This window comes from Thioalkalivibrio sp. ALE10 (assembly GCF_000381385.1).
Classification (GTDB): Bacteria; Pseudomonadota; Gammaproteobacteria; order Ectothiorhodospirales; family Ectothiorhodospiraceae; genus Thioalkalivibrio.
This window is the reverse complement of record NZ_KB906456.1, coordinates 1-113,403: the sequence shown is the minus strand read 5'-3', so window position 1 is coordinate 113,403 and position 113,403 is coordinate 1. Positions and strand designations below refer to the sequence as shown.

At 67.4% G+C, this 113,403-nt stretch carries 106 protein-coding genes, 4 tRNA genes and 1 pseudogene (1 of these 111 only partly in view); 64 read left to right on the top strand and 47 right to left on the bottom strand.

Annotated features, from left to right (window positions below; all coding sequences use genetic code 11):
• The 3 genes in view from F788_RS0111645 to F788_RS0111635 are tightly spaced (each overlapping or abutting the next) and all read right to left on the bottom strand, a layout consistent with a single transcriptional unit that may run on beyond the window.
• Positions 1-516, bottom strand: the beginning of a protein-coding gene (locus tag F788_RS0111645; RefSeq protein ID WP_018869306.1) for a succinylglutamate desuccinylase/aspartoacylase family protein. The gene continues 567 nt to the left of window position 1, outside the view; only the first 516 of its 1,083 coding nucleotides appear in the window; its start codon is at positions 514-516; its stop codon lies off the left edge, out of view.
• A complete protein-coding gene (rimK, locus tag F788_RS0111640) occupies positions 517-1,422 on the bottom strand; it encodes a 30S ribosomal protein S6--L-glutamate ligase (protein ID WP_019570368.1) in 906 nt (301 codons plus the stop codon). It abuts the gene before it with no gap.
• The gene (locus tag F788_RS0111635) at positions 1,419-1,919 is read right to left on the bottom strand and encodes a RimK/LysX family protein (RefSeq protein WP_019590262.1); all 501 of its coding nucleotides are present in this window, start codon (positions 1,917-1,919) and stop codon (positions 1,419-1,421) included. The genes rimK and F788_RS0111635 overlap by 4 nt, the downstream gene beginning before the upstream one ends.
• Before the next feature lie 146 nt (positions 1,920-2,065).
• On the opposite strand from F788_RS0111635, the gene F788_RS0111630 reads away from it, so the two are divergent.
• Together F788_RS0111630 and F788_RS0111625 are read left to right on the top strand one after the other, a co-directional pair.
• Positions 2,066-4,204, top strand: coding sequence for a TonB-dependent siderophore receptor (locus tag F788_RS0111630; protein WP_019590261.1), 2,139 nt, complete (start codon positions 2,066-2,068; stop codon positions 4,202-4,204).
• A 66-nt stretch (positions 4,205-4,270) separates the two neighbouring features.
• A complete protein-coding gene (locus tag F788_RS0111625) occupies positions 4,271-5,350 on the top strand; it encodes a biotin/lipoate A/B protein ligase family protein (RefSeq protein WP_019590260.1) in 1,080 nt (359 codons plus the stop codon).
• 123 nt (positions 5,351-5,473) lie between these two features.
• Here F788_RS0111625 and F788_RS0111620 read toward each other — a convergent pair whose 3' ends face one another.
• Together F788_RS0111620 and F788_RS0111615 are read right to left on the bottom strand one after the other, a co-directional pair.
• Entirely contained in the window at positions 5,474-6,469 is a 996-nt protein-coding gene (locus F788_RS0111620) for an SPFH domain-containing protein (RefSeq protein ID WP_018869311.1), read from the bottom strand.
• Positions 6,466-6,990 (bottom strand): NfeD family protein, encoded by a 525-nt coding sequence (locus F788_RS0111615; protein ID WP_019590259.1) that lies wholly within the window; start codon positions 6,988-6,990, stop codon positions 6,466-6,468. Before F788_RS0111615 ends, F788_RS0111620 begins: the two co-directional genes overlap by 4 nt.
• 137 nt (positions 6,991-7,127) lie before the next feature.
• Here F788_RS0111615 and ppk2 point away from each other — a divergent pair, with 137 nt between their 5' ends.
• Complete coding sequence (ppk2, locus tag F788_RS0111610) at positions 7,128-7,961, top strand: polyphosphate kinase 2 (RefSeq protein ID WP_019590258.1); 834 nt, start codon at positions 7,128-7,130, stop codon at positions 7,959-7,961.
• An 18-nt stretch (positions 7,962-7,979) separates the two neighbouring features.
• Here ppk2 and F788_RS0111605 read toward each other — a convergent pair whose 3' ends face one another.
• Positions 7,980-8,975: a serine/threonine protein kinase gene (locus F788_RS0111605; protein WP_231372052.1), complete on the bottom strand. Its 996-nt coding sequence runs from the start codon at positions 8,973-8,975 to the stop codon at positions 7,980-7,982.
• A gap of 103 nt (positions 8,976-9,078) precedes the next feature.
• On the opposite strand from F788_RS0111605, the gene F788_RS0111600 reads away from it, so the two are divergent.
• From F788_RS0111600 to F788_RS0111550, 11 genes are all read left to right on the top strand, one after another.
• Complete coding sequence (locus F788_RS0111600; protein ID WP_018869315.1) at positions 9,079-9,888, top strand: motility protein A; 810 nt, start codon at positions 9,079-9,081, stop codon at positions 9,886-9,888.
• Positions 9,889-10,734: a flagellar motor protein MotB gene (locus F788_RS0111595; RefSeq protein WP_081622835.1), complete on the top strand. Its 846-nt coding sequence runs from the start codon at positions 9,889-9,891 to the stop codon at positions 10,732-10,734.
• A 156-nt stretch (positions 10,735-10,890) separates the two neighbouring features.
• Entirely contained in the window at positions 10,891-12,813 is a 1,923-nt protein-coding gene (thrS, locus tag F788_RS0111590; RefSeq protein ID WP_019590255.1) for a threonine--tRNA ligase, read from the top strand.
• A gap of 15 nt (positions 12,814-12,828) precedes the next feature.
• A complete protein-coding gene (gene infC, locus F788_RS0111585; RefSeq protein WP_081621759.1) occupies positions 12,829-13,350 on the top strand; it encodes a translation initiation factor IF-3 in 522 nt (173 codons plus the stop codon).
• Positions 13,351-13,451: 101 nt separating this feature from the next.
• Complete coding sequence (gene rpmI, locus F788_RS0111580; protein WP_018869319.1) at positions 13,452-13,652, top strand: 50S ribosomal protein L35; 201 nt, start codon at positions 13,452-13,454, stop codon at positions 13,650-13,652.
• A gap of 20 nt (positions 13,653-13,672) precedes the next feature.
• Entirely contained in the window at positions 13,673-14,032 is a 360-nt protein-coding gene (gene rplT / locus F788_RS0111575; RefSeq protein ID WP_018869320.1) for a 50S ribosomal protein L20, read from the top strand.
• A 130-nt stretch (positions 14,033-14,162) separates the two neighbouring features.
• The gene (pheS, locus tag F788_RS0111570; RefSeq protein WP_019590254.1) at positions 14,163-15,191 is read left to right on the top strand and encodes a phenylalanine--tRNA ligase subunit alpha; all 1,029 of its coding nucleotides are present in this window, start codon (positions 14,163-14,165) and stop codon (positions 15,189-15,191) included.
• Positions 15,191-17,557 carry a phenylalanine--tRNA ligase subunit beta gene (gene pheT, locus F788_RS0111565; RefSeq protein WP_019590253.1) on the top strand — a complete coding sequence of 789 codons (2,367 nt, stop codon included), beginning with the start codon at positions 15,191-15,193 and terminating at the stop codon, positions 17,555-17,557. Before pheS ends, pheT begins: the two co-directional genes overlap by 1 nt.
• Before the next feature lie 3 nt (positions 17,558-17,560).
• Positions 17,561-17,860 carry an integration host factor subunit alpha gene (locus tag F788_RS0111560; RefSeq protein ID WP_024329755.1) on the top strand — a complete coding sequence of 100 codons (300 nt, stop codon included), beginning with the start codon at positions 17,561-17,563 and terminating at the stop codon, positions 17,858-17,860.
• Positions 17,844-18,200: a MerR family transcriptional regulator gene (locus tag F788_RS0111555; RefSeq protein WP_019021987.1), complete on the top strand. Its 357-nt coding sequence runs from the start codon at positions 17,844-17,846 to the stop codon at positions 18,198-18,200. Before F788_RS0111560 ends, F788_RS0111555 begins: the two co-directional genes overlap by 17 nt.
• A gap of 70 nt (positions 18,201-18,270) precedes the next feature.
• A tRNA-Pro gene (locus F788_RS0111550) sits at positions 18,271-18,347 on the top strand.
• An 89-nt stretch (positions 18,348-18,436) separates the two neighbouring features.
• Here the strand turns inward: F788_RS0111550 and F788_RS0111545 are convergent.
• Together F788_RS0111545 and sohB are read right to left on the bottom strand one after the other, a co-directional pair.
• Positions 18,437-18,937, bottom strand: coding sequence for a DsrE family protein (locus tag F788_RS0111545; protein WP_018869325.1), 501 nt, complete (start codon positions 18,935-18,937; stop codon positions 18,437-18,439).
• Positions 18,938-19,016: 79 nt separating this feature from the next.
• Positions 19,017-20,231, bottom strand: coding sequence for a protease SohB (sohB, locus tag F788_RS0111540; RefSeq protein ID WP_019590252.1), 1,215 nt, complete (start codon positions 20,229-20,231; stop codon positions 19,017-19,019).
• Between the two features lie 59 nt (positions 20,232-20,290).
• Here sohB and F788_RS0111535 point away from each other — a divergent pair, with 59 nt between their 5' ends.
• From F788_RS0111535 to F788_RS0111525, 3 genes are read left to right on the top strand one after another with little or no spacing between them, the layout of a single operon-like run.
• Positions 20,291-20,671 (top strand): hypothetical protein, encoded by a 381-nt coding sequence (locus F788_RS0111535; protein WP_028491127.1) that lies wholly within the window; start codon positions 20,291-20,293, stop codon positions 20,669-20,671.
• A complete protein-coding gene (locus F788_RS0111530; RefSeq protein WP_018869328.1) occupies positions 20,659-21,567 on the top strand; it encodes a LysR family transcriptional regulator in 909 nt (302 codons plus the stop codon). Before F788_RS0111535 ends, F788_RS0111530 begins: the two co-directional genes overlap by 13 nt.
• Before the next feature lie 3 nt (positions 21,568-21,570).
• Entirely contained in the window at positions 21,571-23,355 is a 1,785-nt protein-coding gene (locus F788_RS0111525; protein WP_019590251.1) for an N-acetylglutaminylglutamine amidotransferase, read from the top strand.
• 54 nt (positions 23,356-23,409) lie between these two features.
• Here F788_RS0111525 and moaB read toward each other — a convergent pair whose 3' ends face one another.
• On the bottom strand, positions 23,410-23,973 hold the full coding sequence (gene moaB, locus F788_RS0111520) for a molybdenum cofactor biosynthesis protein B (RefSeq protein WP_019590250.1): 564 nt from the start codon (positions 23,971-23,973) through the stop codon (positions 23,410-23,412).
• 55 nt (positions 23,974-24,028) lie between these two features.
• Between moaB and rluB the strand changes: the two genes are divergently transcribed.
• The gene (gene rluB / locus F788_RS0111515) at positions 24,029-24,958 is read left to right on the top strand and encodes a 23S rRNA pseudouridine(2605) synthase RluB (protein WP_019590249.1); all 930 of its coding nucleotides are present in this window, start codon (positions 24,029-24,031) and stop codon (positions 24,956-24,958) included.
• A gap of 3 nt (positions 24,959-24,961) precedes the next feature.
• Complete coding sequence (locus tag F788_RS0111510) at positions 24,962-25,633, top strand: endonuclease III domain-containing protein (RefSeq protein WP_019021993.1); 672 nt, start codon at positions 24,962-24,964, stop codon at positions 25,631-25,633.
• Positions 25,634-25,666: 33 nt separating this feature from the next.
• On the opposite strand, the gene F788_RS0111505 is transcribed toward F788_RS0111510, so the two are convergent.
• The 3 genes from F788_RS0111505 to F788_RS0111495 form a co-directional block, all read right to left on the bottom strand.
• Positions 25,667-27,031 carry a sigma-54-dependent Fis family transcriptional regulator gene (locus F788_RS0111505; RefSeq protein WP_019021994.1) on the bottom strand — a complete coding sequence of 455 codons (1,365 nt, stop codon included), beginning with the start codon at positions 27,029-27,031 and terminating at the stop codon, positions 25,667-25,669.
• Between the two features lie 502 nt (positions 27,032-27,533).
• Positions 27,534-28,535, bottom strand: coding sequence for a cytochrome d ubiquinol oxidase subunit II (gene cydB / locus F788_RS0111500; protein ID WP_018946079.1), 1,002 nt, complete (start codon positions 28,533-28,535; stop codon positions 27,534-27,536).
• A gap of 4 nt (positions 28,536-28,539) precedes the next feature.
• Positions 28,540-29,946 (bottom strand): cytochrome ubiquinol oxidase subunit I, encoded by a 1,407-nt coding sequence (locus F788_RS0111495; RefSeq protein ID WP_019590247.1) that lies wholly within the window; start codon positions 29,944-29,946, stop codon positions 28,540-28,542.
• A 374-nt stretch (positions 29,947-30,320) separates the two neighbouring features.
• Between F788_RS0111495 and F788_RS0111490 the strand changes: the two genes are divergently transcribed.
• On the top strand, positions 30,321-31,685 hold the full coding sequence (locus F788_RS0111490) for an NAD(P)/FAD-dependent oxidoreductase (protein ID WP_026332777.1): 1,365 nt from the start codon (positions 30,321-30,323) through the stop codon (positions 31,683-31,685).
• Between the two features lie 71 nt (positions 31,686-31,756).
• Positions 31,757-32,512, top strand: a complete 756-nt coding sequence (locus tag F788_RS0111485) for a metallophosphoesterase (RefSeq protein ID WP_018869337.1) — start codon at positions 31,757-31,759, stop codon at positions 32,510-32,512.
• Here F788_RS0111485 and F788_RS0111480 read toward each other — a convergent pair.
• Together F788_RS0111480 and F788_RS0111475 are read right to left on the bottom strand one after the other, a co-directional pair.
• Positions 32,509-33,267 (bottom strand): hemerythrin domain-containing protein, encoded by a 759-nt coding sequence (locus F788_RS0111480; RefSeq protein ID WP_019590245.1) that lies wholly within the window; start codon positions 33,265-33,267, stop codon positions 32,509-32,511. The two genes, F788_RS0111485 and F788_RS0111480, sit on opposite strands and share 4 nt — an antisense overlap.
• A complete protein-coding gene (locus tag F788_RS0111475; protein ID WP_018869339.1) occupies positions 33,260-33,805 on the bottom strand; it encodes a hemerythrin domain-containing protein in 546 nt (181 codons plus the stop codon). Before F788_RS0111475 ends, F788_RS0111480 begins: the two co-directional genes overlap by 8 nt.
• A 175-nt stretch (positions 33,806-33,980) precedes the next feature.
• On the opposite strand from F788_RS0111475, the pseudogene F788_RS13430 reads away from it, so the two are divergent.
• A pseudogene (locus F788_RS13430) lies at positions 33,981-34,139 on the top strand (GreA/GreB family elongation factor); the annotation flags it as partial.
• Between the two features lie 9 nt (positions 34,140-34,148).
• Here the strand turns inward: F788_RS13430 and F788_RS0111465 are convergent.
• The 7 genes from F788_RS0111465 to F788_RS0111435 form a co-directional block, all read right to left on the bottom strand.
• The gene (locus F788_RS0111465; protein ID WP_026332776.1) at positions 34,149-35,591 is read right to left on the bottom strand and encodes a DNA polymerase Y family protein; all 1,443 of its coding nucleotides are present in this window, start codon (positions 35,589-35,591) and stop codon (positions 34,149-34,151) included.
• Between the two features lie 146 nt (positions 35,592-35,737).
• Complete coding sequence (gene imuA / locus F788_RS0111460; RefSeq protein WP_018869342.1) at positions 35,738-36,391, bottom strand: translesion DNA synthesis-associated protein ImuA; 654 nt, start codon at positions 36,389-36,391, stop codon at positions 35,738-35,740.
• Complete coding sequence (gene lexA / locus F788_RS0111455) at positions 36,388-37,032, bottom strand: transcriptional repressor LexA (RefSeq protein ID WP_019590243.1); 645 nt, start codon at positions 37,030-37,032, stop codon at positions 36,388-36,390. Before lexA ends, imuA begins: the two co-directional genes overlap by 4 nt.
• Positions 37,033-37,095: 63 nt before the next feature.
• Entirely contained in the window at positions 37,096-38,607 is a 1,512-nt protein-coding gene (locus F788_RS0111450; RefSeq protein WP_038037704.1) for a S10 family peptidase, read from the bottom strand.
• Positions 38,607-39,380, bottom strand: a complete 774-nt coding sequence (locus F788_RS0111445; RefSeq protein WP_019570342.1) for an FKBP-type peptidyl-prolyl cis-trans isomerase — start codon at positions 39,378-39,380, stop codon at positions 38,607-38,609. Before F788_RS0111445 ends, F788_RS0111450 begins: the two co-directional genes overlap by 1 nt.
• Before the next feature lie 71 nt (positions 39,381-39,451).
• The gene (locus F788_RS0111440; RefSeq protein ID WP_019590241.1) at positions 39,452-40,240 is read right to left on the bottom strand and encodes an ABC transporter permease; all 789 of its coding nucleotides are present in this window, start codon (positions 40,238-40,240) and stop codon (positions 39,452-39,454) included.
• 6 nt (positions 40,241-40,246) lie between these two features.
• A complete protein-coding gene (locus tag F788_RS0111435; protein WP_019022005.1) occupies positions 40,247-41,152 on the bottom strand; it encodes an ABC transporter ATP-binding protein in 906 nt (301 codons plus the stop codon).
• 258 nt (positions 41,153-41,410) lie between these two features.
• Here F788_RS0111435 and F788_RS0111430 point away from each other — a divergent pair, with 258 nt between their 5' ends.
• Complete coding sequence (locus F788_RS0111430; RefSeq protein ID WP_020700652.1) at positions 41,411-42,769, top strand: NRAMP family divalent metal transporter; 1,359 nt, start codon at positions 41,411-41,413, stop codon at positions 42,767-42,769.
• An 11-nt stretch (positions 42,770-42,780) separates the two neighbouring features.
• On the opposite strand, the gene F788_RS0111425 is transcribed toward F788_RS0111430, so the two are convergent.
• Together F788_RS0111425 and F788_RS0111420 are read right to left on the bottom strand one after the other, a co-directional pair.
• Positions 42,781-44,064: a thioredoxin family protein gene (locus F788_RS0111425; RefSeq protein ID WP_019590238.1), complete on the bottom strand. Its 1,284-nt coding sequence runs from the start codon at positions 44,062-44,064 to the stop codon at positions 42,781-42,783.
• A gap of 94 nt (positions 44,065-44,158) precedes the next feature.
• Entirely contained in the window at positions 44,159-45,028 is an 870-nt protein-coding gene (locus F788_RS0111420; protein ID WP_019590237.1) for a DMT family transporter, read from the bottom strand.
• 53 nt (positions 45,029-45,081) lie between these two features.
• Here F788_RS0111420 and F788_RS0111415 point away from each other — a divergent pair, with 53 nt between their 5' ends.
• Positions 45,082-45,993: an NAD(P)-dependent oxidoreductase gene (locus F788_RS0111415; protein ID WP_026332775.1), complete on the top strand. Its 912-nt coding sequence runs from the start codon at positions 45,082-45,084 to the stop codon at positions 45,991-45,993.
• Positions 45,994-45,998: 5 nt separating this feature from the next.
• Here the strand turns inward: F788_RS0111415 and mltF are convergent, their stop codons facing one another.
• From mltF to F788_RS0111390, 5 genes are all read right to left on the bottom strand, one after another.
• On the bottom strand, positions 45,999-47,480 hold the full coding sequence (gene mltF, locus F788_RS0111410) for a membrane-bound lytic murein transglycosylase MltF (RefSeq protein ID WP_019022010.1): 1,482 nt from the start codon (positions 47,478-47,480) through the stop codon (positions 45,999-46,001).
• Between the two features lie 63 nt (positions 47,481-47,543).
• Positions 47,544-48,404, bottom strand: a complete 861-nt coding sequence (locus F788_RS0111405) for a diiron oxygenase (protein WP_018869353.1) — start codon at positions 48,402-48,404, stop codon at positions 47,544-47,546.
• Positions 48,405-48,482: 78 nt separating this feature from the next.
• Complete coding sequence (locus F788_RS0111400; protein ID WP_019590235.1) at positions 48,483-49,082, bottom strand: nucleoside triphosphate pyrophosphatase; 600 nt, start codon at positions 49,080-49,082, stop codon at positions 48,483-48,485.
• 3 nt (positions 49,083-49,085) lie between these two features.
• Complete coding sequence (gene oadA / locus F788_RS0111395; RefSeq protein ID WP_019590234.1) at positions 49,086-50,942, bottom strand: sodium-extruding oxaloacetate decarboxylase subunit alpha; 1,857 nt, start codon at positions 50,940-50,942, stop codon at positions 49,086-49,088.
• A gap of 40 nt (positions 50,943-50,982) precedes the next feature.
• Complete coding sequence (locus tag F788_RS0111390; RefSeq protein ID WP_026300844.1) at positions 50,983-52,413, bottom strand: acetyl/propionyl/methylcrotonyl-CoA carboxylase subunit alpha; 1,431 nt, start codon at positions 52,411-52,413, stop codon at positions 50,983-50,985.
• A gap of 194 nt (positions 52,414-52,607) precedes the next feature.
• Between F788_RS0111390 and F788_RS0111385 the strand changes: the two genes are divergently transcribed.
• The 11 genes from F788_RS0111385 (at position 52,608) to F788_RS0111335 (ending at position 61,083) form a co-directional block, all read left to right on the top strand.
• Positions 52,608-53,072 (top strand): YceD family protein, encoded by a 465-nt coding sequence (locus F788_RS0111385; protein WP_019022015.1) that lies wholly within the window; start codon positions 52,608-52,610, stop codon positions 53,070-53,072.
• A 104-nt stretch (positions 53,073-53,176) separates the two neighbouring features.
• Positions 53,177-53,374 (top strand): 50S ribosomal protein L32, encoded by a 198-nt coding sequence (rpmF, locus tag F788_RS0111380; RefSeq protein WP_018869358.1) that lies wholly within the window; start codon positions 53,177-53,179, stop codon positions 53,372-53,374.
• A gap of 93 nt (positions 53,375-53,467) precedes the next feature.
• The gene (plsX, locus tag F788_RS0111375) at positions 53,468-54,496 is read left to right on the top strand and encodes a phosphate acyltransferase PlsX (protein WP_018869359.1); all 1,029 of its coding nucleotides are present in this window, start codon (positions 53,468-53,470) and stop codon (positions 54,494-54,496) included.
• Positions 54,493-55,455: a beta-ketoacyl-ACP synthase III gene (locus tag F788_RS0111370; protein ID WP_019590233.1), complete on the top strand. Its 963-nt coding sequence runs from the start codon at positions 54,493-54,495 to the stop codon at positions 55,453-55,455. The genes plsX and F788_RS0111370 overlap by 4 nt, the downstream gene beginning before the upstream one ends.
• 13 nt (positions 55,456-55,468) lie before the next feature.
• On the top strand, positions 55,469-55,945 hold the full coding sequence (locus F788_RS0111365; RefSeq protein WP_019022017.1) for a CYTH domain-containing protein: 477 nt from the start codon (positions 55,469-55,471) through the stop codon (positions 55,943-55,945).
• On the top strand, positions 55,938-56,603 hold the full coding sequence (locus F788_RS0111360; RefSeq protein ID WP_018869362.1) for a uracil-DNA glycosylase: 666 nt from the start codon (positions 55,938-55,940) through the stop codon (positions 56,601-56,603). Before F788_RS0111365 ends, F788_RS0111360 begins: the two co-directional genes overlap by 8 nt.
• A 7-nt stretch (positions 56,604-56,610) precedes the next feature.
• Complete coding sequence (gene uvrC / locus F788_RS0111355) at positions 56,611-58,437, top strand: excinuclease ABC subunit UvrC (protein ID WP_019022019.1); 1,827 nt, start codon at positions 56,611-56,613, stop codon at positions 58,435-58,437.
• A 6-nt stretch (positions 58,438-58,443) separates the two neighbouring features.
• Complete coding sequence (pgsA, locus tag F788_RS0111350) at positions 58,444-58,995, top strand: CDP-diacylglycerol--glycerol-3-phosphate 3-phosphatidyltransferase (RefSeq protein WP_018869364.1); 552 nt, start codon at positions 58,444-58,446, stop codon at positions 58,993-58,995.
• A 65-nt stretch (positions 58,996-59,060) separates the two neighbouring features.
• Positions 59,061-59,136: transfer RNA gene (locus F788_RS0111345), tRNA-Gly, on the top strand.
• A gap of 78 nt (positions 59,137-59,214) precedes the next feature.
• A tRNA-Cys gene (locus tag F788_RS0111340) sits at positions 59,215-59,288 on the top strand.
• A 175-nt stretch (positions 59,289-59,463) separates the two neighbouring features.
• On the top strand, positions 59,464-61,083 hold the full coding sequence (locus tag F788_RS0111335) for a methyl-accepting chemotaxis protein (protein WP_019590232.1): 1,620 nt from the start codon (positions 59,464-59,466) through the stop codon (positions 61,081-61,083).
• An 81-nt stretch (positions 61,084-61,164) separates the two neighbouring features.
• Here the strand turns inward: F788_RS0111335 and F788_RS0111330 are convergent, their stop codons facing one another.
• On the bottom strand, positions 61,165-61,689 hold the full coding sequence (locus F788_RS0111330) for a hypothetical protein (RefSeq protein WP_019022021.1): 525 nt from the start codon (positions 61,687-61,689) through the stop codon (positions 61,165-61,167).
• A gap of 180 nt (positions 61,690-61,869) precedes the next feature.
• On the opposite strand from F788_RS0111330, the gene F788_RS0111325 reads away from it, so the two are divergent.
• Positions 61,870-63,057 (top strand): NAD(P)/FAD-dependent oxidoreductase, encoded by a 1,188-nt coding sequence (locus F788_RS0111325; protein ID WP_019590231.1) that lies wholly within the window; start codon positions 61,870-61,872, stop codon positions 63,055-63,057.
• An 8-nt stretch (positions 63,058-63,065) separates the two neighbouring features.
• Here the strand turns inward: F788_RS0111325 and F788_RS0111320 are convergent, their stop codons facing one another.
• Entirely contained in the window at positions 63,066-63,824 is a 759-nt protein-coding gene (locus F788_RS0111320; protein ID WP_018869368.1) for an OmpA family protein, read from the bottom strand.
• 93 nt (positions 63,825-63,917) lie between these two features.
• A complete protein-coding gene (locus F788_RS0111315; RefSeq protein WP_018869369.1) occupies positions 63,918-64,730 on the bottom strand; it encodes a motility protein A in 813 nt (270 codons plus the stop codon).
• Between the two features lie 128 nt (positions 64,731-64,858).
• Here F788_RS0111315 and F788_RS0111310 point away from each other — a divergent pair, with 128 nt between their 5' ends.
• The 4 genes from F788_RS0111310 to F788_RS0111295 all read left to right on the top strand — a co-directional run bounded on the left by F788_RS0111310 (position 64,859) and on the right by F788_RS0111295 (position 69,962).
• Complete coding sequence (locus F788_RS0111310; RefSeq protein WP_019022023.1) at positions 64,859-65,443, top strand: LemA family protein; 585 nt, start codon at positions 64,859-64,861, stop codon at positions 65,441-65,443.
• Between the two features lie 12 nt (positions 65,444-65,455).
• On the top strand, positions 65,456-67,432 hold the full coding sequence (locus F788_RS0111305; protein WP_019590230.1) for a M48 family metallopeptidase: 1,977 nt from the start codon (positions 65,456-65,458) through the stop codon (positions 67,430-67,432).
• A 24-nt stretch (positions 67,433-67,456) separates the two neighbouring features.
• Positions 67,457-67,543 (top strand) — tRNA-Leu (locus tag F788_RS0111300).
• A 130-nt stretch (positions 67,544-67,673) separates the two neighbouring features.
• A complete protein-coding gene (locus F788_RS0111295; protein WP_231372051.1) occupies positions 67,674-69,962 on the top strand; it encodes a diguanylate cyclase in 2,289 nt (762 codons plus the stop codon).
• Here the strand turns inward: F788_RS0111295 and mnmD are convergent.
• The 4 genes from mnmD to F788_RS0111275 all read right to left on the bottom strand — a co-directional run bounded on the left by mnmD (position 69,959) and on the right by F788_RS0111275 (position 75,207).
• A complete protein-coding gene (gene mnmD, locus F788_RS0111290; RefSeq protein ID WP_019590228.1) occupies positions 69,959-71,794 on the bottom strand; it encodes a tRNA (5-methylaminomethyl-2-thiouridine)(34)-methyltransferase MnmD in 1,836 nt (611 codons plus the stop codon). The two genes, F788_RS0111295 and mnmD, sit on opposite strands and share 4 nt — an antisense overlap.
• A gap of 22 nt (positions 71,795-71,816) precedes the next feature.
• Positions 71,817-73,346: a peptidoglycan DD-metalloendopeptidase family protein gene (locus F788_RS0111285; protein ID WP_026332773.1), complete on the bottom strand. Its 1,530-nt coding sequence runs from the start codon at positions 73,344-73,346 to the stop codon at positions 71,817-71,819.
• A 104-nt stretch (positions 73,347-73,450) separates the two neighbouring features.
• Entirely contained in the window at positions 73,451-74,233 is a 783-nt protein-coding gene (locus F788_RS0111280; protein ID WP_018869375.1) for an ABC transporter permease, read from the bottom strand.
• Positions 74,230-75,207, bottom strand: coding sequence for an ABC transporter ATP-binding protein (locus F788_RS0111275; RefSeq protein WP_018869376.1), 978 nt, complete (start codon positions 75,205-75,207; stop codon positions 74,230-74,232). Before F788_RS0111275 ends, F788_RS0111280 begins: the two co-directional genes overlap by 4 nt.
• Positions 75,208-75,299: 92 nt before the next feature.
• On the opposite strand from F788_RS0111275, the gene F788_RS0111270 reads away from it, so the two are divergent.
• A complete protein-coding gene (locus tag F788_RS0111270; RefSeq protein WP_019590226.1) occupies positions 75,300-76,694 on the top strand; it encodes a M17 family metallopeptidase in 1,395 nt (464 codons plus the stop codon).
• Here the strand turns inward: F788_RS0111270 and F788_RS0111265 are convergent.
• Complete coding sequence (locus F788_RS0111265; protein WP_019590225.1) at positions 76,687-78,120, bottom strand: Glu/Leu/Phe/Val dehydrogenase; 1,434 nt, start codon at positions 78,118-78,120, stop codon at positions 76,687-76,689. The genes F788_RS0111270 and F788_RS0111265 overlap by 8 nt on opposite strands.
• A gap of 217 nt (positions 78,121-78,337) precedes the next feature.
• Here F788_RS0111265 and dusA point away from each other — a divergent pair, with 217 nt between their 5' ends.
• Positions 78,338-79,411: a tRNA dihydrouridine(20/20a) synthase DusA gene (gene dusA / locus F788_RS0111260; RefSeq protein ID WP_369772473.1), complete on the top strand. Its 1,074-nt coding sequence runs from the start codon at positions 78,338-78,340 to the stop codon at positions 79,409-79,411.
• 49 nt (positions 79,412-79,460) lie between these two features.
• Here dusA and F788_RS0111255 read toward each other — a convergent pair whose 3' ends face one another.
• Positions 79,461-80,624 (bottom strand): cupin domain-containing protein, encoded by a 1,164-nt coding sequence (locus F788_RS0111255; protein WP_019590223.1) that lies wholly within the window; start codon positions 80,622-80,624, stop codon positions 79,461-79,463.
• Positions 80,625-80,631: 7 nt separating this feature from the next.
• The gene (purB, locus tag F788_RS0111250) at positions 80,632-81,999 is read right to left on the bottom strand and encodes an adenylosuccinate lyase (protein WP_019590222.1); all 1,368 of its coding nucleotides are present in this window, start codon (positions 81,997-81,999) and stop codon (positions 80,632-80,634) included.
• A gap of 74 nt (positions 82,000-82,073) precedes the next feature.
• Here purB and F788_RS0111245 point away from each other — a divergent pair, with 74 nt between their 5' ends.
• Positions 82,074-83,465 (top strand): lyase family protein, encoded by a 1,392-nt coding sequence (locus F788_RS0111245; RefSeq protein ID WP_019590221.1) that lies wholly within the window; start codon positions 82,074-82,076, stop codon positions 83,463-83,465.
• 30 nt (positions 83,466-83,495) lie between these two features.
• On the opposite strand, the gene F788_RS0111240 is transcribed toward F788_RS0111245, so the two are convergent.
• From F788_RS0111240 to F788_RS0111210, 7 genes are all read right to left on the bottom strand, one after another.
• Positions 83,496-85,448: a bifunctional diguanylate cyclase/phosphodiesterase gene (locus F788_RS0111240; RefSeq protein WP_019590220.1), complete on the bottom strand. Its 1,953-nt coding sequence runs from the start codon at positions 85,446-85,448 to the stop codon at positions 83,496-83,498.
• A 7-nt stretch (positions 85,449-85,455) separates the two neighbouring features.
• A complete protein-coding gene (locus F788_RS0111235) occupies positions 85,456-86,301 on the bottom strand; it encodes an HDOD domain-containing protein (RefSeq protein WP_019590219.1) in 846 nt (281 codons plus the stop codon).
• Positions 86,298-86,660 carry a hypothetical protein gene (locus tag F788_RS0111230; protein ID WP_019590218.1) on the bottom strand — a complete coding sequence of 121 codons (363 nt, stop codon included), beginning with the start codon at positions 86,658-86,660 and terminating at the stop codon, positions 86,298-86,300. The genes F788_RS0111235 and F788_RS0111230 overlap by 4 nt, the downstream gene beginning before the upstream one ends.
• 48 nt (positions 86,661-86,708) lie before the next feature.
• Positions 86,709-89,462 carry an aconitate hydratase AcnA gene (acnA, locus tag F788_RS0111225; protein ID WP_026331386.1) on the bottom strand — a complete coding sequence of 918 codons (2,754 nt, stop codon included), beginning with the start codon at positions 89,460-89,462 and terminating at the stop codon, positions 86,709-86,711.
• 16 nt (positions 89,463-89,478) lie between these two features.
• Positions 89,479-90,108 (bottom strand): high frequency lysogenization protein HflD, encoded by a 630-nt coding sequence (hflD, locus tag F788_RS0111220; protein WP_018869388.1) that lies wholly within the window; start codon positions 90,106-90,108, stop codon positions 89,479-89,481.
• 61 nt (positions 90,109-90,169) lie between these two features.
• Positions 90,170-91,291 (bottom strand): tRNA 2-thiouridine(34) synthase MnmA, encoded by a 1,122-nt coding sequence (gene mnmA, locus F788_RS0111215; RefSeq protein ID WP_019590217.1) that lies wholly within the window; start codon positions 91,289-91,291, stop codon positions 90,170-90,172.
• A 5-nt stretch (positions 91,292-91,296) separates the two neighbouring features.
• The gene (locus F788_RS0111210; protein WP_019590216.1) at positions 91,297-91,779 is read right to left on the bottom strand and encodes an NUDIX domain-containing protein; all 483 of its coding nucleotides are present in this window, start codon (positions 91,777-91,779) and stop codon (positions 91,297-91,299) included.
• Positions 91,780-91,879: 100 nt separating this feature from the next.
• Between F788_RS0111210 and icd the strand changes: the two genes are divergently transcribed.
• The 3 genes from icd to clpA all read left to right on the top strand — a co-directional run bounded on the left by icd (position 91,880) and on the right by clpA (position 96,032).
• Positions 91,880-93,142, top strand: coding sequence for an NADP-dependent isocitrate dehydrogenase (gene icd / locus F788_RS0111205; RefSeq protein ID WP_019590215.1), 1,263 nt, complete (start codon positions 91,880-91,882; stop codon positions 93,140-93,142).
• Between the two features lie 281 nt (positions 93,143-93,423).
• Positions 93,424-93,750: an ATP-dependent Clp protease adapter ClpS gene (clpS, locus tag F788_RS0111200; protein WP_018869392.1), complete on the top strand. Its 327-nt coding sequence runs from the start codon at positions 93,424-93,426 to the stop codon at positions 93,748-93,750.
• 5 nt (positions 93,751-93,755) lie between these two features.
• On the top strand, positions 93,756-96,032 hold the full coding sequence (gene clpA, locus F788_RS0111195; protein WP_018869393.1) for an ATP-dependent Clp protease ATP-binding subunit ClpA: 2,277 nt from the start codon (positions 93,756-93,758) through the stop codon (positions 96,030-96,032).
• A gap of 104 nt (positions 96,033-96,136) precedes the next feature.
• On the opposite strand, the gene infA is transcribed toward clpA, so the two are convergent.
• The gene (gene infA, locus F788_RS0111190; RefSeq protein WP_018861401.1) at positions 96,137-96,355 is read right to left on the bottom strand and encodes a translation initiation factor IF-1; all 219 of its coding nucleotides are present in this window, start codon (positions 96,353-96,355) and stop codon (positions 96,137-96,139) included.
• A gap of 183 nt (positions 96,356-96,538) precedes the next feature.
• Here infA and fabD point away from each other — a divergent pair, with 183 nt between their 5' ends.
• The 10 genes from fabD (at position 96,539) to F788_RS0111140 (ending at position 105,195) form a co-directional block, all read left to right on the top strand.
• The gene (gene fabD, locus F788_RS0111185) at positions 96,539-97,483 is read left to right on the top strand and encodes an ACP S-malonyltransferase (RefSeq protein WP_081622834.1); all 945 of its coding nucleotides are present in this window, start codon (positions 96,539-96,541) and stop codon (positions 97,481-97,483) included.
• Between the two features lie 32 nt (positions 97,484-97,515).
• Positions 97,516-98,253 (top strand): 3-oxoacyl-ACP reductase FabG, encoded by a 738-nt coding sequence (gene fabG / locus F788_RS0111180; RefSeq protein ID WP_018869395.1) that lies wholly within the window; start codon positions 97,516-97,518, stop codon positions 98,251-98,253.
• A 127-nt stretch (positions 98,254-98,380) separates the two neighbouring features.
• A complete protein-coding gene (acpP, locus tag F788_RS0111175; protein WP_018869396.1) occupies positions 98,381-98,620 on the top strand; it encodes an acyl carrier protein in 240 nt (79 codons plus the stop codon).
• Between the two features lie 111 nt (positions 98,621-98,731).
• Positions 98,732-99,952, top strand: a complete 1,221-nt coding sequence (fabF, locus tag F788_RS0111170) for a beta-ketoacyl-ACP synthase II (protein WP_019590213.1) — start codon at positions 98,732-98,734, stop codon at positions 99,950-99,952.
• Between the two features lie 18 nt (positions 99,953-99,970).
• Positions 99,971-101,326, top strand: coding sequence for an aminodeoxychorismate synthase component I (locus F788_RS0111165; protein ID WP_019590212.1), 1,356 nt, complete (start codon positions 99,971-99,973; stop codon positions 101,324-101,326).
• Complete coding sequence (locus tag F788_RS0111160) at positions 101,323-102,129, top strand: aminotransferase class IV (RefSeq protein WP_196799371.1); 807 nt, start codon at positions 101,323-101,325, stop codon at positions 102,127-102,129. Before F788_RS0111165 ends, F788_RS0111160 begins: the two co-directional genes overlap by 4 nt.
• Positions 102,116-103,159, top strand: coding sequence for an endolytic transglycosylase MltG (gene mltG, locus F788_RS0111155; protein WP_026279456.1), 1,044 nt, complete (start codon positions 102,116-102,118; stop codon positions 103,157-103,159). The genes F788_RS0111160 and mltG overlap by 14 nt, the downstream gene beginning before the upstream one ends.
• Positions 103,159-103,794, top strand: a complete 636-nt coding sequence (tmk, locus tag F788_RS0111150) for a dTMP kinase (protein ID WP_018869401.1) — start codon at positions 103,159-103,161, stop codon at positions 103,792-103,794. Before mltG ends, tmk begins: the two co-directional genes overlap by 1 nt.
• On the top strand, positions 103,791-104,816 hold the full coding sequence (locus F788_RS0111145; protein ID WP_018869402.1) for a DNA polymerase III subunit delta': 1,026 nt from the start codon (positions 103,791-103,793) through the stop codon (positions 104,814-104,816). Before tmk ends, F788_RS0111145 begins: the two co-directional genes overlap by 4 nt.
• Before the next feature lie 40 nt (positions 104,817-104,856).
• Positions 104,857-105,195 (top strand): PilZ domain-containing protein, encoded by a 339-nt coding sequence (locus tag F788_RS0111140; protein WP_018869403.1) that lies wholly within the window; start codon positions 104,857-104,859, stop codon positions 105,193-105,195.
• A 6-nt stretch (positions 105,196-105,201) separates the two neighbouring features.
• Here F788_RS0111140 and F788_RS0111135 read toward each other — a convergent pair whose 3' ends face one another.
• Complete coding sequence (locus tag F788_RS0111135; protein WP_019590211.1) at positions 105,202-106,332, bottom strand: aminotransferase class V-fold PLP-dependent enzyme; 1,131 nt, start codon at positions 106,330-106,332, stop codon at positions 105,202-105,204.
• Between the two features lie 267 nt (positions 106,333-106,599).
• Between F788_RS0111135 and F788_RS0111130 the strand changes: the two genes are divergently transcribed.
• From F788_RS0111130 to F788_RS0111095, 8 genes are all read left to right on the top strand, one after another.
• Positions 106,600-107,970, top strand: coding sequence for a KamA family radical SAM protein (locus F788_RS0111130; protein WP_019590210.1), 1,371 nt, complete (start codon positions 106,600-106,602; stop codon positions 107,968-107,970).
• 3 nt (positions 107,971-107,973) lie between these two features.
• Positions 107,974-109,332: an adenosylmethionine--8-amino-7-oxononanoate transaminase gene (locus F788_RS0111125; protein WP_019590209.1), complete on the top strand. Its 1,359-nt coding sequence runs from the start codon at positions 107,974-107,976 to the stop codon at positions 109,330-109,332.
• 252 nt (positions 109,333-109,584) lie between these two features.
• Positions 109,585-110,274, top strand: a complete 690-nt coding sequence (locus F788_RS0111120) for a LuxR C-terminal-related transcriptional regulator (RefSeq protein ID WP_019590208.1) — start codon at positions 109,585-109,587, stop codon at positions 110,272-110,274.
• Positions 110,271-110,807, top strand: a complete 537-nt coding sequence (locus F788_RS0111115) for a CsgE family curli-type amyloid fiber assembly protein (protein WP_019022055.1) — start codon at positions 110,271-110,273, stop codon at positions 110,805-110,807. Before F788_RS0111120 ends, F788_RS0111115 begins: the two co-directional genes overlap by 4 nt.
• A gap of 154 nt (positions 110,808-110,961) precedes the next feature.
• The gene (locus F788_RS0111110; protein ID WP_018869409.1) at positions 110,962-111,396 is read left to right on the top strand and encodes a hypothetical protein; all 435 of its coding nucleotides are present in this window, start codon (positions 110,962-110,964) and stop codon (positions 111,394-111,396) included.
• Positions 111,397-111,414: 18 nt separating this feature from the next.
• Positions 111,415-111,831, top strand: coding sequence for a curli assembly protein CsgF (locus F788_RS0111105; RefSeq protein ID WP_018869410.1), 417 nt, complete (start codon positions 111,415-111,417; stop codon positions 111,829-111,831).
• A 24-nt stretch (positions 111,832-111,855) separates the two neighbouring features.
• Positions 111,856-112,314 (top strand): CsgG/HfaB family protein, encoded by a 459-nt coding sequence (locus F788_RS13425; RefSeq protein WP_019590206.1) that lies wholly within the window; start codon positions 111,856-111,858, stop codon positions 112,312-112,314.
• A gap of 89 nt (positions 112,315-112,403) precedes the next feature.
• Positions 112,404-113,372: an IS30 family transposase gene (locus F788_RS0111095; protein WP_019590205.1), complete on the top strand. Its 969-nt coding sequence runs from the start codon at positions 112,404-112,406 to the stop codon at positions 113,370-113,372.
• Positions 113,373-113,403 lie beyond the last annotated feature (31 nt).

Sequence of the window (113,403 nt, the reverse complement as noted above, 5' to 3'; positions counted from 1 at the left end):
CTCGCGGGTCTCGCGGTGGTCCAGGTTGGCGCGGATCTGCGGCAGGTTGGAGCGGTGGATCGCGCCGGTGTGCAGGTCGATGCCGTGGGTGCTGTTGTGCACGATCTCGCGCATGAACAGGCGTGCGACCCGGGCCCCCAGCGAGCCCTTGCGGGATCCGGGGAAGACGCGGTTGAGATCGCGCCGGTCGGGCAGGTAGCGGCTCTGGTTGATGAAGCCGTGCATGTTGACCACCGGCACCGCCAGCAACGTGCCCTTCATCCGCCGCAGGGCCGGCACCTTGAGCAGGCGCCGGATGATCTCGACGCCGTTGATCTCGTCGCCGTGGATGGCGGCGCTGACGAACAGCACGGGCCCCTTCTGCCGGCCGCAGACCACCTGCACTGGCATGTGCGCCGGGGTATGGGTGTACAGGCTGCCGACTTCCAGTTCGACCGTGCGCCGTTCGCCCGGCTGCACGGTGGTGTCGCCCAGCGTGACCGGGCGGTTGCGGCGGGCCCGCGGCAGTCCGGCCATTCAGCCGCGACCCTTGGTCTTGGTGCGGTTGGGCTTGGCGTTCTTCTGGATGAAATCGATGATCATCCCGGCGACGTCCTTGCCCGAGGCGGCCTCGATGCCCTCCAGTCCGGGCGAGGAATTGACCTCCATGACCACCGCGCCGTGATTGGACCGCAGCAGGTCCACGCCGCAGACGTTCAGGCCCATCACCTTGGCCGCGCGCACCGCGGTGGCGCGTTCCTCCGGGGTGATGCGGCAAAGCGCCGCGCTGCCTCCTCGATGCAGGTTGGAGCGGAACTCGCCTTCCTTCGCCTGGCGCTTCATCGACGCAACCACCTTGTCGCCGATCACGAAGCAGCGGATATCCGCCCCTTTCGCCTCCTTGATGTACTCCTGCACCAGGATGTGCTGCTTGAGCCCCATGAATGCCTGGATCACGCTCTCGGCCGCCTGCTTGGTCTCGGCCAGCACCACGCCCAGCCCCTGGGTGCCCTCCAGCAGCTTGATCACGCAGGGGGTGCCGCCGACCGTGTCCAGCAGGTCCTCGATGTCGTCCGGTGAGTGGGCGAAGCCGGTGACCGGAAGCCCGATACCGCGGCGTGACAGCAGCTGCAGGCTGCGCAGCTTGTCGCGCGAGCGCGAGATCCCCACCGATTCGTTCAGCGGGTAGACGTTCATCATCTCGAACTGGCGCAGGACCGCCGTGCCATAAAAGGTGATCGAGGCCCCGATACGCGGGATGACCGCGTTGAATTCATCGAGGATATCGCCCTTGTAGTGGATCTGCGGGTTGTGCGCGGTGATGTTCATGTAGCAGCGCAGCGGGTCCACCACCCGCACTTCGTGCTCGCGCTCCTGGGCGGCCTCGACCAGGCGGCGGGTGGAGTAGAGCTTGGCGTTGCGCGACAGGATGCCGATCTTCATGGGGTTTCCCGGGGGCTGGTTGCGGGTTCGTCGTCGTGGTCCTGCTGCAGGCTGTCGGGCTGCTCCGGGGGTTTCCCCAGGGCGAAGGATGCGCCGGGGTCGACCAGAAACCGGCCCCGCATCGCCTCGCGCCCGAGCAGCATGCGAAACAGCATGGTATCGCGAGCGGTCAGGGACAGATCTACCGGCAGCAGCGATTCCCCGATGCGTACGGGCGTACGGATGAAGTAGCGGTCGCTCTGGTGGCCGCCGGAGTCGGTGACCGGGCGTACATCCAGCACCGGGGCTTCGCACCAGGTCTCGGTCGTGCTGTCGTGCTGGCGCGGGTGCATGCCGAAACGGACCCATTCGTGCCCGTCGCGCTGGAAGGTTTCAATCGCGAACGCGTGCAGCGCCGAGCTGCGCGCGCCGGTATCGACCTTGCACTTGATCCAGTCGAGCCCCAGTTCCGGCAGCCCCACCCACTCGCGCCAGCCAAGTACCGGACGGGTCTTCATCCGCCCCTCGCGGGCCCGATTTCCGGGTGCAGCCGATTGCAGTACATCAACGTCTCCTGATGAAGTCCATGTGAGCTGTGGGGATCGGTTTGCGGCCCGGCCGTCAGGTGCCTAAATTGCGCGGCTTCGGAACGGGGGAGATCACCATGACGCAACGTACCATCGGGAAGACGACTCTGGCCACGCTGCTGGCCCTGCCGGGCGCGGCCCTGGCCCAGGACGAGGCCGTGGAGCTGGCACCGGTATCGGTGACGGCCACCGGCTACGAGACCCTGATCGAGGACACGCCGGCATCGGTCACGGTCATCGACCGCGACGAAATCCGCAACCGCCCGGGGGTGGGCGTGGGCGATCTGCTGCGCGGCGAGGCGGGCCTGGCCACCGCGGTGGACGGCTCGGTGGGGCAGGACCCGATCATCCGCGGGCTCAAGCGTGACCAGGTCCTGGTGCTGGTGGACGGCGTGCGGGTCAACGCGATGCAGCCGCCGGCGCGCGGCTCGCTCGCCTCCTACGTGAACATGGACCTGATCGAACGCATCGAGATCGTGCGCGGCCCGAGCTCGGTGCTCTACGGTTCCGGCGCGATGGGCGGGGTGATCAACATCATTACCCGCAGCGGCGATTTCACCGAAGAAGAGGAAATGAACGCCTGGAGCCGTCTGGGTTACAGCTCGGTGGATCGCGGGCTGCGCACCGCGCTGGGGGTGACCGCCTCCAACGAACGCCACGTGCTGGACTTCTCCACCGCCTATCTGGATACCGGTGACTACCGCATGGGCGACGGCGACCGCCTGGACGACAGCGGGACCCGGCAGCAGGCCTATCACCTGCGCTATCGCACCCGCCTGACGCCGGATCACGAACTCGGTTTCCGTGCCCAGCGCGACGAGCGCGAGGACGTCTGGTATCTGGCTTCGCGGTCGGTCAATGACAGGGATCCGAACAATGTCGTTGACCCTCAAGAACGAGGTCAGGCTGCCCCCTTGGGTCTGAACACGCATTACACGCCCACGCAGACCCGGGACCTGCTGGAGGCGACCTACCAGGGCGATTTCGGTGGCGCCTGGGCACCCCGCGTCGAGGCCTCGATCTATCGCCAGGAGCTCTCGCGCGGCAACTACGACTGGAGCCATGCGCTGGGGCGGGACTACCGCGTGTCCGACACCGATTTCACCACCGACGGGGCCCGGATCCAGACGGAGCTGTTCCCGACCGACAATCAGATCCTGCTGGTGGGCGCCGAGTACTGGCGCCTGCGGGCCGGTCCGGATTCCTATATCGGGAACGTCGATCAAGACTTTCGGCCCCGAGAGAATGCCCCGATGAATCTGATCGATGATGGGCAGATCGATTCGCAGGGCGTGTTCGTGCAGCACGAGACCTTCCTTGATGCCGGCACCCTGAACCTTGGCATGCGTTACGACCGCGTGGAGGGTGATGCGGATGACGTGCTCGGTGCGGCGGGTGATCTGCAGAAAGTGGATCACAACCTGAGCTGGTCCGCCGGCTTCAACTGGGACCTGCGCGATGAGGTCAACCCGTATGTCAGCCTGTCCGAAGGCTACCGTTCGGCCAGCCTTCTCGAACGCTATCTGAATTACGAATACAGCGATGGCTACCGCTGGATCGCCGACCCCCAACTGGATCCCGAGCGCAACCGGACCCTGGAGGTCGGGGCGCGCGGCCATCTGCAGGGCTTCAGCTACATGGTCTCCGCCTACGAGAGCCGGATACGCGACTACATCGGTGCGGTGGTGTTGCCGGGCACGCAGAACCAGCGTGAAACGGTCAACCTCGACGAGGCGCGCATCCGCGGGGTCGAGCTGCAGGTCCAGCGCCCGTTCACCGAGCACGTGACCGGCGAATTCACCGGCACCTGGATCCGCGGCGAAAACCGCGACAGCCGGTTCGACGAGCCGCTGGCGGAGATGCCGCCGCCGGAGGCCAGCATCGCGCTGCGTCGTTCGGTGGAGCAGGGCTGGCAGTGGGAAGGCCGGCTGCGCGCGGTGGCGCGCCAGGATCGCACGGCGGACCGCTTCACGGATAACACCGAACGCGAGACTTCCGGCTTCGCGACCGGGGATCTGCTGGTGGGCTATCGTTTCCAGCCGTCCGGTCTGCTGCGCCACAACGAGCTGACCTTCCAGGTGAACAACATTGCCGACAAGGCCTACCGCGAGCACGTGACCGGCCAGCGCGAGGATCAGATCGACCCGGCGCGTGGCGCGCAGGAGATCCTCGCCCCCGGCCGCAGCTTTGGCGTGGTCTGGTACGCTGAGTTCTGATCCGGCCCGCGGCCGGAGCCGTCATGGATACCGGGGCCGCGGCCCCGCTCGATCAGAGGAAGGAAGATGCGTTTGCGCGTGATCGATTTCGGGCAGCAGCCCGCACTGCGTTCCCAGGCCGTGTACCACGGCGTGGCCGAGGCGATGGGGCCGGACGACGATCCGGTCCTGACCCTGGTAAACCCCGATGATCCCTACGTCTGCGTGGGACTGCATCAGGAGATCGCCCTGGAGGTGGACGAGGAGTACTGCGAGGAACAGAACCTCCCCATCGTGCGCCGGCATGTGGGTGGCGGCGCGGTGTATCTGGACCGCGACCAGATGTTCTTCCACTTCATCTACCCGAGCGCGAAGGCCCCGCGCATCGTCTCGCAGATCTATCAGAAGTTCATCGATCCGGTGATCCACACCTATCAGGATCTGGGGGTCAACGCGACCTTCCGTCCGGTGAACGACATCCACGTCGACGGGCGCAAGATCGGCGGGACGGGTGCGGCCAGCATCGGCGATGCCACCGTGATGGTCGGCAGTTTCATGTTCGATTTCGACACCGCGACCATGGCGCAGTGCCTGAAGGTGCCGTCGGAGAAGTTCCGCGACAAGCTGCGTGCCGGCATGGAGGATTACATCACCACGCTGACCCGCGAGCTGGGTGAGAAGCCGCCGCGCGAGACGGTGCGCGACGCCTTTCTCAAGCGGGTTGGCGAGGAGCTGGACGTGGACGTCGAGCTGAGCGAGCCGACGGCCGAGGAGGTCGCCGCCATCGATGAACAGCTGCAGGCCCTGGCGGATCCCGAGTGGACCTATCGCAAGGGGCGCAAGTTCGTGGAGATGGGCGTCAAAATCGCCGCGGGCACGCATCTCGCGGAGGGCGCGCACAAGGCGGCCGGCGGGCTGATCCGCGCGCAGCTGATGGAAAAGGACGACGAGATCGCCGATCTCCTGCTGTCCGGCGACTTCACGGTGTTCCCCGAGGACGGCATGGACCGGGTCGCGGATGCCCTGCACGGGATCCCGCTGGAGGAGCCGGTGCTGCAGGATGCGGTGGCCACGGCCATGTCCGGAGTGGGGCTGGATGCCCCCGGCATTGAACCTGCGGATGTGGCGGCGGCGATTCTGGCGGCCCGCCACCACGAACCGCACTGAGTACGGGTACGGACCAAACCACGGCGCCGGAGCAGGCGCCGCGGCGAGGCCAGTGAGGCAAGGCCGTGGCGGTCGGTCCGTCCCCCGGACCGACCGCTTTGCGCCTGCCGGGTGGGCGCGGCGTCAGCTGCCCTGCGTCGGGGAGCCGGTCACCGGTGCGGCCGGGCTGTCGACACTGGACATCGCTCCGGCACCGAACAGGTCGCGCATGCCGCCCAGTGATCCCAGCAGGGCGGTGCCTTCCATCGGCACGAACACGCGGTCGCCCTGTTTGGCCAGTTCGGGCAGCATCTCGATGTAGCGCTGCGCGATCAGGTACTGCACGCCGGCCATCGGGTCGTCGGCCTTGCCCTCGAGGGCGGCCATGACGTTCTGGATGGCCTCCTTCTCGCCCTGGGCCACCAGGATGGCGGCCTGTTTCTGGCCCTCGGCCTTCGCGATCTCCGCCTGCTTGTCACCCTCGGCCTTCTGGATCTCGGCTTCCTTGTAGCCCTCGGCCTCGCGCACCGTGGCGCGGCGGTTGCGCTCGGCGACCATCTGCTGGTTCATCGCCTCGCGGATCTCCTGCGGGGTGTCGATGTCGCGGATCTCCACGCGGTTCACCTTCAGGCCCCACTTGTTGCCGGCCTCGTCCATCACCGTCTGCAGGCGCGAATTGATCTCCTGGCGCGACTCGAAGATCTTGTCCAGCTCCATGGTGCCGATCTCGGAGCGCAGCGAGGTCTGGGCGAGGGTCTGGATCGCCAGCACCAGGTTCTCGGTGCCGTAGACCGCGGCCTGCGGGTCCATGATCTGGTAGTAGAGCACGCCGTCGATCTGCACGCCGACGTTGTCCTGGGTGATCACCGACTGGCTGGGGAAGTCCAGCACGACTTCGCGCATGTCGATCTTGTCCTCGGTGCGGACCACCGGCTGGTCGTTCTTGAAGGTGAGGATCGTGATCGCCCGGGGACGGTCGATGAACGGGATGATCAGGTTCAGGCCCGGCTCCAGGGTGCGGTGGTACTTGCCGAGGCGTTCGATCACCTGGGCGCGGCGCTGCGGGATCATGGTGATCCCCATGCTGAGGAAGACCGCCACGAGGACGGCGATGGCGATCAGGGTGATGAGCGTATTCATGCGGGATTCCCTTCGTTGGTGTGGCTGGAGTGGGTGCCGGGGTCGTCGCCGGCAGGCCGGACCACGGCGGTGATACCCTGGAAACGCTGGATGCGCACGGCGTCGCCTTCCTGCAGGGTCTGCTGCGGATCCTCGGGACGGGCGGGGTAGGCATCGCCCAGCACGCGCACGCCGAGCCCTCCATTGTAGGGTTCGAGGTGCAGGATCTCGTCGCGCACCCGGGGATCATCCGGCGGCCCCTGCTGCGGGCGGCCGGCCCAGCGGCGGCCGACCCAGAACGCCAGGGCGCCGGCCAGGATCATGCCGACCACGCCGGCGCTGAGCTGGCCGGCCAGTTCGGCACCGAAGGCGGCGGCCACCATGGCACCGAGGGCGCCGCCGGCCAGTACGAGGGTGATGCCGCCACCGCCGGACATCAGCCCGCCGAGGATGGCGAGGTCGATGATCAGGATCAGCAGGGCGGCGAGCAGCCAGATCTGCCAGGGATCGAGGGCCCCGGCCCAGGAGGCGATGTCGGCCATGATTCGGTTCCTTCCGTTGCGTGGTTCGACCCTGCCCGACTCGGCACGGGCTTGCAATGCATGGTCACGGTCCCGAGTGGATGCCCGCGCCCCGTACGGGCTGCCATACTGCGGGTTTTGATGGCCGGAGACAGCAGATGGCGGACGGGGAACGCCTGCGGCGCTTTGATGCCGAGGACTACAACAAGGAAGGCGTGCTGCGGCGCAAGGTCTATGAACGCGAGCTGCGGCGGCTGCAGGTGGAGCTGATCAAGCTGCAGCGCTGCGTGAAGGCCGAGGGCCGCCGCGTGGTGATCCTGTTCGAGGGCCGTGACGCGGCCGGCAAGGGCGGGGTGATCAAGCGCATCATGGAGAAGAGCAACCCGCGCATCGTGCGTACCGTCGCGCTGGGGAAGCCCTCGGACCACGAACGCGGGCAGTGGTATTTCCAGCGTTATGCCGCGCATCTGCCGACTGCGGGCGAGATCGTGCTGTTCGACCGTTCCTGGTACAACCGCGCCGGGGTCGAACGAGTGATGGGCTTCGCCTCGGAAGAAGAGGTGCAGCGCTTTCTCCATGCCTGTCCGACGTTCGAGCGACTGCTGGTGGAAGACGGCATCGAGCTGTACAAGTACTGGTTTTCGGTCAGCGAACAGGAGCAGGAACGCCGCTTTCAGGCGCGGGTGGAGGACCCCGTCAAGCGCTGGAAGCTCTCGCCCATGGACCTGAAATCGCGCGAGCTGTGGCATGAATTCTCGAAGGCCAAGGACGACATGCTGCGCCATACCGATACCGCGCATGCCCCATGGCGCATGGTGGATGCGGACATCAAGCGCCACGCGCGGCTCAACTGCATCGCCGATATCCTCGAGAATATCCCTTACAGCGACCATCCACCCGAGAAACCGGAGCTGGGACCGCGCGCCTGGGCCCACGACCAGGAAGCACGTGGCCCGCTGCTGACGGGCAAGTACATCCCCGCACGCTACTGACGGGGCGTACGAGGAGCTTCAGGGCAGGTTCAGAGGGGGCTCGTCGAGGGCGGCGCGCTGCTCGCGCAGCGTGAGGATGTGCTCCTCCCAGAAACGGGGCGTGTAGAACACCGGGAAGCCCTGGACGAAGGCCGGGTCGTCGGCGCGGCGTGCCAGCCAGGCTGCATGGCGCAGAATCCGCAGCGCGCGCAGGGGTGCGATCAGGGCCAGCTCGCGGCGGTCGAACGGCCGGAAGTCCTCGTAGCCCTCCAGCAGGTCCAGCAGCTGTCCGGTCATGGTCGGCGTATCGCCGGACAGGAACATCCACAGATCCTGCACCGCGGGCCCGGTGCGGGCATCGTCGAGGTCGACGAAATGCGGGCCGGCGTCGGTCCACAGCAGGTTGCCGCGATGGGTGTCGCCGTGCAGGCGGATCGCCGGGACTTCGCCCAGTATCGGCTCGAAGTCCCGCAGACGCTCGATCAGGTCGGCACTGAGGTCGCGATAGACCGATACCAGCTCCGGCGGCAGATGCTCGCCGGACAGGACATCCTCGCGGGCCGCGGTGGCCAGACCGGCAAGGTCCATGACCTCGCGATGCAGGAACGGGGCGGCGGCGCCGACGGTGTGGATGCGGCCGATGAAGCGTCCGATGCGTTCCAGCACCTCGGGCTGTTCCAGATCGGGACTGCGGCCTCCGCGCTGCGGGTACAGCGCGAAACGGAACCCGGCGTGTTCGTGGAACGTCTCACCGGTGGCATCCGCCAGCGGGGCGACTACCGGGATCTCCGCCGCCGCCAGCTCGAGGGCGAATGCGTGCTCCTCGCGGATGGCGGCATCGCTCCAGCGCCCGGGACGGTAGAACTTGCCGATCACCGGGAGCGAGCGGCCGTCGTCCCCCTCGGTGCCGATCTGGTAGACCCGGTTCTCGAAGGAATTGAGCTCCAGCAGCCGCCCGTCGCAGCGCAGCCCGGTGGATTCCACCGCATCCAGGATGCATTCGGGGGTCAGGGCGTCGTAGGGGTGGCTGCTCATGGCGCGATTGTGACACAGCCGCGACCCGTGCGGCCGCGCACGGGTCGAGCGCATATATTAGGATGACGCCATTCCATCCAGGTCTTTTTCTGCGGAGTCCCACTTGGACAAGGCAACTCTTTTCGGCGTGGTGCTGGGGCTGGCGGTGATCTTCGGCGCCATTGTCCTGAGCGGTCAGGCGGCGGATTTCTGGCATCTTCCGGCGGTGCTGATCGTGTTTGGCGGCACCATGGCCGCCACGTTCATCAAGTTCCCCTTCCGCCACGTGATGAGCTCGTTCCGCGTGGCGGTGAAGACCCTCTATCACCAGGAGGATGACCCCCGTGCCCTGATCGAGCGCACCAAGGAACTGGCGCAGGTCGCGCGCAAGAAGGGGCTGCTGGCACTGGAGGACGAGGAGACCCCCAACGAGTTCTACGCCAAGGCCCTGCAGCTGTCGGTGGACGGTTTCGAGCCCGAGCGCATCCAGCACGTGCTGCGCGAGGATCTGGAGCTGTCGCTGGAGCGTCACGAGACCGGACAGAAGGTGTTCCGGTCCATCGGCGAGCAGGCGCCCGCCTTCGGCATGATCGGAACCCTGGTCGGGCTGGTGCAGATGCTGGGCAACCTGGAGAGCCCGGAAGCGGTCGGCCCCGGCATGGCGGTGGCTCTTCTGACAACGCTTTACGGCGCGATCTTCGCGCAGCTTGTGGCCCTGCCCATCGCGGACAATCTGGAAATGCGGGCGCGCTCCGAGCACATCACCCGGAACCTGATCGTGGATGCGGTCAACTGCATCCACCAGGGCTTCAATTCGCGCATGATCGAGGAGATGCTGCTCCCGTACCTGCCCAGCAAGCAGCGCGAGAAGGCGGCCGAGGAGCTCGAAAAGCAGGGACAGGCCGAGGGGCAGCCTCAGGGTTCGTCTTCGTAGATGGCCGTGCGCAGGAGCAAGAAAGGCGAGGGCGGCGCACCGCGCTGGATGACCACCTTCGCCGATCTGATGGCGGTGCTGGTGGTGTTCTTCGTGATGCTTTACGCCTTTTCCACCATCGACGCGGAGAAGTACGAGCAGATGGCCGATTCGCTGCGCGAGGTGCTGGGCTCCACCGAGGTGCAGGAGGAAGTGCCCGCCATTCCGGAACCCACCGTTATCGACCTCGAAGGCCGCTCGCCGGAGCCGCGCACCGTCGAGGAGCCGGAACCCGAACCGGAATACCGCGAGCAGGACGAGATCACCGAGGCCCTGCGCGAGGCCCTGCAGGACGAGCTCGAGCAGGGGCTGATCGACATGGCGGAAGACGACGCCGGTATCCTGCTGCGCTTCGAGGAGCAGGCCGCCTTCGAGATCGGGGAAAAGGATCTGAACGTGGACTTCGTGCCGGTGCTGGAACGGGTGGCCGAAGTGCTGGCCGAGACCCCGGGCCAGATCGTGATTGCCGGGCATACCGACGACTTGCCGATCCGCAGCGAACGTTTCCGTTCCAACTGGGATCTGTCCACCGCGCGGGCGGTCTCGGTGGTGCACGTGATGGAGGACACCGGGGTGGAGCCGGCCCGCATGCGTGCCACCGGCCATGCGGATACCCGCCCGCTGCGCCCGAACGTGGATGCCGAAAGCCGCGCCCGCAACCGGCGGGTGGACGTGCTGCTGATGGACGCCGAGGACGCCGATCCGGGCGGGGGGTCGACTGACATCATCGAGGGAGACACGGGGACGAATGGGCCGGTGCCGCTGGATGAGGCCGTGCCCGAAGCCGACGGAACGGCGGGCGAGTAGTCGCGGCGCAGGGGCGCCGCCCTGCCGTCGGCACGGGATTCGTGTCGGGGCGGGCAGGGTTCGTGATAACCTTTGCATGAAGGTTATCCGAATTCATTTCATTTTCTGAATCAGCGACGTTCGACCCCGCGTATGGGTCGGCGAAGGAGTTTCGCAATGCCTGCAGTATCCCTCCCCGACGGCAGCCGCCGCGAGTTCGATCAACCCGTCACCATCATGGACGTGGCGAAGGATATCGGCACCGGCCTGGCGAAGGCGGCCGTCGCCGGCAAGGTGAATGGCGAACTGGTGGACGTGCGCCACGAGATCGACGACGACGCCGAGGTCGCGATCGTCACCGACCGCGATCCGGAAGGCGTGGAGATCATCCGCCACTCCACCGCGCATCTGATGGCGCAGGCGGTCAAGGAACTCTTTCCCGATGCCCAGGTGACCATCGGCCCGACCATCGAGAACGGGTTCTACTACGACTTCGCGTATGACCGCGGCTTCACGCCGGAAGATCTGGAAAAGATCGAGAAGCGCATGAAGGAGCTGGCGAAGCAGGATCTGCCGGTGGAGCGCTCGACCATGGACCGCGACGAAGCGGTGGAGTACTTCCGCAACATGGGTGAGGAGTACAAGGCCGAGATCATCGAATCCATCCCGCGGGGCGAGACCATCTCGCTGTACCGTCAGGGCGATTTCATCGACCTGTGCCGGGGCCCGCACATCCCGTCCACCGGCAAGCTGAAGGCCTTCAAGCTGACCAGCGTGGCCGGGGCGTACTGGCGCGGCGATTCCGACAACGAGATGCTGCAGCGCATCTATGGCACCGCGTGGCCGAACAAGCAGCAGCTGGAAGAGCATCTTCATCGCCTGAAAGAGGCGGAACGCCGCGACCATCGCAAGATCGGCGCGGAGCTGGACCTGTTCTCCATCCAGGACGAGGCCGGCGGCGGTCTGGTGTTCTGGCACCCGAAGGGCGCGCGCATCCGCCGCGAGATCGAGAACTTCTGGTACGAGATGCACGAGAAGGCCGGCTACGACTTCGTCGTGTCCCCGCATATCGCCAACCTGGAGCTGTGGCACACCTCCGGCCACGCCGAGTTCTATGCCGACTCGATGTACGAGCCGATGCAGGACGAGCACCAGGCGTTCCAGCTCAAGCCGATGAACTGCCCGTTCCATGTGCTGATGTACAAGGACCGGCTGCATTCCTATCGCGATCTGCCGATCCGCTGGGGCGAGATGGGTACGGTGTACCGCCGCGAGATGTCCGGGGCGCTGCACGGCCTGATGCGCGTGCGCGGCTTCACCCAGGACGATGCCCACATCTTCTGCCGCGAGGACCAGATCGAGGACGAGGTGATGGGCGTGATCGACCTCACCCTGGAGACCCTGCGTACCTTCGGCTTCGAGGATTTCGACGTGAACCTGTCGACCCGGCCGGATGACGCGGTGGGATCCGACGAGATCTGGGACCACGCAACGCGCGCCCTGCGCGGTGCGATCGAGAAGAAAGGGCTGGAATACAGCCTGGACGAGGGCGGCGGCGCCTTTTACGGCCCCAAGATCGACATCAAGATCCACGACGCGATCGGCCGCCAGTGGCAGTGCTCGACCATCCAGCTCGACTTCAATCTGCCCGAGCGTTTCGACATGGAGTACGTCGCCGAGGACAACGAGCGGCGCCGCCCGATCATGATCCATCGCGCCCTGCTGGGATCGGTGGAACGCTTCTTCGGCGTGCTGATCGAGCACTACGCCGGGCATTTCCCGACCTGGCTGGCCCCGGTGCAGGCATCGGTGCTGACCATTACCGAACGCCAGGATGATTACGCCCGGGACGTGGCGCGGCGGCTGCGCGAGCAGGGCTTTCGCGTCGAGCCCGACTTGAGAAACGAAAAGATCGGCTTTAAGATCCGCGAGCACACGCTTAAGCGCGTGCCGTACCTGCTGGTGCTCGGAGACCGGGAGATGGAAGAGGGCAAGGTCGCGGTTCGTACCCGCGACGGCGAAGACCTCGGTACCATGTCCCTGGATGAACTGAGCGAACGCCTCGGGAAAGAGGTGACCAGCCGGGGCACCGGAACCTGAACTGGAGAAAAGGCCATTAGCGCAGCGAAAACCGTTCGCCTGAACGATCAGATTACGAGTTCGAAAATCCGGCTGATCGACGCCGAAGGCGAGAACCGGGGGATCACCACCAGCGAAGAGGCCCTCGACATGGCCCGCGACTCGGGGCTGGACCTGGTGGAGATCTCGCCGAACGCCGAACCGCCGGTCTGCCGGATCATGGATTACGGCAAGTACAAGTTCGAACAGTCGAAAAAGGCGCAGGAAGCCAGGAAGAAGCAGAAGCAGATCCAGATCAAGGAAGTGAAGTTCCGTCCCGGGACGGACGAGGGCGACTACAACGTCAAGCTGCGCAATCTGCGGCGCTTCCTGGAGAATGGTGACAAGGCCAAGGTCACCATCCGTTTTCGCGGGCGCGAGATGCGCCACCAGGAGCTGGGCAATCAGCTCCTGGACAAGATCGAGCAGGACGTGACCGACATCGCGGTGGTGGAGCAGCGCCCCAAGATGGAAGGACGTCAGATGATCATGGTGATGTCGCCCCGCAAGAAGCAGTAGGGCCGACATCGACAAGGGGCGGCGGGTCTCCGCATACCTGATCGCCCTTTTCACAAACGACCGGCCCTGCGGGGAACCGGTCCCAAATGCCGGAGCAGAAAATGCCGAAGATCAAGACGAACCGGGGTGCGGCCAAGCGCTTCACCCGTACGGGGTCGGGAAAGTACAAGCGGTTCCAGTCGCACCGCAGCCACATCCTGACCAAGAAGTCCACCAAGCGTAAGCGTCACCTGCGCAGCCCGGCGATGGTGCACGAGGCCGATACGGCCGCCGTGCGCAAGATGCTGCCCAACCATCGTTGAACTGACCGAGGAATCGAGACATGCCACGAGTCAAGCGCGGTGTAACCGCTCACGCCCGTCACAAGAAGGTCCTCAAGCAGGCGAAGGGGTACTACGGGGCACGCAAGAACGTCTATCGCGTTGCCAACCAGGCGGTCATCAAGGCCGGCCAGTACGCCTATCGTGACCGTCGCCAGAAAAAGCGCGACTTCCGTTCGCTGTGGATCGTCCGCATCAACGCCGCCGCGCGGCAGTTCGACCTGTCCTACAGCCGCTTCATGAGCGGTCTGAAGAAGGCCGGCATCGAGATCGACCGCAAGTCGCTGGCCGATCTGGCGGTGCACGATCTGACCGCTTTCGGCAAGCTGGCCGAACAGGCGAAAGCCGCCCAGGCGGCCTGAGATCCCGCAGGATCACCGCCGTCCCGGCCCTCCGCGCGAGGAGGGGACGGCCGGCAATCCCGGATCATGTGGGAATCCCGAAAGGGGAGGGTTCAGGCCCTCCCTTTTTTGTTTGCAAAGGGGATAGTACGTGGAGCAATTGCAGGAGCTGACCGACGAGGCGCTGGCGCGTGTCGAGGCCGCCACGGACCTCAAGGCGCTGGATGACGTTCGGGTCCATTATCTGGGCAAGAAGGGCGTGCTGACCGCCCAGCTCAAGGAGCTGGGACGGCTGCCGGCGGAAGAACGTCCGGCCGCGGGACAGGCGGTGAACGCGGCCAAGGAACGGGTGGCGGAGGCCATCGAGGCGCGCAGGACCGCGCTGGCCGAGGCCGAACGCGAGGCGCAGCTGGCGCGCGAACGGGTGGACGTAACCCTGCCGGGGCGACGGCCGGCGGGCGGGGCACTGCACCCCATCACGTCGACCATCGAACGCATCGAGCATTTCTTCGCCGGTCTCGGGTTCCGCGTGGCGGAGGGCCCGGAAGTGGAAGATGACACCCACAATTTCGAGGCCCTGAACATCCCGGCGCATCATCCGGCGCGGGCGATGCACGACACGTTCTACTTCGATGCCCACCGCGTGCTGCGTACGCATACCTCGCCGGTGCAGATTCGCGCGATGGAACAGCAGAAACCGCCGCTGCGGGCGATCGCGCCGGGGCGGGTCTACCGCTGCGATTCGGATCTGACCCACAGCCCGATGTTCCATCAGATCGAGGGGCTGTGCGTGGACGAGGACATTACCTTTGCCGATCTGCGCGGGGTCCTGGATGCGTTTCTGCGCGGCTTCTTCGAACGCGATGACCTGGCCACGCGCTTCCGGCCGTCGTATTTTCCCTTCACCGAGCCCTCGGCCGAGGTGGACATCCAGTGCGTGCACTGCGGCGGCGACGGTTGCCGCGTATGCAAGCACACCGGCTGGCTCGAGGTGATGGGCTGCGGGATGGTGCATCCCAACGTACTGGGCCATGTCGGGATCGACCCCGAGGAATACACCGGGTTCGCGTTCGGCCTGGGCGTGGAGCGCATGGCCATGCTGCGCCACGGCGTCAATGACCTCCGGCTGTTCTTCGACAACGACATCCGCTTCATCGGGCAATTCGGGCAGGCAGGCTAATGCGCATCAGTATCGAATGGCTGCAGGACTGGCTGCAGATCGACGAGACCCCGCAGGATCTCGGGCACCGGCTGACCATGGCCGGGCTGGAGCTGGACGCCATCGAGCCGGCGGCGCCGGCGTTCCACGGCGTGCGGGTTGGCCGCGTCACCGCGGTGGAGCCGCACCCGGACGCCGATCGCCTGCGGGTGTGTCAGGTGGAGGCGGGCGAGGCCGAACCGCTGAACATCGTCTGCGGCGCACCCAATGTCTATACGGGGATGGTGGCGCCGGTCGCGGTGGTCGGGGCGGAGCTGCCGGGCGAGTTCCGCATCAAGCGCTCGAAGCTGCGCGGCGTGGCCTCCGAAGGGATGCTCTGTTCCGCACGCGAGATCGGCCTGGCCGAGGACGCCGAGGGCCTCCTGGATCTGCCCGCGGACCTGGAAGTCGGCAGCGACCTGCGCACGGCGCTGGGGCTGGATGATCATGTGCTGGAGGTCGACCTGACGCCCAATCGCGCGGACTGTCTGGGCATGCGCGGGATCGCCCGCGAGTGCTCGGCCCTGCTGGACCGGCCGCTGCAGGTCCGCCCGGCGCCCGCGGTGGAGGCGACGCTGGATCGACGTGTGCGCGTGACCGTCGACGATGCGCAGGCCTGTCCGATCTATTCGGGGCGGATCCTTGAGGGTCTGGATGCCCGGGCACCCACGCCGCTGTGGATGTCCGAACGCCTGCGCCGGGCCGGGGTGCGCCCGCTCTCCGCGATTGTCGACGTGACCAACTACGTGATGCTGGAGCTGGGTCAGCCGCTGCATGCCTTCGATGCCGACCGTGCCGGCGAAGTGATTCGCGTGCGTCGGGGCGGCGAGGGCGAGTCCCTGACCTTGCTGGGCGGCGAGCAGACGGTGGAGCTGTCGCCACGGGACCTGGTGATTGCCGGAGAGACACAGCCGCTGGCGCTGGCCGGAATCATGGGTGGAGCGGCTTCGGCGGTGGATGACGAGACGACCCGGGTGGTCCTGGAATGTGCCCATTTCGCGCCGCGTGCGCTGGCGGGCCGGGCGCGCGAACACGGACTGCATACCGATGCGTCGCACCGTTTCGAGCGGGGTGTGGATCCCACTCTGGTGCCGCGCGCGATGGAGCGGGCCACCGAGCTGTTGCTGGCGATCTGCGGCGGCGCCTGCGGGCCCGTGGAGACGGCCGGCGACATCCCGTCGACGCACGATGAACGGCCGATCACCCTCCGCGCCGGACGCATTGAGCGTCTGCTCGGGGTCGCCCTGGAGGACGGTGAGGTGGAGCGCATCCTGCGGGCGCTGGACTGCGTGGTGGAGCCCGGTGGCGACGGCACCTGGCGGGTGTTGGCTCCGCGTGCGCGCTTCGACCTGGAGCGCGAGGAAGACCTGATCGAGGAACTGGCGCGGGTGCACGGGTATGACCGTCTGCCGCGCACCCTGCCGGGCGCGGTGCCGCCGGTGACGCCGCCGGGTGGCCTGAAGGCGCTGCGGGAAGGCCTGACCCGGCGCGGGTTCCACGAAGTGATCAGTTTCAGCTTCATCGACCGCGAGGTCTCGCAGCGCTTCTATCCCGAGGTGGAGCCGCTGGCACTGGCCAACCCCATCGCCTCCGACATGAGCGTGATGCGCCCCGGCCTGTGGCCGGGGCTGGTGAGCACGGCCGCATGGAACACGGCCCGGCAGCAGTACGACCTGCGGCTGTTCGAACACGGCCTGCGCTTCGTGCCCGGGCCTTCCGGTCTGTCCCAGGAACCCCGGCTGGCCGGGCTGCTGAGCGGACGGGCCATGCCCGAGCACTGGGAGACGGCATCCCGCGAGCTGGACTTCTTCGACGCGAAGGGCGAGGTGGAGACCCTTTGCGGCAACCTGGCGGAGCCGTTGCGTTTCCGCGCGGAAAAGCATCCCGCGCTGCACGATGGTCAGAGTGCCCGTGTGCTGGCCGGTGAACAGGCGATCGGATGGGTGGGCAAGCTGCATCCGTCGCTGGCGGAGCGCTTCGACCTCGGGGCGCCGGTGTTCCTGTTCGACCTGGATGCACGGACCGTCAGTACCGACCCGGTAGCGCAGTTCCGGCCCTTGTCGGCTTATCCCTCGATCCGGCGGGATCTGGCCCTGGTCGTGCAGGAGGACGTGCCTGCCGGGGATCTGCTGGCGGCGATCGGCGAACTCGAGCTGGAGCTGCTGCGTGACGTCCGGCTGTTCGATGTCTACCAGGGCAAGGGCCTGAATCCGGACGAGAAGAGTCTGGCTCTGGGCTTGATTTTGCAGGCATTTGATCGCACGCTTGATGACTCCGATGTGACCGCCGTGACCGATGCGGTGGTGGCGCACCTCGAAAGCCGGTTCAATGCGACCCTGAGGCACTGATCGATGGCAGCTGTGACCAAGGCGGATCTGGCCGCCACGCTGAACGAGGAACTGGGCCTGAACAAGCGCGAGGCCAAGGAATTCGTCGAAATGTTCTTCGAGGAGATGCGGCAGTCGCTGGAAGACGGCGAGGGCGTGAAACTCTCGGGGTTCGGCAATTTCGTGCTGCGCGACAAGAACCAGCGCCCGGGGCGCAATCCCAAGACCGGCGAAGAGATCCCGGTCTCCGCGCGCCGGGTCGTGACCTTCCGCCCGGGCCAGAAACTGCGCGAACGGGTCGAGAGCTATGCTGGAAGCGAGTAATCACCAGGAGCTGCCGGCGATCCCGGGCAAGCGGTATTTCACCATCGGGGAAGTCGCCGAGCTGTGCCTGGTCAAGCCGCACGTGCTGCGTTACTGGGAGCAGGAGTTCCCGATGCTGGAGCCGGTCAAGCGGCGCGGCAACCGGCGGTACTACCAGCGTCAGGACGTCATCCTGATCCGCCAGATCCGCGCGCTGCTGTACGAAGAAGGCTATACCATCAGCGGCGCGCGGCAGAAGCTCTCCGGGGATGAGGCGCGCGAGGATCACCAGCAGGCCCGGCAGATCATCCAGGACACGATCCAGGAGCTGGAGTCGGTACTGAAGGTGCTGCGGAACTGAGCCATGCGGCGGCCACCCGGGATCGCCCCCCTTTCGCGATCGGCCGCACTCGATTACCATATGTCGCGTTCGGGGCGTAGCGCAGTCTGGTAGCGCATCTGCATGGGGTGCAGAGGGTCGCAGGTTCAAATCCTGCCGTCCCGACCAATACAGCCAAAAGGCCGCCGGGGTTTGCCCCGGCGGCCTTTTTTGTGTCCTCCGATCTGCAGTTTGGCCGCAGTCGGGAAGCCGGGTGCTCACTGCATGTAGGAATACCCTTCCTGCTGCAGGTGGATGATCTCGGAGTCGGCCATGGGGACGATCTCCACGAACCCGTGCACGTCCTCGGGCTCGATGCCGCGCAGGGCGGCGGAGGCCTCGCACATGCGGATGTCGATGTTGCCGGCGCGGGTCAGGGACTCGGCGCGGCGCATCAGGTCACGATGTTCATCGAACTGATCGCGGGTGAAGAAGGGCACCTCGCGGCCGTGCAGCACCAGCACGATGTGTGAATCGAACGGATCGGCCTCGTAGACGTTGTTGAGCATGCTGACGCGGTCGAGGACGAAATCCATCTCGTCCGCGGTATCCACGGCCACGTCATATACCACGCGGGCCGGTTCGTACTCCTTCTGGTTGACCTCGGCGGAGCCCCAGGGCATGTCGTCCTGTGCCGGGGCGGTCAGCGGGGCGCCCAGCAGGAGTGCCCCGGCGACCAGGCTGGCGAGCGGACCGATACGGCTTGCGTGTGCGGACATCACGTTCTCCCTTGCAATGTGGGCTGGCTATACCAGCAAGACGCATGGACGGGCCGGATCCATTCCGTCAGCGTGTGCGTCAGCGTGGGGGCTCGCCCGGCCCGCGGGCGTGTTCTTCGGGGCTGCGGGCGTGCAGCACGCGTTCCAGCAGTTGTTCGGCGGCCATGCCGATCCGCCGGCCGATCGGTTGCGCGCGGGTATAGGAGACCTCGAAGACCTCGGCGTCACGCGCCAGTTTCATCAACAGGTCGTCGCTGGTGCCGATCTCGTCGGCCAGCCCCAGGGCGCGGGCCTGGTCCCCGTACCAGTGTTCGCCGGTGGCGACCCGGTCCAGTTCCAGCTGCGGGCGGTAGCGCTGCAGGAACTGCTTGAACAGTTCGTGGGTTTCGTCGAGGTGATCCTGGAACTTGCGCCGGGCGGCGTCGGTATTCTCGCCGAACACGGTCAGGGTGCGCTTGTAGTCCCCGGCGGTCAGCAGTTCGAAGTCGATGTCGTGGCGGTCGAGCCAGCGATGGAGGTTGGGGATCTGCGCCACCACCCCGATGGAGCCGAGGATGGCGAACGGGGCGGCGACGATGCGATGGCCGACCGCGGCCATCATGTAGCCGCCACTGGCGGCCACGCGGTCGACCACCACGGTGAGATCCAGCCCTGCCTCGCGCAGGCGTCCGAGCTGCGAGGCGGCCAGCCCGTAGGACGGCACCATGCCACCGGGGCTCTCGAGGCACACCACGGCCTGGTCGCGGCCGGGCTCGGCCAGGGTGAGTACGGCGGTGATTTCTTCGCGCAGGTTGTCCACCGCCGACGCCCGAATGTCGCCCTGAAAACGCAGCACGAACACCCGCGGCGCGGGGGCCTCTTCGTGTTCAAGTTCGATCACGGTGGGTGATTCGCTGACCGGCTTTCCGCCGGGTGCGGAAGAAGCGGACGGGTCGGCCGGCGATTCGGCGGTGTCGGCGTCGCTTTTCCCGGCGGATTCCGGCGACCCATCGGGGGTCCCGTTGCCCTGGCCGTTGCCATTGCCATTGCCATCAAAGGCGTGTCCGGGGTGGCGGCGCCGGCGCAGGCGGTCTCGCAGGCGCTGCAGGCGAGTGCGCGGGCCTTCCACCGCGCGGCGCACGGTCTTTTCCATGCGTGCGTAGCGGTCGTTCAGGCGTTTGACGTTGAGCTGGTCGGGCCGGCGCTCGCGGCTGCGGGCAATCAGCCCGACAAAGGCGCTCATCAGGATCAGCACCGCCATGACGGCGGTGACGACCTTGGCGAAGAACAGTCCGTAATCCTGCAGCAGTTCCATGCGATTCCTCGGGGTCGGCGGGTGGTCGACGCATCGTCTGTGCGTGCCATAATGCCACCATGATTGCTTCTGACGCTTGGGACCCGCGCGCTCCGGGTCGTTTTCATGGTTGCGAGGATGCCGGCGGGCCGGAACCCGAGCCGGTGGTCTACCGCGATGTGCCGGTGCTGACGCTGCGTCAGGTCGACGAATGGAACGGCCAGCCCAAGGGCACGGCGTTCCGCATGTTCCGGGCCCGCGAGGGTGAGCTGGAAGAGGGGCGTGACTTCTTCCTGATCCGGCGGGGCGAGGAGCCCGAGCTTGCCGAGCAATGGCGTGCGGCCGGCACCATCTATCCGTCGACCGTGCACGTGGTCCTGCTGGGGACGCGGGCGGTGGAGCGCATGCGTGCGGAATGGCATGCGCGCACGCACAGCCCGGACTGCGGATGTCCCGGGTAACCCTCGAGCAGTGGCGCATGCTCAAGGCGGTGGTGGATGCGGGCGGTTTCGCCCGCGCCGCCGAGCGGGTGCACAAGAGCGCCTCCAGCGTGAATCACGCGGTGCAGAAGCTGGAGGAACAGCTGGGGGTCGAGGTCTTCGAGCTGCAGGGCCGCAAGGCGGAACTGACGCCGGCGGGCCATGCGCTGCTGCGGCGCGCGGAACACCTGCTCGAGGAGGCCGCGGACATCGAGGCCCTGGCCGGCGCGCTGGCCACCGGTGTGGAATCGGAACTGCACCTGGCGGTGGAGCAGATCATCCCCGCCGCGCGGGTCATCCACGCCCTGGAGGCGTTTTCGCGCGAACAGCCGGCGACCCGCATCCAGCTGCACGAGGTGGTGCTGGAGGACGGTCCGCAGCGCCTGGAGCAGGGGCGCGTGGACATGCTGCTGGCGCCCCAGGTGCCCTCGGATTTCCTGGCGCAGGAAATCGGGGAACAGACCATGGTGTGTGTCGCTCATCCGGGGCACCCGCTGGCGACCTCCGGCGCTCCCCTGACGCGTCGCAATCTGCGCCCGCACCGCCAGGTGGTGCTGCGCGATTCGGGTGCCCGTGGCAACGGTGAAGGCGGCTGGCTGGACGCCGATCAGCGCTGGACCGTGGGGCATGTGTCCACGGTGCTGGAGGTGCTGCGTTCCGGGGTCGGGTTTGCCTGGGTCCCGCTGGACCGGGTCGCCGCGGATCTGGACGCCGGGCGCCTGACGGAACTGCCGCTGGAGGCGGGCGGGCGTGTGCGCGTCCCGTTCTATCTGACGCTTGCCGATGGTGACGCGGCCGGCGTCGCCGGGCGGGCGCTGGCTGACGCGCTGCGCACGGCCTTTCAAACTTCGCCAACCTCGACCGGGATGGATCCATAACCCATGTGCGGAATCGCCGGAGAATTTGTCTGGGGCGAATGGCGCGCGAACGCGGATGCGGTCGCGCGCATGCTGCCCTGTCTGGAACGCCGCGGCCCGGATGCCGATGGCCTGTGGGCCTCGGGCCGGGTGGCGCTGGGACACCGGCGGCTGTCCATCCTGGACCTGTCGCAGCGGGCGCATCAGCCGATGTTCGACCCCGAGACCGGGCTATCTCTGGTGTTCAACGGGGCGATCTACAACTTCCGCGCGCTGCGCAGCGAGCTCGAGGGGCGCGGTCACCGGTTCTTCTCCAGCGGTGATACGGAGGTGATCCTGCGCGGGTATGCCGAATGGGGCGAGGGCGTGGTGGCGCGGCTGCACGGCATGTTTGCCTTCGCGCTGTTCGACGGGGAACACCAGCGCCTGCTGCTGGCACGCGATCGCATGGGCATCAAGCCGCTGTATCTCGCGCGCACCGGCGACGGGGTCCGGTTTGCCTCCAATACCGCGGCCCTGCTGGCCGGCGGCGGCGTGGATACCGAGCTGGATCCCGAGGGCCTGCACATGCTGTTCTCGCTGCATGCGGTGGTGCCGGCGCCGCGTACGGTGTTGCGGGGCGTGCGCAAGCTGGAACCCGGTCATTACATCACCATCGATGCGCGCGGCCAGGAGCGCCGCGAGTGTTACTGGCAACTGCAGGCCCGGCGCCCGGCGGAAGCGGTCGGCGACGCGGAATGGCAGGAGCGCATCGAACACGGCCTGCGCCGCGCGGTGCGCCGCCGACTGGAAGTGGCGGACGTCCCGGTGGGGGTGCTGCTGTCGGGCGGCCTGGATTCCTCGCTGCTGGTTGCGCTGGCGATGGAGGAGGGTGCGCAGGATCTGCGGACATTTACTGTCGGCTTCGAGGACCAGCCGGAAGAAAAGGGCTCCGAGTTCGAGTATTCCGATCCGGTGGCGGAGCGTTACGCGACCGATCATCAGGCCACGCTGATCCCCAACGATCAGGTGCTCGCACGGCTGCCGGAGGCGGTGGAGGCCATGGCCGAGCCGATGTTCGGGCAGGATGCGGTGGCCTTCTATCTGCTGTCCGAACAGGTCTCGCAGCACGTGAAGGTGGTGCAGTCGGGCCAGGGGGCAGACGAGGTGTTCGGCGGCTATTTCTGGTACCCGCGGATGGCGGAGGACCGCCACGGCGACTGGGTCGAGCGATTCCGCCGGCACTACTTCGACCGCGATCACCCGGAGATGGCCGAGATGCTGCGTCATCCGCCGGCGGACGACATCACCGGGGACTGGCTGCGCGAGCAGTTCCGCCAGTTCGAGACCGACCGTGCGGACTCGTTCATCGACGCGGTACTGGCGCTGGACGTGACCACGTTGATCGTCGACGACCCGGTCAAGCGCGTGGACAACATGACCATGGCCTTCGGGCTGGAGGCGCGGGTGCCGTTCCTGGATCACGAGCTGGTGGAGACCGCCGCCGCGATGCCACCGCATCTGAAACTGGGCGACGGCGGCAAGGACGTCCTGCGGCGCATCGCCCGCGGCCGTCTGCCGGACACGGTGCTGGACCGGCCCAAGGGCTATTTCCCGGTGCCGGCCCTGAAATACGTGCGCGGCGAGTTCCTCGAGTTCATGCGCGACATCCTCAACTCGCGTGCGGCGCGCGAGCGCGGACTGTATCAGCCGGCCTACATCGACAAGCTGCTGGACGCCCCGGACCAGTATTTCACCCGCATCCAGGGCTCCAAGCTGTGGCACGCGGCGCTGCTGGAGTACTGGCTGCAGGTCCACGTGGATGGCTGAATGCCGTGCCGGAGCGGGCAGGGGATCGGTCAGGGGGCTGACCTCCCACCCGCCTCAGATTTCCTTCAGGCGCGGCATCAGCATGGTCAGGTTGCAGGGCATGGTGCGGTCGTCGAGCTGGGCGCGGATGATGCGATCCCAGGCGGTGCGGCAGGCGCCGGTGGAGCCGGGCAGCACGAAGATGTAAGTACCGTTGGCCACGCCGGACAGGGCGCGCGACTGCAGGCTGGAGGTGCCGATATCTTCCCACGACAGCATGCGGAACAGCTCGCCGAAGCCTTCGATCGTCTTGTCCAGCAGCACCGAAACCGCCTCGGGTGTCCCGTCGCGGCCGGTGATGCCGGTGCCCCCGGTGGTCAGGATGGCGTCGATCTGCGGGTCCGCGATCCAGCGCGAAACCACCGCGCGCAGGGCGTAGATATCATCCGGCCGGATGTCGCGCTCCGCGAGCCGATGGCCGGCCTTTTCCAGCCGTTCCACCAGCGCGTCCCCGGAGCGGTCCTCGGCGGTGGAACGGCTGTCGGAGACGGTCAGTATGGCGATGTTCAGGGGCGTGGTGACGGCATCCCCGGTCTCACGGCCGGCGTTATCACCGGCTTCGGGCGTGTGCGTGCTCATGGCGGTTTCCGCTTGGTGTATCGTGGGCGGTCATCATAAACAGTGGCAGGACTCGATGCAGGAACGGGTACAGAAGGTCCTCGCGGCCCGCGGGCTGGGTTCGCGGCGCGAGATCGAGGGGTGGATCGAACGCGGCGAGGTGCAGATCAACCAGCGCACCGCCGCGCTGGGGGATCGCGTGGGTCCGGATGACGTGATCCGGGTGCGCGGCCGCGTGGTCACGCGACCGGAATATCCGCATCGCTGGATCGCCTATCACAAGCCGGTCGGCGAGATCTGTTCGCGCTCCGATCCCGAGGGACGGCGTCCGGTGTTCGCCAGCCTGCCGAAGCTCAAGGGCCAGCGCTGGGTTGCGGTGGGCCGCCTGGACCTCAACACCTCCGGGTTGCTGCTGTTCACCACCGACGGCGAACTGGCCAACGCCCTGATGCATCCGGCCGGTGCGATGGAACGTGAATATGCCGTGCGCGTGCTGGGGGAAGTCCCGGAAGAGACCCGGCGGATGCTGCTGGAGGGCGTTGAACTGGAGGATGGTCCGGCCCGTTTCGATGCGCTGGAGGCCGGTGGCGGCGACGGGGCGAACCAGTGGTATCACGTGATCGTGAGCGAGGGGCGTAATCGCCTGGTGCGGCGCCTGTGGGACGCGGTCGGGGTCACGGTCAGCCGCCTGATCCGGGTGCGCTACGGTCCGGTGGTGCTGGGGCGCGGGCTGAAATCGGGCGCTGCGCGTGACCTCGAGGTGGGCGAAGTGGCCGCGCTGTATCGCGAGGCGGGGCTGAATGTGCCGGAGAACCTGCAGCCGCCGCAGAAACGTCGCGGCACACGGCCGAAAAAGAAAAAGGGCGGGGCAGCCGGTGGTCGCGACAAGGGCGAGGGCTGGAGTTCGTCACGTCCGGGTGCCGGGGCGAAGACCGCAAAATCCGGCAAGCCCGGCGCGCGCCAGGGCAGGGGAGCGCGCAGCGGACGCGGCCGGCCGGGGCGCTGACTCATGATCGACGGGACTGACACCGCGGCGCCGGACTGCCGTACGGTGCTGGAGCGGCTGCATGCGCATTATGGCCCGTTGCACTGGTGGCCCGCCGAGACCGCGTTCGAGGTCATGGTCGGGGCGGTGCTGACGCAGAACACGGCCTGGAGCAACGTGGAGCGCGCGCTTGCGGCCCTGCGCGAGGCGGATGCGCTGACGCCGGCGGGGATGGCGGCCCTGGAGCCGGAGGAACTGGCCGAGCGGATCCGCCCGTCGGGGTATTACAACGTCAAGGCCGGGCGCCTGCGGCACCTGCTGGCGTTCCTCGAGCGGACGGGCGGGATCGAGGCGCTGTCTGCGCTGGAGACCGGGTCACTGCGGGAGGCCCTGCTGGGGGTGAAGGGCATCGGTCCGGAAACGGCCGATGACATCGTGCTGTACGCCTTCCACCGCCCGGTGTTCGTCGTGGATGCCTACACCCGGCGACTGTTCGAACGCCTCGGGCGACCGCATGCGCGGGACGGCTACGAGACGCTGCGGGCTTCGGTGGAGGCCGAGCTGGGTGCGGATACCGTGGCGTTCAACGAACTGCATGCGCTGATCGTGGAGCACGGCAAACAGCGCTGTCGGCCACGGCCGCTGTGCGACGGCTGTCCGCTGGGGGATCGCTGTTACGGGGTTGTCACGGGCTGATGCGCCACGCGGAGCGGCACCGGCGGGTGCGGCTCAGAGGTCGTCATCCAGCCGCTGCAGGTGCCGGTACAGGCTGCGCTCGCTGAGTCCCAGACGCGCCGCCAGCGAGCGCCGGTCGCCCCGATGCACGGTGGCCGCGTAACGCAGGTATTCGCGTTCCACTTCCTCCAGCGGGCGGATCTCGCCGCCGGCCAGCGCGCGCGGCGGCGGCAGATCGCGGTCGTCGACGCCTTCGGTCACCTCGGTGCCCAGGTGTTCCGCACGGATCTCCTCGCCGTCGCTGAGCAGCGCGGCGCGTTCCAGGATATTGCGCAGCTCGCGGATGTTGCCGGGGAAGGGATAGCGTTCCAGCACCTCGCGCGCGCCCTGACTGAGATACGGGCGGGCCGGCAGTTCGAGGCGCTCGAACAGGGCCTGGGACAGGATCGGGATGTCGGCCTTGCGTTCGCGCAGCGGCGGTACGCGAATGGGAAAGGTGCTCAGCCGGTAATAGAGGTCCTCGCGAAATTCCCCTTCGCGGACCAGCTGGCGGAGATCACGGTGCGAGGCACAGACCAGGCGGAAATCGGCGCGCCGCGGTTCGGTGCTGCCCACCCGCCGGAAGGTCCGGGTCTCCAGCAGGCGCAGCAGCTTGACCTGCAGCCCGTGGGGCACGTCGCCGATCTCGTCGAGGAACAGCGTGCCACCGGCGGCGGACTCCACCAGCCCGGCCTTGGCATGGGTGGCCCCGGTGAAGGCCCCGCGTTCATGGCCGAAGAGCTCGCTTTCGAACAGGGTCTCGGTCAGGCCGGAGCATTCCACCGGCACGAACGGGCCTTCCGCGCGGCGGCTCTGGTCGTGCACGGCACGGGCCACCAGCTCCTTGCCGGTGCCCGACTCGCCCTGCAGCAGCACCGATGCCTCGCTGGGCGCGACCCGGCTGACCAGCCCCAGCATCTCGTTGAAGGCGGCGGACTGTCCGACCAGCCCCTGTTCCCCGGCCTGCGGCGACGAGACCGGAAGGTGGTGCAGGACCTCGATCAGGTAGCGCAGCTTGCCGTCGGAACCGTGGATCGGGAACATCTCGACGTCCACGTGTTCCTTGCCGCGAGCCGTGTGGTGGACGTGCAGCGTGCGGTTGGGCTTGCCGGTGGCCAGGGTGTCACGCAGAGGGCAGGTCTCGCCCGCTTCGTCACAGGGCCGCCGGAAGTCGTGCGAGGCTTCGTAGCAGCGTTGCCCGTTGCCCCCGGCATCTACCTCGTACAGATGCCGATAGGCCTGATTGGCACCCAGGATGTCGTAATCCGGCGACAGCAGGATGGCGGGCTCCTGAAACACGTCGAGGATGCTGACCACCTCGTCGCGGTCCAGGCCGCGTGTCCATTGAGGCACGGATTCTGTGGGCAACTTTTCGTTCACGATGCTGACGGCTCCGGTGTCCGGGAATGGGTCCCTGCGCGATGCAGTGTCTCCCGTGTTCCCGGTTGGAGTCATGTTCCCGCATCGTGTTCCGGTGCTCCGCAAACAAAAAACGCCACGAACCCGAAGGTTCGTGGCGCCCAGGGAGACACTGCCCCGTATACGCGTTCGTGCTCGAGTCGCTTTTGCGCGCTGACAAGGCGCGGTGAGTGAAGTGTAGCCGCGCTACATGAACGAGCCGCAACGCCGTCAGCGGGCAAAAGCGGCCGAGCCCCTTCGGGGTTGGAGTCCCATGTTCCCCGATTCTGCGTTGCGGCCCTTGCCGGTAGAACCACTACCGGCAGCGCGCCGCGCCTGGTCTCGGAAAACATGGGACACCAACACGAACGCGTATACGGGGCAGTGTCTCCCTTACGCCCCGCAGCGGGCGGTTGCCTGCGAGCCGGGTCCGGAGAGAGAGAGAAAGACCCGGTCGCAAACCCTGAACGGTCAGGCGACGGCGCTAGTGGTAACCCGCGTCCGCCGTGACCTTGCCGCGGAAGACCCAGTAGGTCCACGCGGTGTAGCCGAGGATGATCGGGATGATGAACAGCGCCCCGATCAGGATGAACAGCTGCGCATCCGGGGAAGATGCGGCGTCCCAGAAGGTGTAGTCCGGCGGGACCACGTACGGCCACTTGCTCACGATCAGCCCCAGGAAGGTGAAGATGAACAGGGCGATCGTGGACACGAAGGGCAGCCCCTCGTGGCGCCGGCGCACCGAGCGCAGGATCTGCCAGGCCGCCAGCAGCGCCAGGGCCGGAAGGACCCACAGGATCTCGAAGGTGCCCATCCAGCGTTCCATGACCTTGGCGTCGATGAACGGCGTGATCGCACTGACCAGCCCGAACACCACCAGCACGGCACCCAGCAGCCACGGGGTCACGCGGTAGGCGAATGCCTGGGTTTCACCCTCGGTCTTGAGGATCATCCAGGTCGCGCCCAGCAGGGCGTAGCCGGCCATCAGTCCCAGACCGGTGAGCACCGTGAACGGGGTCAGCCAGTCCAGCGCGGTGCCGGCGTAGTTCAGCCCGTCCATCTGGAAGCCCTGGATATAGGCCCCGACGACCGCCCCCTGGGCGAAGGCCGCGACCATCGAGCCGATCGCGAAGGAGGCGTTCCAGCCGCGCCGGGATTTCGCCGAACTCGCCTTGAAGCGGAACTCGAAGGCGACGCCGCGGAAGATCAGCCCGGCCAGCATCAGGAACACCCCGATGTACAGCGCCGGCAGGAACACCGAGTAGACCAGCGGGAAGGCCGCCAGCAGGCCGGCGCCCCCGAGGATCAGCCAGGTCTCGTTCCCGTCCCAGACCGGGGCGACCGTGTTCATCATGATGTCGCGCGACTGCTCGCCGGGGGCGAAGGGGAAGAGGATCCCCACGCCCAGGTCAAACCCGTCCATCAGGACGTAGCCGACCAGTCCGACGGCGATGATCACGACCCATACCAGTGTGATATCGACCATGGTTTCAGCTCCTTGCGTCAGCGGCAGGGTTGTCGTTGAACGGCGTATCGGCCGCCGACAGCGGGCGCTTGGCGTGCTGCGGCTCCTGCACCGGATGGTCCGGCTCCGGACCCTTGCGCACGATGCGCACGATGTAATAGACGCCGGCGGTGAACACCACGGCATACACCGCGATGTAACCCAGCAGACTGAACAGCGCCATGCCACCGGTCAGCGACGGCGTGAGGCCGGTCGCGTGGTCCATGATTTCGTAGACCAGCCAGGGCGCACGGCCCGTTTCGGTTACGAACCAGCCCGCCAGCACCGCGACGAACGGCGTCGGGATCATCCAGGTCAGGCCCTTGAGGAAACGCTCGGACTGGTACAGGTCGCCACGGAACCGCAGCCAGGCGCTCCACAGGGCGAACCCGATCATGACGAAGCCGATGGCCAGCATGATGCGGAACGACCAGAAGGTGATGCCGACCGGGGGACGTTCCTCGGCGGGCACTTCGTTCAGCCCGGGCACCTCGCCGTCCAGTTCGTGGGTCAGCACCAGCGAGGCCATGTTGGGCAGCCCGATCTCGAAGTGGTTGGTCTCGTTGGCCGAATCGGGGATGGCGAACAGCAGGAACGGGGCCCCGCGTTCGGTCTCCCAGACGCCTTCCATCGCCGCCACCTTGGTCGGTTGATGCTCGAAGGTGTTAAGGCCGTGGATGTCGCCCACCACCAGCTGCGCCGGGGCGGCGAACAGCAGGATCCACATGGTCACGCCCAGCGCCTTGCGGTTCATCTCGACGTGCTTGTTGCGCAGCAGGTAGTAGGCGGAGACGCCCGCCACCACGAAGCCGGCGGTCAGCAGCGAGGCCAGACCCATGTGGAAGAAACGCGGCCAGAAGCTGTCGTTGAAGATGGCCTGACCCCAGGAAGTCACCTGGAAAACTCCGTCAACCAGCTCCACACCGCCGGGCGTCTGCATCCAGCTGTTGGCCACCAGGATCCAGAACGAGGAGATGAAGGTGCCCAGTGCCACCATCATCGCCGCGAAAACGTGCACGCCCTGCGGCACACGGTCGCGACCGAACAGCAGTACGCCGAGGAAGGCCGCCTCCAGGAAGAACGCAGTGATGACCTCGTAGGACAGCACCGGCCCGAGGAAATTGGCCGTGGCATACGAGAACACGCTCCAGTTCGTGCCGAACTGGAAGGACATCACGATCCCGGAGACCACCCCCATGCCGAACACGACCGCGAAGATCTTGATCCAGAACTTCGAGATCCGGGTGTACAGGGCATCACCGGTCTGCCAGGCCCGGAACTCCAGGAAGGCGATGAACGAGGCGAGCCCGATGGTGAATACCGGGAACAGTGCGTGAAATGACACGACGAATGCGAACTGCAGTCGTGACAGGAGTAAGGGGTCAAGCTCCATGGCATTGCCTCCGTGAACGATTGAGAGAGGACGCGTGGTGCGTTCCGCCCGGATGACAATCAAGTTGCGTGCCAGTTCTCGCTCTGGCGTGCGTGTTCGCGCTGCGACGCGGTTTGCGGCATCGGTCCGGGACGAGCCTCGTAGTCCCGGGGTGTTGTACATGCCGCACATGACAGTCTGGAACATGGAAATGACAGTCACGGCAGACAAAGCGTCCGGAGTCGGGCGGCCGAGGCGCGCGGAAAGCGGTTTTTGCGGGTTTTGTGGCACTGGCACGAAAACTGTATGTCAGAAGGGTTGAAGCGCGGCGCCACCGGCGACCGCTCCGGAAAAAGACGCCCCGCGGGATGACGGGGTCGCGAGGAGGCATACACATGACAGATCGCAATAAGGCAGGTTCGTCGAAGGCACCGCTGGTATTGCGGGACGGACTTTCGCGGCGGGACTTTCTTAAACTGACCGGCGGGCTGACCGCCGCGGCAGCCGTGGGGTCCGCGCCCGCGGCGGCGCAGGCCGGAGTGCAGACCCGCGCGCGTGTCGTTGTGCTGGGCGGCGGCGCCGCCGGGCTGACCGTGGCGGCGCGGTTGCGCGACCTGCTGGACGGGGCGCGTATCACCGTGGTGGAGCCGAGCGAGACCCATCACTACCAGCCGGGCTGGACCCTGGTCGCGGCCGGGACCTATTCGGTCAGCGACGTGACCGCGCGCAACGAGCATTACATCCCGCGTGGCGTCGACTGGAAGAAGGATTCCGTGGCCGCGGTGGATCCGGAGAGCCAGGTGGTCGAGACCGCCGGCGGGGATCGTCTGGATTACGATTTCCTGGTCGTGGCCACCGGGATCCATCTGGATTACGAAGCGATCGAAGGCCTGGAGCGCGCGGACATCGGGCAGAACGGTCTGACCAGTATCTATGCCGGCCCCGACCAGGCGCGGCATGCCTACGAGCAGACGCAGCGCCTGGGCGAGCAGGGCGGGGTGGCCCGCTTCACCATTCCGAATACGCCGATCAAGTGCGCCGGGGCGCCGATCAAGGCGACCCTGATCGCCGAGGACCTGCTGCGCAAGGCGGGGCAGCGGGATCGCATGGAATTCCACTATCACGCTCCGGAAGGCGCGCTGTTCAGCGTCGAACGTTTTGACGGGATGGTGCGCGACATCTATCGCGAGCGCGGAGTCGGGATCGAATCCGGGTCCGTGCTGCAGGGCGTGGAGCCCGAGCTGCGCCGTGCAACCTTCGTGGACGGCGGCGGCAATCGCGAGACGGTGGACTACGACTACCTCCACGTGGTGCCGCCCATGCGCGCCCACGACTGGGTGCGCGAGGCCGGTCTGGCGGTGGAAGACGGCAGTCTGGCGGAAGGCGGCTGGCTGGCCGTGGACGACCAGACCCTCCAGCATGCCCGCTACCCGAACGTATTCGGCGCGGGCGACGTGGTGGACACGGCGATTGGCAAGACGGCCTCCACGGTCCGGGCCCACGGTTCGGTGACCCCGGACAACCTGGTGTCGGTGCTGCAGGACCGCGAACCGCAACAGCGTTTCGACGGCTACACCTCCTGCCCCCTGATCACAGAGGTGGGCAAGGCGGCCCTGGTCGAATTCGACTACACTCTGGAGGAGGTCCCGACCTTCGGCTTCATCGACCAGGGGCAGCCGAGCTGGATGTGGTGGCGGCTGAAGGTGCACATGATCAAGCCGCTGTACTACAACATGCTGCGCGGGCGTTACCTGCGCTGATCGCGGGCGGCGCGCGCCCGGGGGCGGGGATGCGTTAGGGTAGGCGCATTCGCGAACCCCCCGGGAGCGGCGTGGCACCCGATATTCTGTTCTATGGCGATCCCCATGGCCTCTTCGATCCCCTGATCGAGGCGGTGGCACGGTACCGGCCGCGGGCCGTGGTCCTGCTGGGGGACATGGAACTGCGCGAACAGTCACTGGATGCCGTACTGGCGCCGTTGCGGGAAGCCGTGGCGGCGGGTGCCACGATGCCGGCGATCTACTGGATCCCCGGCAATCACGAGAGTGATACCGATGCGGCCTGGGCGAATGTGTTCGGCAGTTCCTATGTGGCGGGCAATCTGCATGCGCGTGTCGCGGAAGTGGCCGGCCGGCCGGTAGCGGGTCTCGGCGGGGTGTTCCGTGGCCGCGTCTGGTACCCGCGGGGCCCGCGCTGCAAGGCGCCGGTCTTCTTCACCCGAAGCGAACATGTGGCGCAGCTCCCGGAACGCGATCGCTGGCAGGGCGCCGGGGATCGCGAACCGGGCCTGCCCCGGCGCCATCGCACCTCCATCTATCCCGAAGACATCGAACGCCTGCGCGGGCTAAAGGCCGACATCCTGGTCACCCACGAGGCGCCGTCGCCGCATGCCAGCGGCTTCGACACCATCGACGGCCTGGCCGAGCTGCTGGGGGCCGGGCTGATCGTTCACGGGCACCATCACCAGGACTACGAGGCGCATACCCCGGACGGGGTGCGGGTGCGCGGCGTCGGGCGGGCCGGGGTGGTCGGCCTGTATCCGGACGGCCGGCTGGAGACCCTGACGCCCGGCATCGACGATCCTTAGCGGGCAGGCCCCCGGGAATGGTCCGTTTCCGGTGAATCCTCCGTTTCGTCCGTCTCGTCGGGGACGATGAGCATGCTCCGGGCCTTGCCGAAGAGTTCCCGCGCGACATCGGGTTGTTCGCGCAAATGCCGGCTCCAGTGGGGAAACAGGTTCTGTTCCTCGCGTCCTTCGTGTTTGGCCAGACCGCCCGAGATCAGGGCGAAGAACGGCGCGATGGCCCAGGGTTCGTCCACGCCCTCGGTGAATTCGTGTTCCAGCATCGCGGTCTGGTCCAGCAGCTCCTCGTGTTCGCGCAGCATGATCGAGGTCGGGTCATCGCCGCGGGGATGGCGCGGCAGATCGAGCAGCGGGACGATCAGTTCGTTCTCCACGTGTACGTGGCGTCGCAGTCCGGCGACGTAGGCATGAAACGCCGGTGCTGCGCCCTCGGCGTCGCCGGCATTGACCCGGTGCAGGGCGCTGGCGAACAGGCGGTCGATACGCAGGTGGTCGCGGGTGAGGAGATCGACCAGGTCGACGGGCTCGGTGTCGTCGCGCCGGCGGACCCGCAGGGTCCACAGCGGCGGGCCGGCCTCGACGGTTTCCCAGTGGATGGCATGACGCAGTTGCTGTGCGACCGCGGCCATCAGCAGTTCGGGCTCTTCCTCCACAAGCACGTCGAAGGTCTGACCGGCGCCGAGTTCGCGCAGGGTGTAATAGGCGCGGGTATGGGCATGGTCGCCCAGCCCGCGCAGGTCGAGAGTGAAATCAGCCATGGGGTTCCGGTTCCAGGTCGCGCCGGCGGGCCATGGATTCGCCGATGGCGCGGCATTGATCGGCGTCCAGCAGGTGTTCGGCCAGCGGCAGCACGGCTTCTTCCTCGAGGGCCAGATGGCGGCGGTACTGGTCGATCCATTCCGCCGCGCCGTCCAGCGAGGCATCGCGTCCTTCGGCGATGTCGAGCAGGGCCGGCTCCAGCCGGGACCAGCCGTTTTCCAGGGTTTCGTGCTCCGCGGTAAGACGGTCCAGCCAGTCGGGCAGCTGGGGATGGCAGTCGGGATGATGGCCGAGGCCCTTGAGCCGCGGGAACAGATCTTCGTCCTCGTCGGCATGGTGGTGCGGTGCGGAGGCATGGAAATATTTCAGCAGCCGCTGGGCGGCGGCCTGGGCCTCGGCATCCGCACCATGATCGGGGACATGGGCCTGCAGGCGGTCGAGCGTCTCCAGACAGCCCTTCAGGCGACGATGACAGGCACGCAGGACTTCGAGGGGGCGATCGAAGCCGGGCAACGGTTCGTTCATCTGGAGATTCATGCGGGCCTCGGGATGCACATCTGCCCTCTGTGTAGCAGTTCGGTGACCGTGTGGCCTTGATGCGGATCACATCGTGCGGAGGGTTTGTCTTTTGTGTCATTCGCCCCCAGAATCGATGGGACAGAGGCACCGGCGTCCGCGTGCCCGGCTTTGTAGTGTCCGTCGTTGCCGCGGCGGCCTTTCCCTGTCGATCATGGCGCCGGTGGGCAGTGCCCTGCTCGGGCTCTCGGAGGGCGAGGAGATCGAGTGGCTGCGTCCGGGCGGGGGCGTGATGCACGTGCGCATCGACAAGGTGCTGTTTCAGCCGGAGCGGGCGGGCGAACACCACCGGTAACCGCGGGGGCTATCCCCAGTAGCCCTGGCGATACCATTGCCCGCTGCGCAGGCAGCGGAACACCCAGACCCCGCGACCGCGGGGGTCGCGCGCCAGGGCATAGTCGCGGCGCTGATCGTTTCCCCGGTCCCACCAGCCGTTTTCCATGCGTCCCAGGGGCTGCAGCCCCTGCAGATCCGTGGCCGCTGCCGGCACCGGCGCGTGCACCCACAGGGCCGTGCCGCAGGCCTGCTGCGCGGGACCGGGCGTGGATCGGCCCCGTTGCAGGGTGGAGCCGACGGGCTCCTGCGCGTCTTCCGGGGCCGGGGTTCCCCGGTTGCTCAGGCCGCCGACCTTCTGTGCCCCCAGGCGCGCCCGCAGGCGGGCAAGCACGGCGGGCAGGTGCGTGCCCGGGTTGTTCTCGCCGGCGGGGTCTCCGGTCAGCAGGCCGTCATCGGTGGCGGGCGGGTCCAGCAGGTCGGCCGCGTGCAGGCGCAGGCCGATGACCGGGGCCTGCAGGGTTTCGCGCTCCAGTCGGGTCTGCCACAGGCTCAGCCAGTCCGCCGCGCGGATGCCGGGCTGGCCGCGTTCCAGGCTCAGGCGGGTGGTGGTCTCGCGATGCCGCAGTTCCAGCTGCATGCGCTGCAGGCTCAGGGCCCGCCCGCGCAGTTGCTGCTCAGCCTGCTGCAACAGGCGGCGCAGGGGGAACACCAGCGCGGTGCTCGCGCGGATCTCGTGATCCAGGCGCAGGGCGAGTTCCAGGGTGGCCGGGGGGCAAAAGCGCGGCAGGGCCTCGCGGGCATCACCCAGCAGGCGGTCGATGATCTGCAGAAGTTCCGGTTCGTGGCGTCGTGCCAGTTCCGTGCGCGGCAGACGCAGCAGGTCACCGAACATCCGCAGGCCGGTGGCCTGCAGGGCCTCGCGGGTGCCCGCGGGCAACGGCAGGGTGTTCAGCGGGAAGCGTGCCAGGTTGCGGCGCAGGGCGTCGCGGTCCTCGGGGATCTCCGGGTGCCGGTGCGCGGCGAACAGCCGTGCAGCAGCCGGGCTGCGGGCCATGCCGGTGCGCGGCTGGAAACCCAGTTCGCGCAGCACCGCCTCTGCCCGTTCGCGCAGGGCCGGCAGCCCGCCGAACAGGCGCCGGCTGCGCCCGACCTCGAGCAGGATGCGCTGCTCTTCGGGTTCGGGATGCACGTGGTCGCTGAACTGCAGCAGGGCGGCGGCGAGCTGGTGAATCTCGCGCGCACGGGCCGCCGGGTCGTCCTCGATCAGTTCCGGGGTGTCCAGCAGGGCCAGGGCATCGCCCAGGGGCATGCCCGGACGGGCGCCGGCGCGGCGCGCGGCACGGTTGGCGGCATGCACCCGGGGGCGTTCCCCGCGTTCCACGATCAGCAGGGGGTGCTGCGCGAGACGGTCGGCATCCGCGCGGCGGCGGGCCTGGAGGTCCAGGGCCAGATGCGGAAGCTGCACGGCCAGCCAGCATTCCCGGGCCTCCGGCGCGGGGACGGGAGCGGGGTCAGGTTCCCGCGCCGGCTCCGGGAGCCCCGGGAGCAGTTGCAGGGTCGGACCCGGGGGGGCTTGCTCCGTGTCGGGTGCCGGCCGCGCAGGGCGTGCGTCCGGGATCACGGGGTGCCCTCCGCGGGAGGCGGGTGTGCCACGGAGAGATCCAGCGGCCGGCCGCGCCGGTACCGGGCGCCGCTGCCCTTGATGAAGTGCAGGCGCAGGCCCCGGCCATGGGGCTGCCATTGCAGGCGCTGATGTGCGGGTGAGGGCTGTTCCGCGGCCTGTGGTGGACGATGGAGCACGGCACAGGCGCGGCTTTCGCCGGCCGCCAGGCGCAGACGCCGCAGTCGTGCGGTCTCCGCGGGGCCATGGATCCAGATCAGCAACACGCCAAAGGCCGGGTCGCGCAGGCACTGTTCCGCACTCCACAGGCGTTCGCCGTCTTGGTCGGCCCGCACCAGCAGGACCCGCTCCGGGGGAATGCCCAGCTGTTGCCAGCCGGGGAGCCAGGGGGTGGCCGGCGGGCCGATCAGGGCGATCCACAGCCGTGCGCGCCCGCAGGCGGCGAGCATCGGGACCAGCAGGCGGGTCTCGCCGCTGCCGAAGGGCGCGCCCAGCAGTTCCACCAGCTGGCCGCGCGGCCAGCCGCCGCCCAGGGCCGTTTCCAGTTCGGGTGTCCCCGCTGGCCAGACCGCGTCGCCGCTGGCGGGGGCGCCCTGGCGGCCGCGCCACAGGGACGGGTGTTCCAGCAGTGAGTCCAGGGCGCGGCTCATTCCCTTTCCAGATCGCGCAGCACGCCCACGCCGATCCCCTCGATCGCGAGTTCGCGGCGCTCGGGGTCGATCTCGATGGGGGCGAAATCCGGGTTTTCGGGCAGCAGGCGGATCCGCGAACCATCGTGGTGGAAGCGCTTGACCGTGACCTCGTCCTCGATGCGCGCGACCACGATCTGGCCATCCCGGGCCTCCGGCGTGCGGCGCACGGCGAGCAGGTCACCGTCGAGGATGCCGGCATCACGCATGCTTTCGCCGTGTACCCGCAGCAGGTAGTCGGGGCGGGCGCGGAACAGGGCGTCGCCGAGTTGGTAGTGCCCCTCGATGTGTTCGGTGGCCAGCAGCGGCGAGCCGGCCGCGACCCGGCCGATCAGGGGGATGCCGTCCGCTTCCGGGGGCGTGCCGGGAGACGGGCGGGCCTCGGGGGACAGGCGGATCCCGCGGGCCGCCCCGCCCACCAGTTCGATCGCACCCTTGCGCGCCAGGGCCTTGAGGTGGCATTCCGCCGCATGCGGCGAGCGGAAACCGAAGGCCGCGGCGATCTCGTTGCGCGTAGGCGCGGTGCCCTGGGTGGTCACCACCTCGGTGATGTAGTCGAGGATGGCCTGCTGGCGCGGGGTGAGCGACGGGACGGACGACACGGGGGCGGCTCCGGATACTGTTCATAATTACAGTAACCGGAGGGTGCCCGGGTCGGCAAGCGGTCAGTCGGGGTCCGCTTCAGCTCCGTCTTCTGCGTGTCCGGTGTAGAAGCGTCGGGCGTCGTCGAACAGCTCGGCGTTGGTGTCGGCACGCATGTACAGCATGTGCCCGCCGGGATAGCGGCCGGTGACGATGCGCTCGTCGTCGCCCGGGTCCGCGGCATGCGCGATCTGCCCCAGCAGCCATTCGGTGGCGAAATAGGGGGTGATCAGGTCGGCCTCGCCGTGCACGCTGAAGATGCGAAAGCGGGGATCGAGTGCCAGGGCGGTGGCCAGGTCGTCCATCGCCGAGGCCGGGCCGGTCCGCTGCGAGCTGTCCCAGTCCCAGGCACCGAAGACCTCGCGGCTGAGCAGGCGATACTGATGCCCGTGCGACCACTCCAGGGTGTTGCGCAGGTGGTCCAGCATGGCGGTGGACAGCGGGGCCACCAGCCCGTCGAGGATGGCATCGGCCTGAGGTCGCGTGCGGGTCGGGACCGGATCGGGCGAATCGATCCCGCCGTCGTACAGGCTGACCAGCCGGCCTTCGTCCCGCAGCAGGTCACGCTGCGCCATGTTCAGGGTGATGCGGCCGCCGGTCGCGCGCAGGTGGTCGCGGTCGATCCCGGTGAAGCGGGCCACTTCATCGATCCATTCCGCGTCGATCCGCCCCGGGTGCAGCAGGCCCTCGAGGTAGTCCCCCAGCGCGAATGCCTCCGCCTGCTCGAGGCTCGGCGGGTCATCGCCCAGGCGGTCATGTGCGCGTGCGGAGGCGGTCAGCGCCGGCAGCATCAGGGCGTTCGGGAGCGGGCGTCCGGTGCCGCCCTCGAGCATGCCGAAATCCAGCGCGGGGGAGACCAGCACCGTGCCCGAGACGCTGATACCGGAGTTGCGCATCAGCCGCGCCGGCAGGGCACCGGCGCGATAGCCGCCATAGCTTTCCCCGCCGAGGTACACCGGGTCGCCGCGCCGTTCGTGGTCGTCCAGCCAGCGTTCCAGGGTTTCTTCCAGGGCGGCCAGGTCGCCCTCCGGCTCGAAGAAATCTTCGGGATCGCCGGCCTCCATCACCCGGCTGAAGCCGGTGCCCGGCGGATCGATGAAGACGAGGTCGGTAAACGCCAGCCAGGTCTTCGGGTTGTCCGTCAGCCGTGGTGGCGTGGCGGCCGACAGGCCCCGGTCGTCGGTGTCCAGGACCCGCGGTCCGAGTCCGCCGACGTTGAGATAGGCCGAGGCCGCCCCCGGTCCGCCGTTGAACAGGAAGGTCACCGGGCGGTCGGCTTCTTCGTCGTCCACCGTATAGGCCACGCTGAAGACCCGCGCCTCGGGGTGTTCGCGATCCTCGCCCAGCGGGGTGTAGCCGACCGTCGCGCGGTACTCCAGCCGTTCGCCGTCCACCGTTTCCAGCGAATGCGTGGTGGTCACCGGCTCGGGGAGTACCGCCGGAAGGTCCTCACGATTGTCTTCTTCGCCCGGTGCCGGGGCAGCGAGCAGCAGCAGGACCAGACCGAGGGCCCCGGGGCCGGCGTGTCGCCGCATCAGCAAACCGCCGTCTCCTCGGTATCGGGGCAGTCGTGGCGCACCACGCGGTCTTCTTCGAGCCAGTGCTTGATGCCGTCGGTGACGTTATGGACGTCCTCGTACCCCAGACCGTCGGCCAGCGCGCGGGCCAGTACGCCGGTGCGGCTGCCGGTGCGGCAGATCAGGACCACGGTGTCATCCGGGTCTACGGCATCGGTGAACGCCTGACCGAATTGCGGAATGAACTGGCCGCGTTCGTCGAAGGCGGTCATGCGCAGGCTGCCTTCGACCACCCCGGTCTCGGCCCATTCGTCGGGGCGGCGGATGTCGACCACGGTCACGTCGTCGCGTTCCAGCATCCCGGCCAGCTCGTTATTGTTCAGGCCGCCGAAGGGCGCCCGCTCCACTTCCAGGATCTCCACTTCGAAGCGCAGAGTGGCGTTCGGCGGGATCACGTCACCGGCGCCGCGTGACCCGTAGCCCAGTTCCGGCGGGATGATGATCTCGCGCTTCCCACCCTCGCGCATGCCCTCCAGGCCCTTCTCCCAGCCCGGAATGACCTCGCCGGCACCCAGGGTCAGGGTGAACGGCTGGCCGCGGTCACGACTGGAATCGAAGGGTTCGCCCTGGTCCTCGCCATCCTCGTACACCCAGCCGGTGTAATGTACGGTCACGGTGTCATGGCGCACGACCTCGTCGCCGTCGCCTTCCTCGATGTCACGGATTTCCACGTTCTGCGCCAGCGCGGCGGCCGGCAGGGCCAGAAGGATTGCAAACAGCCAGTTCTTCATCGATTCGTACCTGAAGGTGATGGAAAGGGTTCGTTTTAGAGGACAACGCGCATCATTGGAACATTCCCGCTCTATTGCAACAGCCGGCGGCGGATGCGGTAGCTGGCCACGCAGATGGCCAGGACCCCGTAGCCAGTGATGACCGCAAGATGCGGCAGCCAGCGGACCGGCCATTCGCCGGTCATCAAGGGCCGCACCAGCTCGATCACATGAGCCAGCGGCAGCATCCAGGCCAGGGTCTGCACCCAGCCGGGGAGCTGTTCCAGGGGGAAGAAAACCCCGGACAGCAGCAGCATGGGGGTGACCGCCAGGGTGAAGTAGTAGAGGAAGAAATCGTAGCTGCGCGCCAGCGAGGTGACGACCAGCGCCAGCGCGCCGAAGGTGAAAGCGGCGAGGAAGATCACCGGCAGCGCCAGCAGGGCGCGCGCGTCGGCCACCAGCCCCAGCAGGCTGGCCACGATCAGTACGGTGATCGCGGAGATCAGGCCCTTGGTGGCGGCCCACACGGCCTCGCCGAACACGATGTCGTCCAGCGTGAGCGGGGTCGCGAGCATGCCGAGCCAGGTGTTCTGTTCCGCCATGCGCGTATAGGCCGAGTACATGCCCTCGAAGCTGGCGGTCATCATCGCGCTGGAGGCGACGATGCCGGAGGCGATGAACACCATGTAGCGCATGCCGTCGACCTCGCCCACCATGGCGCCGAAGCCGACCCCGAACGCCAGCAGGTAGAGGATCGGTTCGCCGAAGTTGCCGACCACCGCGGGCAGCAGCAGCTTGCGCCAGACCCGCAGGTTGCGGCGCCATACGGCGAACAGGCGCGGGCCGGGGCGGGGCAGCAGGGGGTGGGTGCGCTGGCGCATGGGTATTCAGTCCCGCAGGTCGTGGCCGGTGAGCTTGAGGAAGACGTCCTCGAGGTTGGCCTCGCGCAGGCCCATGCGTTCCCCGCGCGCCTCCAGCCGGCCGCGCAGGCCTTCCGGGTCGGGGGTGTAGATCAGCCAGGTGTCGGCGACCTGGTGGGCGCGGTCGCGCGGCCCCAGTTCGTTTTCGATGGACGCGGCGGCGCCGTGGCCGGCGACCGTGGCCACCCAGGGTTCGACGTGCTCGCGGATCAGCCCGGCGGGCGTGTCACAGGCGATGATGCGGCCATGGTCGATGATCGCGATGCGGTCGCACAGCTCTTCGGCCTCCTCCATGTAGTGCGTGGTCAGCACCAGGGTGACACCCGAGGCCCGCAGCTCGCGCAGCTGTCGCCAGAGGTGGTGACGGGCCTGGGGATCGAGTCCGGTCGTGGGTTCGTCGAGGATCACCGCGGCCGGGTCGTTGATCAGCGCGCGGGCGAGGGTCAGGCGCCGTTTCATGCCCCCGGACAGCGACTGGATGCGCGCGTCGCGCTTGTCGCTCAGGTTGACCCGCTCCAGCAGGGCATCGACCCGCGCCTGCAGCACCGGGCCGGACAGGCCGAAGTAGGACGCGTAGGTGAACATGTTCTCGCCCACCGTGAAATCCGGGTCGAGGGTATCGAACTGAGGGACCACCCCGAGGCGGTGACGGATCCGACGCTCGCCTTCGGGCATCGTCTCGCCGAGCACCTCGATGTGACCGGCATCGACGGGGCTGAGACCCAGCAGCATGCGCAGGGTGGTGGTCTTGCCCGCCCCGTTGGGGCCCAGCAGGCCGAAGAACTCGCCCTCCGGGATGTCCAGGTTGACGCCGTCCACCACCGGCGTGCCGTCGTACCACTTGCGCAGGTCCTGGATGCGGATGGCGGTCAAGGGGTGTCCTTTTCGCAAAACGAGTAGTCGGGATCCCGCACAGTGTAAGGCGTTCCCGCCGGGTGCCGCGAAGGGGGCAGGACCGCGCGGGGATTTCCGGTGCCCATGGTCGTCGCCCGGGCAATGCGCTACCCTTCGCCGCGTTCGCGCGCAAGCGCGCTCCCACAAGGGCAGGTGGCCCCCTGCGAAGCTGCAGCGCTGATCGAGTCCGTGCTGCCCCGGGTGCGGCTGACTGTTCCGGACAACGCGAGGTGATCGATGCAGTTGTTCTGGCAACCCCGGACGGATCTGGGCAAGGCCATCGGGCCCGGCATCCTGATGGCCGGCGCCGCGATCGGCGGTTCCCATCTGGTGTCCTCGACCCAGGCCGGTGCACTCTACGGCTGGTCCCTGCTGGGATTGTTGCTGCTGGCCAACCTGTTCAAGTACCCGTTCTTCCTGTACGCGGTGAAGTACCGCGCGGCCACCGGCGACACGATCCTGCATGGCTACCGGCGCATGGGGAAGGGCTTTCTCGCGGCCTTCTTTGGCCTGAATCTGGTCAACGCCTTCCTCAATACCGCGGGGGTCGCGTTCATCTCCGCCAGTCTGTTTCTGGCGTTCCCGTTCGTGGATGCGGCCGAGCATGTAACCGGGATCGCCATCGGCATCCTGTTGCTGTGTGCCGCCATCATCATCGCCGGGCATTATCAGCTGCTGGACAAGATCGCCAAGGTGGTGGTGTTCCTGCTGGCGGTGTCCACCCTGACCGCGGTGATCGTGGCGATCTGGCAGAGCGCGGAGATCCCCGAGGGGTTCGTCGGACGCGATCCCTGGGACCTTGCCTCCATCGGCTTCATCATCATGTTCATGGGCTGGATGCCGGCGCCCATCGACATCGCGGCGTGGCCGTCGCTGTGGCGGACTTCGCGCGAGATCGAGACCGGCCACCGCGCCACGGTGGGCGAGTCGACCACCGATTTCCACATCGGCTACATCGTGACCGTGGTCCTGGCGGTGTTCTTCCTCGCCCTGGGTGCGCTGGTGATGTACCGCGCGGGCGCAGGGATCGAGCTGGCTGACATGACGGCCGGCGAGTTCTCCGCTCGCTTCATCGAGATGTATACCTCGACCATCGGCGACTGGGCGCACTGGCTGATCGTGCTGGCGGCGTTTTCGGCGATGTTCAGTACTACCCTGACCTGCATGGACGGCTGGCCGCGCTCACTGGCGATGAGCACCCTGCTGCTGTTCGACCGCCCGGAGACGGGGCTGCGGCGCACGCTGGTCGCATGGCTGCTGTTCACGGTGGTGGCCTGCATCGTGATCATTCAGTTCCTGCTGACCGATCTGCTGGCGATGCTGCAGTTCGCGATGGTGGTGTCGTTCCTGACCTCGCCGGTGTTCGCCTGGCTCAACTATCGCGCCATCCAGCGTCCCGAGGTGCCGGAAAAGGATCGCCCGGGACCGGTGCTGCACGTGCTCTCGTGGGCGGGCATGGCGTTCTTCGTGGTGTTCACGCTGCTGTTCGTGGTGTGGTTCTTCGGGCTGCAGGATGCGGCCGAGGAAGAACGCGAGCGGATGCAGGAGGAGGAGCAGGCCCTGGTCGTCCCGTTCGAGCCGACGGCCCGGGTGTGACAGGAACCTCCTCAGTTCGAGGCGCGTGCTCGGGTGAGCCGGCGCACGATCAGTGTCAGCAGGATGGCCACGCCGATCGCCCCGATCGCGAACACCGGGCTGGAGAGCAGGTCCGGGCGCAGCAGCAGTAACAGGCCCAGCGCCAGCATCATCATCCCGGACAGCAGTTTGAGCAGACGCCCCTCGTGTTCCTGCAGCTTGCGGTTGCCCAGGGTGAAGGCGAACAGGGCGACGATCGCCAGCATCGGCAGCACGTAGATCAGGTTGTACGCGACCAGATAGCCGTAATAGCTCACCGCGCCGGGATCGTGGGTGGTCAGGATCCGGGTGTAGATCATCGGGAAGCCCAGGGTGCACAGGATCTCGTAGAGGTTGACCACCACCGCCAGCACCACGGTGGCGCCCAGCACCCAGGGCAGGCTGTCGGCCTGGGTCAGCTCGCGCATGCGGCGGAACAGGCCCGGCCGGGCCGAATCCGGGATGCTCAGCGATACCCCGCGCTTGAACAGGAAGTAGTCCTTGATATTGATCAGCGCCATTGCCAGCGCCACGGCCCCGGCGATGCGCGTGATCAGAGGCATCTCGCCGAGTACCAGGAAGGCGTTCAGCCAGGCGGTCATGAAGGTGAAGTAGATGACCCCCGAGATGGTCACGAAGACCCCTCCGATCAGCAGGATGCGGCCCCGGCTGCGGCTGTGCACCACCACGCTCAGCAGGAACAAGAGGACGAAGAAGGCGCAGGGGTTGAACGCGTCGAAGCCCGCGAGAAGCAGCGTCAGCGCCGGCAGGGACAGCCGGTCGGGGTGCAGCTCGCCGAACAGGGGCAGGCGCAGCGGCTCGGCCTCGGTCCACAGCGCGCGTTCCAGCTCGGGCGGTTCGCCGGCCTGAACCCGCCGGTGACAGGTCTCCAGCAATTCGCGCAGCCGGGCCTCCTGACGTCCGCGCGTGTCGAACCCCTCCAGCATCGCCCCGCAGAACAGGAAACCGGGCACCGCCCGGGCCTGTTCGCCACGTTCGGCGGCCATCTGGCGGTAGAGCGAGCCCAGTTGCGGGTGTGCGGTGAGGTCGTAGCTGCGCACGGCCAGCCAGGGGTAGTCCTGCGCCAGCTGATGGACCACCGGCAGCGCGTCCAGACAGCGCGGACACTCGCGGGTCCAGAAGAAATGCAGGGTGATGGTGGGGGCGGCCTCGTCGGCGTCGTCGGATTGCCCACCCGGAGTCTGGGCCTGGGCGGTGCCCCCGGCGAGCGAGAGCAGCAGGAAGCCCATCAGTATCCAGGCCAGTCCCGCGAACATCCGTGCCGGATGTCCGTGGTCCTTCGCGGGTGGATCGTGCCTTCCCGGCATGGGGCTCCCCGTGCTGTTCCCTGTCGCCGAGTATAACCGGCTTTCAGTGTGCCTCGTCGCGCCAGCTGGCGAGCGCGTGCAGGGCCAGGGTCACGAGAACGGCCGTCCCCGCAACGAGCGTCATCAGCGGCGGCGCTTCGGCCAGGAACAGCCAGACCCACAGGGTACCGAACACCGCTTCGAGGACCAGGAACAGGGCGACCTCGCCGGCCGGGAGGTGACGGGTGGCCAGGGCGATCATCACCAGTGCCAGTGGCAGCTGGACCGCGCCCATCAGCAGCAGCGTGGCCAGGCTGGTGGCCGACACAGCCAGCGGCGCGGCAAAGAAGAGCGCAATCACCGCGCCCAGCAGGCCGCCGGTGGCGATCACCGCGAGCCGGTCGATTTGCGGCGAACGGCGCAGCAGGGTCAGCTTGAGGCCGACCACCATCGCCGCGCCCAGCGCGAACAGGTCCCCCAGCCAGCCGCCGGTTTCCAGCGAGCCGGCGAACACGCCGACGATGCCGACCAGGCTGAGCAGGATCGCGACCCAGGTCCGCAGCGGGATCCATTCGCGCAGGATCAGGCCCGAAAACAGGGCCGCGAACAGCGGCGAGGCGGCGAGGATGACCACGGCGTTCGCGACGGTAGTATGCAAAACCGCGAGGACGAACAGATAGTTGGTGGCAGCGAATCCGGTCGCGGTCCACCACGCGTCCATGCCGCCGCGCCGCATGCAGGCCCAGGTCCAGCGCCCGTTCATCAGCCGCAGCACGACGGTGAGGGTGATCGCCATGAACAGGCCGCGCCAGAACAGGATGTCCGGCGCGCTGGCATCGGCGAGGCGCACCAGCAGGCCGTCGAAGCTGATCGCCATGACTCCGATGAACGCGAACATGGCACCGGTGGCATGCGGACTGAGGTTGCGAATCAATGCAGGCTCCTTTTCTGCTACGTTGGCCGGATTTCCAGTCCGAGGAGTTTTCCATGTCGTCAGCGACGATCCCCGCCGCGTTGCAGCCGGTCGGCTGCGTGGGCCTGGGCATCATGGGTGCCCCCATGACCCGCAATCTGATCGCGGCCGGGGCCGAGGTGCATGTCTGGGCCCGGCGTCCGGAACAGGCGCGGGCCCTCGAACCGGACGGTGCCCGGGTGCACGGGGATCTGGCCGGGCTGCTCGCGCAGGTCCGCGTCCTGGTGCTCAACGTTTCGGACACGCCCGACGTTGCGGCCCTGATGGAGGGGCCCGGCGGGGTGCTCGAACACGGTCGTCCGGGCCTGATCATCATCGACCACAGCACCATCGAGCCGGTACGTTGCCGCGAGCTCGCACGCGCCGCGGCGGAGCGTGACATGGTGTTCATCGACGCCCCGGTTTCGGGGGGCGAGCCCGGTGCCCGCGCCGGTACCCTGAGCCTGATGATCGGCGGGCCCGCGGCCGCGGTCGAGCAGATCCGCCCCCTGCTGGAGGCCGTGGGCTCCACGCTCACCCATGTCGGTGACAGCGGTGCCGGGCAGATCGCCAAGGCCTGCAATCAGCTGGTGGTCGGCGAGACCCTGGCGGCGATCGGCGAGGCCTTTGCGCTGGCCCAGGGGCAGGGCGTGGATCCCGCACGCATTCGCGAGGCGCTGCTGGGCGGTTTTGCCGGATCGCGGATCCTCGAGGTGCACGGCCAGCGGCTGCTGGACGGCGACTTCGAGCCCGGGTTCCAGCTGGGACTCTACCAGAAGGACGCCGGGATCGTGGCCGAGCTGGCCCGGCGCACGGGTCTGGAACTGGACGGAGTCCGGCGGATCGGCGCTGCCGTGGATGCCGCCTGCGCGGACGGGCGCGGTGACGCCGACGTGTCCCTGCTGGCACGCTACTGTGCCGGATCGCCGGGAGGGCGTGCCGAATAACCCGGCTACAGTGCCAGCGGGGTGTCGCGATAGCCGTTGGCGGAGGGCTGCACGCGATCACCGGGTTCGGGAAAGCGCTGCATCAGCTTGTCGTAGTAACTGCGGATATTGCGGGTGTAGCTGACCGGCTCCCAGCCGCGGGCGTAGCCGTGCCGGGTCTGTTCGTACCAGCGGGATTCGGCCAGTCGCGGCAGCCATTCCTTCACGTCGACCCAGCGGTCCGGGTCGTCGCCGTTGTTGGCGGCCAGCGCACGTGCGTCGTTCACATGCCCCAGGCCCACGTTGTAGGCGGCCAGGGTCATCCAGGTCCGGTCCGGTTCGGGGATGCTTTCCGGCAGGCGTTCGCGCATCTGCAGCAGGTAGCGCGTGCCCCCGTCCACCGAGGCCTGTGGATCGGTGCGGTCGGGGATCCCCAGATCCTGCGCGGTGGCCCGGGTGAGCATCATCAGGCCCCGCACCCCCGTGGGCGAGACCGCGTCGGGGTTCCAGTGCGATTCCTGATAGGCCACGGCGGCAATGAAGCGCCAGTCGAGGTTGTATTTCTCGCCGGCGGCCTCGAACAGATCGCGAAAACGTTCCAGACGGTCATGGACGCGTCGCTCGAAGGTCAGGGTGTCCACCAGGTCGTGGGTCTCCAGGTGGCCGAGGTAACGATCCAGTAGCCGTTCCAGTTCACCGGTGTCCCGCAGGGACTGCAGGAAGCGTCCGGCTTCACGTTCCAGGCTGGTGTCGCCACGGTCGGGAAACAGCCAGACCAGCGGGGTGGTGCCGGCCAGTTCGTAGCCGGCGCGCAGTTCGGGATGCAGCCGCTGCAGGCGCCGGTATTCCAGCGATGTCATCAGGGCAAAGTCGATCTCGCCGCGCTCCAGGGCGTCGCGCATCCGCTCCGGCCCGGGCAGGGGCAGGACTTCATGCGGGGCCGTGGTGGCGACATCATCCTGGCCATCCTCCCGGTGCGGGCGATGCAGCATGGGCGGCAGCGATGCCCCGGCGGGGACGCCGATCCGGCTGCCTGCGGGGATGTCCATGGGCGACAGCAGGGGGCCGCCGTTCTCGGCCCCCTGCCAGTAGGCCAGGATACGCTGAACCTCGAGAATCTCGGGGCCCCGTCGCAGTCCGGCATCGTCGCCCGGCGGCACGAGAAGACCGGCTCCCAGATCGACGCGACCGGCCCGGAGCAGGGCGTGGACATCCGCGGGGCGTTCCACGCGCCGGACCTCCAGGGAAACGCCCAGACGCTCGGCGAGGCGGTCGAGGAGCTCCAGTTCCAGTTGTTCGCGCCCCCCGTAGTCCGCCAGGTCGGAGCGGCCCAGGGCATGTTCCACGAATGCCACCCGCAGTTCCTCGCGGAACTGGATCTGCTCGGTGACCGGCGCGGGCTGCAGCCATACCCGCAGTGCTATGGCGACCAGCACCACGACGAACACGCCCAGTTCGATCTGGTGGCGCGTGGAGAGTGCGGGGCGGAGGCGGCGGGTCGGGCGCATGGGCCGAAGGGTAGCGCATCGTGCCGCTCGGGATCCGTGATCCGGATCAGCGGCCGGTTCGGGTCAGCGCCAGTGCAGCACCAGGCCCTGTTCGCGCAGGAGCTGCAGGGCGGGATCCACGCAGTCGTCGATGAACGCGGCGCGCTGCGGGTTGTTGCGGGCGACACGGCAGTAGTCGGGGCCCTCGGGCAGCCCGGCCAGCTGATAGATGTCCTGCGTGGGGTAATAGAACGCGTGCACGAACTGGCGGAACACCCGGCGCATCAGCGGCCGGTACAGCATCTTCTGCCAGTTCGGCAGGGTTTCCATGTGCTGTTCCAGCGTATCCCGGGCGTGGGCCATGTGCCGCGCCTCGTCGATCATGTGCGTGGTGACCACGTCGTGCACCGTGGGGCTGATGGTCTCGCGGTGGCGGCGGATCAGCCGGTTCATGCGGTCGGGGACCTCTTCGCCGATCATCACCGCAATCCAGAACACCGCCGATTCGAACGGGGCGAAGCGTCCGACCAGCGTGGCCATGCGCGGCTTGGGGAACCGCCGGAGCGGCAGTTCCAGACCGCTGCGCCGCATGAACTCGATGAACATCAGGCTGTGACCGGCTTCTTCGCGCAGTTCGTGCAGACGGTAATTGAGCCGGTCGAGGCGGTCGGCGGAGTGCATCGAGATGCGTGCGATGCGCTCCATGAACAGCCCCTCCAGCCACAGGGCCCCGCTGATGAAGTAGATGAATTCGTATTGCGACAGGCGCCGTTTGAGCGCATCGGACAGGCGGTCGTATTCCGGCGTGCCGTACAGCGAGATGGCCGGCTCCGGGATCCAGAAATCGTCCAGGGACAACGCCTCCCATTCCACTCGCAGGAGCGGATCCTCGTAGGGAGCGCTGTTGCGGCTCAGATGGTCGAGCAGCTCCTGCGACGAATTCATCAGGGGATCACCGGGCAATGGCTGCAGTCAGTCGCGCGAATCATACCCGCAAACCGCTGCCGGACCAATGTCCCGGATTCAGGTGCGCGGGGGAACGCTCACGCCCGCCGCGCGCAGCAGGGCGGCCAGCCGGATCAGGGGCAGGCCGACCAGTGCGGTGGGGTCCTCGGTGTCCATGCGTTCGAACAGGCTGATGCCAAGACCCTCCGAACGGAAACTGCCGGCGCAGTCCAGCGGCTGGTCCTGGCGTACGTACGCGGCGATCTCGGCGGCGTCCAGATCGCGGAAGGTCACCCGGCAGGGGGTCTCTTCCACTTGTGCCTCGCCGGTTGCGGTGTCCAGCAGACAAAGCCCGGTGTGGAAGGTGACCGTGCCCCCCGAAAGCATTGCCAGTTGCTCGCGGGCGCTTGTTTCGTCTCCGGGTTTGCCGAGGATGCGCCCGGCATGGGCGGCGTTCTGGTCGGAACCGATGATCAGGGCGTCGCCGTGGCGCCCGCTGACCGCGCGTGCCTTGGCTTCGGCCAGGCGGCGGACCAGATCCGCCGGTGCTTCGCCGGGGTACGGCTGTTCGTCCACGGTGGGGGCATCGGTGCCGAACGGCAGCGCCAGACGCTGCAGCAGCTGTGCGCGATAGGGCGAGGTCGAGGCAAGGATGACGCTGCGTTCCGGTGATGGCATGGCTCAGTCTCCCGTGGCGACGGCGGTTTCGACACTGACCAGCACGCACCCGGCGGTCACCGCGGCGCCGCGCTCCACATGGACTGCGGTCACGGTGCCTGCGGCGGGGGCGACGAGTTCGGATTCCATCTTCATGGCCTCGACCACCACCACCGCCTGCCCGGCCTCCACCGGGTCGCCCGGGGCCACCAGGATGTCCACCACGGTACCGGGCAGGGTAGTAGTGACATCCCCGGGGCCGGCCGCCGGCCCCGCGGCGCCGCCGGCGGATGGCGCCGCGGGGTCCGGTGCGGACGTGCCCGAGGGGCGGGTGTCCAGGGTATCCAGGGTATCCAGGGTGTGCACGCCGACCTCTTCGGGCAGGCCGTCCACGCTGAGGAACAGGGTCCGGTGGCCGTCGTCGCGGGGTCCGCTGCCGCGGATCTCGATCTCGTGGTCTTCGCCGTCGAGCTGCAGGATGAAACGCCGCGGCGCGGGGCAGCCGGGGCGGTCATCGCCGGGCAGGTCCAGGGGTTCCGGGGCGAGGGTCCCGGCACGCCGGTCCTCGAGGAAGCGTCGGCCGATCTCGGGGAACAGCGCGCAGGTGAGGACGTCCTCCGGTGATTCGGCAAGGTCGCCGGCCTCGGCGGTCAGCCGTTCCATCTCCGGTTCCAGGCGGTCGGCCGGTCGTTCTTCCAGCACCGGCTCGTCGCCGATCGCCCTGCGGCGCACTTCGGCATTCACCGGTCCCGGGGCCCGGCCATAGTGCCCGCCGAGATAGCGCTTCACTTCGTTGCTGACATGGGCGTAGCGCTCTCCACCGAGTACGTTCATCACCGCCTGGGTGCCCACGATCTGCGAGGTCGGGGTGACCAGCGGCGGGTATCCGAGGTCCTCGCGGACCCGCGGCACTTCCTCCAGCACCGCGTCGAAATGGTCCAGGGCACCCTGTTCGCGCAGCTGGCTGGCGAGATTCGAGACCATGCCGCCGGGCACCTGGTTGACCTGAACACGGGTGTCCACCCCGGTGAAGCGGCTCTCGAAGCGGTGGTACTTCGGCCGCACGTCGTGGAAATGGCGGGCGACGGTCTGCAGCGCTTCCAGGTCAAGGCCGGTGTCGTGTTCCGTGCCGGCCAGTGCGGCCACCATGCTCTCGGTCGGCGGGTGGCTGGTACCGCCGGCGAATGGCGTCAGCGCGGTTTCGATGTGCCGGCAGCCGGCACGGATCGCCTCCCAGTGGCACAGCTCGGACAGGCCCGAGGTCGCGTGGGCATGCAGATGCACGGGTACGTCCAGGGCGTCGACCAGTTCGGTGACCAGTTCGCGCGTGGCCGAAGGTGTCAGCAGGCCGGCCATGTCCTTGATCGCGATGCTCTGCGCCCCCATGGCCGTGAGTTCGCGCGCCAGCGCCACGAACTGGCCGCTGTCATGCACCGGCCCGGTGGTGTAGCAGAGCGTGCCCTGGGCGTGGGCCCCGGCCTCGCGGGTCGCCTCGATCGCCACCCGCAGGTTTCGCGCATCGTTCATCGCGTCGAAGATGCGGATGATGTCGATCCCGCCTGCCACCGCGCGCTCCACGAAGGCGCGCACCACGTCGTCGGCATAATGGCGATAGCCCAGCAGATTCTGGCCACGCAGAAGCATCTGCAGCGGGGTGCGGGGCAGGGCGGCCTTCAGGCGATGCAGCCGTTCCCACGGGTCCTCGCCCAGGTAGCGCAGGCAGGCGTCGAAGGTGGCGCCGCCCCAGACCTCCAGTGAGTGGAAACCGATGGCATCCAGCTGCGCAGAGGCCGGCAGCATGTCCTCGGTCCGCAGGCGGGTCGCGATCAGGCACTGGTGCCCGTCGCGCAGGGTCACGTCGGTCAGGCGAACGCGGTCCATGGGCGGTCCATTGGCAGAAGGGAAAGGGATGGTCGGCTCATCATGCCCATGTCTGCAGGCCGTGATGGGCGGCGATCGCGGCCGCCACCAGTGCCGCCCGGCGGCGCGGATCGGGCCGCGGCCGGAGGTGTGCCAGCCCGGGTCGGGCTTCGATGAATCCGGTGTCGAAGTGGCCGCTGCGGAAATCCGGATCGTCCAGAATGGCCAGGTGGTAAGGCACGGTGCTGTGTACGCCGCGCAGTTCGAGGTCGTTCAGCGCACGCTGGCAACGGGCCAGCAGGGCGGGCCAGGTATCGGCGTGAACGATCAGCTTGGCGCACATCGAGTCGAAATTCGACGGGATCACGTAACCGTCGTACAGCGCGCTGTCGGTGCGCACCCCCGGGCCCCCGGGCGGCACGAAACGCGTGATCCGGCCCGTGTCGGGGCGGAAGTCGTTCGCCGGGTCTTCGGCATTGATGCGGAATTCGATCGCCATCCCGCGCGGATGGATGTCGGCCTGGGTGAATCCCGGTGGTTCACCGGCCGCCACGCGCAGCTGTGCCTGGACCAGATCGATGCCGGTGATCATTTCGGTGACCGGATGTTCCACCTGAAGACGCGTGTTCATCTCCATGAAATGAAAGGACCCTTCATGGTCCAGGAGGAACTCGACCGTCCCCGCGTTGCGGTAGCCCGCCGCCTCGGCGGCGCGCACCGCCAGGGCGCCGAGGTGTTCCCGCTGGTCGCTCGTCAGGGCCGGCGACGGGGCGATCTCCAGGAGTTTCTGGTGACGCCGCTGGATGGAACAGTCGCGCTCGTACAGGTGGACGGCGCGGCCGGCGGCATCGGCGAGGATCTGGACTTCGATGTGGCGTGGATTGAGCACCGCCTTCTCGAGGAAGATCTCGGTGCGGCCGAAGGCCCGCGTGGCCTCCGAGCGTACGCGTTCGAACTGCCGCTCCACCGCGGCGGCGTCCTCGCACAGGCGAATCCCGCGTCCGCCGCCCCCGCTGGTCGCCTTGAGCATCACCGGGTAGCCGATGCGGTCGGCCACCGCGCGGGCTTCCTCGGCATCGGCGAGGTTGCCGTCGGATCCGGGCGTGACCGGGACACCGGCCGCCTGCATGGTCGCCCGCGCGGCGACCTTGTCGCCCATGCGCCGGATGACCTCGGCCGGCGGACCCACCCAGATCAGGCCGGCCTGCGTGACGGCCTCGGCAAAATCGGCGTTTTCCGACAGGAAGCCGTAGCCCGGATGCACGGCGTCGCAGCCCCGCGCCCGGGCGGCTTCCACCAGGCGGGCGGTGTCGAGGTAACCGGACTCGGTGTCGGGGCCGAGGTCGACCGCTTCCGCCGCGCGATGGACATGCAGGGCGTGGCGGTCGGCGTCCGTATGCACGGCCACCGGCGTGACGCCCTGCTCGCGGCAGGCGCGGATGATCCGGACGGCGATCTCGCCGCGGTTGGCGATCAGGAGTTTGCGGATCAACATCGCTCTCCGGGCGACCCTGGAAACCGCAGTATCGACACGCCCGGGGGGTGCTCGCAAGTTTCTGTTTCGGTTTGACGCCCTGTTCGCGCGCGCGCATAATCCGCGCCCTTGTACACGGTCCCGTTTGTATGAGCCGCGTCCCCGCCTCACTTGATCCGCAGCAGCCCCGCGTCCAGCAACGCGAGTTCGTCATGGACGCGCTCGTGGCCGGCGATCTGCCGCGTCTGCGTGCCGAGTCGCTGGAGGGCCATCCGCTGCATGTAGCGGCGCGTTTCGAGATCCGGCGGGGGGCGCTGGGCGAGTTGCGGCTCTCCGGGACCATCGAGGGCGAGCTGTGGCACGAGTGTCAGCGCTGTCTGCAGCCGATGGCCTGGCGTTTTCGCCTGACGCCGGACGCGGTGCTGGTGCCGCTGGAGGGATCCATCGAGGGCCTCGACGCCGGTGACGACTTCATCGAGCTGGATGCCGAGGGCCTGTTGCGCCCGCGCGACTGGGTGGAGGAAGAGGTCCTGCTGGCCTGGCCGCTGGTGCCGCGCCACGAGGACTGCAACACCGGTCGGACGGACGAATTCGCCGAGGGCGAGGGACGCGAGAATCCGTTTGCGGTGCTGGCCGGGCTGAAGGACGACCTTGCCGGCCGCGGGGACGATTCCTGACCCGACCGCGGGGACCGGGGCGGGCATTCGCCGCGGTGAAACGCTATACTGCCGCCCGTTTCACGGGCTATCCGTACCAACTGGCTTCAATCTGGAGATTCATCATGGCCGTTCAGCAACGCCGCAAGACCCGTTCCAAGCGCGACATGCGCCGTTCCCACGACGGGCTCAAGGGCGCGACCCTGTCCACCGATCCGACCACGGGCGAGATCCATCGCCGGCATCACGTGACGCCGGATGGTTTCTATCGCGGCCGTCAGGTCGTGCAGCAGCCGGTCGAAGTCGACGACGACGAAGACTGAATTGCAGGACATGCGGGGGCCACGGGGTGACGGGCCTCGTGGCCCCGTTGTTTCCGGGGAGCCCCGGTTCCGGCAGCCACAACGGTACTCGGCATGAGCAGCAGCTACACCATCGCCCTGGACGTGATGGGCGGCGATCACGGCGTGTCCGTGGTGCTTCCGGCAGCGCGACGGGCCCTCAAGGGGCAGGGCGATTTTCGGCTTCAGCTGGTCGGTGACCGGGAGGTCATCGAGCCGGAACTGGAGGACTGGAACGCGTCCGAGCGCGATCGGGTGGAGATCGTCCACGCGTCCCAGGTGGTCGGCATGGAAGAACTGCCGGCCGTCGCCCTGCGGACGAAGCGTGATTCTTCCATGCGGGTCGCCATCGACCAGGTGCGCAAGGGCGAGGCCCAGGCCTGCGTGAGCGCCGGCAACACCGGTGGACTGATGGCCACCGCGCGTTACGTGCTCAAGACCCTGCCCGGGATTGACCGGCCGGCGATCGCCACCGCCCTGCCGTCGATGAACGCCCATACCCACATGCTGGATCTGGGCGCCAACGTCGATGTCGAGGCCGAGCACCTGTATCAGTTCGCGGTGATGGGCTCGGTGCTGGCGAAGGCCGTGGACGGCCTGGACAGCCCGCGGGTCGGTCTGCTGAACATCGGCTCGGAGGCGATCAAGGGCAACGACCGCGTGCGCGAAGCCGGGCGCATGCTCGAGGAATCCTCACTGAACTACGTCGGTTTTGTCGAGGGCAATGATGTCTACTGCGGTGACGTCGACGTGGTGGTCTGCGACGGCTTCGTCGGCAACGTCGCGCTGAAGACCAGCGAAGGCGTGGCGAAAATGATCACCAGCAACATGAAGGCCGAGTTCCGCAGCTCGCTGTACTCGCGTCTGGCCGGGTTGATGGCCCTGCCGGTGCTGCGCCGACTGCGCCAGCGGTTCGATCACCGGCGCTATAACGGCGCCTCGCTGCTGGGGCTGCAGGGCATCGTCATCAAGAGTCATGGGAGCGCGGATTCGCTGGCCTTCGCCAATGCCATCCGCATTGCGCGGATCGAGGCCGAGGCCAATATCGCGACCCGCATCGACAAGCAGCTGGAGCGGCTGCTGCGGCAGGAGACGCCGGAGTGAACCACGCCCGTATTGCCGGAACCGGGAGCTACCTCCCCGAGCGCATCCTCACCAACGAGGAACTGGAATCCATGGTCGAGACCTCCGACGCCTGGATCCGCGAGCGCACGGGCATCCGCGAGCGGCACATCGCCGCGGAAGAGGAGCTGACCTCGGATCTGGCGCTGCAGGCGTCGCAGCGTGCTCTGGATGCCGCCGGCCTGAAGGCCTCCGACCTGGACCTGATCCTGGTGGCGACCACGACGCCCGACCAGATCTTCCCCAGCACCGCCTGTATCCTGCAGGCCAAGCTGGGCATCGGTGGCTGCCCGGCGTTCGATATCCAGGCGGTGTGCAGCGGCTTCGTGTACGCCCTGGCGACCGCCGACCGTTTCATGCGCAATGGCGGGCCACGGCACGTGCTGGTGGTGGGGGCCGAGACGCTGTCGCGCATCACCGATTACACCGACCGCTCGAACTGCATCCTGTGGGGCGATGGTGCCGGCGCGGTGGTGCTCTCGCGGTCCACGGATCCCGGCATCATCTCCACCCACCTGCATGCCGACGGCCAGCACCGCTCCCTGCTGGAAGTCCCGGGGGGCATCTCGCAGCCCGGTGACAACCCCGATCTGGACTTTATCCGCATGGAGGGCCGGGCGGTGTTCCGCGTGGCGGTCAATACCCTCGATCAGATCGTCGACGAGACCCTGGAGCACAACGGGATCGACAAGTCGGAACTGGACTGGCTGGTCCCGCATCAGGCCAACATCCGGATCATCCAGGCCACCGCGAAGAAACTGAACATGTCCATGGATGACGTGGTGGTCACCGTGGATCGACACGGAAACACCTCGGCGGCCTCGGTGCCGCTGGCGCTGGACACGGCGGTACGCGACGGACGCATCAGGCGCGGGGACCTGATCCTGACCGAGGCCTTCGGCGGCGGCTTCACCTGGGGCTCGGCCCTGATCCGCATGTAAGGGAAACACCGACATGGGACGCGAAATCGAACGCAAGTTCCTGCTGGCAGGGGACGGCTGGCGCGAGCAGGCGCACCGTTCCTGTTACATGCGCCAGGGCTACCTCTGCGGCAACGACCGGGCGTCCATCCGCGTTCGGGTGGAGTCGGGGGCCGCCAATCTCAACATCAAGAGCGCGACCCTGGGCGTGGAGCGCGACGAATACCAGTATCCGGTCCCGGAAGCCGAAGCACACACAATGCTGGATACCCTTGCCGGAGCGCAGGTGGAGAAGACCCGCCACTGGGTCGATCACCATGGCTGGGTGTTCGAGGTGGACGAATTCCACGGCGCGAATGCGGGGCTGATCGTCGCCGAGCTGGAACTCGACGATGCGGACGCCGAATTCCCGCGCCCGGACTGGCTCGGCGACGAGGTCTCGCACGATCCGCGCTATTACAACACCGAACTGGCGCGCCACCCCTACAGCGAGTGGGAGCGGGGTGAGTAACCCGGCGGAGGGGGCGCCATCCCCGGAACCGCCCGGGGGGTTCGCCCCCGACTGTCGACGCTGTTCCCGCCTGGCACAGTTCCTCGACGAGGTGCGTGCGGAGCACCCCGGCTACCATGCGGCTCCGGTGCCGTCGTTCGGACCGGCCGATGCAAGCCTGCTGATCGTCGGCCTCGCCCCCGGAATGCACGGCGCCAACGCGACGGGGCGGCCGTTCACCGGCGATTATGCCGGCATCCTGCTGTACGCCACCCTGCACGAATACGGTTTTGCCAGCGCGCCCGAGAGCGAACGGGCCGATGACGGCCTGATGCTGCTCGACTGCCGCATCACCAATGCGGTGAAATGCCTGCCACCGCAGAACCGTCCGACCACCGCCGAGATCCGCGAATGCAACGGCTACCTGGCGGCGGAGATCGCCGGGGTTCGTCCGCGCGTGATCCTGGCGCTGGGCAAGGTCGCCCACGATGCGGTGCTGCGCACGCGCGGGCTGGCACTTGCCCGGCACCCGTTTGCCCACGCCGCGGAGCACCGGCTGGATGACGACATCGTGCTGGTGGACTCCTATCACTGCTCGCGCTACAACACCCAGACCGGGCGCCTGACCCCGGCGATGTTCCGGACGCTGTTCGCCCGCATCCGTGAACAGGTATCCTGACAGCGCCATGAGCGCGCCAGAGACCGGTTTCGACCCCGAACCCTTCCTCGAGAACCTGACCCGTTCGCCCGGCGTGTACCAGATGCTGGACGTGGACGGGAAGGTGCTCTATGTGGGCAAGGCCCGCAACCTCCGCAGCCGCGTCACCAGCTATTTCCGCGGCGGGGATGACCGCGGTCCGCGCATCCGTTCGATGGTGCGGCAGATCGCGGACATCCGCATCGCGGTAACGCACACCGAATCCGAGGCGCTGCTGCTGGAGGCCAATCTCATCAAGCAGCACCGGCCGCGCTACAACGTGCTGCTGCGCGATGACAAGAGCTATCCCTATATCTTTGTTTCCGGCCACGAGTATCCGCGTCTGGGGTTTCATCGCGGGGCGAAGAAAAAGGGCGTGCGCTATTTCGGGCCCTATCCATCGGCCGGGGCGGTGCGCGAAAGTCTCGCACTGCTGCAGAAGCTGTTTCAGGTGCGCCAGTGCGAGGACAGCGTGTTCGCGCATCGCAGTCGGCCGTGCCTGCAGTACCAGATCGGTCGCTGTACCGCCCCCTGCGTGGACTATATTTCACCGGAGGAGTATGCCCGCGACGTCGAGGCCAGCGTGCGTTTCCTGGAGGGTGACAGCGAGGCGGTGATCGGTGATCTGATGGAACGCATGGAGTCCGCCTCGGCCGCACTCGAGTTCGAGAAGGCGGCGCGCCTGCGCGATCAGATCGGCCGGCTGCGCGAGATCTCGCAGCAGCAGTTTGTCGCCGGCGGCGAGGGCAATGCCGATGTGATCGCCCTGGCGCAGTCGGGCGGGAGTTTCGCGGTGGAGGTGTTCTTCGTACGCAATGGCCAGAACCTGGGCAACAGCGAGCTGTTCCCGGACGTGCCGGAGGCGGCTGATCACGACGAGATCATGGCGGCCGTGCTGGCGCAGTACTATGCCGAACGCGAGCCCCCGCCCCAGGTGCTGCTGTCGCATGAACCCGAGGGGGCCGAGGCCCTCGAAACCCTGCTCGGCGAACGCCGCGGGGCACGCGTGCGGCTGGCGTGGTCGCTGCGGGGCGAACGCGCCCGCTGGGTCGACATGGCGCAGCGCAATGCCGAGCAGGCCCTGAAGACCCGGCTGGCCAGTCAGGCCGGGCAGACCGCGCGCCTGGATGCGCTCACCGCAGAGCTGGAACTGGAGGCGCCGCCGCGGCGCATGGAATGCTTCGACATCTCGCACACCCGCGGCGAGGGCACCGTGGCATCCTGCGTGGTGTTCGGGCCGGAAGGGCCGATCAAGTCCGATTACCGGCGCTTCAACATTGAAGGGATCGAGCCGGGCGATGACTATGCCGCGATGCACCAGGCGCTGAGCCGTCGCTTCGCGCGCCTGAAAAAGGGCGAGGGCCGGGAACCGGACATCCTGTTCATCGACGGGGGCAAGGGGCAGGTGACCCAGGCGCTGAACGTGCTGGCCGATCTGGGGCTGGATCACATCCGGGTGGTCGGGGTGGCCAAGGGCGAAGAACGCCGGCCCGGCATGGAAACCCTGGTGTTGAGCGGGGTGGAGGCGCCTTCTATACTGCCGCCCCATTCGAGTGCACTGCACCTGATTCAGCAGATCCGTGACGAGGCCCATCGTTTCGCGATCAGCGGTCATCGGGCGCGGCGGGCGAAGGCGCGCAAGGAGTCCACCCTGGAGTCGGTTCGCGGTCTGGGGCCCAAGCGTCGCACTGCGTTGCTCAAGCACTTTGGCGGGCTGCGCGGGGTCTCCCGCGCGGGGGTCGACGAGCTGGCCAAGGTGCCCGGCATCAATCGTCGCCTGGCGCAGGCGATCTACGACCAGTTCCACGAGGCCTGATCCGACATGTTTCCACGACTCCCCACCTGGCTGACCTGGTCGCGTATCGTGATGATCCCGCTGATGATCGGGGCCTTCTATGCGCTGCCGATGCCGGCGGCGGGGATCGTGGCGGCCATCATCTTTGCGCTGGCCGCGGTGACCGACTGGCTGGACGGTTATCTGGCCCGGCGCTGGTCGGTGACCAGCCGCTTCGGCGCCTTTCTCGATCCGGTGGCGGACAAGCTGATCGTCGCTGCCGCGCTGGTGCTTGTGGTGGACCACAACCCCGGTGTGGGGCTGGCGCTGGCCGCGATCGTGATCATCGGTCGCGAGATCGCGATCTCGGCACTGCGGGAATGGATGGCCGAAGTCGGGACTAGCGCGAAGGTGGCGGTTTCCTGGATCGGCAAGTTCAAGACCAGTGCGCAGATGGTGGCCATCTTTCTGCTGCTGTGGGCCGAGCCGGTGGCGGGACTGTCGCTGTTCCTGATCGGGGAATGGCTGCTGTATCTGGCGGCGGTGCTGACGCTGGTGTCCATGGTGCAGTACATGCTGGCCGCGGCCCGGGACGCCTGAACGAATTTTTCGGATCCGGTGTTGACGAAGCCGGCGCTGTCTGTAGAATACGCATTTGTCGACGGGCGGGAATAGCTCAGCTGGTAGAGCACAACCTTGCCAAGGTTGGGGTCGCGAGTTCGAATCTCGTTTCCCGCTCCAAACGATTTCCCGAAGCCCCGGCACCGCCGGGGCTTTCTGTTTCGGCGGCATCCAAGACCGTCGAACAAGCCTTGCCCCGGCTGGGTGGCAGAGTGGTGATGCAGCGGACTGCAAATCCGCGTACCTCGGTTCGATTCCGGGCCCAGCCTCCATCTTCGATTGCAGGCCCGCCGGCTTTATGCTGGCGGGCCTTTTCGTTTGTGGGGTGCCTGCCGGGGGGGTCGGCGCTCCCTTCGGGCATTCAAGGTTGGGGCCGAACGGCCGAAAACCCGGATGGAGGCGCCGGTGAATCCGGGCGCCCGCAATCCATGACCTCGGGGTAACTGCATGCTGCGTCGCCTGTACGACCTTCCCATCTGGCTGAGGCTGCTCGGCGTCATCTGGCTGACCCTGGTCTTCGTCTGGTCCGGCATGATCGGATGGGCGGTGCTGGAGCAGCGTGACACCGCCCAGGAGCAGGCTGGGCATTTTGCCGGCAGTCTGCACGAGATGACCTGGGCCGGACTGACGACCCTGATGATTACCGGCACCATGGATTCGCGCCACGAATTCATGGATCAGATCCAGGAAATGGGCGATGTTCGCGACCTGCGCGCGATCCGCGCCGCGTCGGTCACCGAGCAGTGGGGCGAAGGGACGGCCGACAGCGAACCCCGTGATGCGGTCGAGCGCGAGGTCCTGGATACCGGAGAACCCTTTGTCGAGGTTGATCGCGAGCGCGACCAGCTGCGCGTGGTGAATCCGATCCGCAATCATCGCGAATACCTGGGACGCAACTGCATGGCGTGTCACGGGGCCGCGGAAGAAGATGAGGTGATCGGGGCCACGTCCATGCGTCTCGACATGACCGAGGTGCACGAGGGGGCGACGAATTTCGGGATCCAGCTGTTCGGCTTCGCGATCCTGGTCAGCCTGCCGCTGCTGGGTGCGATCTTTCTGTTCATCCGCCGTTTCGTTACGCGCCCCCTCGCCGAGATGACGGAAGGGCTGCGTGACATCGCCGGGGGCGGGGGCGATCTGACCCGGCGGCTGGACGTGCACGGCGATGACGAGGTCGGGCGTGCGGCCCGGGCGTTCAACGACGTGATGGAACAGTTCCGCTCCCTGATCGGCGCAGTGGTCGGTTCCAGCGGGCAGCTCACTTCGGCGGCCGAAGAGGTCTCGAACGTGTCCGACCGCACGCGCGAAGGCGGGGATCGTCAGCGTCGGGAGATCGAGCAGGTGGCCACGTCGATGAACGAGATGAGCGCCACGGCCCAGGACGTGGCCCGCAACTCGCAATCGGCGACCGAGGCGGCGCACCGCTCGCTGGAATCCACGCGCAGTGGCCAGGAGGTCGTGCAGCGGACCGTAACCGGGATCGAGCAGCTGGCCTCCGAGGTGCATCGCGCCGCGGAGGCAATCCAGCGGGTCGAGCAGGATTCGGAGAGCATCGGCAAGGTACTGCAGGTGATCCAGGAGATCGCCGAACAGACCAATCTGCTGGCGCTGAACGCCGCGATCGAGGCCGCGCGTGCCGGAGAGGCGGGACGTGGGTTCGCGGTGGTGGCCGACGAAGTACGGGCCCTCGCGTCGCGTACGCATGAATCCACGGAGGAGATCCGGCGCACGGTCGAGACCCTGCAGGGGGGCACGCGCAATGCCGTGGAGGTGATGCAGGCCGGCGAGGAACGGGCACGCGCGACCGTGGATCAGGCCGGCGAGGCCGGTTCGGCGCTGGATGACATCCGCGAGGCGGTGCAGTCGATCACCGAGATGATTGACCAGATCGCCAGCGCGGCCGAGCAGCAGAGCCAGGTCGCCGAGACCATCAACCGCAATGTCACCACGGTGACCGAGGAGGCCGAGCAGAACGCCGAGGGGGCGAGCCAGGCCAGTGATTCGGCAGCGGAACTGATGCGCCTGGCGCGCGAGCTGCAGGAGATGACCCGGCGCTTCCGCGTATGAGGTTTGTCACCCGTCCGGTGGTGGAGGGTGATGCGGGCGGCCCGCCGCGGCAGGGCGGGCGCGATCAGCTGGGCCGGGAGGTCAGACCTGGATGTCCAGAGTGGAACCCGCGGTGTTGATGCCGCGGTTGTCCATGGTTCCGTCGGGCATCAGGGTGGCGGCCAGGTTGTTCTCGGCCGCCTGCTCCTCTTCGCGGGCAGCGAGTTCGGCGGATCGGGCGTCACCGTTGTCGGAAGCACCGTCGACGCTGCTTGCCTCGTCGGTGGCGCTGACGGCGTTACCGCCCTCGGGCCCGTTGATGGCACCGGCGGCCGTGGCCCCGCCCGCGGCGTTCGTTTCCTGGGCGCCGCTGGCCTGAGCGATGCCACGCGCGGCCGAGGGGTTGTCGGCGGCCTGAGCCGACGGGCCGGCTCCGCCCTGGTTGGCACCGATCGCCGCGGCCTGCCCCGGCTGGGCCTGTTGTGCCCCGGGCGTGGACTGGTTCGCCTGGGCCGAGCCCGGCTGCTGGGCCCCCGGGGCGCGGTTCTGGTCCTGGTTCTGGCTGGCATTCACGGCCGCCGCCTGGCTGGCCGTCGCGGCCGGATTGGGTCCGATCCCGTTGATCATGGGTCGCTCCTGTCGAGGTTGGCCGTCGGCCGGTCCATGCGGGGAGGCCGGGCCCGGGTCGGTGCCCGGTCGGGCGCATGGATACAGCCGGGCGCCTGCTACGTGCTCCATTTCCAGTATAGAACAATCAAGGGGCAGCGTGCCGGTCACCCGCGTGCGGCTCCGGTAGAATCCCGCCCCATGAATGAATCGACGGAAATCTTCGATGTCGCGGTGATCGGGGCCGGGGCCGCGGGCATGATGTGCGCGGCGGTGGCGGGAGCGCGCGGGCGTCGCGTGGTCCTTCTGGATCACGCGGAGCGGGCCGGCAAGAAGATCCTGATGTCCGGGGGCGGCCGCTGCAACTTCACCAACATGGATTGCGGGCCGGAGAACTTCCTGTCCGCGAATCCGCACTTCGTGAAATCGGCCCTGGCGCGCTACACGCCCTGGGATTTCGTGGCCCTGGTGGCGGCGCACGGGATCCCGTATCACGAAAAGAAGCTCGGTCAGCTGTTCTGCGACCATTCGTCGAAGGATATCGTGCGCATGCTGCTGGACGAATGCGCCACGGCCGGGGTGACCCTGCGGACGTCCACGCCCGTGGAGGTTGTATCCGATCAGGCGCCGTGGCGCCTGCGCACGCCGTCCGCGGTCATCGAGGCCGAATCCCTGGTGATCGCGACCGGCGGCTATCCGATCCCGCGGATGGGCGCCACGGGCTTCGGCATGGACCTGGCGCAACGTCTGGATATCCCGCTGGAGCCCACGCGGCCCGCGCTGGTGCCACTGACCCTGGACGGTGACGCACGCGCGGCGGTCGAGGCGCTGTCCGGCATTGCGCTGGACGCGGTGGCGGAGGCGGGCGATGCGGGCTTTCGCGAGAATGTGCTGTTCACCCACCGGGGCGTGAGCGGTCCGGCGATCCTGCAGGTTTCCTCGTACTGGCAGCCGGGGCAATCGGTGACGGTGGATTTCTTCCCCGGGGAGTCCCTGGAACAGGGGCTGCGCGCAGCGCGCGAAGAGACGCCGAAGCGCCAGCTGCGTCGGGTGCTGGGCGAATGGCTCACCCGGCGGGTCGCCCGGCACTGGCTGGATCCGGAGGTGGCGGAGCGGCCGCTGGAGCGTTTCTCCGACGCCGAGCTGGCCGCGCTGGCCGGTCGTTTTCAGCCCTGGGTGTTCACGCCGTCGGGGACCGAGGGCTATGCCCGTGCGGAGGTCATGGCCGGGGGCGTGGACACCCGCGCCCTGTCGTCGCGCACCTGCGAGGCAAAGGGATACCCGGGGCTCTATTTCATCGGCGAGGTGGTGGATGTCACCGGGCATCTCGGGGGGCACAATTTCCAGTGGGCCTGGGCCTCCGGTCACGCTGCCGGCGAGGTCGCCTGATCCGGGCCTCAGGAGTCGGCGGGGGTTTCGAGCACGATGGATACGCGGCGGTTCTCCGCACGCCCTTCCGGGGTGTCGTTGTCGGCCACCGGGCGGGTGTCCGCGTGGCCGACCGCCTGCAGGATGCCGGGGTCGATGCCGCGGTCGACGAGATAACGCACCACACCGCTGGCGCGCGCCGAGGAGAGTTCCCAGTTCGACGGGAAGCGCGGGGTCGCAATGGGCACGTTGTCCGTATGGCCCTCGATGGTCACGCGACCCTCATGTTCTTCCAGCAGCGGAAGGAGGTCGTCCAGCAACGCCTGCCCGTCGGCGGCCAGGTCGGCCTGCGCGGTGGCGAACAGGATGTCGTCCTGGATCCGCAGCTCGATGCTGCCGGGCTGTTCGATGACCTCGACGCCCTCCGGCGCGCGGTCGCGCATGTCACGCACCGCCTCGGGGTCGGCCTCCGGTGGCGGGTCGTCCGCCGGGGTCGCCACGGGCGAGGGCGGATCGGCGGCCAGCGGCGGGTCTTCGACCGGTCCGGGCGGCACTTCCGGGGCCTCGGGTGACAGCCGGAACAGGCGCGGATCGACCAGGTTGGAGAGGTCGCGATAGACCAGCTCCACCGGGTCGTCATCGGCGGCACGGATGCTTTCGTCCCGCGGTTCGGCGAAGGTCAGCATGATCACGAAGACCACGATCACCAGGGTCAGGACGTCGAGGTAGGTCAGGATCCAGGCGTGTTCGTCCTCGCGCAGGCTTTCCCCGCTGCGTCCGGTCTCCACTGCGAGCGTCTCGCGCGGGAGGACGTGGTCTCCCTCGCGAGTGGATCCCCGGTCAGACGGGGTCGATTGCGGCTCGCCGTGGGTGGCCATGGTTCAGCGTCCGCCGCTCTCCGCTTCGTCTTCCGCGACGGACGGTGCCTGCCGGATTTCATCGTGGTGGTTCTCGGCGAACGAACGCAGGGTCTCGCGGATGTAGCCGGGGGTGCGGCCCTTGCGCATCAGCATGATGCCCTCCAGCACCATGGTCATGACCACCACCCGTTCCTCGGTGCGCCGTTCCAGCTTGATGGCGATCGGCCGGAACACCAGGTTGGCCAGCAGAATGCCGTAGAAGGTGGTGATCAGGGCAATGCCGAGGTTCACCGCGATCACCGCGAAGTCGTCGGTGTCGGTGGTCAGCAGCAGGTTGATCAGGCCCAGGAGGGTCCCCAGCATGCCGAAGGCCGGGGCGTAGGTGGCCATGGTGCGATAGACCTGGGCCTCGGCGAGTTCGCGGGCGCGCAGGCGGGCCAGGCGCCAGTGCAGCAGGTCGGACACGTCTTCCATCGGGGTGTCGTCGATCACCAGCTGCACCCCGGTCTTCAGGAACGGGTTGCGCAGGGTCTCCAGGCGTTCCTGCACCCGGGCCAGGTTCTGCGCGAACCACAGGCGCGAGACCTCGACGATCTCCTCCATGTCCTGGGTGACGTCGTAGCGTTCGTCACGGATGACCGTGGCCGCGAGACGGAACACCCGTACCAGCTCGTGCAGGGGGTAGCTGAGCAGGGTGGCTGCCAGGGTACCTCCGAGCACGATGCCGAGGCCGGGAAGGTTGAGGAACACCAGCAGATCCTGGCTGGTGAAGGCGATGATGCTGACGAACAGCACGACGCCGCCGATCATGCCCAGCAGGGACGAAAGATTCATGAGAGCCGCCGCCGGAGTGAGTGTGTGTCCGCCAAGGATAAACGTCCCGCGTCCGCGCGTCGCGCTCGCGAGTGGGCGGCGTAACGCGTACACTGCCAAGACCTCGTTACAAGCATGGGAGAAGCGACATGGAATGGGTCCTGCTCGGGATCGTGATCCTCCTGGTGATCTGGGGGGTGTGGACGTACAACCGCCTGGTGACGTCGCGCAATCGCTATCAGAACGCGTTCGCGCAGATCGATGTGCAGCTCAACCGCCGGTATGACCTGATCCCCAATCTGGTGAAGGTCGCGGATCGCTACATGGCCCACGAAAAGGACACCCTGGAAGCGGTGATCGAGGCCCGCAATCAGGCCCAGAGCAGCCTGCAGAAGGCGGCGGCCGATCCGTCCAACCCCGAGGCCATGCGCGAGCTGTCGCAGTCCGAACAGGGTCTGTCCGGCGCGCTCGGGCGTCTGTTCGCACTGTCCGAGGCCTATCCCGACCTCAAGGCGAACGAAAACATGATGCAGCTCTCCGAGGAGCTCAGCAGCACCGAGAACCGCATCGCCTACGCGCGGCAGGCATTCAACGACGCGGTGATGAGTTACAACATCCTGCGCGAGATGTTCCCCAACAGCCTGATCGCGAACAACTTCGGTTTCCGTCGCGCCGAGCTGCTGGAGATCGAGGATCCGCAGCGCCGGGAGGCGGTCGAGGTCAACTTCCAGTAAGCGAGCCCGACCATGAACTTTTTCGAACACCAGGACCGGGCGCATCGCCGCACCCGGGTCCTGCTGGTCCTGTTTTCCCTGGCCGTCCTGGCCATCGTGGTGGCGATGAACGCGATCGCCCTGCTGTTTCTGGGCCACGATCCATCGGCACAGCCGGGCGAGCCCCTGCAGCTGGACAAGCTGGTCCGGAACAATCTCGATCTCCTGTTCTGGGTGACCCTGTTCACGATCGTCCTGATCGGTGGCGCGAGCCTTTATCGGGCCTCGTCACTGCGGGGCGGGGGTGGCCAGGTCGCCCGGGAGCTGGGTGGCACGCGGGTCGAGCCGGACACCCGGGATCCGCTGCGCCGACGCCTGGTCAACGTGGTCGAGGAAATCGCGATCGCCTCCGGGGTGCCGGTACCGGAGATCTACGTGCTGGAGGAAGAAAGCGGCATCAATGCCTTTGCCGCGGGGCATGCGCCGGGTGACGCGGCCATCGCGGTGACCCGGGGAGCCCTGGAAACCCTCAACCGCAACGAGCTCCAGGGCGTCGTGGCCCATGAATTCGGACACATCCTCAATGGCGACATGCGCCTGAACATTCGTCTGATCGGAATCCTGTACGGGATCCTGGTGCTCGCGCTGGTGGGGCAGCGCGTGCTGATCGCCATGCGTTTCTCGCGTGACAGCCGCAATGCCGCCGGCCTGATGGCCGCGGGGCTGGCACTGCTGGTGGTGGGCTATATCGGCCTGTTCTTCGGCCGCTGGATCCGGGCCTCGGTTTCACGCCAGCGCGAGTATCTGGCGGACGCCTCGGCCGTGCAGTTCACCCGGCAGCCGGACGGCATCGCCGGGGCCCTGAAGAAGATCGGCGCACGTCATGCCCGCCTCGATGCGGACTCCGAAGAAGTGGGGCACATGCTCTTCGCCAGCGGGGGGCTCGGGCGCATGTTCGCGACGCACCCGCCGCTGGAGGAGCGGATCCGAGCGATCGAACCGGGTTTCGATCCGTCCGAGCTGGAGGAGGTCGCCCGGCGCATGCGTGAAGTAGCCGAGGCCGAGCAGGCCGCGGCCGAGGCAGCCGCCGAGCAGCAGGAAAAGGAAGACCAGCGGGGCCCCGGGGGGCTGCCCCTGGATGCCGACCGCCTGGTGGACGGCATTGCCGATCCCGGGCTGGCGCAGATACTGGGTGCCGGGATTCTGATGGCCTCGATGCCGGGGCCGCTGGAACAGGCCGCCCACAGCGATGGCTGGGCGGCCGAGGTGATCCTGTATCTCCTGATGAATGCCGACCCCGAAGTGCGCGAGCAACAGCGCCTGATGGTCGCGGAGAAACGCGGCGGCGACAGCGAGCGCAGGGTCGGCCAGCTGCTCGAGATGGTGCCGCAACTGCGCGACGACCTGCGGATTCCGCTGCTGGAAATGGCCTTCCCGGTGTTGCGCCGGCACCCGCGCGAGGAACGCGAGCAGCTGCAGGAACTGGTGGAACGCCTGATCCATGCGGATGGCCGGGTTTCGGCATTCGAATATGCCCTGGGGCGTCTGCTCAACCGGCATCTGATGGATGCCGGAAAGCCTGGTGACGACGGTGCCGGTGGACATGGGCGACTCGATCGGCACCACGAAGAGGCCCGGTTCCTGCTGGCCGTGCTCGCGCGTCATGGCCACCCCGGGGACCCGGACGCCGGACGCGCCGCACTGACGGCGGGGATCGAGCGCATCGAGGGACAGGCGCCGGCGGCGGTGGATTTCCCCGAAGCCTGGACCGAATCCGAGGGGAGCCGGGCATGGGCGGGAGTCCTCGACCAGGTACTGGATACCCTCGATGCGCTGCGCATGGCGGACAAGGAGCGGCTGGTGCGGGCCATGCTGACGACGGTGACGCACGGGGGCCAGGTACGGACCGCCGAAGTGGAACTGCTGCGGGCCATGGCGGCGTCGATACACGTCCCACTGCCGCTGGCGGAATTCGCCGCCGGTGAGGAAGGAATGCCCTCCGCCGATTGACGCGGTATCATCCGCCGCGTCTGCGGGGGCGTGGCGAAACAGGTAGACGCAGCAGACTTAAAATCTGCCGGCCGCAAGGCCGTGCCGGTTCGAGTCCGGCCGTCCCCACCATTGTCGTCTTTTCCGCCTGTCGCGGACGAGCTTTCTCAGCCTCCCATGACCATTTTCATCCTCCGGGGATTACGCGGCCCCGGGGGAATGGGCATAGTGGGGGTGAGGGGTTCGGATCGAGGGGGCGGACATGCGCGGGATACCGGGCGACAGCGCCGCAGGAGAGGCCCCGACCGCCGGGACGGACGGGACAGCACAAGGTCGGACGGGCGGTTTTGCCGCCACGTCGGTGGTGTCGGGGCTGCTCGCGATGCTGATCTTCGCCGGGATGTTTCTGCTGGCCGACCGTGCCTGGGAGCATCAGCTGGCCGAGCGGCATCAGGCGAACCTGGCGAGCGAGGTGGCCAGCAAGCGTACGCGCCTGGAAAGCGTGATCAACAGCCTGGTGCACGCCACCGTTGGTCTCTCCGCCTATGTCGAGGCACGCCCGCACCTGGATGGCGACGAGTTCGAGCGCATGGCCGACCGGCTGTACCGTCGGGACCCGGAAGTCATTCGCTCGCTCACGTTACTGGCGGGATCCCGCATCGATTTTGTCTACCCGCGCGAGGGCAATGTGGATGCCCTGGGTCTCGACGTGGCCAGCCATCCGGAGCAGGCGGCGTCCTTCCGTCGGGTCATGGAAACCGGAGAGACCGTCGTCGCCGGGCCCTGGGAGCTGGCACAGGGCGGGACCGGCCTCCTGGTCCGCAGTCCTGTCGGTCTGGAAGAAACGGGCGACCCGCTGGAAGAGGCCCGGCAAACGGATCCCGGATTTACCATGGCCAGTGTGGCGGTGGATTTCGAACGGGTACTGGCGCGCGCGGGGTTCGGCCGCACTCCCGGCGCGCTCAAGTTTGCGCTGCAGGGGCGAGACGGGACCGGGCACCGCGGCGAGGTGTTCCATGATCCGGACGGGATTGCCGAAGGGCCGGCGGAGTGGCGCAAGACGGTCAGCTTTGCCGGTGGCGAATGGGTCCTGCTGGCGCGCCCGGTGCCCGAGGCCATGCCGACCTCCAGGCCGCCGGCCTGGTGGGCCTTCGGGATCCTTGGCACCCTTGCACTGGGCGGACTGACCTGGCGCGTGAGCGGGCATGTGCGCGATCGCGCGCGCCTGCTGAGCCAGTACCATACGCTGGTCGCCAACCTGGAGGACGCCACTCTGGTGGTCCGGGATACCCGGGTCCTCTGGACCAACCCCGCGTTTCGCCGCACGACCGGACAATCCCCGGTCGACGGCACCCCCGTGAAAGACCTCGAACTGTTCCATCCGGACGATATCCCGTTGCTGCCCAACGGGCTGGTATTTTCCAGGGAAGATCCGGATCCGGCCGGGCGCCAGGTGCGCGTGCGCATGGCGGACGGCCACTGGCGCTTTCATCTGCTGCGCTGGGTGCCGATCCCGTGGGAGCAGGATCGGGCCATGCTGCTGATCCTGGTGGACGTGCACGACAACCGGATGCTGTTCGAGGCGCTCGCCCAGGCCCGCGACCTTCAGGAGGCGCTGTTCGAAGCCATGCCCGGTCATGCCCTGGTGCTGGGGGAGGACGGGATGATCTACCGGGCCTTTGGGGATAGTCGGGGGGCGAAGGAGGCGGACGCGTCGGGGCGGAGGCGGGCGGGGTCGATCGTGGGGCACGGCATCGAGGAGTTCCTGCCCGAGGCGGTGGCCCGCCAGTTCCTGGCAGTCGTGCGGCGGGCGCTGGACGAGGGGGCCCTGCAGGAGACCGAATACCTCCTCGATCCCGGTGTGCTGCATCCGGCGCGACGGTCGGAGCCGGAACTCGCCGGGGATGGCTGCGAAAACGGGCAGCGCTGGTTCGAGGCCCGCGTGCGCCCCATTGCCGCGCATTTCGAGGGACGTGCCGCGGTCGTCTGGCATGCGCTGGACGTGACTGCGCGGCGCAAGCTCGAGGAGCGTCTGCACACCCTGGCCTGGCAGGACCCTTTGACGGCGGCTGCGAACCGCGCGGCGATGGAACGGGCGTTTCCCCGCATGACGTCCCGAGCCCGCCGCGACGGGGGGCAGCTGGCCATGGTGTTCATCGACCTGGATCGCTTCAAGCCGGTGAACGACGAACACGGCCATGCCGTCGGTGATCAGCTGCTGCGCCGCATGTCCGCGGATCTGGCGGCGCACCTGCGTGCCGAGGATCTGCTGGTCCGGCTGGGCGGTGACGAATTCCTGGTGCTGACCGGGACGCTGACTTCTCGCGACGAGGTGCATCCGCTGATCGAGCGGATCCGCAGCGTCTTCGATACCCATTGGGAGCTGACCCTGGACGACGGGGAGCGTATTGCGGTGGTGGTGACCGCGAGTATCGGCGTGGCGTTCTATCCGGAACACGGGGAGACCCTGGCCGACCTGATCGCGGCGGCCGACCAGGCGATGTACCGCGTCAAGGGACAGGGCCGCAATGCGGTGGCCTGGGCGGACTAGGCGACGCGTTGCGGCGACAGGCGTCGGGCCACGTTCTGCTCCAGCGGTTCCGGCAGGTCCAGCAGGCGGTCGGCTACCAGCTCCCCGCTGATCGGTGCATAGAGCAGGCCTCGTGAACCGTGCCCGAGGGTGAGCATGACCCGGCCCCGGCGGTCCATGCACGAAGCGCCCGCCAGCGGAAGGCGGTCGCGAAAGACGGCGCGCATGCCGGTCCAGCGCTGCGTGATCCGCGCATCCTCGGGGGCGGGCATGCCCGGAACCCAGGCCAGATGCTCCAGGTTGTGGCGGTCGTCTTCGGCGGTCGGTTCGGGGGGCGCTGCCGGATCCGCCGGGAGCCCGTCGTGGCGGTAGGTGGCGCCGATCCAGTGATCATCCGTGTCCCGTCGAATCCAGTAGCCCTGACCGGTGCGCACGCGGAAATCGGGGCCGGGGAGGGGGTGCTGCACCCGGGTCATCTGGCCTCCCACGGTCCCGAGGCGCGCCTGTTCCGGGCACAGGGGCGCGCCGGCAGTGGCGATCACGACCGCGTCGAAGCCCCGCGCGGGGTGGTCGCCGTCGAACGTCACCCGGACTTCGGTGGCGTGCGGCTCGATCGCGCTGACCCCGGTGCGCTCCACCGCGGGCAGTGCGGCGGCCAGTCCGCGGCACAGGGCCCCCATGTCCACCGCCCGCCCGCCGGGGTATTCCAGCATCGGCCCGGGAGTGCCGGCGGGGGCGGTGGCGGCCGGGTCGAAAAGGTAGCCGCTCTCCGCCGGATCGCGCGCGCGAAGTCGCTGTACGCGCTTGCGTGCGTGCGCGGAGATGCCGTGGAAGGCGACGCTGTCACCCAGCAGGAGCGTCGATCGGCCCTCTTCCAGGCCCTCGGCGGCGCGTTCGATCAGGGCATGGGTGTGGCGCATGCCGGTGAGCGCCAGGGCATTGAGCCCCGGGTCATCGGGGAGCAGGTGAGGCAGCAGCACCGCCGCCGGGTTGCCGGATGCCCCGCCGCCCGGTCCCGCGGGATCGAACAGGGTGATGTGGCAGCCGCGGTCCTGCAGGGCCAGGGCGGCCGACAGTCCGGCAATGCCCGCCCCGATGACCGCTACGCGTCGCGGACGTTCGCGAGTCTCGGGCAGGGCGGGGGGAGCCGGGTCATGGAAATGGCCGCACAGGCGTTCACGCTTGCGTCCGTGCCCGGGTTTGCGCCGGACCACGAAGCCGGCCGCCTCCAGGTCGCGGCGCACCTGACCGGCCGCGGCGTAGGTGCCGAAGGTGGTGCCGGGCAGGGATATACGGGCCATCTGCCGGAAGACACCGATATTCCACAGGCCCGGATTGCGGCGGGGTGCGAATCCGTCCAGATACCAGGCATCCACCGCGGCATTCAGCTGCGGGAGGGTGATCGCCGCGTCGCCGAAGACCAGGGTCAGCACCGCGCGTGCCCGAGGGAAATGGATCCGGTGAAGGCCGCTGACCGGTGGGGGATACCCGTCGCGCAGGCGTTCGGCGTCCGGGCCGTCAAGGCCCAGCTGCCGATGGGCGCGGGCGAGGTCGTCGGGATGCAGCGGCCGCGATTCGAAGCCGATCAGCGACAGGAAGCCGTCGTCCGGGGCCCGGGCGCGCCACTCGCGAAGCGTCAGGAGGGTGTTGAGTCCGGTGCCGAAGCCGGTCTCGGCGATGGTCATCCGGGTACCGGGGCGGGCGAAGCGCCGGGGCAGGTCGTTGGCCTCAAGAAAGACTTCGTGCGCTTCCTCGAGCGGGGCGTCCGAGCCGAAATAACCGTCGCCGAACTCGGGAGAGACGGGCTGTCCATCCCTCCATTCGAGACGCGCAAAGGCCAGTGCTTCGGGCAACGGCGGGGCGGCGGGCCGGTTCTTACTGCGCGGCGAGTTCGCTGAACGGCCGCAGAGCGACCTGTTCGCCGCGCTGCCCGTTCTCCAGCTGCGCGAACAGGACTTTGCCAATCTCGCGGAACTGCTCGAGGTCTTCGCCTTCCAGCGAGTCGCTTTCGGGCAACGCTACCCGCATCGGATCCTTCGGCCGCCCCTTCACGTGCACCTCGTAGTGCAGGTGCGGACCGGTACTGCGTCCGGTGTTGCCCGACAGGGCGATGCGATCCCCCCGCTCGACATCATCCCCCGGGCTGACCAGGGCACGGTCCAGATGGAGATAGCGCGTGGAGTAGCCCTGTCCGTGTTCGATCACGATGAAGCGACCGGCATACCGGTCGTGCTCGACGCGCGTGACCCGACCATCCGCCGGTGCCTTAATGGGGGTCCCCACCGGCATGGCGAAGTCCGTACCGTGGTGCGGCGCGACCCGGCCGGTGACCGGATGCCGTCGCTGCGGATCGAAGCCCGAGCTGATGCGGTAGTTGCCGAAGAAGGGACGGCGGTCGAACGGCGGCAGCAGGCTTTCGCCATCCGGGCGATAGAAGCGCCCGTTGACGTTGCGCGCGGCTTCCTCCTGTATCCGCTCGCCGTTGTATTCGAACGCCAGCAGTCGCAGATTCTGCGGCGTGTCCTCGCCGACGACGGTTTCCTGCTCCACCAGCAGGGTGAATTCATCGCCGGCGCGTGCGTTCAGGCGCACCGGCAAGTGGCGATCCATCAGCACGGCGATCGCCGCTGCCGCCCGCGAGGAGAGTTCGGTCTGGCGGGACAGGGCCGCGGAGATCGAGCCGTCGATCTCCGCGCTGATGATCAGGTGCGAGGTCTCGCGGGCATTCTCGACCTCATGACGGTCAAAGTCCCAGCCATCCTCCTCCCGTACCCATTCGTAGCCCGAGGCGCTGTCGGTCCACAGCCGCATGCGGGTCAGGTAGCCTTCGTCGTCTACCTGCCACTCGATCTCCTGGCCCGGCCGGACGCGGTTCAGGATGTCGGCATTTTCGTCGTCGTCCAGCAGGCGATAAAGCGTGGCCAGCGGCAGATCCCACTCCTGTTCCCACAGCCCGGAGAGGCGCTCGTTGCGATCCAGGGTGTGCGAATTCCAGTCGGAGTGGCCGAGTTCGGCCGTTGCGGAGGGCTCGTCGTCGTCCAGGTCAAAGGTTTCGTACGACGTGGCCCCGGTCGTCGGCTCGCTGGCCGTCGGCGGCTCTCCGACATCCTGGTCGGGATCGAATGCGAATGCCACCGTGTGAGTGTCGCCCGGCGGGACCGAGCCGCCCACCGCGGGCACCGGTTCGGCCACCGAGGCCCGGCTCCAGTCAGCACGGATCTCCGTGCCGCGGGCGCCGGAGCCGTTGTCCGCCGATTCGGGATCAGCGCTAGAGAGGGGCGCGATCTGCAGGGGCTGTTCCGTTTCCTGTGGCTTGGAGGCGAGGACCAGGCCGGAACCCACAGCGAGGGCGAGGCCGGCGGTTCCCACGATGACCGAAGACGTGATCCTGCGCTGACCGTTCATGAACATGGTTCCGTTGGGTGATGCCGTTTTATACCACGTTTGGCCGCGATGTGAACCACCCCCGCGGATGCGCCGATTCTCGCCGTGCCGTCGCTTGAAGGTCTTCATGAGCGGATGCCCGTTCCTCGATTCAGAAGCCACAGTGCCAGACCATAGAGCACAATGATGAACAACGCGATGATGGCAAAGGATGCGATCACTGGAAAGTCACTGGTTCCAAGGCTCCCGTAACGAAAGGCATCCACCATGTAAAAGATCGGGTTCAACATGGACGCGCCCTGCCAGAAATCGGGCAGCAGGCTGATGGAATAGAAAACGCCTCCGAGGTAAGTCAGCGGGGTCAGAACAAACGTTGGAATCAGTGCGATATCGTCGAAAGTTCGTGCGAATACTCCATTGATCAGTCCGGCCAGTGCGAACAGGATGGAAGTCAAAAGGACGACCAGCAGCATCACGATCGGGTTGTGCACGCTCAGGGGCGAAAAGAACAGCGAGACGATCAGAACGGCCACGCCCACGGTGAGCCCGCGTGCGACCCCGCCGAATATGAACCCCAGGATGATGACGCTGTTGGGGATCGGCGAGACCAGTAGTTCCTCGATATGACGCTGAAACTTTGAACCGAAGAATGATGATACGACGTTGGAATAGCTGTTGGTGATTACCGCCAGCATGATCAGCCCGGGAACGATGAAGTCCATGTAGCGAAAGCCTTCCATTTCGCCGATGCGGTCGCCGATCAGGCCGCCAAAGATGATGAAGTACAGCGCGGTGGTGACGACCGGGGGCAGGACGGTCTGCACCCAGATTCTGGCAAAGCGCAGTATTTCCTTGATTGCGATGGTGCGCAGGGCGGTGCCCCACAACCGGAGATCCGCGCGGGTCATGCCTGGCCCTCCTGCTGCTCGGTGGCTCCGTCGCCGCCGGGTGTCAGCGGGCTGCGGGTGGTCTCGTTCTGGGTCATGCGGACAAAGAGCTCTTCCAGTCGATTCGCCTTGTTCCGCATGCTCTGGACCCGGATCCCCTGATTATCAAGAATCTGGAAGAGATCATTCAGGTTCTGGTTGGAGTGTATGTCGGCCTCCAGGGTCAGCTCGTCGATGCGTCGCAGCGGGATCGGGCCGCCCTCCGGTACCGCCAGCGGGGGTTCCACCAGGTCCAGCACCATGGTCTCGGTCTCGAGCTTGGCCAGGAGCTGCTTCATCGTGGTGTTCTCGATGATGCGGCCGTCGTCGATGATCGCGATGTTGCGGCAGAGCGATTCGGCTTCCTCGAGATAGTGGGTGGTCAGGATGATGCTGCGGCCGTCATCGTTGATCTTCTGCAGGAAGTCCCACATGGAGCGCCGCAACTCGATGTCGACCCCGGCGGTGGGTTCGTCGAGGATCAGCAGCCGCGGTTCGTGCACCAGGGCGCGGGCGATCATCAGGCGGCGTTTCATGCCGCCGGAGAGCATGCGGGCCATGTTCTCGCGCTTGTCCCACAGGCCCAGTTCGTTGAGATAGTGGCCGGCGCGGTCCCAGGCCTCGCGGCGGGGAATGCCGTAGTAGCCGGCCTGGTTGACGACGATCTCGCCCACCGGTTCGAACTGGTTGAAATTGAACTCCTGCGGGACCAGGCCGATCGAGCGCTTGACGCCCCGGGGATCCCGATCGAGGTCGTGGCCGAACACCCGGACTTCCCCGGCCGTCTTGTTCACCAGCGAGGTGATGATGCCGATGGTGGTCGACTTGCCGGCGCCATTGGGCCCGAGCAGGGCGAAAAAGCTGCCGGGGGAGACCTCGAGGTCGATTCCCTTGAGGGCTTCGAAGCCGTTGTTGTAGGTCTTGCGCAGCCCGCGGATTTCCAGTGCTGGCGTCATGGCACGTTCCCTGTCGGTCGGTGGGGGCCGGGCGTCCCGGCCGCAGGTGGCGTTATTATGGGGGCTTTGCTGTGCAGATGAGGAAGCCCCCAGTGGAATCCGTTTTTGTTGATGAGTCGTCCGCCGCCGTTGAACTGATACCCGTGACGCCGGAGTCGCTGCATGCCGCGCTGGAGGGGCGGCCCGCATGCTATGCGCGCTGGGCGCAAGCGACCGGCTTTACCGGCGAGGCCGGGGGTATCCTGCAGATCGCCGGGGACCAGGGCGAGCTGGAAGCGGCCCTGGTCGGCTACGACGTGGGCCAGCCCCTGTGGATGCTGGCTGCGGCGGCGGAGTCCCTGCCGGGGGGAGATTATCGCCTGCATGAGGCGGGCCTGACAGCGGAGGCCATCGAACGGGCGGCGGTCGGCTGGGGGCTGGGCAGGTATCGCTTTCGCCGGTATCGCAGCGAGCCACCGACCGACGACACGCCGGTGCGGCTGATCTGGCCGGACAGGGTGGATCGGGAGCGTGTCACGTCCATGGTGGCGGCGGTCGGCCACACCCGGGATCTGATCAATACGGCCCCGGCCGATCTGATGCCGGACGAACTGGCGGCGGAGGCCGAGGGTCTGGCCGAACGTCACGGCGGAACCGCCAGGGTGGTGGCGGATCCCGACGAGGTGGCCCGGGACTGGCCGTGCATCCATGCCGTGGGGCGCGCCAGTGAACACCACCCGCGGGTGATCGAGCTGACCTGGGGGCCGGAGGATGCCCCGCCGGTGGTACTGGTGGGCAAGGGAGTCTGTTTCGATTCGGGCGGTCTGAACATCAAGCCCGACAGTGCCATGCGGCAGATGAAGAAGGACATGGGCGGTGCGGCCACGGCGCTGGGGCTGGCCGGCCTGATCATGCGGGCCGGGCTTGCAGTGCGCCTGACGGTCCTGGTCGGAGCGGTAGAGAACGCCGTGGGCTCGCGTTCCTTCCGTCCCGGCGATGTCCTGACCACGCGCAGCGGGCGTACCGTGGAAATCGACAATACCGATGCCGAGGGCCGCCTGGTGCTGGCCGATCTGCTGGACCGTGCGGGTGAACTGGAGCCGGCCCTGGTGGTGGATTTTGCGACCCTGACCGGTGCGGCGCGAGTGGCCGTGGGGCACGAGATCGCCGCGTTCTTCGCCAGCGACGACGCCTGGGCGGCCGCCCTGGACGAGCCGGCGCGCGCGTGGGACGATCCGGTCTGGCGGCTGCCGTTGCATGCGCCGTATCGGCACATGCTGGAGAGCGATGTGGCCGACGTGGTTAACGCCAGTTCGGGCGGGCAGGCCGGGGCGATCACCGCGGCGCTGTTCCTGCAGGATTTCGTGCCGGCCGAAACGCCCTGGCTGCATTTCGACATCATGGCCTTCAACACCCGCGCACGCCCGGGCCGGCCGAAGGGTGGCGAGGCGATGGGGCTGCGGGCGGTGTTCGCGGCGCTGGAGGCCCGTTTCGGTCGGGTCAGATGACCTTCAGGTCGGGACGGGCGCGGATGATCTTGCGCAGCGCGATCAGGTACGCCGCGGTACGGTAGTCGAGGACCTCGCCATTGCTTTCCACCTCGCGCACTTCCTGCATCTCGCTGAAGGCCTCGCGCATGGTGTCGTCCAGGCCCGAGCGCACCAGATCGATCTCCTCGGCACCGCGCACGATGGATTCGCGCAGCCACTCGGGCACATCCTGGTTGGTCATCATCTCGATGGCGCTGACGATGTGCTGGCCCTGGGCCTGGTCGTAGCGGCGCTCCATGCGGCCGAAGCGGATGTGCTGGATGTTACGCACCCATTCGAAATAGGAGACCACCACGCCGCCGGCATTGACGAACACGTCGGGCAGCACCGTGATTCCGCGCTGCTGCAGGATGCGGTCGCCCTCGAATGTGCAGGGGCCGTTGGCGGCCTCGACCACCAGGCGGGCGCGGATGCGTGGCGCGTTCTCCTCGTGGATGGCGCCTTCCAGCGCGGCCGGGACCAGCACGTCGCAGTCTTCTTCCATCAGGCGGTTGCCGTCGCGTTCGAAACGCACGCCCGGGTAGCCTTCCAGGGTGCCGGTGCGGTTCATGTAGTCATGTACCGTGTCGACATCCAGACCTTGCTCGGAGTAGATGCCGCCGTCGCTCTTGATGATCCCGACGATGCGGACGTTGTCGTCCTGCTGCAGGAAATGGGCGAGGTGATAGCCTACGTTGCCGAAGCCCTGGACGATGACCCGCTGCTGACTCAGGCCGCCCCCGAGGCCCGCCTCCGCGACGGCCGCCTTCGAACGGAAGAAGGCCTGCAGGGCGTACTGCACGCCGCGGCCGGTGGCTTCCAGCCGGCCACGCATGCCGCCCAGATCCACCGGTTTGCCGGTGACCGCGGCGACGTGGTTGATGTCGTCCGGACGGTGCTGGCGATAGGTGTCCGCAATCCAGGCCATTTCCCGCTGGGAAGTGCCGACGTCCGGGGCCGGGACGTTCTGCGCCGGCGAGATGTAGTCGCGCTGGATCAGTTCGTGGGCGAACCGGCGGGTGATGCGTTCCAGTTCCCATTCATTGTACTGGCGCGGTTCGATGCGCAGACCGCCCTTGGAACCGCCGAACGGGATGTCGATGATTGCGCACTTGTAGGACATCAGTGCCGCGAGGGCCTCGGCGTGGGCCTGGTCCATGTTGGGTGCGAAACGCATGCCGCCCTTGACCGGAAGCCGGTGCGCCGAATGCACGGCTCGCCAGCCATGAAAGACCTCCACGCGGTCCCGGAACTGGATGGGGAAGGACACCTGGATGACCGAATCGCAGGTCTGCAGCGCCTCGCACGCCCCGTCCGGGATCTCGAGGTAGCGCATCGCGCGTTCCACCATGCGCGAAACGTTCTGCTGGAAATCGTTGGTCTGCGGGGTTGCAGGAGGCGTCATCCGGCGATTCCGTGACTGAATTCGCATCGGATTGTACATGCGCAGGCCCGCATGCAGGCAAAAAGACGCCGAAGCGTTCGGGCGCGGGCGGTCGAGTCGGTCGGACACAACGGGTCAGGCTGACACGTGTCGCATTGGCACAGGCAGAGTCGGGCGTTGCTGGACGTCGGGGGCGCGCCGGGACACCATGGGCGGCCCATTTATGGTTCAGCCCGGAATGTCCGATCCGCCTTCTGCCAACCCCATCGTGTGCGCGCCGCAATCCGGCTCGCCGACGGCCTGCACGTCCTCGCTCGCGGGCGGGCCGGAGCGCTTTTCCGTCGCGCCGATGATGGACTGGACGGACCGCTGGTGCCGACGCTTCCACCGGCTTCTGACGCGGCATGCGCTGCTGTACACCGAGATGCTGCATGCCAACGCGGTGGTGCGGGGCGATCGCACCCATCTCCTCGGCTACGCGGAGGTCGAGCATCCGCTGGCGCTGCAGCTGGGGGGATCCGAGCCCGACACGCTGGCGGAGGCCGCGCGCATTGGCGAGGACTTCGGCTATGACGAGATCAATCTCAACGTGGGCTGTCCGTCGGACCGGGTACAGTCGGGCGATTTCGGCGCCAGCCTGATGGCGACACCCGACCGGGTCGCGCGCGCGGTGGAGGCCATGCAGGCGGCGGTCGACATCCCGGTGACGGTCAAGCATCGCATCGGTATCGACGAGCAGGATTCGGATGCGGATCTGCATGCCTTCGTACGTACCGTGGCGGATGCCGGTTGCCGGCATTTCATCGTGCATGCACGCAAGGCGTGGCTGCAGGGGCTGAGTCCGAAGGACAACCGCGACGTCCCGCCGCTGGACTACGCGCGGGTACACCGGCTGAAGGCCGAATTCCCGGGGTGTGTGATCGTGCTGAACGGGGGGCTGGATGACGTGGCCGCCGCGCGCGAACATCTGACCACCCTGGACGGGGTCATGTTCGGCCGCCATGCCTATCATCATCCCTGGAGTCTGGCGGAGGTCGACCGGCTGTATTTCGGTGAGGCCTGGCGGCCCGAGCGTGCCGAGGTGGTCCGCGAGCTGCAGGACATGGCCGAAGGGATGCGGCGCGAGGGCGTGCCGCTGGCGCGGCTGACCCGCCACGTACTGGGGCTGTTCCACGGCGAACCCGGGGCCCGGCAGTGGCGGCGGATCCTGACCGAGGGGGCCCATCGACCGGATGCCGGCCCCGAACTGATCGAACGGGCGGCGGCCGCCTGTCCGGCGGCGCAGGGCGAGGCGGTGGCCCCGGCCGGCTGAAGGCCGCTGCAGGGCTGGCCCCGGGCGGTACCGCCGCTCAGTGTTTCCCTCAGTCGTCGGGCTCCAGCCACCCCTCGCGCAGGCCATCCTCCAGCACCTGATGGATCGACGGAAAGCCGGCCTCCCAGTCCGCCGCGGCGAGCGTCTCCACCGTGCAGAAGGTCTCCAGCTGATCCGGTTCCAGTGCCGACGCGGGGTGGTCGTGTCCGGCGATGCACAGTACCGGGCCGTCCGGGCCACGGTACCACGCCCGGCGGATGCCCGGATGGACGCGGTAACGCGCACCGGGCTGCGGAGCGGGGGCCTCGGTGTCGTCCGGGGGGGTCAGACCGGTGCCTGACGTGGGACGGGTCAGGAAGCGGCCGAGATACGCGTCCAGGTCGGCATCGTCCGCCGCCAGCAGGGCCCGCAGCGCGTCGCGCAATTCGCGCCGGTCGCCGGCCGGCAGCTCCCCCGGCCACTGGTCGGCGGGGCGCCCCGGATCCTCGAAGCGGGCCTGATCCCCGATCACGTTCGCGCGTTCTTCCAGGAACCCGGTCAGCACGTCGAGGATGGCCGGGGCACGGAAGCCGACGGACCAGGTCATGCACTCGCGGTCCAGGGATTCACCGTAATGCGGGACGCCCGGCGGCAGGTAGAGCATGTCTCCGGGCTCCAGCTCCCAGGAGTCGGTGGGCCGGAATTCGCGCAGGATCGCCAGCGGCAGATCCTCGAAGCATTCCGGGCTCCCGGGCGGGTCCTGGATCTGCCAGCGCCGCCGGCCAGCGGCCTGGAACAGGAAGACGTCGTACTGATCCACGTGCGGGCCCACCGAGCCGCCGGGCGGGGCGTACGAGATCATCAGGTCGTCGCGCCGCCAGCGCGGGATGAAATCGAACTGCGCGAGAAACTCCGGGCCACCCGGCCAGAAGCGCTCGACGTCGCTGACCAGCAGGGTCCAGTCGCGTTCCGGCAGCCGGGTCAGGCGGTCCGGATCGAACGGCCCGTATTCCACGTCCCAGTCGTTGCGCTCGCGATGGCCGAGGACCAGCCGGCTGCCGGCCTCGGGATCGGTGGCCAGGCCGGCGAGGTCGTCGGCTTCAATGGGGTTCTCGAACCCGGGGATCGCGCCGCGGATGAGCAGGGGTTTCTGCTGCCAGTAATCCCGCAGGAACGCGGCCGGCGTGAGTCCGCCCAGCAGGGTCAGCGGGGTATCCGGGTCGGGCGCTGCCACGGTCGACTCAGACGTCGCGGGCCAGGCGGTCCGCCAGACCGGTGTAACGCCCGGGGGTCAGCTCGTGCAGGCGCGCGCGGGCCTCTTCGGGGATGTCCTGCTCGTCGATGAACTCGTGCAGGGCCTCGGGGGTGATCCGGCGGCCGCGGGTGAAGTCCTTGAGCTTTTCGTAGGGCGAATCGATGCCGTAGCGGCGCATCACCGTCTGCACCGCCTCGCCGAGGACTTCCCAGTTGGCATCCAGGTCCTCGTCCAGGCGTGCGGTTTCGATCTCCAGCTTGCCCAGCCCGCGGGCGAACGCCTTCCACGCGATCAGCGACCACGCGAAACCCATGCCGATGTTGCGCAGCACGGTGGAGTCGGTGAGGTCGCGCTGGAAGCGCGAGACCGGCAGTTTGCCGGCGAGGTGATCGAACACTGCGTTGGCCAGGCCGAGGTTGCCCTCGGCGTTCTCGAAGTCGATCGGGTTGACCTTGTGCGGCATGGTCGAGGAGCCGACTTCGCCGGCCACGACCTTCTGCTTGAAATAGCCCAGCGAGATGTAGCCCCAGATGTCGCGCGAGGCATCCAGCAGGATGGTGTTGGCGCGCAAGAAGGCATGGAACATCTCGGCGAGGTAGTCGTGCGGCTCGATCTGGGTGGTGTGCGAACTGGGCTCGAGGCCCAGGTCACTGACCACGCGCCGCGCCAGTGCCGGCCAGTCCACCTCGGGGTAGGCCACCACGTGGGCATTAAAGTTGCCCACCGCGCCGTTGATCTTGCCGCGGCAGACCACGCCGGCCAGCTGCTCGCGCTGGGCCTGCAGGCGATGCACGACGTTGGCGATCTCCTTGCCCATGGTGCTGGGCGAGGCGGGCTGACCGTGGGTGCGCGACAGCATCGGATGTTCGGCGAATTCCCCGCTCAGCTGGCGCAGGCGGTCGACGATGCCGTCCAGCGCCGGCAGCATCACCTCGTTGCGGGCCTCGCGCACCATCACGCCGTAGGCGAGGTTGTTGATGTCCTCGGAGGTGCAGGCGAAATGCACGAACTCCATGCGCGCGGCGAGTTCGGGATGGTCCTGCATCTGCTCCTTGATGTAGTACTCGATCGCCTTGACGTCATGATTGGTGGTCCCCTCGATGGCCTTCACGCGTTCGCCGGCGGCGTTGTCGAATTCGGATGCGATGCGCTCCAGTGCGGCGGTGCCTTCGGCGGACATGGCCGGGACCTCGGCGATCGCGGGCTCGGCGGCCAGCGCCTTGAGCCAGGCGATCTCGACGCGCACGCGGGCCTGCATCAGGCCCTGCTCGCTGAACCAGGGAGCAAGGTCGCGGGTGTGACGGGCATAACGGCCATCGACCGGGGCGATGGCGGTGAGGGCGTTCAGGGACATGGTCGGCCTTGTGATGGGGCTTGCTTGTGCGGCGCAGTATAATACAACGATCAAGTCGACCGCCGGAGCCAGGAATGACCCGATCAGGCCATCGCCAGGAACACGACAGCCTCGGCACCGTGGAGGTGCCCGAACATGCCCTGTGGGGCGCGCAGACCCAGCGTGCCATCGACAACTTCGCCATCGCCGGGCGCCCGCTGCCGGCGGCCTTCATCCGTGCCCTGGCGCAGGTCAAGGCGGCCTGTGCCGAGGCCAATCACGGTCTGGGCCAGCTGGACGGAGAGACCGCGCAGGCCATCGTGCAGGCGGCCGAGGCGGTGGCGCTGGGCGAGCATGCCGATGCCTTCCCGGTGGACGTGTACCAGACGGGCTCGGGCACCAGCAGCAACATGAACATGAACGAGGTGCTGGCGCATCTGGCCTCGACCGGCGCCGCCGGGGCGGTTCATCCCAATGATCACGTGAACCGCTCGCAGAGCTCGAACGATGTGATCCCCACGGCGCTGCACGTGGCCGCGCTCAACCAGCTGGAACACGAGCTTCTGCCGGCGATGCGGCGCCTGATCGCGACCATCGCACGGCGCGAGGCGGGGGCAAAGACCCTGGTCAAGACCGGTCGTACTCATCTGATGGATGCCATGCCGGTACGCCTGGATCAGGAGATGTCCGGCTGGCGTACTCAGCTGGAGCAGGCGGTGGAGCGCCTCGAGGCGACCCGCGGCCGGCTGGGGCGGCTGGCGATCGGCGCGACCGCGGTGGGTACCGGGGTCAATGCCCCGGAAGGGTTCGGCGAGCGGGTGGCGGAGCGCCTGTCCGAACGCACCGGGCTGGCATTCCGGCGCGAGCCGAACGGCTTCGCCGCACTGGCCAGCCAGGACACCGCAGTGGAGTATTCGGGGCAGCTGCGGACCGTGGCCACTGCGCTGATCAAGATCGCCGAGGACCTGCGCTGGATGAATTCGGGCCCGCTCGCGGGACTCGGCGAGATCGCCCTGCCGGCGCTGCAGCCGGGCAGTTCGATCATGCCCGGCAAGGTGAATCCGGTCATTCCCGAAGCGGTGCTGATGGCGGCGCGCCAGGTCATCGGGCTGGATGCGGCGGTCACCGCCGCCGGGGCCGCCGGCAATTTCCAGCTCAACGTGGGCCTGCCGCTGATCGCCGACAACCTGTTGCAGATGACGGGGCTGCTGGCGCGCGCCGCCGACCATCTGGGCGAGCGCGCGGTGGCGGGTTTCAGCGTCAACGAGGAGGTGATGCGCGCGGCCCTGGACCGCAACCCGATCCTGGTCACCGCGCTCAACGCCGAGATCGGTTACGAGGCGGGGGCCCGCATCGCCAAGGAGGCCTACGCCTCGGGCCGGCCGATCATCGAAGTGGCGGCGGAGCACACCGGCATGGACCACGACCGCCTGCGCGGTTTGCTGGACCCGCTGCGTCTGACCGGGGGTGCGGACGACGGCGCCTGAGGCGTCCGGTCGGCACCGTTCGGCGTCGCGTCATTCGGTCTCGGGCAGCATGCGCACGTCGTTGACGATCATCTCCCGCAATTCGTCGAAGGGGACCGGCCGGGAATAGCGAAACCCCTGGGCGTAATCGCAGCCGAAGTCCCGCAGCAGGCGGGCCTGCTCGTCGGTTTCCACCCCTTCGGCAACCAGCTGCATGTCCAGGCTGCGCGCCATGACCACGATTGCGCGCACGATCTTGGCGTCCTCGTGGCTCTTCTCCAGGTCCATCACGAAGGACCGGTCGATCTTGAGGGTGTCGGCCGGAAGCTGCTTGAGCTGGGTCAGCGATGCATGTCCGGTACCGAAATCGTCCACGGCCAGTGACATGCCGACTTCGCGCAGGCGCTGGAACACCCGCGCGGCGGTGTCGGCATCATCCATGATCACGCTCTCGGTGAGCTCCAGTTCGATGCGGTCGGCGGGGATCCCGTGCTCCTCGGTGATCGCGAAGAATTCCTCCGCAAGATTGGGCTGGCGCAGCTGGCGCGCCGAGACGTTGATGGCGATATGCGGAAGCGCCTGCGCGGTTCCGGGCAGGGAGGCGAGATCGCGGCAGGCCTGTTGCAGAACCCATTCTCCGATCTGTTCGATCAGGGTCATGTCTTCCGCGATTTCCATGAACTGACCGGGGGGCAGCATCCCCAGACGCGGGTGGTCCCAGCGGATCAGGGCCTCGGCACCCACGACACGGCCGGTCGCCAGCTCGATCTTGGGCTGATAGTGCAGCCGCAGCTGGTCATCCTCGATGGCGCCGCCAAGGTCGGTTTCCAGGCGGAAGTGCCGGAAGGTTCGCGAATTGAGGTCCTGGGTGTAGAAGCGGAAGCCGTTGCGGCCGCGTTCCTTGGCATCGTACATCGCGGCGTCGGCGTTGCTGAGCAGGGTGTCGGGTTCGTCGCCGTCGTAGGGGAACACCGCGATCCCGGCCGAGCATGAGGTCAGCACCGGATGGTCGGCCACCGTCCGTTCCACCGCCGTGGTCCGCACGATTTCGGTCACCAGTCGGACGACACCCTCCAGCCCCTGGATCCCCTCCACCAGGATGCCGAATTCGTCGCCACCCAGCCGCGAGAGCGTCGGGCTGGCGCCCTGGCCACCCGTCGATCCGCGGGGACTTTCAAGCAGGGCGGAAAGATCGGTGGCTACCTTGCGGATCAGTTCGTCCCCCGCGCGATGACCCATCGCATCATTCAGCCGCTTGAAATTGTCCAGGTCGAGCAGGATCAGCGCGACATGGCTGGAGCCGTTGGCGTGACGTTCCATGGCCCGGGCGAGACGGTCACTGAACAGCATGCGGTTGGGCAGGTTGGTCAGCGAGTCGTGCGACATGTGATGCAGGAGCTCGCGCGATTGCCGTTCGGTGATGCGTTGCAGGGCCTGCTGGCGCCGTTCCATCAGGTGATAGAGGTCCGCCGATTCGAGCGCGTAGGCCGCGTTGAACAGCACCAGGGTCAGGGCGGACATGACCAGCTCGTGGCGCGGGGCTTCGTCCCGGCCCGGCCGGGCGGCGAACATCCCGCGCACCCGGGTACGGGTGGAAATGACATGCAGCAGCACCATCCCGCCATCTTCGCCGGCGGGCAGGAATACCGGGTGGTTTTCATGCAGGGCCCAGGAGAAGGTGCCCTGCCGGATCAGCTGTTCCACCCGGTCGGGCAGGTCACCGGGGGTGTCGTCTTCCGCGTCGTGCTCGGCCAGATTGAACGAGGCGTCGCCGTCGAGCAGATAGATGGCCGACTCCGGCAGGGCCAGCAGGCGGCGCACGGCCTCCAGGGTGTTGCGCACGATGACGTCGGGGCAGCGGTTGCCCTCGGTGTCACCGAAGATCGCCGTGGTCGAGGACAGTACGTCCATCACGTAGGCATTGTCCTCGAGACTCTGCTCCAGGTAGCGGATCCGCTCCTGCAGCTGCTCGAAGTCTTCCGGCGTCCGGTACGAAGGGCTCATGGCGGGGTCAGTCCAGGAGGATTCGGGCCAGCTGCTCGAGCTGTTCGCGTGCCGTATCGGCGATTTCTTCACAGGCAGCCATCTCCAGTCCGATCCGTTCGAAGGCTTCGGCGTGGATCGGCGGCACCATGCGCTCCCCGGAGGAACCCAGGCGCAGGGCGTTGGCGATTGCATCGGCGACATGCACGATCCCGGCCTCGACCGGGAAGGAGGGGGCGGCCAGCGGGTCGTGGTGATAGCGGGTGGCTTCCACGTGGGCGGGCGTCATGCCCCATTGCTCCAGCAGGCCGCTGCCGATGGTCGCATGGTCGAATCCGAGAAAACGCTGTTCCGTGACGAACAACAGCTCACCGTCGCGTTCGCGCAGGTTGATCAGCTCCTCGGTATCGCGGCCGAGGCGCAGGAACAGGACCAGGCGGCCGATGTCGTGCAGCAGCCCGAACAGGTACAGCCGGTCCACATTGGCCTCGCGTCGGAAACGGGCGATCCCGCGGGCGATGATCGCAGTCGCCAGACTGTGTCGCCAGAACGAACTCATGTCCACGCCGATCACCGGCAGGCCGCGGAAATGTTCGATCACCACGGTGGACAGTACGATCTGCCGGATCTGCTGCAGGCCGATGATGGCCACTGCCCGATGCAGGGTCTCGATCTCCTGCGGGAACCCGTACAACGACGAATTGGCCAGGCGCAGGGTCTTGGCCGCGACCGTGGGGTCCAGTTCGATCGCCTCGGTGATGTCGGCGACGCTCGAGGTCGGATCGTTGATGCGTTCCACGATCGCGTTGAACGCACCGGAGAAGCCGCACAGCGCATCGTCCGCCTGCAGGAAATCTTCCAGCCGCGGCGTCATTGTGACCCCCCGCCCGTGGACTGCCGCAGTTCATCGATCATCGCCCGTCGCGCGATGCGGTAGATCCCGTCCATCGGAAAGCGCTCGATGTCGCAGTGCTGGAAGCGTTCCGCCAGCGCTTCGTCCGCGGTGGCGCCAAGGCGCGCCTCCGCGGCATCCGGATCCTCTTCGTCGGCGGTCGGCTGCGTACCCTCGGCCGCATCCGGGACGGGTTCGGTCGCGGGCGGGTCCCCGTCCTGGATCCGCACCTCGCTGACGCCCCAGGCCTGCAGGACCCGCAGATGCTTGTCCTGCAGGGTCATGCCCGCGGGGATCAGCAGGCGACCGGAACGGTCGTGCACCGGGGCGGCCAGCGTCATTCCGGCACGCAGTTCCGCAGTGGGGACGGTTTGCGACATGATGGCGGTTCAGCCTTTGCCCGCCAGTTGACGCAGGACGTACGGCAATATTCCACCGTGACGGTAGTAGTCGATCTCCTGCGGGGTGTCCAGCCGCACGCGCACGCGGAATTCCTTGCGTGCGCCGTCATCGGCGGTGGCGGTCACCGTCGCTTCCTTCGCCTCGCCACCCCGGATGCCGCTGATGGTATAGGTCTCCTCGCCGGTCAGGCCCAGCGATTCGGCGTTTTCGCCGTCGTGGAACTGCAGAGGCAGCACGCCCATGCCGACCAGGTTGGAGCGGTGGATGCGTTCGAAGCTCTCCACGATCACCGCCCGCACGCCCAGCAGCAGGGTGCCCTTGGCCGCCCAGTCGCGCGAGGAACCGGTGCCGTATTCCTTGCCGGCGATCACCACCAGCGGGGTGCCCTCGGCCTGATAACGCATGGACGCGTCGTAGATCGACATCGGTTCGCCATCCGGCAGGTGCCGGGTGACGCCGCCCTGAGTGCCGGGCGCCAGCAGGTTGCGCAGGCGCACGTTGGCGAAGGTGCCGCGCATCATCACCTCGTGGTTGCCGCGCCGCGAGCCGTAGGAGTTGAAGTCGGCGGGCTTGACGCCCTGCTCTTCGAGGTAGCGGGCGGCCGGGCTGTCGGGCGCGATGGAGCCCGCCGGCGAAATATGGTCGGTGGTCACGGAATCCCCCAGCAGGGCCAGAACCCGTGCGCCTTCGATATCCGGGGTCTCGGCCGGCGTCATGCCCATGCCGTCGAAATAGGGTGGCTTGCGCACGTAGGTGGAGTCTTCCTGCCACTCGAAACGGTCGCCCGCGGGGGCCTCGAGGTTGCGCCAGCGGTCCTCGCCGGTATAGAGGTCGCCATAGGCACTGGTAAAGCTGCCGGCGCCGACGTGACGATCCACCTGTTCACGGATTTCCTGCGAACCGGGCCAGATGTCCTTGAGATAGACCGGATTGCCGGCGTCATCTTCGCCCAGCGGATCGTTGTAGAGATCCAGGTTGGTGCGGCCCGCCAGGGCATAGGCGACCACCAGCGGGGGCGAAGCGAGGAAGTTCATCTGCACCTCGGAATGGATGCGGCCTTCGAAATTCCGGTTGCCCGAGAGCACCGAGGAGACCACCAGGTCATCCTTGATGATGGCCTCGCTGATCGCCTCGGGCAACGGGCCGGAATTGCCGATGCAGGTGGTGCAGCCGTAGCCCACTACGTGGAAGCCCAGTTCTTCCAGGTCCTCCAGCAGGCCGGCGTTCTGCAGATAATCGGTGACCACGCGCGACCCGGGGGCGAGCGAGGTCTTGACCCACGGCTTGACCTTCAGACCCCGCTCGCGCGCCTTGCGCGCGACCAGGCCCGCACCCAGCATCACCGACGGATTGGAGGTGTTGGTGCAGGAGGTGATCGCCGCGATCACCACGTCGCCGTGGTCCAGGGTGAAGGTCTCGCCGTTCATCTCGATGGCGGTGTGGTGCGGTTCCTCCGCCTGATGTTCCACGCCCACCGCGGTGTGACCGCCCTCGGCCGCAAAGCGCTCGGCTTCGGCCGGTTCGTCGGCCCCCGAGGCGCGTTCCTTCAGCAGGGTATCCAGGTGCTGGCTGATCATGGCTCCGGCACGGCCCAGCGGGATGCGGTCCTGGGGCCGTTTGGGGCCCGCCAGACTGGGTTCCACCGAGGAAAGGTCGAGTTCCAGCAGGTCGCTGTAGCGCGCCACCGGGGCGCTGTCGTCGCGCCACAGGCCCTGTTCGCGGGCATAGGACTCGATGAACCGGACGTGGCCTTCTTCGCGGCCGGTCAGGCGCAGGTACTCCAGGGTTTCGTCGTCGATCGGGAAGATCCCGCAGGTCGCGCCGTATTCCGGAGCCATGTTCGCGATGGTTGCGCGGTCGGCCAGCGGCAGATCGGCCAGGCCGTCGCCGAAGAACTCGACGAACTTGCCGACCACCCCGTGCTTGCGCAGCTGCTCGACGATCACCAGCACCAGGTCGGTGGCGGTCGCGCCCTCGGCCAGCTTGCCGGTCAGGCGGAAGCCGACCACCTGCGGGATCAGCATGGAGATCGGCTGGCCGAGCATGGCGGCCTCGGCCTCGATCCCGCCCACGCCCCAGCCCAGCACGCCCAGGCCGTTGATCATGGTGGTGTGCGAGTCGGTGCCGACGAGGGTGTCGGGATAGGCCATGCAGCTGCCGTCGGCGCGGTCCTCGAGGAACACGGTGCGCGCCAGGTACTCCAGGTTGACCTGGTGCACGATGCCGGTATCCGGGGGCACGACCTTGAAGGTCTCGAACGCCTGCTGGCCCCACTTGAGGAAGCTGTAGCGTTCGCGGTTGCGCGAATACTCCAGCTCGGCGTTCAGGTTCATTGCATCCGGATTGCCGTAGGCGTCGACCTGCACCGAGTGGTCGATCACCAGTTCCGCCGGCTGCAGCGGCGCGATCTTCGCCGGATCGCCGCCGAGGTCTTCCATCGCATCGCGCATTGCGGCCAGGTCGACCACCGCCGGGACCCCGGTGAAATCCTGCAGCAGCACGCGTGCCGGGCGGAACGCGATTTCGCGCGCGGGTTCCGCGGCCGGGTCCCAGTCGAGCAGCCCCTCGATGTCGTCGCGGGTGATCGTGCGCCCGTCTTCGTGGCGCATCAGGTTTTCCAGCAGCACCTTGAGCGCGAAGGGCAGGGTCTGCGCGCGCGGGTCGTCGGCGATCGGGACGTACTGGCACTCGTGTCCGCCGGCGGACAGGGTGCGGGTGTTCCGGGGCATAGCGTCGCTCATGATGCGTCCATCCGATTCAGGTGTTGAGACGTTGAAGAATGCGGTCGGCCTCGTTCATCAGGCGCTTGCGCCCGAACAGGAGCTTCCAGCGCGAGCCGCCGGCCTGGCGCCAGAGTACGGCGCCGCGGATGCCGGCCAGGAGCAGCGCGCGAATACGGGCCGCGGTATCCGGATTGGATAGATTGTTCTGTTCGCCCTGGACGATGATGCGGGGGCCGAGCTCGGAGATGGTCTCCTTGTAGATCTCGCCCAGCCGCGAGATTACGCTCTCGTGAGTCAGGGTGAAGTAGTCCACCTGACGCTGGGCGCCCTGCAGGCCGTCGGCCAGCTGCTGCATCATGTCGCCGCGCTTCTGCAGCTTGCGCTCGAGAAAGATCAGCCCCACCGCATAGCGGGTGATCTCCATGTCCGGCGGCTTGCCGCCGCTTTCCAGCTGGGTCCGTACGCGTTCCAGCCCGGTACGCAGGCTGACTTCGCCGCGATAGATCTCCTCGGGCGTGGTCGAGTCGAAGGCGAACAGGCTTCCGATCAGGACCTCCAGCTCGTATTCGTCGCAGGAGCCTCGCCAGGCCAGGTCCTTGACCAGGCTCGCGGCCTGAAAGATGGCCGCCAGTGCTAGGGTGCGGTTGTGGTCGCTGCGCTCCAAGCCGTGTCCGTCCGGGTCTGGGTATCAGGGCTCGCACTATACCGGAAACCGGCCGCCGGACTCATGCCCCGGCGGCCACCGGGGTGTCCGAGGGCAGGGTGCGGCGCGTGGCGATCACCCCCCCGCCGAGACAGGTGCCGTCGTGGTAGAACACCACGGACTGACCGGGTGTCGCCGCACGCTGGGGTTGATTGAAGACTACCCGGGCGCGTCCGTCCGCCGCCAGGTCGATGCGACAGTCCTGCAGTGGCTGGCGGTGACGCAGGCGTGCCTGCAGGCGCTCGCCTTCGGCGGGCACCCGATGGATCCAGTGCACGGGTTCGGTCGTCAGTTCCGGGCTCATCAGCAGCGGATGGGCCGAATCCTGCGCCACGATCAGGCGGTTGCCCGCGAGGTCCTTGTCGACCACGTACCACGGGGCATCGGCGGCACCCTCGACCCCGCCGATGCCCAGCCCCTGGCGCTGGCCCAGGGTGTAGAACATCAGTCCATGATGCCGCGCGATTGCCCGACCGTCCGGTGTGCAGATGTCGCCCTCGCTGCCTTCGAGATAACGGGCGAGGAACTCGCGGAACGGGCGCTCGCCGATGAAGCAGATGCCGGTGGAGTCCTTGCGCGCGTGGTTGGGCAGGCCACGCTCGCGTGCCATCTCGCGCACCCGCTCCTTGGGCAGGTCGCCCAGCGGGAAGCGGGCCGGACGCAGCTGCGCCTGATCCAGGGCGTGCAGGAAATAGGTCTGGTCCTTGTTGGCGTCCGCGGCGAGTCGCAGTTCGCTGTGGTCGGGGCCGTGCCAGGCGCGGGCGTAGTGTCCGGTGGCGATGGCGTCGGCGCCCAGTGCCTGCGCCTGCTCGAGAAAGGCGCGGAACTTGATCTCGCGGTTGCAGAGGATGTCCGGGTTGGGGGTGCGGCCGGCGCGGTACTCGTGCAGAAAGTGGTTGAAGACCCGCTGGCGGTAATCCTCCGCGAAGTTCGCCTTGTGCAACGGGATCTCCAGCGTGGCCGCGACCTCGCGGGCCATCGCGTAGTCGTCCTCGGCCGCGCACTGGCCGTCGGTATCGTCGTCTTCCCAGTTCTTCATGAACAGGCCCTCCACGCGGTGGCCGGCTTCCACCAGGCGCAGGGCGGCGACGGCCGAGTCCACGCCGCCGGAGAGCCCGACGATGATGCGTTCACTGGTGGCCATGCGGCTCATTCCTCGGGGCGTGCGGGGGCGGGCCGCGCGTTGTCGACGAGTTCGCCGGCGGATTCCAGCGGCAGGCGCAGACCCGATTCCCAGCGTCGCAGGCTGCGGGCCACCAGCGGGCTGCGCAGGGGGTGATCGTTCAGCGCGGTGGCGGCTTCCAGCCAGTGGGTGGCGAGGATTGCGGGGTCGCGGCGGATCGGCTGCGCCGGTGTCGACACCGTGCCGGTGAAGGCCACGCGCAGGATGACCGCGCCGTCGGCCAGACGCAGCAGGTCGCAGCCCAGCGAGTGCTGCGGGGTGAATTCGAGGGCCGTCTCTTCGCGGACCTCGCGCCGCACCGCGGCGATCAGGTCCTCGTCCGGGTCGAGATGGCCCGCGGGCTGATTGAGAACGCGCAGGCCCGCATCCTCTTCCTCGACAAACAGGAAGCGGCCTCGATCCTCGATGACCGCGGCGACGGTGATATGGCAGCGCAGGCGTTCATTCATGACGCAATGATACCCGCCGCCCGGCGGCGAAGGCCACGGAGGCCATGTATAATCGCCGACATCCAAATCCCAATGACACGGCGCTGCAAAAGGAGTCTTCATGGCGTACCAGCACATTCGCATCCCGGAGAAAGGCCAACCCATCGAGGTGGGCAAGGACGGCGGCCTGGTGGTGCCCGACCACCCGGTGATCCCCTATATCGAGGGGGACGGCATCGGCGTGGACATCACCCCGGTGATGCGCCGGGTGACGGATGCGGCGGTGGAGAAGGCCTATGGCGGCCGGAAGGCGATCGAGTGGATGGAAATCTATGCCGGCGAGAAGGCCACGCAGGTCTACGACGATGACTCCGGTCTGCCCGATGAGACGCTGGATGCGGTGCGCGAATACAAGGTTTCGATCAAGGGCCCGCTGACAACTCCGGTGGGCGGCGGCTTCCGTTCGCTGAACGTGGCGCTGCGGCAGAAGCTGGATCTGTATGTCTGTCTGCGTCCGGTGCGCTACTACAAGGGTACGCCCAGCCCGCTGAAAGAACCGGAAAAGACCGACATGGTGATCTTCCGCGAGAACTCGGAGGATATCTATGCCGGCATCGAGTTCGAATCCGGCACGCCCGAGGCGAAAAAGCTCATCGACTTCCTGCAGGACGAGATGGGCGTGCGCGAGATCCGCTTCCCGGATACCGCGGGGATCGGCGTGAAGCCGGTTTCCAGCGAGGGCACGAAGCGGCTGGTGCGCAAGGCCATCCAGTACGCGATCGACAATGACCGCCCGTCGGTGACCCTGGTGCACAAGGGCAACATCATGAAATTCACCGAGGGGTCCTTCAAGGCCTGGGGCTACGAGCTGGCGCGCGAGGAATTCGGTGCCGAGGACCTCGACGGTGGCCCGTGGCAGGTGTTCAGGAACCCGAAGACCGGTCGCGAGATCGTGATCAAGGACGTCATCGCCGATGCCTTCCTGCAGCAGATCCTGCTGCGCCCGGAGGATTACTCGGTGATCGCCACCCTGAACCTGAACGGGGACTACATCTCCGACGCCCTGGCCGCCCAGGTCGGCGGGATCGGTATCGCCCCCGGGGCCAACATCTCGGACACCACCGCGATGTTCGAGGCCACTCACGGCACCGCGCCCAAGTATGCCGGCCAGGACAAGGTGAATCCGGGCTCGCTGGTGCTGTCGGCCGAGATGATGCTGCGCCACCTGGGCTGGACCGAGGCGGCGGATCTCGTGGTGCGCGGCATGGAGGGCGCGATCGCTGCCGGCGAGGTGACGTATGACTTTGCGCGGCTGATGGACGGGGTGGAACCGATCGCCTGCTCCGCCTTCGGCGAGGCGATGATCCGCCACATGGATGGCTGAACGCCCCGGGCGCGGGCAGCCAGTGGAGATGCAGCCTGCGGGAGGCCCGCCCGCCTGTGGCGGGAGGCCAGCCCCTGTGGGAGCGCAGCCCTCTGCGCGACCAGGCATGGCCGATCGGCCAAGGGGCTGGCCTCCCACAGGGGCAGGGCCTCCCGCAGGGGCAGGCCTCCCGTGCCGTGCGGACACTTGGCAAGCGCCGGGAACCGTTTGATGATGTCAGGACTCTACAGAAATGAACACGCGGTACCTCAGGGTGCCACGAGTGCGAGCTGGACCGAGAAATGAGTGACGACAAGCCCCGCCAACCCGATCACGACGATTCCGTTGCGGTCGACGAATCGAGGCCGGAACTCAAACCACCACGGCAGTACAAGGTTGTGCTGAACAACGACGACTACACGCCGATGGAATTCGTGGTGGAGGTCCTGGAGACCTTCTTCGGCATGGATCGCGAGAAGGCCACCCGGGTGATGCTGCAGGTGCATACCCGGGGCAAGGGCGTGTGCGGCATCTACACTCGAGATGTCGCCGAGACCAAGGTGGCCCAGGTGAATGAATACGCCCGGAGCCATCAGCACCCACTGCTATGCTCGATGGAGGAGGCCTGACCCCCATGCTCGACAAGGAACTCGAATTCAGTCTGAACCTGGTCTTCAAGGAGGCCCGCGAGAAACGCCACGAGTTCGTGACCGTGGAGCACCTGCTGATGGCGCTGGCCCAGAACCCCAGTGCGGCTACCGTGCTGCGGGCCTGCGGTGCGGATCTTGATCGGATCCGCGACGAACTGGAGGCCTACATCGACGAAAACACCCCGCGGATCCCGCCGAACGACACGCGCGAGACCCAGCCCACCCTGGGCTTCCAGCGGGTTCTGCAGCGCGCGGTGTTCCACGTGCAGTCCAGCGGACGCAAGGAGGTCTCGGGCGCCAATGTGCTGGTCGCGCTGTTCGGCGAGCAGGACAGTCAGGCGCTGTACGTGCTGGGCCAGCAGAACATCTCGCGTCTGGACGTGGTCAACTTCATTTCCCACGGTATCTCGAAGGTCGGCGAGGACGAGCTCGGCCAGATTCACCAGGAGCAGGCGGAGGAATCCTCCGAGCAGCAGGGCGAGACGGTGACCGAAGAAAAGACCAACGCGCTGCAGCTGTACGCGACCAACCTCAACGAGAAGGCGCGCAATGACGAGATCGACCCGCTGATCGGGCGGGACCACGAGATCGAGCGCACCATCCAGATCCTCTGCCGGCGGCGCAAGAACAACCCGCTGCTGGTGGGCGAGGCCGGGGTCGGCAAGACCGCGATCGCCGAGGGGCTGGCGCGGCGTGTGGTCGATGGCCAGGTGCCGGAAGCGATCGAGGAAGCCACGGTCTATGCCCTGGACCTGGGCGCGCTGGTGGCCGGAACCAAGTATCGCGGCGACTTCGAAAAACGCCTGAAAGGGGTGCTCGCCCAGCTCAAGAAGGAACCCGCCGCGGTCCTGTTCATCGACGAGATCCATACCATCATCGGGGCCGGTGCCGCGTCCGGCGGGGTAATGGATGCCTCGAACCTGATCAAGCCGATGCTGGCCTCCGGTGAGCTCAAGTGCATCGGTTCGACCACCTATCAGGAGTATCGCGGGATCTTCGAAAAGGACCGCGCACTGGCGCGGCGTTTCCAGAAGATCGAGGTACCCGAGCCCACGGTGGATGAAACTTATCAGATCCTGCGAGGGCTCAAGTCGCGTTTCGAGTCGCACCACAACGTGCGCTTTACCAAGCCGGCGCTGCAGGCTGCGGCGGAGCTGTCGGACCGCTACATCACCGATCGCTTCCTGCCGGACAAGGCGATCGACCTGATCGACGAGGCCGGTGCCAGTCGCCAGCTGCTGCCGGTGAGCCAGCGCAAGAAGACCATCGGCGTGCAGGACATCGAGAACATCGTGGCCAAGATCGCGCGCATCCCGCCGAAATCGGTGTCCAGCACCGACAAGGAGACCCTGCGCAACCTGGAACGCAACCTGAAGATGACGGTGTTCGGTCAGGACGAGGCGATCGGCACCCTGAGCACGGCCATCAAGATGTCGCGTTCCGGCCTGGGTGACCAGGACAAGCCGATCGGTTCCTTCCTGTTCGCCGGTCCGACCGGTGTCGGCAAGACCGAGGTCACGCGTCAGCTGGCCCAGCAGATGGGTATCCATCTGGCCCGCTTCGACATGTCCGAATACATGGAGCGCCACACGGTCTCGCGGCTGATCGGTGCGCCGCCGGGTTATGTCGGCTACGACGAGGGCGGCCTGCTGACGGATGCCATCCTCAAGCATCCGCATTCGGTGCTGTTGCTGGACGAGATCGAAAAGGCGCACCCGGACGTGTTCAACGTGCTGCTGCAGGTGATGGACCACGGCACGCTGACCGACGCCAACGGGCGGGAAGTGGATTTCCGCAACGTGATCCTGGTGATGACCACCAACGCCGGTGCCGAAGCGGCTTCGCGGCCGTCGGTGGGCTTTACCCGCAAGGATCACTCCACTGACGCGATGGAGGCCATCAAGCGGACCTTCACCCCGGAATTCCGCAACCGTCTGGATGCCACCATCCAGTTCGGCCCGCTGGACGAGGCGACCATCCTGAACGTGGTCGACAAGTTCCTCACCCAGCTCCAGGCCCAGCTGGACGAGAAGAAGGTGACCCTGACGGTGGAATCCGAGGCGCGCGCCTGGCTGGCCGAACACGGCTACGACGCCCAGATGGGTGCGCGGCCGATGGGACGGACCATCCAGGAGCACATCAAGAAGCCGCTGGCGGACGAACTCCTGTTCGGCAAGCTGGCGCAGGGTGGCGAAGTGACCGTGCGCCTGGGCGAGGACGGCCTCGAGATGGACATCCACGAACCCGCCGTCTCTTCCTGACCCGACCGCGACCGGGACACTGCGAGCCTGTGGTGTCCCTCACGAAAAAGGCCGGCACCCCTCGGGGCGCCGGCCTTTTGCATGCCGGAGAGACTGTGGCGCGCTTACTTGTTGCGGTAGACGATGCGACCCTTGCTCAGGTCGTAGGGCGTCATCTGCACGATGACCTTGTCGCCGCGCAGGATCCGGATATAGTGCTTGCGCATCTTCCCGGAGATGTGCGCGGTGATCGTGTGCCCGTTCTCGAGCTCCACCCGGAAGGTGGTGTTGGGGAGCGTCTCGACGACCGTTCCTTCGAGCTCGATTTCGTCTTCCTTCGCCATGCAGTTCCTCGCGTAATGAGTCAGGGTTGCGACATTATGCGGATGCGTGGACGGAACTCAAGGGAAACCCCCTGTTTTTCGTTTTACGGATACGGTGCCGGTCGCGTTTCGGGGTTTGCCGGGGGCGGCGTCAGCGCCTAAACTACGCCCGCTTTCTCATCCAGTGAATTTCGGACACGAACCATGACAGTTTCCTGGGCAGCGGTTTTTCCGGGACAGGGGTCCCAGTCGGTGGGCATGCTCGCCGATGTCGGCGATGATTTCGCCGTGGTACGCGATACCTTTCAGGAAGCCTCGGACTGCCTGGATGCCGACCTGTGGAGCCTGGTACAGCACGGACCGGCGGAACAGCTCGACGAGACCCGCTGGACCCAGCCGGTGATGCTGGCGGCCGGCGTGGCCTGCTGGCGGATGCTGCGTGAACAGGGGGTGCCGGAGCCCATGGCGGTGGCCGGCCACAGCCTGGGCGAGTACAGCGCCCTGGTCGCGGCCGGGGCCCTGCGGTTTCGGGATGCGGTGAGTCTGGTCGCCGAGCGCGCCCGGGCCATGCAGGACGCCGTGCCCGCAGGGGAGGGAGCCATGGCCGCGATCCTCGGCCTGGAGGATGCCGACGTGATCGGCCTGTGCGAGGCACAGGCCGACGGTGACACTCTGGAGGCGGTGAACTTCAATGCGCCGGGACAGGTGGTGATCGCCGGCACGGCCGGGGCCGTGGACCGCGCGGTGTCGGCGGCTCGCGATGCGGGCGCCAAACGGGCGCTGAAGCTGCCGGTGTCGGTCCCCTCCCACTGTGCGTTGATGCGCCCGGCGGCCGAACGTCTGCAGGCGGTGCTGGACAATACCGAATTCCGTGCCCCGCAGATCCCCGTGTGGCAGAACGCGACCGCCGCACCGGCGAGCGACGTGGACAGCCTGAAGGCCCGTCTGGCGGAGCAGCTGTACCGCCCGGTGCGCTGGGTGGAAACCGTGCAGGGGCTGCGCGATGCGGGCGCCGGCGTGCAGGTGGAATGTGGTCCCGGTCGGGTGCTGACCGGGCTGGCGAAACGCATCGACCGTTCGATTGATCATCCGGACGTGGCCGATCGGGCCACCCTGGAAAGCGTCCGTGACCGGCTGACCGCCGGCTGACCGCCCATTTCCCAACAGCAAGGAAACCGTTGATGTCGGAAAACCAACGAATCGCTCTCGTGACCGGGGCGAGCCGCGGCATTGGCGCGGCCATCGCCCGCCGTCTGGCGGAACAGGGCATGCAGGTGGTGGGCACCGCCACCAGTGACGCCGGCGCCGGCCGGATCTCGGAGGCCCTGGCCCCCTGGGGTGGCCGCGGGGTCGCCATGGACGTCACCGATGCCGAATCGGTCAGGACCGCGCTGGAGGACATTCAGGCGACCGAGGGCGCCATCGAGGTACTGGTGAACAACGCCGGCATCACCCGCGACAACCTGTTCATGCGCCTGAAGGACGAGGACTGGGATGCGGTGATCGACACCAACCTCACCGCGGCCGCCCGGCTCACGCAGAAAGTGATCAAGGGCATGATGAAGGCCCGCCGCGGGCGGGTGGTCCTGATCGGCTCGGTGGTCGGGACGGCCGGGAATGCCGGCCAGACCAACTACGCCGCGGCCAAGGCCGGGCTGGCCGGCTTCGCCCGCTCCCTGGCGCGCGAGGTGGGTGCCCGCAACATCACCGTCAACACGGTGGCCCCCGGGTTCATCGACACCGACATGACGCGCGAGCTGGACGAGGCGACGCGCGAACGTCTGCTGGGCGAGATCCCGCTGGGCCGGCTGGGTGATGCCGAAGAAGTGGCCGCAGCGGTGGGCTTTCTGGCGTCCGACGAGGCCGGGTACATTACCGGCGAGACCCTGCACGTCAATGGTGGCATGTTCATGCACTGATTCATGCACTGAGCCACGGGCCCGTTACGCGGAGCCCTCCGCCGGGGTTGTGGATCACGGCGGTGCTTTTCAATAGAATGGCGGACCTTTACCGGACCCGCCTCATATCCAAGGGGATGTTTCAACCATGAGCAGCATTGAAGAACGCGTCAAGAAAATCGTTGTCGAGCAGCTGGGAGTCAAGGAAGAGGATGTCACGAACGCCGCCGCTTTCGTCGACGATCTGGGCGCGGACTCGCTTGACACCGTCGAACTCGTGATGGCGCTCGAGGAGGAATTCGAAACGGAAATCCCCGACGAGCAGGCCGAAAAGATCACCACCGTGCAGCAGGCGATCGACTACATCAACGAGCACGCCAAGGACTGATCCGGTCCATGGTCGCGGCGATGGGATGGGCGCCCGTGCCGGGCGCCCCCCTTTCGTCGTCTGCGTGCAGCCGTCTTTCGAGGGAGAACATCATTGGCTAAGCGACGTGTTGTGGTCACCGGCCTCGGCATCGTGTCCCCGGTCGGATCCACCATCGACCAGGCCTGGTCCAGCATCAAGGCCGGGAAGAGCGGGATCACGCCCATCGACGTGTTCGATGCCTCGGACATGCCGGTCAAGATTTCCGGCGCGGTGCGGGACTTCAATGCCAATGACTATGTCCCGGTCAAGGACCAGAAGAAGATGGACACGTTTGTCATCTATGGTCTGGCGGCGGGGCTCCAGGCCCTGGATGATGCCGGGCTGTCCGCGGACAGTTCCGATCCGGAGCGGATCGGGGTCGCGATTGGCTCCGGCATCGGGGGGCTGCCCTACATCGAGCGTTCCTACGGTGCCTACCTGAAGGGCGGGGCCCGCAAGATCTCTCCGTTCTTCGTGCCCAGCGCCATCATCAACATGGTGGCGGGGAATCTCTCCATCATGCGGGGACTGGAGGGGCCGAACATCTCCATCGTCTCCGCCTGTGCCACCGGCACCCACAACATCGGTGACGCCGCGCGCATGATCGCCTATGGCGATGCCGACGCGATGGTTGCGGGCGGGGCCGAGATGGCCACCACGCCGCTGGGCATCGGCGGCTTTGCCGCGGCGCGCGCGCTGTCGACCCGCAACGACGATCCCGCCCGCGCCTCGCGGCCATGGGACGCCGACCGGGACGGTTTCGTACTCAGTGACGGGGCCGGGGTGATGGTCCTGGAGGAGTACGAGCACGCGAAGGCCCGCGGCGCGAACATCTACTGCGAGATCGGCGGCTTCGCCTGGAATTCCGATGCCCATCACATGACCCAGCCGGTCGAGGATGGCAGCGGGGCATCCAAGTGCATGGTCCGGGCCATGAAAGACGCGGGCGTTGAGCCGGAGGAAGTGGGGTACGTGAACGCCCACGGAACCTCTACCCCGGCCGGGGATCTGGCCGAGACCGAGGGGCTCAAGCGGACCTTCGGCGATCATGCGAAGAACCTTCTGGTCAATTCGACCAAGTCCATGACCGGGCACCTGCTGGGTGCCGCGGGCGGGATCGAGGGTGTGTTTACCGCGCTGGCCCTGCGTGATCAAGTCTCGCCGCCAACCATCAACCTGGACAACCCGGGCGAAGGCTGCGATCTGGATTATGTCGCCAACGAGGCCCGTGACATGAACACCCGCGTGGCCCTGTCCAACTCCTTCGGATTCGGCGGCACCAACGGAACCCTGGTGTTCCGCGCCATCTGACGCCGGCCTCGCGCGGGCATGGCCGTCGAAAGGCTGCCCTCGGGGATCGATCTGGCGGTCCTCGCAGGGCGTTTCCCCCAGCGTTATCCGCATCTGCTGGAGTCGGCCCTGATCGGGCAGGCGCCGGCGCGCTTTTCCATCCTGTTTGCGTTCCCCGGGCGCACGCTGGACGCCGGCGATGGCGACGCATTGCTGTCGGCGGCCGATGTCGATCTGGGGTCTCCGCCGACGGCGTACACGCCGGCCCCCGAACATGCCCACCTGCCGTTCTTCGGGGGCTGGTTCCTGTATGTGGGCTACGAATTCGCCTGGTACCTGGAACCGGCGCTAGGACACTGCGCACCGGATCCGTGGTTGCCGACGGCCGTTGCGACGCGGTTTCCCGCCGCGCTGATCCGCGATCATCACGAAGGGGTCACCTGGTGGGTGGATGCCGGGGATGATCGCGCGCGACGCGAGCAGCTGGAGGCCGATCTGGCGGTGGTGGCGGCGGATGCCGCGGCGGGCCCGGGTGGCGGCCACCTGCCGGCGCTGCAGATCGAGGAGGACGATCCCGAATATTACCGCGCGGCCGTGCGCGGGGCGCTGGAGTACATCCGCGCCGGGGATACCTTCCAGGCCAACCTGTCACGCGAATGGCACGCGCGTGCGAACCGGCCCCTGGATACCGGCGAGCTCTATCGGCGCCTGCGGGGTGCCAACGCTGCGCCGTTCGCGGCCTGGCTGCGGCTGCCGGGAGCGGAGGTGATCAGCTCCTCGCCGGAACGTCTGGTATCGGCGCAGGACGGTGTGGCGGAAACCCGGCCGATCGCCGGGACCCGCAGGCGCGATCCGGATGCGCGGGCCGATCGTGACCTGTATGGCGAACTGGAGGTCAACCTCAAGGAGCGCGCCGAGCACGTCATGCTGGTGGACCTGGAACGCAACGATCTGGGTCGTGTGGCACGCACTGGCAGCGTGCGGGTCGCCGAGCTGATGACCATCGAGAGCTACCGCCGGGTCCATCACATCGTCTCCAGCATCACGGCCCGGCTGCGGCCGGGGACGCGCGCGGAAGAACTGCTGCGCGCGACCTTCCCGGGCGGGACGATCACCGGATGCCCCAAGATCCGCTCCATGCAGGTGATCCAGGAACTGGAAGGCCGGGTGCCGCGCGGCGCCTACACCGGATCCTGTGGTTATGTCAGTGATCATGGTCGCATGGATACCAATATCCTGATCCGTACCCTGGTGGTTCGGGGTCGGGAACTGCGTTTTCGCGCCGGTGCCGGGATCGTCGCCGATTCGGACCCCGACCAGGAGCTGGAAGAGACGCGGCACAAGGCGCGCGGGCTCCTGGATGCACTGGGTGCCGATGTGGAGCGCGCGGGGTGAGTCGGGCGAACGGTGGTTCCGGATCGGAGGTGACGGCCGACGATCGCGGCCTGCTGCTGGGCGACGGGCTGTTCGAGACGGTGCTGGTACGTCGGGGGCATGCCTGCCTGTGGCCCTGGCATCGGGCGCGCCTGGAGCTGGGGCTGCAGCGCCTCGGCTTTCCCGCACAGGACCCGGAACGGCTGCGCGAAGAAATCGAAGCGGCGGCGGGGCCGGGGGAACGGCTGGTGCGTCTGACGCTCACCCGGGGCCGCGGCCCGCGGGGCTATGCGCCTCCGGCGCAGCCGGCGGTCACCCGGCTGGTCCGTGCCGGGCCGGAGCTGTCGCGTCCGGACCCGGCGGAGGCGACGCCGCTGCGCATCGGGTTTTCGACGATACCGGCCAGCGTCAATCCGGCCCTCGGCGGGATCAAGCACCTGGGCCGCCTGGAAAACGTGCTGGCGCGCATGCACTGGCGCGAGGGCGAGGACGAGGCGATCCTGCAGGACGCGGTCGGCCGGATTACCTGCGCCACGCAGGGGAACCTGTGGTTGCGCGAGGGGACTCACCTCGTGACACCGCCGGTCGACGAGGCCGGAATCGCCGGCACGCGGCGTGCCTGGGTGCTGGAAAACGCCGAGGCATTCGGCGTCAGCACCGAGGTCGCCTGGCCGACGTACGAGCGTCTGGAGGCCGCCGACGGACTGTATGTAAGCAACGCGCGGCTGGGGCTGGCCGCGGGCGTGTTGATCGGGGGCGGGGCGGCAAGGACCGAGCCTGCGGCCCTGCAGGCGCTCAGGAGGGCACTGCATGAAACGGATTAGGAAGATCATGGCGGTAACGGGCGTACTGACGCTCGTTGCGGTCGCGGCCGGGGCGCTGTGGCTGGCCGACTGGTATCGGGGCCAGCTGGAACGGCCACTGGCCCTGGAGGAGTCGCAGCGCTTCGAGCTGCAGCCGGGGACCGGGTTGCGCAGCCTCAGCCGGGAGTTCGAACGCCGCGGCTGGGTGGAGTCGGCGCGGGTGGTCGAGGTGTATGCGCGGCGACAGGGTGTGGCGGGCCGGCTCCAGGCCGGCGAGTACGCGGTGGATGCCGGGATGACCCCGGCGGAACTGGTCCAGGCCATGGCACGTGGCGACGTGGTCCGGCACCGTCTGACACTGCCGGAAGGCTGGACCGTGCGCCAGGCACTCGCTGCGGTGCGCGGGCATGATGAACTGGACCCGCCGGCGGAGTCGGTAGGGGTCCATAATCTGCCGGATGTTCTGGGCCTCGACGACATCGAGCATCCCGAAGGCTGGTTCCTGCCGGATACCTATTTCTTCGGCTCCGGGACCGACTCGCTGGACGTCCTGCGGCGTGGCCACGAGGCAATGCGGGCCACGCTGGATGCGGCCTGGGCGGGGCGTTCCGAGGATCTGCCGCTGGAGGATCCGTACGAGCTGCTGATCCTGGCCTCGATCGTGGAACGCGAGACCGGGCGCGGCGACGAGCGTGATCGGGTGGCGGCCGTGTTCGTGAATCGCCTGCGCGAGGGGATGCGGCTGCAGACCGATCCCACGCTGCTGTATGTGCAGGAGACCGGCGTGCAACGACTGACGGGCGCGGAGCTGGAGCGGGATCATCCGTACAACACCTATACCCGGCCAGGGCTTCCGCCGACGCCCATCGCACTGCCGGGCCGGGCCGCCATCGAAGCGGCCGCGCGGCCGGCGGACACCCGGGAGTTCTTTTTTGTCTCGCGCAATGATGGAAGCCACCATTTTTCCGAGACCTATCGCGAACATCGCGAGGCCGTGATTCGCTATCAGCTGGATGGCGACGCGAGCCGCTACGGCCGAAGGGGACGTTGATGACGGGGCAATTCCTGACCCTCGAGGGCATCGAAGGGGCCGGCAAGACCACCCAGATGGGAACCCTGGTCGAGGCACTGGAGGCGGCCGGCCAGCGGGTGTGCGCGACCCGCGAGCCCGGGGGCACCGGGCTGGGCGAACGCCTGCGCGGCCTGTTGCTGGATCCGGACCTGCCGGAGATGATCCCTGAAGCGGAGCTGTTGCTGATGTTCGCGGCGCGCGCGCAGCATCTCGCCGAAGTGATCCGCCCGGCCCTGGATGCGGGACAGTGGGTGGTCAGCGACCGTTTTACCGATGCGAGCTTTGCCTACCAGGGCGGCGGGCGCGGTCTGGGCGACACTCGGGTTGCAGCACTGGAGGACTGGGTGCAGGGCGATCTGCGCCCGGATCTGGTGATCCTGCTCGACATCGACCCGGCAACCGGGCTGGAGCGGGCCGTGCAGCGGGGACGTCGGGACCGCATCGAGCGCGAGGCAGAGGAATTTTTCGAACGTGCCCGCGCGGCTTACCGGCGCCGGGCCGATGCAGAACCGCAGCGCTACCTGGTGGTGGATGCCTCGGCGGATGCCGCCACCGTGGCACAGCGGATGCTCGAGGGGCTGCGCTGCCGCGGTCTGCTGGAGGCGTCCACGTGAACGAGCCGGGCGCGGTGCCGCCGTGGCTCGCGCAGCCCTGGGAGACGCTGGTGCAGCGTGCGGCGGCCGGGCATCTGCCCGGTGGCCTGCTGGTCACCGGCGCCGAGGGCGTGGGCAAGGGCCTGCTGGTTACGGCCCTGCTCCAGCGCCTGTTCTGCGAACGGGCTGCGGGCACGCAGCCGGCCTGCGGGGAATGTGGCGGGTGCCGCAGTTTTGTCGGGGGCGTGCATCCGGAGCTGCACGACGTGATGCCGCCGGAGTCGGGCAAGGACATCCCGGTGGATGCCGTGCGCGAAGCCGGTGAGTTCCTGGCGCTCAGCGGCTCCGGTGACTGGCGCGTGCTGCGGCTGCATCCGGCGGACGCCATGAACGCGAGTGCGGCCAATGCGCTGCTCAAGACACTGGAAGAGCCCCCGGCGGGCGGGCTGATCGTTCTCGAGAGCGCGCGACCCTCGGCCCTGCCGGCCACCATTCGCAGCCGCTGCCAGGATCTGCATCTTCCGTCGCCGGATCTCGAGGCCGCACGTGACTGGCTGGCCGCCGGCGCGCCGGAGCCTGCGGCGGTGGACGAGGCCTGGGCGGCCAGCCTCGGACGCCCGGTGGTCGCGGCCGAACTCCTGGCGGATCCCGAGCGTCACGCCGCCTGGCGACAGGAACGTGAGGCCCTCGCGGAACTGTTGCAGGCTCGTGAGCTGCATTCGGCGGTCACGCAGCTGGCGCGCTGCAACCTGGAGACCCTGCTGCCGCGCTGGCAGGCCCTGCTGTTGTCGGCCCAGCGCTGGCTGGCGAGCGGCGAGGTGGATCGATTCGGCGCGCAGTTCCCGCAGGACCGGCTGCAGGCCTTTGCCCGCGAGCGCGGGGCGCGGGGACTGGCCTCGCTGGTCCAGGAATCGCGGCGCTGGCAGCGCCAGGCGCGCGCGCAGCTGAACCCGCAGCTGCGGCTGGAAGACATGGCGGCGGCCATGCTGGCGCAGACGACGGCGGGGCGGCTGGCATCCCGGGGGCGCTCCGGGGCATACTGAGCGCCGCTGCAAAAACCACTGTGGAAATCGGGGAGGGCTCATGGCCGGGCAAGGGATGCTGACCTTGGCAATCAAGGAAAAACCCGCGCTGTATGCGGCGTACATGCCCTTTGTGAGCAACGGCGGGCTGTTCATTCCTACCGACAAGTCGTACAAGCTGGGCGATCAGGTCTTCCTGCTGCTGTCCCTGCTGGACGACGGCGATCGCCTGCCAACGCCCTGTACGGTGGTGTGGATCACCCCGCCACGGGCCCAGGGCAACCGCCTGCGCGGTATCGGAGTCCAGTTCAACACCTCCGACAAGGGGCAGACCCGCCGCCGGATCGAGGATCACCTGGGCGGCATGCTCAATTCGGATCGCAAGACTCACACCTTCTGAACGGCCTTACCGGACCGGCAGGGCCTCGCGCAGTCCCTCCACCGCGCGGTCCAGGTCCGCGGTCTCGTGGTAGAAATGCGGGGAGAAACGGATCCCGCCGCCGCGCATGGCGCACAGGATGCCATCCGCCTGCAGCCGGTGGTAAACGGTCTCCAGGGGGGTGTCCCCCAGCAGCCCCGCGGAGGGCCGGAAGGTCAGGATGCCGGCGCGGCGGTGGCGGGCACTGAGGATTTCGCAGCCCAGCCCGCGCAGGCGATCCTCGAGATGCAGCCAGTGCTCCCGGATCTCTTCGTCCACCCGGTCCATGCCGGTTTCCAGCAACAGCGACAGACTGCCGTGGAGCGCCTGGATGCCCAGCATGTTGGGGCTGCCGGGCTCGAAACGCCGGGCGCCGGGCGAGGGCGTCAGCGCGGGATTGTCGAAGTCCCCGGCGTGCTCGAGCATGTGCCAGCCGTATTCGTTCAGCTCCAGGCGATCACGGACCTCGGGATTGACGTAGAACAGACCGATGCCCTCCGGCGCGAGCATCCACTTGTGCGCGTCGGCCATCACGAAATCGGCACGGCATCCCGGCGCGTCAAAGGGCAGGGCGCCCAGATGCTGGATGGCGTCCACGCAGAACATAATGCCGCGCCCGTGCAGCTCGTTACCGAGGAACTGCACGTCCATGCGCAGGCCCGAGTCATAGCGCACCGCACTCGCGGACACCAGGGCCGTGGCATGGTCGCAGGCCCTTAGCAGATCCAGCTCGGGCTCCTCGCCGATGGCGACCTCCCGGACTTCCAGGTCGTAACGTTCGGCAGCGGCGTGCCATACCACGCGGTTGGAGGGAAACTCCCCCTCGGGAATCACGATGTTCTGCCCCGATCGCCAGGGCAGACCGAAGGCCACCATGGACAGCGCCTCCGAGGTGTTCTTCACGAAGGCCACGTCTTCCGCTTCGGGGGCACCGATCAGTTGCCGCGCCAGCTCCCGAGTGGCGCTGATGGTTTCCAGCCAGCGTCCATAACCCCGCGAGCCGTGATGCAGGTTCTCGCGGGCGAAGGCCTCGACCGCTTCGGCGGTGCGCCGGGGCCACGGTCCGACCGCGGCATGGTTGAGGTGGATGATGTCCTCATGGGGGAATTCCGGGTGCATGACGCCCTCCTTTCAGGTTCGGCGAGGGTAACCCACACTGCCGCAGGGGTGGTAACCTGAGAGTCACGCGAAATCTCTTGTCCGCCCGCAAGGTGCTTGATAACGTACGCGTCGCTGTTTCCCTGACGCCGCTCACCACCGAGGCGGCAGCCCTCGCCCCGAAGGCCCGCCGTGTGACCGCCTCGGTCCCGAAGTAACCGTAATTCCCACGATCGCGACGGCCCGGAGGGGCGGAGCGGGCGCATCGACCGTCGACAGGAGGCACGGATGAATTCCGTTCTCAAGTTCTACCAGGATCCGGAAGCCGGCTCGATCGAGCCGCGCGAGTTCCAGGTCTACAACGATCGCAACCTGGACCGGATCGAGGCCCTCGAGCGTGTCCCCGAGGCCATGCGTTTCGACATGCGCGTGGTGTCCAGCGTGCTGCCATTCCGGATCAACGAGTACGTGATCGACGAGTTGATCGACTGGGACAATATCCCGGACGACCCGATGTTCCAGCTGACTTTCCCGCAGCGGGAGATGCTGTCCCCGGAGGCCTACGAGCGGATGGCCGCGCTGCATCGCCGCGGGGCCGGGCGCAAGGAGATCGCGGCCCTGGCGAAGGAACTTCGGGATGAACTGAACCCGCATCCGGCCGGCCAGATGGAACTGAACCGGCCCAGCGAGGATGACGGCGAGGTCATGAACGGCCTGCAGCACAAGTATCGCGAGACGGTGCTGTTCTTCCCCAGTCAGGGGCAGACCTGCCATTCGTACTGCACCTTCTGCTTCCGCTGGGCCCAGTTCGTGGGGGACAAGGAACTGCGTATTGCCTCCACCGATGCCGGTCTGCTGCACCAGTACCTGCGTGAGCACCCGGCGATCTCCGATCTGCTGATGACCGGCGGCGATCCGATGGTCATGAAAACCAGGAATCTGCGCGGCTATCTCGAAGCCCTGCTGGAACCCGGGCTGGAGCACGTCCAGACGGTACGCATCGGGACCAAGGCGCTGTCCTTCTGGCCCTACCGTTTCGTGACCGAAAGCGATGCCGATGACTTGCTGCGGCTGCTGGAACAGCTGGTCGAGGGCGGCAAGCACGTGGCACTGATGGCGCATTACAACCATCCCAACGAGCTGCATACCCCGATCGCCCGCGAGGCGATCCGCCGGGTGCGTGACACCGGCGCCGAGATCCGTGCCCAGGGGCCGCTTCTGCGCCACATCAATGACGATCCGCAGGCCTGGGCCGATCTGTGGCGCGAACAGGTGCGCCTCGGGATCATTCCGTATTACATGTTCGTGGAGCGCGACACCGGCGCGCGGCGCTATTTCGAGGTTCCGCTGGCGCGCGCCTGGGAGATCTATCGCGAGGCGATGCAGCAGGTCTCGGGGCTGGCGCGCACTGCGCGCGGGGCGTCCATGAGCGCCGATCCGGGCAAGGTCGAGATCCAGGGGGTCACCGAGATCCACGGGGAGAAGGTCTTCGTGCTGCGCTTCATCCAGGGTCGCAACCCGGACTGGGTGCAGCGCCCGTTCTTCGCCCGTTACGACGAGAACGCCACCTGGCTGAACCAGCTGAAACCCGCCTTCGGCGAGGAGAAGTTCTTCTTCGAGGACGAATTCGAGGCGATGAAGTCCGGCCACGGGGTCTGATCCATGGGCAACGAAGACGTACGCCGGCGCGACCTGCGGGCCCTGTGGCACCCCTGTACCCAGATGAAGGATTACGGGGAGGAGGGCACACTGCCCCTGCTGCCGATCCAGCGGGGCGAGGGTGTGTGGCTGTACGACTTCGACGGCAACCGTTATCTGGATGCCATCAGCTCCTGGTGGGTGAACCTTTTCGGCCACGCCAATCCGCGCATCAACGACGCGCTCAAGGATCAGGTCGACCGTCTGGAGCACGTGATCCTGGCCGGCTGCACCCATGAGCCGGTGGTGGAGCTGAGTGAACGCCTGATCGACATCACTCCGGCAGGGCTCGACCGGGTGTTCCTGGCCGACAACGGCTCGGCCGGCGTGGAAGCCGCGCTCAAGATGAGCTTCCACTACTGGCGCAATGTCGGCCAGCCGCAGAAGACCCGCTTCATCGGGGTCTCCAACGCCTATCACGGCGAGACCATCGGCGCCCTGTCGGTCAGTGACGTGCCGCTCTACCGGCATACCTACGAGCCGCTGATGCTGGACGTGATCAATGTCCCGGGGCCCGACTGCTTCCACCGCGAGCCGGGCGAGGACTGCGCCGATGTGGCCCGCCGCCAGTTCGCGCACATGGAACAGGCCCTGGAACGCCACGCCCACGAGGTGGCCGCGGTCATCATCGAGCCGCTGGTGCAGTGCGCCGGTCACATGCGCATGTTCGACCCGGAATACCTGCGCCTGCTGCGCGACGCCTGCGACCGCCATGGCGTGCACCTGATCGCCGACGAGATCGCGGTGGGCTTCGGCCGTACCGGGACCCTGTTCGCCTGCGAGCAGGGGCCGATCACGCCCGACTTCCTGTGCCTGTCCAAGGGCCTGACCGGCGGTTATCTGCCGATGTCCGCGCTGCTGACTACCGATACGGTCTACCAGGCGTTCTACGACGATTACGAAAAGCTCAACATGTTCCTGCACTCGCATTCCTACACCGGGAATCCGCTGGCCTGCCGGGCCGCGCTGGCCACGCTGGACATCTTCGAGTCCGAACCGGTGCTGGAGCGCAATCGTGAACTGGCCGCGCACATTGCACGGCGCCTGGAACCGCTCAACGATCACCCGCACGTGGCCGACGTGCGCCAGCACGGCATGATCGCCGCGGTCGAGCTGGTGCAGGACAAGGCCAGCCGGACCCCGTATCCGTGGCAGGAACGGCGGGGGCTCGACATCTACCGCCACGGCCTGACCCGCGGGGCACTGCTGCGTCCCCTGGGCAACGTCTCCTATCTCATGCCCCCCTACGTGATCACCGAGGAGCAGATCGACTTCCTCGTGGACGTCATGGGCGAGGGCATCGACATCGCCACCCGCGACTGAAGCGGACCGGCATCACGCTTTCACTCCAGGGGCTTGACCGCGCCGCAAGAGTCGGCGCATAAAGGACATGCACCCGCACTATGCGAACGTTTTCGTAGTCATTCATTCATTTTCGGTAATTTTCGAATGACTTTCGTAACCCGTTCGCGCGCCGACGTACCAGATTTCTACTACCCGCGGGCGAGCGGCGCAGGGTGGCGGGCAGGAGTTTTCCGGAAAAGCGGCCGTTCTGCGGCCAAGGAGCTGACCGCGATGAGTGACGTCGATGCCGAGCGTTCCATCGTTTTTATCACCCCGATCACGCCACAGGCACAACTGTTTTTCGATTACGTATCCGAGCAGACCGGGATGCCGGTTACGGGGGTGGAGCCCCGGGCTCCGCGCTGGACCGAACAGCTCCTGGATTCGGCCCTGATCCTGTTTGACGCAACCGCATTGACGATGGATGACATCGCCTTTGTGGAGCAGGCCCTGGTGCACAATGACGATCTGACCATGGCGGCCTTCAACGTCCGGGACGAGAACGAGGCCGTCGATTTGCTGGATCGGCTCTACCTGCAGGGTGTCTTTTACCGAACCGACCGGGCGGAGTTGATCTGCAAGGGCATTCAGTCCCTGTTGCATGCCGACTGGTGGATGTCCCGGCACCTGATGACGCGGCTGATCCGGACGTACCGCCGTCGCCGGATCAACGTCTTCCGTCCCTCTTGTGGCCTGACACAAAGGGAGGTCCAGATCCTCCTGTTGCTGGGGTCGGGAGCCACCAACCTGGAGATTTCAAAGCAGCTCTTTATCTCGGAACATACCGTAAAATCACACCTTTATAACTTTTTTCGAAAAATCGAAGTCAGGAACCGCACCCAGGCGATTGCCTGGGCGAGGGAGAATCTGGGTGTGCCGCCGGTCAACCTGACAGAAACCTGTCAGGCGATGCACGCATGATTCCCCCGGTCCGTTCTTCGCCGGGCGTTCTTGCGGGCTTGGTGGTGGCCGGGATTGTGTGCCTGGTCCCCTGGGCCTCGGTCGGGGCCGGGGAATCCTCCCCGGTGGAGGTCGATGCCCCCACGGACCTGGAAGGCGAGCCGGAGGCGGAGGCCAACGAGGGAGCCATTCTTCCATCCCGCCCTCCGCGCCCGGCCGGCGAGCCCGGGCTGGGGGCGGTGGTGGTGGACCGCACCATTACCATGATGGGCAAGACGTTCTTTCGTCGTTTCGCTCAGCTGCGGCTGGAAAGCGGCGTTTTGCAGAGTACCGATCTCACCATCGTGGAACGACCGTCGGCACGCTTCGGTAGTCAGATCTGGGTGACGACCCGGGGCAGCGAGGTGCTGTTCGCGGCGACGCTCCCGCCACGCCCGTCGGAGATCATGGACATTGCCGACTCCGCCGCCGAGCAGGTGGAAACTGCGCTGGTGCAGCGGGAGCTCGAACGGCTGTTCCGCGACGGCAGCGACCTGGCCGACGAGGAATTCTGACCCCCGGCGGGGGGTATGAAAGACCTGCTACTTCCGCGGGCTGAACAAGTGGGAGAAAGTCCATCCGCCGCTCCATGCCTTCGGCGGATGGGCCCGCGCCCCGCATGGCACCACACTCGATACCGAGTCCATTCACTTCGAGAAGGAGTGTGCCATGAAGCCCGAACGTATCCTGATTCCCCTGGCCCTGGCGGCGGCGTTATTCGCGTCACCGGCGATGGCGGCCGATCTCCACGCCGTGGACGAACTTGCCCCTGCCAGCAGTCTGACACAGAGCGGCAGCCAGGGATCCCTGGCCATGATCGATCAGCGCGGCCGCAACAACCACGCCACCGTCGTGCAGTCCGGGGCCGGCAACGACGCCCGAGTACGCCAGCTGGGGGGCAGCCACGAGGGCACCATTGTGCAGTACGGCGTCGGCCATCAGGCCGGTCTGGATCAGGCCGGCTATGGCAAGCAGGCCTTTCTCCGCCAGACCGGTGTCGGCGGACATCTGCATGTCGACCAGCGCGGAAACGGCAGCGCGTCTCCAGTGCAGGTTCACCAGCATGCCCGCGGGCATGCGCGAGTCCAGGTCATCCAGCACTGACCCGGGAGGAGGACCATCATGCGTGTCACGACGATTTTCGCCGGCGGGCTGCTGCTCGCCTGCGCCGGAGCCGTTCAGGCTCAACAACTGATCTACGAGCCCCGTAGCCCGAGTTTCGGCGGCGATCCGCTGAACGGCAGCTTCCTGCTTAACAAGGCGCAGGCTCAGGACACTTACACCGATCCGAATGCACCCGATTTCGGGTCGTTCTCCGAGACGGATTTCTTTCTCCAGGACCTGCGTAATTCGCTGGTCAACGATGCCATTTCCGATGCCGTCGAGGGTGAGGAGGGGCGTTCCAGCCTGATTGAAAGTTCCACCCTGAGGATCCGCATTGACAGTACCGGCCAGGGCGGGTTCGTGATGACCATCCTCGACCGCCGCACCGGCGAGACGACGACCGTGAATCTGGGTCAGGTCAATGGCCAGTTCTGACCACGAAGCGACAAGGAGATGGTCATGAAACAGCTTTCGCGTATCGGCGTCATGCTGGGCGCAGCCCTGATCCTCTCGGGGTGCGCCTCGTTTGCTGCGCAGCCAGGCAACCTGGAGGGGACCGAGGCGACCCTGATGCCCCGGGCCGGAACCTATTTCGATCTCCTGGAATTGCCCCGACCAGCGGCTCCCGTGGACGCGGCTGTCTACGACTTCCGCGACCAGACCGGCCAGTACCGGCCGGCACCGGCGAGCACGTTTTCCACGGCGGTGACTCAGGGTGGTAGTGCCATGCTCAGTGCGGCCCTGGCCGAATCGGGCTGGTTTCGGCCTCTGGAGCGCGAAGGTCTGCAGAACCTGCTGACCGAACGGCGCATCATTCGCGCCAATCTGGAACGGATCGGCCAGGAAGACAGCCTCGATAACCTGCGTGCCGCGCGAATCGTGTTCGAGGGCGGGATCATTGCCTACCTGAATTCATAGAATAACTGCAACGCCTGAACCCGGAAGGGGTGGGCCAGCTGCCGCCGTAGAATGGGTGGCTCTCACCCCAAACCCATTCAGGCGTACCGATGAGGCACTACAGGCAGCTGACCCAGGAAGAACGATATCAGATCAGTGCGTTGCGCGGGCTGGGGCGCTCGCAGGGGGCGATTGCGCGGACGCTGGGCCGCAGCCCGGGCACGATCAGTCGCGAGCTGAAGCGCAACGGCGATGGTGGTGGCTACGAGGCGCGTACCGCCCAGAAGCGCACCGACCAACGCCGCCGAAGCGCGCACAAGTGGCACAAGCGGATTCCCGCGCTGACCGATTGGGTGGAAGATCGGTTGCGCGACGGCTGGAGTCCGGAGCAGATCGCGGGGAGCGCGCGTGAAGCCGGACATCCGGTGGTGAGCCACGAGTGGATCTACCGCCACGTGGCGCGCGATCAGGCGGCCGGCGGCTCGCTGGTGAACCATCTGCGGCACCGCCGGCGGCGCTACCGCAAGCGCTACGGTTCGGTCGATCGCCGGGGCCGGATCGTCAACCGGGTCGGGATTGAGAAGCGGCCGACGGTGGTCGACGAACGTCGTCGTTTTGGCGACTGGGAAGGCGACACGGTGCTGGGCAGCAGTGCGGCCGCGCTGGTCACGCTGGTGGAGCGCAAGAGCGGCACGGTCGCCATCCGCAAGATCGAGCGGCGAACAGCCGAGGAGACCCGGAAGGCGATCATCGACGCCCTGGGCCACTGGCGCCCGGCAGTGACGAGTATCACGGTCGACAATGGCAAGGAGTTCGCGGCCCACGAGCAGGTGAGCGCAAAGCTCGCCTGCCCCGTGTACTTCGCCCGGCCGTATCACAGCTGGGAACGCGGCTCGAACGAGAACACCAACGGCCTGATCCGGGAGTACTTCCCGAAGGGCACCGACTTCGCTCAGGTCAGCGAAGAACGAATCCAGGAGATCGAAGACAAACTCAACCTTCGACCGCGCAAGCGGCTCGGCTACCGGGCCCCGATCGAAGTGCTGGAGCAATCCTTACAGCGGCGACGCGCCGCATGACGTGGCGTTGCACTTATTGGTTGAATTCAGG

Bases quoted from the DNA above. Each gene is read 5' to 3' on its own strand.
- rimK (WP_019570368.1), bottom strand. From the start codon at position 1,422: ATGAAGATCGGCATCCTGTCGCGCAACGCCAAGCTCTACTCCACCCGC.
- F788_RS0111635 (WP_019590262.1), bottom strand. From the start codon at position 1,919: ATGAAGACCCGTCCGGTACTTGGCTGGCGCGAGTGGGTGGGGCTGCCG.
- F788_RS0111630 (WP_019590261.1), top strand. From the start codon at position 2,066: ATGACGCAACGTACCATCGGGAAGACGACTCTGGCCACGCTGCTGGCC.
- F788_RS0111625 (WP_019590260.1), top strand. From the start codon at position 4,271: ATGCGTTTGCGCGTGATCGATTTCGGGCAGCAGCCCGCACTGCGTTCC.
- F788_RS0111620 (WP_018869311.1), bottom strand. From the start codon at position 6,469: ATGAATACGCTCATCACCCTGATCGCCATCGCCGTCCTCGTGGCGGTC.
- F788_RS0111615 (WP_019590259.1), bottom strand. From the start codon at position 6,990: ATGGCCGACATCGCCTCCTGGGCCGGGGCCCTCGATCCCTGGCAGATC.
- ppk2 (WP_019590258.1), top strand. From the start codon at position 7,128: ATGGCGGACGGGGAACGCCTGCGGCGCTTTGATGCCGAGGACTACAAC.
- F788_RS0111605 (WP_231372052.1), bottom strand. From the start codon at position 8,975: ATGAGCAGCCACCCCTACGACGCCCTGACCCCCGAATGCATCCTGGAT.
- F788_RS0111595 (WP_081622835.1), top strand. From the start codon at position 9,889: ATGGCCGTGCGCAGGAGCAAGAAAGGCGAGGGCGGCGCACCGCGCTGG.
- thrS (WP_019590255.1), top strand. From the start codon at position 10,891: ATGCCTGCAGTATCCCTCCCCGACGGCAGCCGCCGCGAGTTCGATCAA.
- rpmI (WP_018869319.1), top strand. From the start codon at position 13,452: ATGCCGAAGATCAAGACGAACCGGGGTGCGGCCAAGCGCTTCACCCGT.
- rplT (WP_018869320.1), top strand. From the start codon at position 13,673: ATGCCACGAGTCAAGCGCGGTGTAACCGCTCACGCCCGTCACAAGAAG.
- pheT (WP_019590253.1), top strand. From the start codon at position 15,191: ATGCGCATCAGTATCGAATGGCTGCAGGACTGGCTGCAGATCGACGAG.
- F788_RS0111560 (WP_024329755.1), top strand. From the start codon at position 17,561: ATGGCAGCTGTGACCAAGGCGGATCTGGCCGCCACGCTGAACGAGGAA.
- F788_RS0111555 (WP_019021987.1), top strand. From the start codon at position 17,844: ATGCTGGAAGCGAGTAATCACCAGGAGCTGCCGGCGATCCCGGGCAAG.
- F788_RS0111545 (WP_018869325.1), bottom strand. From the start codon at position 18,937: ATGTCCGCACACGCAAGCCGTATCGGTCCGCTCGCCAGCCTGGTCGCC.
- sohB (WP_019590252.1), bottom strand. From the start codon at position 20,231: ATGGAACTGCTGCAGGATTACGGACTGTTCTTCGCCAAGGTCGTCACC.
- F788_RS0111535 (WP_028491127.1), top strand. From the start codon at position 20,291: ATGATTGCTTCTGACGCTTGGGACCCGCGCGCTCCGGGTCGTTTTCAT.
- F788_RS0111530 (WP_018869328.1), top strand. From the start codon at position 20,659: ATGTCCCGGGTAACCCTCGAGCAGTGGCGCATGCTCAAGGCGGTGGTG.
- F788_RS0111525 (WP_019590251.1), top strand. From the start codon at position 21,571: ATGTGCGGAATCGCCGGAGAATTTGTCTGGGGCGAATGGCGCGCGAAC.
- moaB (WP_019590250.1), bottom strand. From the start codon at position 23,973: ATGAGCACGCACACGCCCGAAGCCGGTGATAACGCCGGCCGTGAGACC.
- rluB (WP_019590249.1), top strand. From the start codon at position 24,029: ATGCAGGAACGGGTACAGAAGGTCCTCGCGGCCCGCGGGCTGGGTTCG.
- F788_RS0111510 (WP_019021993.1), top strand. From the start codon at position 24,962: ATGATCGACGGGACTGACACCGCGGCGCCGGACTGCCGTACGGTGCTG.
- cydB (WP_018946079.1), bottom strand. From the start codon at position 28,535: ATGGTCGATATCACACTGGTATGGGTCGTGATCATCGCCGTCGGACTG.
- F788_RS0111495 (WP_019590247.1), bottom strand. From the start codon at position 29,946: ATGGAGCTTGACCCCTTACTCCTGTCACGACTGCAGTTCGCATTCGTC.
- F788_RS0111490 (WP_026332777.1), top strand. From the start codon at position 30,321: ATGACAGATCGCAATAAGGCAGGTTCGTCGAAGGCACCGCTGGTATTG.
- F788_RS0111480 (WP_019590245.1), bottom strand. From the start codon at position 33,267: ATGGCTGATTTCACTCTCGACCTGCGCGGGCTGGGCGACCATGCCCAT.
- F788_RS0111475 (WP_018869339.1), bottom strand. From the start codon at position 33,805: ATGAATCTCCAGATGAACGAACCGTTGCCCGGCTTCGATCGCCCCCTC.
- imuA (WP_018869342.1), bottom strand. From the start codon at position 36,391: ATGAGCCGCGCCCTGGACTCACTGCTGGAACACCCGTCCCTGTGGCGC.
- F788_RS0111450 (WP_038037704.1), bottom strand. From the start codon at position 38,607: ATGCGGCGACACGCCGGCCCCGGGGCCCTCGGTCTGGTCCTGCTGCTG.
- F788_RS0111445 (WP_019570342.1), bottom strand. From the start codon at position 39,380: ATGAAGAACTGGCTGTTTGCAATCCTTCTGGCCCTGCCGGCCGCCGCG.
- F788_RS0111440 (WP_019590241.1), bottom strand. From the start codon at position 40,240: ATGCGCCAGCGCACCCACCCCCTGCTGCCCCGCCCCGGCCCGCGCCTG.
- F788_RS0111430 (WP_020700652.1), top strand. From the start codon at position 41,411: ATGCAGTTGTTCTGGCAACCCCGGACGGATCTGGGCAAGGCCATCGGG.
- F788_RS0111425 (WP_019590238.1), bottom strand. From the start codon at position 44,064: ATGTTCGCGGGACTGGCCTGGATACTGATGGGCTTCCTGCTGCTCTCG.
- F788_RS0111415 (WP_026332775.1), top strand. From the start codon at position 45,082: ATGTCGTCAGCGACGATCCCCGCCGCGTTGCAGCCGGTCGGCTGCGTG.
- mltF (WP_019022010.1), bottom strand. From the start codon at position 47,480: ATGCGCCCGACCCGCCGCCTCCGCCCCGCACTCTCCACGCGCCACCAG.
- F788_RS0111405 (WP_018869353.1), bottom strand. From the start codon at position 48,404: ATGAATTCGTCGCAGGAGCTGCTCGACCATCTGAGCCGCAACAGCGCT.
- F788_RS0111400 (WP_019590235.1), bottom strand. From the start codon at position 49,082: ATGCCATCACCGGAACGCAGCGTCATCCTTGCCTCGACCTCGCCCTAT.
- oadA (WP_019590234.1), bottom strand. From the start codon at position 50,942: ATGGACCGCGTTCGCCTGACCGACGTGACCCTGCGCGACGGGCACCAG.
- F788_RS0111385 (WP_019022015.1), top strand. From the start codon at position 52,608: ATGGACGCGCTCGTGGCCGGCGATCTGCCGCGTCTGCGTGCCGAGTCG.
- rpmF (WP_018869358.1), top strand. From the start codon at position 53,177: ATGGCCGTTCAGCAACGCCGCAAGACCCGTTCCAAGCGCGACATGCGC.
- plsX (WP_018869359.1), top strand. From the start codon at position 53,468: ATGAGCAGCAGCTACACCATCGCCCTGGACGTGATGGGCGGCGATCAC.
- F788_RS0111365 (WP_019022017.1), top strand. From the start codon at position 55,469: ATGGGACGCGAAATCGAACGCAAGTTCCTGCTGGCAGGGGACGGCTGG.
- uvrC (WP_019022019.1), top strand. From the start codon at position 56,611: ATGAGCGCGCCAGAGACCGGTTTCGACCCCGAACCCTTCCTCGAGAAC.
- pgsA (WP_018869364.1), top strand. From the start codon at position 58,444: ATGTTTCCACGACTCCCCACCTGGCTGACCTGGTCGCGTATCGTGATG.
- F788_RS0111335 (WP_019590232.1), top strand. From the start codon at position 59,464: ATGCTGCGTCGCCTGTACGACCTTCCCATCTGGCTGAGGCTGCTCGGC.
- F788_RS0111330 (WP_019022021.1), bottom strand. From the start codon at position 61,689: ATGATCAACGGGATCGGACCCAATCCGGCCGCGACGGCCAGCCAGGCG.
- F788_RS0111325 (WP_019590231.1), top strand. From the start codon at position 61,870: ATGAATGAATCGACGGAAATCTTCGATGTCGCGGTGATCGGGGCCGGG.
- F788_RS0111315 (WP_018869369.1), bottom strand. From the start codon at position 64,730: ATGAATCTTTCGTCCCTGCTGGGCATGATCGGCGGCGTCGTGCTGTTC.
- F788_RS0111310 (WP_019022023.1), top strand. From the start codon at position 64,859: ATGGAATGGGTCCTGCTCGGGATCGTGATCCTCCTGGTGATCTGGGGG.
- F788_RS0111305 (WP_019590230.1), top strand. From the start codon at position 65,456: ATGAACTTTTTCGAACACCAGGACCGGGCGCATCGCCGCACCCGGGTC.
- F788_RS0111295 (WP_231372051.1), top strand. From the start codon at position 67,674: ATGCGCGGGATACCGGGCGACAGCGCCGCAGGAGAGGCCCCGACCGCC.
- F788_RS0111285 (WP_026332773.1), bottom strand. From the start codon at position 73,346: ATGAACGGTCAGCGCAGGATCACGTCTTCGGTCATCGTGGGAACCGCC.
- F788_RS0111280 (WP_018869375.1), bottom strand. From the start codon at position 74,233: ATGACCCGCGCGGATCTCCGGTTGTGGGGCACCGCCCTGCGCACCATC.
- F788_RS0111275 (WP_018869376.1), bottom strand. From the start codon at position 75,207: ATGACGCCAGCACTGGAAATCCGCGGGCTGCGCAAGACCTACAACAAC.
- F788_RS0111265 (WP_019590225.1), bottom strand. From the start codon at position 78,120: ATGACGCCTCCTGCAACCCCGCAGACCAACGATTTCCAGCAGAACGTT.
- dusA (WP_369772473.1), top strand. From the start codon at position 78,338: ATGTCCGATCCGCCTTCTGCCAACCCCATCGTGTGCGCGCCGCAATCC.
- purB (WP_019590222.1), bottom strand. From the start codon at position 81,999: ATGTCCCTGAACGCCCTCACCGCCATCGCCCCGGTCGATGGCCGTTAT.
- F788_RS0111245 (WP_019590221.1), top strand. From the start codon at position 82,074: ATGACCCGATCAGGCCATCGCCAGGAACACGACAGCCTCGGCACCGTG.
- F788_RS0111240 (WP_019590220.1), bottom strand. From the start codon at position 85,448: ATGAGCCCTTCGTACCGGACGCCGGAAGACTTCGAGCAGCTGCAGGAG.
- F788_RS0111235 (WP_019590219.1), bottom strand. From the start codon at position 86,301: ATGACGCCGCGGCTGGAAGATTTCCTGCAGGCGGACGATGCGCTGTGC.
- F788_RS0111230 (WP_019590218.1), bottom strand. From the start codon at position 86,660: ATGACGCTGGCCGCCCCGGTGCACGACCGTTCCGGTCGCCTGCTGATC.
- acnA (WP_026331386.1), bottom strand. From the start codon at position 89,462: ATGAGCGACGCTATGCCCCGGAACACCCGCACCCTGTCCGCCGGCGGA.
- mnmA (WP_019590217.1), bottom strand. From the start codon at position 91,291: ATGGCCACCAGTGAACGCATCATCGTCGGGCTCTCCGGCGGCGTGGAC.
- F788_RS0111210 (WP_019590216.1), bottom strand. From the start codon at position 91,779: ATGAATGAACGCCTGCGCTGCCATATCACCGTCGCCGCGGTCATCGAG.
- icd (WP_019590215.1), top strand. From the start codon at position 91,880: ATGGCGTACCAGCACATTCGCATCCCGGAGAAAGGCCAACCCATCGAG.
- clpS (WP_018869392.1), top strand. From the start codon at position 93,424: ATGAGTGACGACAAGCCCCGCCAACCCGATCACGACGATTCCGTTGCG.
- clpA (WP_018869393.1), top strand. From the start codon at position 93,756: ATGCTCGACAAGGAACTCGAATTCAGTCTGAACCTGGTCTTCAAGGAG.
- infA (WP_018861401.1), bottom strand. From the start codon at position 96,355: ATGGCGAAGGAAGACGAAATCGAGCTCGAAGGAACGGTCGTCGAGACG.
- fabD (WP_081622834.1), top strand. From the start codon at position 96,539: ATGACAGTTTCCTGGGCAGCGGTTTTTCCGGGACAGGGGTCCCAGTCG.
- fabG (WP_018869395.1), top strand. From the start codon at position 97,516: ATGTCGGAAAACCAACGAATCGCTCTCGTGACCGGGGCGAGCCGCGGC.
- acpP (WP_018869396.1), top strand. From the start codon at position 98,381: ATGAGCAGCATTGAAGAACGCGTCAAGAAAATCGTTGTCGAGCAGCTG.
- F788_RS0111165 (WP_019590212.1), top strand. From the start codon at position 99,971: ATGGCCGTCGAAAGGCTGCCCTCGGGGATCGATCTGGCGGTCCTCGCA.
- mltG (WP_026279456.1), top strand. From the start codon at position 102,116: ATGAAACGGATTAGGAAGATCATGGCGGTAACGGGCGTACTGACGCTC.
- tmk (WP_018869401.1), top strand. From the start codon at position 103,159: ATGACGGGGCAATTCCTGACCCTCGAGGGCATCGAAGGGGCCGGCAAG.
- F788_RS0111140 (WP_018869403.1), top strand. From the start codon at position 104,857: ATGGCCGGGCAAGGGATGCTGACCTTGGCAATCAAGGAAAAACCCGCG.
- F788_RS0111135 (WP_019590211.1), bottom strand. From the start codon at position 106,332: ATGCACCCGGAATTCCCCCATGAGGACATCATCCACCTCAACCATGCC.
- F788_RS0111130 (WP_019590210.1), top strand. From the start codon at position 106,600: ATGAATTCCGTTCTCAAGTTCTACCAGGATCCGGAAGCCGGCTCGATC.
- F788_RS0111125 (WP_019590209.1), top strand. From the start codon at position 107,974: ATGGGCAACGAAGACGTACGCCGGCGCGACCTGCGGGCCCTGTGGCAC.
- F788_RS0111120 (WP_019590208.1), top strand. From the start codon at position 109,585: ATGAGTGACGTCGATGCCGAGCGTTCCATCGTTTTTATCACCCCGATC.
- F788_RS0111115 (WP_019022055.1), top strand. From the start codon at position 110,271: ATGATTCCCCCGGTCCGTTCTTCGCCGGGCGTTCTTGCGGGCTTGGTG.
- F788_RS0111110 (WP_018869409.1), top strand. From the start codon at position 110,962: ATGAAGCCCGAACGTATCCTGATTCCCCTGGCCCTGGCGGCGGCGTTA.
- F788_RS0111105 (WP_018869410.1), top strand. From the start codon at position 111,415: ATGCGTGTCACGACGATTTTCGCCGGCGGGCTGCTGCTCGCCTGCGCC.
- F788_RS13425 (WP_019590206.1), top strand. From the start codon at position 111,856: ATGAAACAGCTTTCGCGTATCGGCGTCATGCTGGGCGCAGCCCTGATC.
- F788_RS0111095 (WP_019590205.1), top strand. From the start codon at position 112,404: ATGAGGCACTACAGGCAGCTGACCCAGGAAGAACGATATCAGATCAGT.